Origin of the sequence: Mesorhizobium sp. M2A.F.Ca.ET.043.02.1.1 (assembly GCF_003952405.1) — a bacterium.
Taxonomy (GTDB): Bacteria; Pseudomonadota; Alphaproteobacteria; order Rhizobiales; family Rhizobiaceae; genus Mesorhizobium.
The window spans coordinates 1,635,262-1,750,604 of record NZ_CP034445.1 but is presented as its reverse complement, the minus strand read 5'-3'; the positions used below and the strand labels follow the sequence as shown (position 1 = coordinate 1,750,604).

93 protein-coding genes and 1 tRNA gene (2 of these 94 only partly in view) are annotated in these 115,343 nt (G+C 62.4%); 64 read left to right on the top strand and 30 right to left on the bottom strand.

Annotated elements, in window-relative coordinates; all coding sequences use genetic code 11:
* Nucleotides 1-66, top strand: partial view of a hypothetical protein gene (locus EJ068_RS08205; RefSeq protein WP_127249218.1) — the final stretch only. Its footprint begins 987 nt before the window's first position; the window shows 66 of its 1,053 coding nt (coding positions 988-1,053); its start codon lies beyond the left edge, outside the window; the stop codon is at nucleotides 64-66.
* Between the two features lie 7 nt (nucleotides 67-73).
* On the opposite strand, the gene EJ068_RS08200 is transcribed toward EJ068_RS08205, so the two are convergent.
* Nucleotides 74-349: a helix-turn-helix transcriptional regulator gene (locus tag EJ068_RS08200; RefSeq protein ID WP_126081319.1), complete on the bottom strand. Its 276-nt coding sequence runs from the start codon at nucleotides 347-349 to the stop codon at nucleotides 74-76.
* 1,082 nt (nucleotides 350-1,431) lie between these two features.
* Here EJ068_RS08200 and EJ068_RS08195 point away from each other — a divergent pair.
* The gene (locus tag EJ068_RS08195; protein WP_281059019.1) at nucleotides 1,432-4,254 is read left to right on the top strand and encodes a winged helix-turn-helix domain-containing protein; all 2,823 of its coding nucleotides are present in this window, start codon (nucleotides 1,432-1,434) and stop codon (nucleotides 4,252-4,254) included.
* Here EJ068_RS08195 and EJ068_RS08190 read toward each other — a convergent pair.
* A complete protein-coding gene (locus tag EJ068_RS08190; protein WP_127249220.1) occupies nucleotides 4,183-4,839 on the bottom strand; it encodes an NAD(P)-binding domain-containing protein in 657 nt (218 codons plus the stop codon). The two genes, EJ068_RS08195 and EJ068_RS08190, sit on opposite strands and share 72 nt — an antisense overlap.
* A gap of 207 nt (nucleotides 4,840-5,046) precedes the next feature.
* On the opposite strand from EJ068_RS08190, the gene EJ068_RS08185 reads away from it, so the two are divergent.
* The 4 genes from EJ068_RS08185 to EJ068_RS08165 all read left to right on the top strand — a co-directional run bounded on the left by EJ068_RS08185 (nucleotide 5,047) and on the right by EJ068_RS08165 (nucleotide 8,486).
* On the top strand, nucleotides 5,047-5,865 hold the full coding sequence (locus EJ068_RS08185; protein WP_245463373.1) for a DJ-1/PfpI family protein: 819 nt from the start codon (nucleotides 5,047-5,049) through the stop codon (nucleotides 5,863-5,865).
* 55 nt (nucleotides 5,866-5,920) lie between these two features.
* Complete coding sequence (locus tag EJ068_RS08180) at nucleotides 5,921-6,217, top strand: putative quinol monooxygenase (protein ID WP_126081322.1); 297 nt, start codon at nucleotides 5,921-5,923, stop codon at nucleotides 6,215-6,217.
* Between the two features lie 20 nt (nucleotides 6,218-6,237).
* Entirely contained in the window at nucleotides 6,238-6,996 is a 759-nt protein-coding gene (locus EJ068_RS08175) for an alpha/beta hydrolase (protein ID WP_127249221.1), read from the top strand.
* 524 nt (nucleotides 6,997-7,520) lie between these two features.
* Complete coding sequence (locus EJ068_RS08165) at nucleotides 7,521-8,486, top strand: MBL fold metallo-hydrolase (protein WP_127249223.1); 966 nt, start codon at nucleotides 7,521-7,523, stop codon at nucleotides 8,484-8,486.
* A gap of 634 nt (nucleotides 8,487-9,120) precedes the next feature.
* Here EJ068_RS08165 and EJ068_RS32530 read toward each other — a convergent pair.
* Nucleotides 9,121-9,288, bottom strand: a complete 168-nt coding sequence (locus tag EJ068_RS32530) for a hypothetical protein (RefSeq protein ID WP_189341967.1) — start codon at nucleotides 9,286-9,288, stop codon at nucleotides 9,121-9,123.
* Nucleotides 9,289-9,302: 14 nt separating this feature from the next.
* On the bottom strand, nucleotides 9,303-10,865 hold the full coding sequence (locus tag EJ068_RS08160) for a winged helix-turn-helix domain-containing protein (RefSeq protein ID WP_127249224.1): 1,563 nt from the start codon (nucleotides 10,863-10,865) through the stop codon (nucleotides 9,303-9,305).
* A 204-nt stretch (nucleotides 10,866-11,069) separates the two neighbouring features.
* On the opposite strand from EJ068_RS08160, the gene EJ068_RS08155 reads away from it, so the two are divergent.
* The 11 genes from EJ068_RS08155 to EJ068_RS08105 all read left to right on the top strand — a co-directional run bounded on the left by EJ068_RS08155 (nucleotide 11,070) and on the right by EJ068_RS08105 (nucleotide 26,045).
* Nucleotides 11,070-11,360 (top strand): DUF1127 domain-containing protein, encoded by a 291-nt coding sequence (locus EJ068_RS08155; protein WP_189341966.1) that lies wholly within the window; start codon nucleotides 11,070-11,072, stop codon nucleotides 11,358-11,360.
* Nucleotides 11,361-11,834: 474 nt separating this feature from the next.
* On the top strand, nucleotides 11,835-14,996 hold the full coding sequence (locus tag EJ068_RS08150) for an AAA family ATPase (protein ID WP_128314753.1): 3,162 nt from the start codon (nucleotides 11,835-11,837) through the stop codon (nucleotides 14,994-14,996).
* Nucleotides 14,997-15,020: 24 nt separating this feature from the next.
* Nucleotides 15,021-16,175, top strand: a complete 1,155-nt coding sequence (locus EJ068_RS08145) for a YcaO-like family protein (protein ID WP_127249227.1) — start codon at nucleotides 15,021-15,023, stop codon at nucleotides 16,173-16,175.
* Nucleotides 16,176-16,180: 5 nt separating this feature from the next.
* Complete coding sequence (locus EJ068_RS08140) at nucleotides 16,181-16,903, top strand: TfuA-like protein (RefSeq protein ID WP_127249228.1); 723 nt, start codon at nucleotides 16,181-16,183, stop codon at nucleotides 16,901-16,903.
* Between the two features lie 79 nt (nucleotides 16,904-16,982).
* Nucleotides 16,983-18,164 carry a hypothetical protein gene (locus tag EJ068_RS08135; protein WP_127249229.1) on the top strand — a complete coding sequence of 394 codons (1,182 nt, stop codon included), beginning with the start codon at nucleotides 16,983-16,985 and terminating at the stop codon, nucleotides 18,162-18,164.
* A gap of 32 nt (nucleotides 18,165-18,196) precedes the next feature.
* Nucleotides 18,197-18,889: a hypothetical protein gene (locus tag EJ068_RS08130; RefSeq protein ID WP_127249230.1), complete on the top strand. Its 693-nt coding sequence runs from the start codon at nucleotides 18,197-18,199 to the stop codon at nucleotides 18,887-18,889.
* Nucleotides 18,890-19,614: 725 nt separating this feature from the next.
* Entirely contained in the window at nucleotides 19,615-20,280 is a 666-nt protein-coding gene (locus EJ068_RS08125; RefSeq protein ID WP_042639131.1) for a hypothetical protein, read from the top strand.
* A gap of 7 nt (nucleotides 20,281-20,287) precedes the next feature.
* A complete protein-coding gene (locus EJ068_RS08120; RefSeq protein ID WP_127249231.1) occupies nucleotides 20,288-23,335 on the top strand; it encodes an OmpA family protein in 3,048 nt (1,015 codons plus the stop codon).
* Between the two features lie 13 nt (nucleotides 23,336-23,348).
* Complete coding sequence (locus tag EJ068_RS08115) at nucleotides 23,349-23,843, top strand: Rab family GTPase (protein ID WP_127249232.1); 495 nt, start codon at nucleotides 23,349-23,351, stop codon at nucleotides 23,841-23,843.
* Between the two features lie 3 nt (nucleotides 23,844-23,846).
* A complete protein-coding gene (locus tag EJ068_RS08110; protein WP_127249233.1) occupies nucleotides 23,847-24,911 on the top strand; it encodes an adenylate/guanylate cyclase domain-containing protein in 1,065 nt (354 codons plus the stop codon).
* Between the two features lie 66 nt (nucleotides 24,912-24,977).
* A complete protein-coding gene (locus tag EJ068_RS08105; RefSeq protein ID WP_126081333.1) occupies nucleotides 24,978-26,045 on the top strand; it encodes a cyclic nucleotide-gated potassium channel in 1,068 nt (355 codons plus the stop codon).
* A gap of 102 nt (nucleotides 26,046-26,147) precedes the next feature.
* Here EJ068_RS08105 and EJ068_RS08100 read toward each other — a convergent pair whose 3' ends face one another.
* Together EJ068_RS08100 and EJ068_RS08095 are read right to left on the bottom strand one after the other, a co-directional pair.
* Complete coding sequence (locus EJ068_RS08100; protein ID WP_129554510.1) at nucleotides 26,148-28,364, bottom strand: mechanosensitive ion channel family protein; 2,217 nt, start codon at nucleotides 28,362-28,364, stop codon at nucleotides 26,148-26,150.
* A gap of 87 nt (nucleotides 28,365-28,451) precedes the next feature.
* On the bottom strand, nucleotides 28,452-28,721 hold the full coding sequence (locus EJ068_RS08095; RefSeq protein WP_245463445.1) for a hypothetical protein: 270 nt from the start codon (nucleotides 28,719-28,721) through the stop codon (nucleotides 28,452-28,454).
* 1,185 nt (nucleotides 28,722-29,906) lie between these two features.
* Between EJ068_RS08095 and EJ068_RS08085 the strand changes: the two genes are divergently transcribed.
* Genes EJ068_RS08085 through EJ068_RS08075 form a run of 3 tightly spaced genes read left to right on the top strand, consistent with a single transcriptional unit; the run spans nucleotide 29,907 to nucleotide 33,521 of the window.
* Nucleotides 29,907-31,121: a glycosyltransferase family protein gene (locus tag EJ068_RS08085; RefSeq protein WP_127249236.1), complete on the top strand. Its 1,215-nt coding sequence runs from the start codon at nucleotides 29,907-29,909 to the stop codon at nucleotides 31,119-31,121.
* Between the two features lies 1 nt (nucleotide 31,122).
* The gene (locus tag EJ068_RS08080; RefSeq protein WP_127249237.1) at nucleotides 31,123-32,367 is read left to right on the top strand and encodes a glycosyltransferase family 4 protein; all 1,245 of its coding nucleotides are present in this window, start codon (nucleotides 31,123-31,125) and stop codon (nucleotides 32,365-32,367) included.
* On the top strand, nucleotides 32,364-33,521 hold the full coding sequence (locus EJ068_RS08075) for a glycosyltransferase family protein (protein WP_127249238.1): 1,158 nt from the start codon (nucleotides 32,364-32,366) through the stop codon (nucleotides 33,519-33,521). The genes EJ068_RS08080 and EJ068_RS08075 overlap by 4 nt, the downstream gene beginning before the upstream one ends.
* A gap of 114 nt (nucleotides 33,522-33,635) precedes the next feature.
* On the opposite strand, the gene EJ068_RS08070 is transcribed toward EJ068_RS08075, so the two are convergent.
* Entirely contained in the window at nucleotides 33,636-34,307 is a 672-nt protein-coding gene (locus EJ068_RS08070) for a class I SAM-dependent methyltransferase (RefSeq protein ID WP_127249239.1), read from the bottom strand.
* 162 nt (nucleotides 34,308-34,469) lie between these two features.
* Here EJ068_RS08070 and EJ068_RS08065 point away from each other — a divergent pair, with 162 nt between their 5' ends.
* From EJ068_RS08065 to EJ068_RS08055, 3 genes are all read left to right on the top strand, one after another.
* Nucleotides 34,470-37,184, top strand: coding sequence for an ABC transporter ATP-binding protein (locus EJ068_RS08065; RefSeq protein WP_127249240.1), 2,715 nt, complete (start codon nucleotides 34,470-34,472; stop codon nucleotides 37,182-37,184).
* Nucleotides 37,185-37,373: 189 nt separating this feature from the next.
* Nucleotides 37,374-37,823 carry a cyclic nucleotide-binding domain-containing protein gene (locus EJ068_RS08060; protein WP_126081340.1) on the top strand — a complete coding sequence of 150 codons (450 nt, stop codon included), beginning with the start codon at nucleotides 37,374-37,376 and terminating at the stop codon, nucleotides 37,821-37,823.
* Between the two features lie 75 nt (nucleotides 37,824-37,898).
* Complete coding sequence (locus EJ068_RS08055; protein ID WP_127249241.1) at nucleotides 37,899-38,753, top strand: MBL fold metallo-hydrolase; 855 nt, start codon at nucleotides 37,899-37,901, stop codon at nucleotides 38,751-38,753.
* Nucleotide 38,754: 1 nt separating this feature from the next.
* Here EJ068_RS08055 and EJ068_RS08050 read toward each other — a convergent pair whose 3' ends face one another.
* A complete protein-coding gene (locus EJ068_RS08050; RefSeq protein ID WP_127249242.1) occupies nucleotides 38,755-39,519 on the bottom strand; it encodes a polysaccharide deacetylase family protein in 765 nt (254 codons plus the stop codon).
* Complete coding sequence (locus EJ068_RS08045) at nucleotides 39,516-40,604, bottom strand: glycosyltransferase family 4 protein (RefSeq protein WP_127249243.1); 1,089 nt, start codon at nucleotides 40,602-40,604, stop codon at nucleotides 39,516-39,518. The genes EJ068_RS08050 and EJ068_RS08045 overlap by 4 nt, the downstream gene beginning before the upstream one ends.
* A gap of 93 nt (nucleotides 40,605-40,697) precedes the next feature.
* Between EJ068_RS08045 and EJ068_RS08040 the strand changes: the two genes are divergently transcribed.
* The 8 genes from EJ068_RS08040 to EJ068_RS08005 all read left to right on the top strand — a co-directional run bounded on the left by EJ068_RS08040 (nucleotide 40,698) and on the right by EJ068_RS08005 (nucleotide 51,710).
* Nucleotides 40,698-41,858: a DUF3095 domain-containing protein gene (locus tag EJ068_RS08040; RefSeq protein WP_245463444.1), complete on the top strand. Its 1,161-nt coding sequence runs from the start codon at nucleotides 40,698-40,700 to the stop codon at nucleotides 41,856-41,858.
* Nucleotides 41,859-41,972: 114 nt separating this feature from the next.
* The gene (locus tag EJ068_RS08035; RefSeq protein ID WP_127249245.1) at nucleotides 41,973-43,316 is read left to right on the top strand and encodes a nucleotide sugar dehydrogenase; all 1,344 of its coding nucleotides are present in this window, start codon (nucleotides 41,973-41,975) and stop codon (nucleotides 43,314-43,316) included.
* A gap of 265 nt (nucleotides 43,317-43,581) precedes the next feature.
* Nucleotides 43,582-44,922 carry an adenylate/guanylate cyclase domain-containing protein gene (locus EJ068_RS08030; RefSeq protein WP_127249246.1) on the top strand — a complete coding sequence of 447 codons (1,341 nt, stop codon included), beginning with the start codon at nucleotides 43,582-43,584 and terminating at the stop codon, nucleotides 44,920-44,922.
* Between the two features lie 147 nt (nucleotides 44,923-45,069).
* Complete coding sequence (locus EJ068_RS08025; RefSeq protein ID WP_127249247.1) at nucleotides 45,070-46,965, top strand: ABC transporter ATP-binding protein; 1,896 nt, start codon at nucleotides 45,070-45,072, stop codon at nucleotides 46,963-46,965.
* Nucleotides 46,962-48,860 (top strand): ABC transporter substrate-binding protein, encoded by a 1,899-nt coding sequence (locus EJ068_RS08020; protein WP_127249248.1) that lies wholly within the window; start codon nucleotides 46,962-46,964, stop codon nucleotides 48,858-48,860. The genes EJ068_RS08025 and EJ068_RS08020 overlap by 4 nt, the downstream gene beginning before the upstream one ends.
* A gap of 2 nt (nucleotides 48,861-48,862) precedes the next feature.
* Nucleotides 48,863-49,861: an ABC transporter permease gene (locus EJ068_RS08015; protein ID WP_042639159.1), complete on the top strand. Its 999-nt coding sequence runs from the start codon at nucleotides 48,863-48,865 to the stop codon at nucleotides 49,859-49,861.
* A complete protein-coding gene (locus EJ068_RS08010; RefSeq protein ID WP_127249249.1) occupies nucleotides 49,858-51,039 on the top strand; it encodes an ABC transporter permease in 1,182 nt (393 codons plus the stop codon). The genes EJ068_RS08015 and EJ068_RS08010 overlap by 4 nt, the downstream gene beginning before the upstream one ends.
* A 191-nt stretch (nucleotides 51,040-51,230) precedes the next feature.
* The gene (locus EJ068_RS08005; RefSeq protein WP_127249250.1) at nucleotides 51,231-51,710 is read left to right on the top strand and encodes a class I SAM-dependent methyltransferase; all 480 of its coding nucleotides are present in this window, start codon (nucleotides 51,231-51,233) and stop codon (nucleotides 51,708-51,710) included.
* Nucleotides 51,711-51,725: 15 nt separating this feature from the next.
* Here EJ068_RS08005 and EJ068_RS08000 read toward each other — a convergent pair whose 3' ends face one another.
* Nucleotides 51,726-53,141, bottom strand: coding sequence for an adenylate/guanylate cyclase domain-containing protein (locus EJ068_RS08000; RefSeq protein ID WP_127249251.1), 1,416 nt, complete (start codon nucleotides 53,139-53,141; stop codon nucleotides 51,726-51,728).
* A 175-nt stretch (nucleotides 53,142-53,316) separates the two neighbouring features.
* On the opposite strand from EJ068_RS08000, the gene EJ068_RS07995 reads away from it, so the two are divergent.
* From EJ068_RS07995 to EJ068_RS07975, 5 genes are all read left to right on the top strand, one after another.
* On the top strand, nucleotides 53,317-54,168 hold the full coding sequence (locus tag EJ068_RS07995) for a hypothetical protein (RefSeq protein ID WP_245463372.1): 852 nt from the start codon (nucleotides 53,317-53,319) through the stop codon (nucleotides 54,166-54,168).
* A 176-nt stretch (nucleotides 54,169-54,344) separates the two neighbouring features.
* On the top strand, nucleotides 54,345-54,866 hold the full coding sequence (locus tag EJ068_RS07990) for a GNAT family N-acetyltransferase (protein WP_042639164.1): 522 nt from the start codon (nucleotides 54,345-54,347) through the stop codon (nucleotides 54,864-54,866).
* Between the two features lie 50 nt (nucleotides 54,867-54,916).
* Nucleotides 54,917-56,302, top strand: coding sequence for a hypothetical protein (locus EJ068_RS07985; RefSeq protein ID WP_129554509.1), 1,386 nt, complete (start codon nucleotides 54,917-54,919; stop codon nucleotides 56,300-56,302).
* A 239-nt stretch (nucleotides 56,303-56,541) separates the two neighbouring features.
* The gene (locus tag EJ068_RS07980) at nucleotides 56,542-59,841 is read left to right on the top strand and encodes an adenylate/guanylate cyclase domain-containing protein (protein ID WP_127249253.1); all 3,300 of its coding nucleotides are present in this window, start codon (nucleotides 56,542-56,544) and stop codon (nucleotides 59,839-59,841) included.
* 19 nt (nucleotides 59,842-59,860) lie between these two features.
* A complete protein-coding gene (locus EJ068_RS07975; RefSeq protein WP_126081354.1) occupies nucleotides 59,861-60,541 on the top strand; it encodes a redoxin domain-containing protein in 681 nt (226 codons plus the stop codon).
* Nucleotides 60,542-60,596: 55 nt separating this feature from the next.
* Here EJ068_RS07975 and EJ068_RS07970 read toward each other — a convergent pair whose 3' ends face one another.
* From EJ068_RS07970 to EJ068_RS07945, 6 genes are all read right to left on the bottom strand, one after another.
* On the bottom strand, nucleotides 60,597-63,524 hold the full coding sequence (locus tag EJ068_RS07970) for a trifunctional glycosyltransferase/class I SAM-dependent methyltransferase/polysaccharide deacetylase (protein WP_245463371.1): 2,928 nt from the start codon (nucleotides 63,522-63,524) through the stop codon (nucleotides 60,597-60,599).
* Between the two features lie 1,038 nt (nucleotides 63,525-64,562).
* A complete protein-coding gene (locus tag EJ068_RS07965; RefSeq protein ID WP_127249254.1) occupies nucleotides 64,563-65,030 on the bottom strand; it encodes a metallophosphoesterase family protein in 468 nt (155 codons plus the stop codon).
* A 9-nt stretch (nucleotides 65,031-65,039) separates the two neighbouring features.
* Nucleotides 65,040-65,945, bottom strand: coding sequence for a ribonuclease Z (locus EJ068_RS07960; protein WP_127249266.1), 906 nt, complete (start codon nucleotides 65,943-65,945; stop codon nucleotides 65,040-65,042).
* 662 nt (nucleotides 65,946-66,607) lie between these two features.
* Nucleotides 66,608-68,533 (bottom strand): (Fe-S)-binding protein, encoded by a 1,926-nt coding sequence (locus EJ068_RS07955; RefSeq protein ID WP_127386242.1) that lies wholly within the window; start codon nucleotides 68,531-68,533, stop codon nucleotides 66,608-66,610.
* Between the two features lies 1 nt (nucleotide 68,534).
* Nucleotides 68,535-69,497: an electron transfer flavoprotein subunit alpha/FixB family protein gene (locus EJ068_RS07950; RefSeq protein WP_127386241.1), complete on the bottom strand. Its 963-nt coding sequence runs from the start codon at nucleotides 69,495-69,497 to the stop codon at nucleotides 68,535-68,537.
* Nucleotides 69,498-69,500: 3 nt separating this feature from the next.
* Nucleotides 69,501-70,265: an electron transfer flavoprotein subunit beta/FixA family protein gene (locus EJ068_RS07945; protein ID WP_128298455.1), complete on the bottom strand. Its 765-nt coding sequence runs from the start codon at nucleotides 70,263-70,265 to the stop codon at nucleotides 69,501-69,503.
* A 292-nt stretch (nucleotides 70,266-70,557) separates the two neighbouring features.
* Between EJ068_RS07945 and EJ068_RS07940 the strand changes: the two genes are divergently transcribed.
* From EJ068_RS07940 to EJ068_RS07895, 10 genes are all read left to right on the top strand, one after another.
* On the top strand, nucleotides 70,558-71,763 hold the full coding sequence (locus tag EJ068_RS07940) for a substrate-binding domain-containing protein (protein ID WP_129554508.1): 1,206 nt from the start codon (nucleotides 70,558-70,560) through the stop codon (nucleotides 71,761-71,763).
* A 75-nt stretch (nucleotides 71,764-71,838) separates the two neighbouring features.
* Complete coding sequence (locus EJ068_RS07935) at nucleotides 71,839-73,374, top strand: sugar ABC transporter ATP-binding protein (protein WP_127253362.1); 1,536 nt, start codon at nucleotides 71,839-71,841, stop codon at nucleotides 73,372-73,374.
* Complete coding sequence (locus EJ068_RS07930) at nucleotides 73,371-74,324, top strand: ABC transporter permease (protein ID WP_127253361.1); 954 nt, start codon at nucleotides 73,371-73,373, stop codon at nucleotides 74,322-74,324. The genes EJ068_RS07935 and EJ068_RS07930 overlap by 4 nt, the downstream gene beginning before the upstream one ends.
* Nucleotides 74,324-75,292 (top strand): ABC transporter permease, encoded by a 969-nt coding sequence (locus tag EJ068_RS07925; RefSeq protein ID WP_127253360.1) that lies wholly within the window; start codon nucleotides 74,324-74,326, stop codon nucleotides 75,290-75,292. Before EJ068_RS07930 ends, EJ068_RS07925 begins: the two co-directional genes overlap by 1 nt.
* Before the next feature lie 31 nt (nucleotides 75,293-75,323).
* The gene (locus EJ068_RS07920; RefSeq protein WP_127253359.1) at nucleotides 75,324-76,997 is read left to right on the top strand and encodes a GMC family oxidoreductase; all 1,674 of its coding nucleotides are present in this window, start codon (nucleotides 75,324-75,326) and stop codon (nucleotides 76,995-76,997) included.
* 1 nt (nucleotide 76,998) lies between these two features.
* A complete protein-coding gene (locus EJ068_RS07915; protein WP_127253358.1) occupies nucleotides 76,999-77,406 on the top strand; it encodes a hypothetical protein in 408 nt (135 codons plus the stop codon).
* A gap of 28 nt (nucleotides 77,407-77,434) precedes the next feature.
* Nucleotides 77,435-77,812 (top strand): carboxymuconolactone decarboxylase family protein, encoded by a 378-nt coding sequence (locus EJ068_RS07910; RefSeq protein WP_127253356.1) that lies wholly within the window; start codon nucleotides 77,435-77,437, stop codon nucleotides 77,810-77,812.
* Complete coding sequence (locus EJ068_RS07905; RefSeq protein ID WP_245463370.1) at nucleotides 77,809-79,308, top strand: aldehyde dehydrogenase; 1,500 nt, start codon at nucleotides 77,809-77,811, stop codon at nucleotides 79,306-79,308. Before EJ068_RS07910 ends, EJ068_RS07905 begins: the two co-directional genes overlap by 4 nt.
* 80 nt (nucleotides 79,309-79,388) lie before the next feature.
* Nucleotides 79,389-80,303 carry an SMP-30/gluconolactonase/LRE family protein gene (locus EJ068_RS07900; protein WP_126081365.1) on the top strand — a complete coding sequence of 305 codons (915 nt, stop codon included), beginning with the start codon at nucleotides 79,389-79,391 and terminating at the stop codon, nucleotides 80,301-80,303.
* 47 nt (nucleotides 80,304-80,350) lie between these two features.
* Nucleotides 80,351-81,280, top strand: coding sequence for a LysR substrate-binding domain-containing protein (locus tag EJ068_RS07895; protein WP_126081366.1), 930 nt, complete (start codon nucleotides 80,351-80,353; stop codon nucleotides 81,278-81,280).
* Between the two features lie 23 nt (nucleotides 81,281-81,303).
* On the opposite strand, the gene EJ068_RS07890 is transcribed toward EJ068_RS07895, so the two are convergent.
* The 5 genes from EJ068_RS07890 to EJ068_RS07870 all read right to left on the bottom strand — a co-directional run bounded on the left by EJ068_RS07890 (nucleotide 81,304) and on the right by EJ068_RS07870 (nucleotide 86,527).
* Entirely contained in the window at nucleotides 81,304-82,677 is a 1,374-nt protein-coding gene (locus EJ068_RS07890) for an MmgE/PrpD family protein (protein WP_127249538.1), read from the bottom strand.
* A 20-nt stretch (nucleotides 82,678-82,697) separates the two neighbouring features.
* Entirely contained in the window at nucleotides 82,698-83,642 is a 945-nt protein-coding gene (locus EJ068_RS07885; protein ID WP_292019070.1) for an NAD(P)-dependent oxidoreductase, read from the bottom strand.
* A gap of 37 nt (nucleotides 83,643-83,679) precedes the next feature.
* A complete protein-coding gene (locus EJ068_RS07880) occupies nucleotides 83,680-84,480 on the bottom strand; it encodes an N-acyl homoserine lactonase family protein (RefSeq protein ID WP_126081369.1) in 801 nt (266 codons plus the stop codon).
* 59 nt (nucleotides 84,481-84,539) lie between these two features.
* Nucleotides 84,540-85,301 carry an SDR family NAD(P)-dependent oxidoreductase gene (locus tag EJ068_RS07875; RefSeq protein WP_210212044.1) on the bottom strand — a complete coding sequence of 254 codons (762 nt, stop codon included), beginning with the start codon at nucleotides 85,299-85,301 and terminating at the stop codon, nucleotides 84,540-84,542.
* A gap of 236 nt (nucleotides 85,302-85,537) precedes the next feature.
* Complete coding sequence (locus EJ068_RS07870; protein ID WP_210212043.1) at nucleotides 85,538-86,527, bottom strand: LacI family DNA-binding transcriptional regulator; 990 nt, start codon at nucleotides 86,525-86,527, stop codon at nucleotides 85,538-85,540.
* Between the two features lie 208 nt (nucleotides 86,528-86,735).
* On the opposite strand from EJ068_RS07870, the gene EJ068_RS07865 reads away from it, so the two are divergent.
* Both EJ068_RS07865 and EJ068_RS07860 read left to right on the top strand, forming a co-directional pair.
* Nucleotides 86,736-87,218 carry a hypothetical protein gene (locus EJ068_RS07865; protein ID WP_126081372.1) on the top strand — a complete coding sequence of 161 codons (483 nt, stop codon included), beginning with the start codon at nucleotides 86,736-86,738 and terminating at the stop codon, nucleotides 87,216-87,218.
* Between the two features lie 17 nt (nucleotides 87,219-87,235).
* Complete coding sequence (locus EJ068_RS07860; RefSeq protein WP_126081373.1) at nucleotides 87,236-88,114, top strand: N-acyl homoserine lactonase family protein; 879 nt, start codon at nucleotides 87,236-87,238, stop codon at nucleotides 88,112-88,114.
* 45 nt (nucleotides 88,115-88,159) lie between these two features.
* Here the strand turns inward: EJ068_RS07860 and EJ068_RS07855 are convergent, their stop codons facing one another.
* Nucleotides 88,160-88,942 (bottom strand): SDR family NAD(P)-dependent oxidoreductase, encoded by a 783-nt coding sequence (locus EJ068_RS07855; RefSeq protein WP_189342018.1) that lies wholly within the window; start codon nucleotides 88,940-88,942, stop codon nucleotides 88,160-88,162.
* Nucleotides 88,943-89,355: 413 nt separating this feature from the next.
* On the opposite strand from EJ068_RS07855, the gene EJ068_RS07850 reads away from it, so the two are divergent.
* Genes EJ068_RS07850 through EJ068_RS07840 form a run of 3 tightly spaced genes read left to right on the top strand, consistent with a single transcriptional unit; the run spans nucleotide 89,356 to nucleotide 92,895 of the window.
* Nucleotides 89,356-90,294, top strand: a complete 939-nt coding sequence (locus EJ068_RS07850; protein ID WP_189343077.1) for a sugar ABC transporter substrate-binding protein — start codon at nucleotides 89,356-89,358, stop codon at nucleotides 90,292-90,294.
* 40 nt (nucleotides 90,295-90,334) lie between these two features.
* Nucleotides 90,335-91,885, top strand: coding sequence for a sugar ABC transporter ATP-binding protein (locus EJ068_RS07845; RefSeq protein WP_127249542.1), 1,551 nt, complete (start codon nucleotides 90,335-90,337; stop codon nucleotides 91,883-91,885).
* Nucleotides 91,882-92,895 carry an ABC transporter permease gene (locus tag EJ068_RS07840; protein WP_126081377.1) on the top strand — a complete coding sequence of 338 codons (1,014 nt, stop codon included), beginning with the start codon at nucleotides 91,882-91,884 and terminating at the stop codon, nucleotides 92,893-92,895. The genes EJ068_RS07845 and EJ068_RS07840 overlap by 4 nt, the downstream gene beginning before the upstream one ends.
* Before the next feature lie 31 nt (nucleotides 92,896-92,926).
* Here the strand turns inward: EJ068_RS07840 and EJ068_RS07835 are convergent, their stop codons facing one another.
* From EJ068_RS07835 to EJ068_RS07825, 3 genes are read right to left on the bottom strand one after another with little or no spacing between them, the layout of a single operon-like run.
* Nucleotides 92,927-93,649: an ABC transporter ATP-binding protein gene (locus EJ068_RS07835; RefSeq protein ID WP_127249543.1), complete on the bottom strand. Its 723-nt coding sequence runs from the start codon at nucleotides 93,647-93,649 to the stop codon at nucleotides 92,927-92,929.
* Nucleotides 93,646-95,490, bottom strand: a complete 1,845-nt coding sequence (locus EJ068_RS07830; protein WP_127249544.1) for an ATP-binding cassette domain-containing protein — start codon at nucleotides 95,488-95,490, stop codon at nucleotides 93,646-93,648. Before EJ068_RS07830 ends, EJ068_RS07835 begins: the two co-directional genes overlap by 4 nt.
* Nucleotides 95,491-95,497: 7 nt before the next feature.
* Nucleotides 95,498-96,397, bottom strand: coding sequence for a branched-chain amino acid ABC transporter permease (locus EJ068_RS07825; RefSeq protein WP_126081380.1), 900 nt, complete (start codon nucleotides 96,395-96,397; stop codon nucleotides 95,498-95,500).
* A gap of 576 nt (nucleotides 96,398-96,973) precedes the next feature.
* On the opposite strand from EJ068_RS07825, the gene EJ068_RS07820 reads away from it, so the two are divergent.
* Nucleotides 96,974-98,140, top strand: coding sequence for an ABC transporter substrate-binding protein (locus EJ068_RS07820; protein ID WP_127249545.1), 1,167 nt, complete (start codon nucleotides 96,974-96,976; stop codon nucleotides 98,138-98,140).
* A gap of 67 nt (nucleotides 98,141-98,207) precedes the next feature.
* Here EJ068_RS07820 and EJ068_RS07815 read toward each other — a convergent pair whose 3' ends face one another.
* Nucleotides 98,208-99,083 (bottom strand): MBL fold metallo-hydrolase, encoded by an 876-nt coding sequence (locus tag EJ068_RS07815; RefSeq protein WP_126081382.1) that lies wholly within the window; start codon nucleotides 99,081-99,083, stop codon nucleotides 98,208-98,210.
* A gap of 339 nt (nucleotides 99,084-99,422) precedes the next feature.
* On the opposite strand from EJ068_RS07815, the gene EJ068_RS07810 reads away from it, so the two are divergent.
* The 6 genes from EJ068_RS07810 to EJ068_RS07785 all read left to right on the top strand — a co-directional run bounded on the left by EJ068_RS07810 (nucleotide 99,423) and on the right by EJ068_RS07785 (nucleotide 106,152).
* Complete coding sequence (locus tag EJ068_RS07810) at nucleotides 99,423-100,400, top strand: ABC transporter permease (protein WP_127249546.1); 978 nt, start codon at nucleotides 99,423-99,425, stop codon at nucleotides 100,398-100,400.
* Between the two features lie 32 nt (nucleotides 100,401-100,432).
* The gene (locus EJ068_RS07805) at nucleotides 100,433-100,696 is read left to right on the top strand and encodes a hypothetical protein (protein ID WP_129554507.1); all 264 of its coding nucleotides are present in this window, start codon (nucleotides 100,433-100,435) and stop codon (nucleotides 100,694-100,696) included.
* Nucleotides 100,603-101,433, top strand: a complete 831-nt coding sequence (locus EJ068_RS07800) for a sugar ABC transporter substrate-binding protein (RefSeq protein ID WP_129554506.1) — start codon at nucleotides 100,603-100,605, stop codon at nucleotides 101,431-101,433. The genes EJ068_RS07805 and EJ068_RS07800 overlap by 94 nt, the downstream gene beginning before the upstream one ends.
* Nucleotides 101,434-101,522: 89 nt before the next feature.
* On the top strand, nucleotides 101,523-103,574 hold the full coding sequence (locus tag EJ068_RS07795; RefSeq protein WP_245463368.1) for an SMP-30/gluconolactonase/LRE family protein: 2,052 nt from the start codon (nucleotides 101,523-101,525) through the stop codon (nucleotides 103,572-103,574).
* Nucleotides 103,571-104,662 (top strand): hypothetical protein, encoded by a 1,092-nt coding sequence (locus tag EJ068_RS07790; RefSeq protein WP_129554505.1) that lies wholly within the window; start codon nucleotides 103,571-103,573, stop codon nucleotides 104,660-104,662. The genes EJ068_RS07795 and EJ068_RS07790 overlap by 4 nt, the downstream gene beginning before the upstream one ends.
* Complete coding sequence (locus EJ068_RS07785; RefSeq protein WP_127249548.1) at nucleotides 104,659-106,152, top strand: sugar ABC transporter ATP-binding protein; 1,494 nt, start codon at nucleotides 104,659-104,661, stop codon at nucleotides 106,150-106,152. The genes EJ068_RS07790 and EJ068_RS07785 overlap by 4 nt, the downstream gene beginning before the upstream one ends.
* 49 nt (nucleotides 106,153-106,201) lie before the next feature.
* Here the strand turns inward: EJ068_RS07785 and EJ068_RS07780 are convergent, their stop codons facing one another.
* The 3 genes from EJ068_RS07780 to EJ068_RS07770 are packed head-to-tail and all read right to left on the bottom strand — an operon-like array spanning nucleotide 106,202 to nucleotide 109,253.
* A complete protein-coding gene (locus EJ068_RS07780; protein WP_127249549.1) occupies nucleotides 106,202-106,939 on the bottom strand; it encodes an SDR family oxidoreductase in 738 nt (245 codons plus the stop codon).
* Between the two features lie 26 nt (nucleotides 106,940-106,965).
* The gene (locus tag EJ068_RS07775) at nucleotides 106,966-108,333 is read right to left on the bottom strand and encodes an MmgE/PrpD family protein (protein WP_189342176.1); all 1,368 of its coding nucleotides are present in this window, start codon (nucleotides 108,331-108,333) and stop codon (nucleotides 106,966-106,968) included.
* Between the two features lie 26 nt (nucleotides 108,334-108,359).
* A complete protein-coding gene (locus tag EJ068_RS07770) occupies nucleotides 108,360-109,253 on the bottom strand; it encodes an NAD(P)-dependent oxidoreductase (RefSeq protein ID WP_127249551.1) in 894 nt (297 codons plus the stop codon).
* A 216-nt stretch (nucleotides 109,254-109,469) separates the two neighbouring features.
* Between EJ068_RS07770 and EJ068_RS07765 the strand changes: the two genes are divergently transcribed.
* Nucleotides 109,470-110,441 (top strand): LysR substrate-binding domain-containing protein, encoded by a 972-nt coding sequence (locus EJ068_RS07765; protein WP_127249552.1) that lies wholly within the window; start codon nucleotides 109,470-109,472, stop codon nucleotides 110,439-110,441.
* 418 nt (nucleotides 110,442-110,859) lie between these two features.
* Here the strand turns inward: EJ068_RS07765 and EJ068_RS07760 are convergent.
* Nucleotides 110,860-110,949 (bottom strand) — tRNA-Ser (locus tag EJ068_RS07760).
* 482 nt (nucleotides 110,950-111,431) lie between these two features.
* Here EJ068_RS07760 and EJ068_RS07755 point away from each other — a divergent pair.
* From EJ068_RS07755 to EJ068_RS07735, 5 genes are all read left to right on the top strand, one after another.
* On the top strand, nucleotides 111,432-112,172 hold the full coding sequence (locus EJ068_RS07755) for a metallophosphoesterase family protein (RefSeq protein WP_128315787.1): 741 nt from the start codon (nucleotides 111,432-111,434) through the stop codon (nucleotides 112,170-112,172).
* 18 nt (nucleotides 112,173-112,190) lie between these two features.
* Entirely contained in the window at nucleotides 112,191-113,603 is a 1,413-nt protein-coding gene (locus EJ068_RS07750; protein ID WP_127386018.1) for a bifunctional serine/threonine-protein kinase/universal stress protein, read from the top strand.
* 98 nt (nucleotides 113,604-113,701) lie between these two features.
* On the top strand, nucleotides 113,702-114,403 hold the full coding sequence (locus EJ068_RS07745; RefSeq protein ID WP_126081393.1) for a DUF2569 family protein: 702 nt from the start codon (nucleotides 113,702-113,704) through the stop codon (nucleotides 114,401-114,403).
* A gap of 99 nt (nucleotides 114,404-114,502) precedes the next feature.
* Complete coding sequence (locus EJ068_RS07740; protein ID WP_126081394.1) at nucleotides 114,503-114,829, top strand: hypothetical protein; 327 nt, start codon at nucleotides 114,503-114,505, stop codon at nucleotides 114,827-114,829.
* A gap of 277 nt (nucleotides 114,830-115,106) precedes the next feature.
* On the top strand, nucleotides 115,107-115,343 hold the 5' end (the start) of the coding sequence (locus EJ068_RS07735; protein ID WP_095817026.1) for a BMP family ABC transporter substrate-binding protein. Its footprint extends 753 nt past the window's final position; the window shows 237 of its 990 coding nt (coding positions 1-237); the start codon lies at nucleotides 115,107-115,109; its stop codon lies beyond the right edge, outside the window.

Sequence of the window (115,343 nt, the reverse complement as noted above, 5' to 3'; positions counted from 1 at the left end):
CCAACGGCGCCGCTTCTACCAAACGACCGCAGCTTGTCACGCGAAGAACTGGCGCAGCTTCCTTGACCTGTGGTCACATTTCGCTGTTGCCGATTATCCCGGCTTCGCCCCCGGCGAGATTGGTGGCGTGCGGAGCTTTCGAAGTGTGCAAGCGCACGACAGGCTTGCCGGAGCTGTCCTGTCCAAAGAACGCGACGCCGGCGGCCTGCAATACCTGGCGCATGGCAAGCAGTTTTTCCGCCGAGGGCACCCGACCTCCGCGCTCGAATTCGCGAATGCTCGCTTCGCTCAAGTCGCATTTTGCTCCAAGCCGCACCCGCGGCCAGTTCAACAAGGTTCGGGCGGCCATTACCTGCTCTGGCGTTAGAGGAGCCACCAGACATCTCCACTGCTTCTTGATCGTGTCTCGAACTGAAAGTTCAAGAACATGTTCCCTTGCCCCCAAAAATCGCAGGCGAAATGCCCCCCGGACCGCTGCCCCTTGGAACAATGATGATCACCTTTCGTTCGGTGGCGATGAAACAGCTTCTTTCAGACTTCGCGGCAATGGCGCAGCCGGGTTATTGGATTGCCCTCGGACTTCTTGTCATCCCTTACGGAGTGGGCGTGTTTTTCCTTGTGAGGGTTTGCCACTGTATGTGAGCGCGTGCGTGGCGCGATCATGAGCCCGGGCCCGTCGACGTTGTTCGGCGGGCTTTCTTCTTGCAACTCGGAACAAGCTGCGGTTTGCCATGTTGAGAAGGTCTGCGACTGTCCCCCTCAAGCGGTCGCAGAATGGTGGAAACACCGGCCCGCGTCCTCGCCGAGGGGGCGCGGGTTTCCCCTTTTTTAGGGCACGCCGGAACCAACCGGCACGGTTGGCGGTCCCTCTCGCCCGAAACCGGGGGAACGAGTGCACGCTTAGATTTCTGATCACCCTCGGCGCGGTGAATGCCGCCTTCAGACTTGGCAGGGATGTCGGACGCGGTGAGGCTCGGATGTTGTTCAGCGGCCCGGTGGACTACGAGCGGTGGCCAGCAGCACGGAGTCGGGGGAACTCGGCCTTTAGTCAAAAGGTGAATCGGCGGGTTTTGTTAGATTGGCAACCAGCGATAGCGTTCTCCGGCCAAACAGGACGCTGACCACCTCACCGCGTGACCTAGCAAATGCAGGATCGAACATCGACCCGGACGATGCTCGCGTCGACTTGAGCAAGGGACATAGGGCCCCCTTCTCAGGACGTCGTTGCTGATCGAGTGGCTTGCGCACGACGCCTAAACGCGCTCATTTGAAAGTGTTGCTAGCAATGACAGTCGCGGTTGTACCTTGCGGCACGACTGTCGAAGCGCGAGGCGCAGTCGCTTGGGCACTGATTCAGATCGCAGGACGCTGTCATTTGGCCCCTTTAACTTGCTTCCTGCGCGGGAGCTGCTGGTACGCGGGGATCAACCTGTGAGGATTGGTAGCCGCGCCTTGGGGATCCTTGTCGCGATGGCCGAACGAGCTGGCGAAGTCGTCAGCAAGAGGGAGCTGTTCGATATCGTTTGGCCCAACACGGCTGTCGAGGAGAGTAGTCTCAGGGTCCATGTCGCTGCCCTGCGTAAAGCGCTTGGCGACGGCGAAGGCGATAACCGGTACATCGCCACCATTCCCGGCCGTGGCTATCGCTTCGTCGCGCCAGTCGCAACAACCGGAGAGCCGGTGCCTCGCCAAATAGACGCCGCCGCACGACCGCGAAGCGACGGGAAAGTGGTCGCCGGAATTCGCATCTTCGGCCGTGACGACTTCGTGGCCTCGCTGAACGCCCTTTTGTGCGAACGGCGCCTTGTCAGCGTGGTCGGTCCGGGAGGAATGGGGAAGACGTCCGTCGCACTGGCTGTCACGGAATCTGTCGCGACGCGTTACTCCGATGGGGCATATATTGTCGAACTCGCGCGCTTGGTTGACCCACGACTCGTCCCTACTGCGCTCGCCACGGCACTGGGCAAGCCGGTCCGCTCCAAAGACGCGACCCCCGAGCTTCTCGAGTTCCTCCAGAACAAACACATGCTGATCGTGCTCGATAATTGTGAGCATCTTATCGACGCGGCGGCTGAACTGGCAGAACGGATCACCCAACACACGTCACAAGTCAGCGTCCTGGCCACGAGCCGCGAGCCCCTTCGCGCTCTCGGCGAGACCGTGGCACGATTGCCGTCGCTTGAGTTCCCGACCCGGCTGGAAGGCCTCACGACGGCCGAGGCGCTCAGCTTTCCGGCCACGCAACTCTTTGTCGATCGTGCGAAGGCGACGCGAAGCGATTTCGAACTCGATGATTCGACGGTGCCATTTGCCGCCGACATATGTCGTCGCCTCGACGGAATTCCGCTTGCTATCGAGCTCGCGGCTGGCCGAGTCGATGCATTTGGCATGCGAGAACTTGCATCTTTGTTAGACGAACGATTTCGCGTGCTGAACCGCGGCAGGCGAACGGCGCTACCGCGTCAGCAGACCTTGAGCGCAACTTTTGATTGGAGCTATGAACTGCTGTCGGAAAGCGAGCAAACCGTCCTGAGGCGTCTGTCGGTCTTCGTCGGAGCCGTGACGATGACGCCGGCGGTTGCCGTTGCGGCCGGCAGCGACCATTCCTCGTCCGATACGGCGGCTGTGATTGCAGGCCTGGTATCGAAGTCGCTGGTGGCAGCCGACACCAGCGGTACGGTGACCCAATACAGGTTGCTAGAATCGACTCGAAGCTACGCTCGCGAGAAGTTGACCGAGGCAGGCGAAAGCTCCGCCTCGGCGCGTCGCCACGCATCCTACTACGCCGCGCTTCTTGATCGGGCGCATTCCGAGTTTTTCAGCAGGCCGCTAGCCGAGTGGATGGCCGAGTACAGCAGCTGCATCGACAACGTCCACGTTGCCATTGATTGGGCTCTATCGCCTGATGGCGACGGTGATGTCGGCGTGGCGCTCACTGCCAACGCCGTTCCGCTGTGGACTCGCCTGACCCTCCTCGAGGAATGCCGAACTCGCGTCGAACGCGCTCTCTCAGTCTTGAGTCCCGATGTCGCTCGCGGAGGCAAGCGCGAGATGCAGCTCTTCGCAGCATTTGCGGCGGCCTCGACCCTTACCAAGGGGCCGGGACCGGAATCGGAACTGGCCTGGTCAGCGACGCTCCAAATCGCTGAGCGGATCGGCGACATCGACTATCAGCTCCGTGCACTATGGGGCACCTGGATTGGCCATCACACCGGCGAGAGCCAGGCTAGGGCCCTCGAGGCGGCGCGCAAGTTCAGGGACGTCGCGGCGCTGTCGTCGGATGTTGCCGATCCCGTCGTGGGCGATCGGATCATTGGAACGGTCCTCTGGGCTCAGGGAGAACTGCAGGCCGCTCGCAGCACGATGGAACAGGTCCTTCGCTCATATGTGGCTCCGTCCGATCGTTCGCACCTGATCCGCTTCCAATTCGATCAACGGGTCACGGCCTATTCGGCATTGTCTCTGACGCTTTGGCTTCAGGGTTTGCCCGAGCAGGCAATGAAAATAGTCGAGACCAGTGCGCAACTGGCACAAAACCTTGCCCACGATCCTTCGATATTTCATGCGACCGCATTGTCGGGTTGCCGGGTCGCGCTCCTGGCGGGCGACAGGCCTTCCGCCGATAGGCTGCTGGCCTTGCTGCAGGGTGCGGTAGCGCGGCAAGTCAGCTACGGCGTCTGGATTCGAGCCTACCGGGGCGAGATCATGATCCGCGACGGCGATCCTGAAGCTGGTTCGCGTTTATTGGAGGTGGCCCTCACCGAGCTCCCGAAAGCGGCCTTTCACGCTCACTACGCGTCGCTTCGGGCCGCCCTGGCGCAGGGTCTCGCCGCTGCGGGCCGGGCTGATGATGCGGCGACAGTGATCGAGCATGCACTCGCACTCGCCGAACGCTCGGGGGACGTTTGGTATTTTCCGGAGTTGCTGCGCGTCAAAGGCGAGTTTTTGGCCGCACGACGGGCACCCGATGCGGCCGAGGAGACTTTTCTACTTTCCCTGGACTGGGCCCGGCGGCAAGGGGCGCTTGCCTGGGAGCTCCGCACGGGCATCAGCCTGGCGCGTCTTTTGGCGGAACAGGGCAGGATCGCTGTGGCGCACGCGTTCCTGTCTGAGTTGCGGGCAAAATTCACGGAGGGATTCGAGACGGTCGATCTCGTCGAAGCCGCACAGCTGCTCACGCGGCTAGAAGACAGTCGACGGGCCGATACTGATGAGATTGAGACCGACAAGAGCACCCGAGGGAAACTGCTGTAACCTGCCGCCTTCGGAGAGTCGGCCGAGATCGATGCCGGCCAGGCCCAGATGCGCGATCATCCTGCCGATCACCGCCTTGGCACGCGCATGGTCGCCAGAAAAGAAGATGACACGCCGTCCAGTCGCCGCCTCCGGGGACATCAGCAGCAACTGAGGCGGCAGCGTGTTGAAGGCCTTTACCACTCGTGCGCCCGGGACGAGGTGGGATACAATCTCGCTGGAGTTCCTGGCCAGGAAATCGGGGAGTGCGGCGGTAGGCATGTCGGGGTTCGTTGCATCGATCACGATCCTGCCGTCCCAATCGGGCACTTCCAGTAGCGCCACGGCAAGCTGGGACCATGGTACGGCGAGCACGACGATTTCTTCTTGCGCCGCCTCGGTCACGCTAGCGGCGACGGCTAGGTCCCCGAGTTCCCTTGCAAAATCTTGAAGGGTTGACCTTCCTCCTTTGTTGCTGACAACCGCCACCATGCCGGCCCCCACTGCGAGGCGCGCGATGGCTGAGCCGAGCCGCCCACAGCCAATGATGCCGATCCTGGCATACTCGACATCGGGAAGACTGCTCTGAGATGGTCGGAGGGGCATGGGCTGGTTGGCTCGCGGACTCGCTCCAGGATGATGCACGGCGCTCCTTTAAGCGAATGAATCGATGTGAACGTCGAAGCAACTAGCGCAGCAATTTTTCACATCGATTCACTCGCCGGCTTAGCCCGCCCAACCTATCGTCCACTTACCGACCTGAAACGGTGCCCTCCACCGAGCGCTGGAGGCCAAGTCCACCTACGACACGCAATGGAGGACAATGTGAGCAAAGGAAAAGTGCTTATTCTCGGGTCCAATGCGACCAGGATCGAGGTCAAGGGCGGCCGGTGGGGCGCTACAGGACAGTACCTCAATGAGACGGTCGTTCCAGCAATGGCCGTCATCGATGCCGGCTATGAGGTCGTGCTCGCGACGCCGAATGGCGAAAAACCGGTAATCGACAAGGCTTCTGATGCGCCGGCGCATTTCGGCGGCGACAAGGCGGCGTACGATCGCGCCAAGGCCTTCTACGCCGACCATCCATCGATGACGCCGCGAATGCTCCGGTCGGTAATCGAAGAAGGGCTGGACAACTACGCCGGTGTGTTCGCTCCGGGTGGGCAGGCCCCGGTCGTCGACCTCATGCAGGATCAGGACGTCGGCGATGTGCTCCGCCATTTTCATGAGAAGGCGAAACCCACGGCCCTGCTTTGCCACGGACCCATATCAGCGGTCGCCGCGATGCCCTACGCACGCGAGTTTCGCGCGGCTTTGATTGCCGGAGATCCGGACAAGGCGGCAGAGTGGGCCAAAGGCTGGCAGTATGCGGGCTACAAGATGACGATATTCTCTTCGACCGAAGAGAAGGTGATCGAGGACAACATCTTGCACGCGAAAATCTATTTCCACATGCCTTACGCGCTGACGCTTGCAGGCGCCAACGTGACCACAACTCCGGTCGATTTCGATCCCTATGTGGTCGAGGATCGCGAACTGATCACGGGCCAGAACCCGCGTTCGGATCATCCGATAGGTGCAGCGCTGATCGCTGCGCTCGACCGCCAGTGCGAAGGCAAGCGCGCCGCCTGAGGTCCTGCGGGTCGGCCTCGGCGCCGACCCAACCTCTCGGAGAAAGAACTGGATCATGTCGACCGGTGTCAAGATCGTGGGAATCCTTACCGCTTGGCCAGGCAAGGCCGCAGAGCTCCAGCGGCTCCTATGCGCCACACGAGTATCCAGTCGGACGGAGCCCGGCAATATGAGATGGGACATCTGGCGCGACCGTGCCAATCCGGACCGCTTCATACTTGACGAGCTCTACTCAGACGACACCGCGCTTAACGTCCATCGCGAGACGCCGCACTTCAAGAACTATGCAAAGAAGATCGGCGATCTGGCCGAACGAACACCGATCGTTCTCGATCCGGTCGACGTCACATGAAACGCTAGGAGAACAGGACAATGAAACGTGCAATTACAGGATTACTCGCAGCCATGATCACAACCGCTTCCCCGCTCGCAGCCTCCGCTGCCGAAAAGGCCGTCTCAATCGTGCTCGTTCACGGTGCCTTCGTCGATGCCTCCGGGTGGCAGGCCGTCCATGACATCCTGTCCGCGAAAGGTTACCAGGTCTTGGCGGTGCAGAACCCGACTGTCACCCTTAAAGGTGACGTTGAAGCGACCCGCCAGGTTATCGCCAGGGCCAAGAAGCCGGTGGTGCTTGTGGGTCATTCCTATGGCGGCGCGGTCATTACAGAGGCTGGCGATCTGCCCAAGGTGCAGAGCCTGGTCTACCTCGCCGCCTACGCACCCCAGGCCGGAGAATCCGTGTTCGACATCGCGACGGCGCCCACGCCCGGCGAGGACAAGGCGCCGCTGCTCCCGCCAAGTAACAACTTCCTGCTCTGCGACTCGGAGAAGTTCCCGACTTCCTTCGCTGCCGATGTCGATCCAAAGACGGCTCGCTTCATGGCGGATGCGCAGGTGCCCTGGGGTCTGGAAGCCGTGCAGACAAAGATCACCGCCCCCGCCTGGAAGGAGAAGCCGACCTATTTCATGGTGACGACCAAAGATCACATGATCCCACCCAGCCAGCAGCGCGCCAATGCGGCACGCGCGAAAGCAAAAGTGGTGGAAATCGACTCCAGCCACGCGGTGATGCTCTCGCATCCTCAAGAAGTCGCCGACTTCATTGCCGGCGTGGCCGCCCAGACGAATTAATGCCGGGTTAACCCATACAGGCGCAGCTGGAGACAGCGAGCCGCCCCGCGGCAGTCTCTCTTCATCGAACGGCGGATAAGGGCCGTCAACTATGCTGAACTGCCGACGCGGCCTTCCCGGATGGCTGGCGTCGGCCCCGTTCAATGCTTGAGCGGCTGAACATGCGACGGCGGCTGTTTCGAGTAGTGCCCACAAGCGGACGGACAGCAGCCGGCCCCAAAGAGGGCATGGCTGAATGCGATACCGTCGCGGCGGTTGCCAACATACATTGGAGGTCATTGTGAAACGAACAATCAGGGGATTTCTCGCCGCCATGATCCTTGGCTCCCCGTCGCTTCCTTCGCCGCCGACAAACCTGTCTCGATCGTTCTAGTTCATGGCGCCTTCGTGGACGGCTCCGGCTGGCAGGAAGTGTTCAACATCCTGCTCGCTGCCCTGAAGAAGCTTGCGTAAAGCCCGCGGGTGTCAGCACGGACAAATGTCAGTCGTGCTTGCGCTATTGTTTTCCAAGCGGAGTGGAAATGATGTCTCAGACCAATCAGATATCGCGAAGGAGTTTCTGCCTCTGTTGCGCAGCCGCCTCTGCTTCAGCGGCTACCGGCGGATGGCTCAGTCCCAGGGAAGCGTATGCCGAGGCTCGCGGTGTTGTCAGTCTTGTCAGGGATAGCGCTGCCGTATCGCCGATCGTCGCGCATCAACTGCGCGGCAGTATTAGCGTGCTGGAGGGTTCGGGCGGGAACATCGCCGTTCTCACGGGGCCGGACGGCAATCTTCTGGTGGACGCTGGCATCGGAGTGTCACGGACACACGTGACCGAAGCCTTGGATAAGCTCTCGGCCGATCCCGTAACACACTTGATTAACACGCATTGGCATTTCGACCATGCCGACGGCAACGCGTGGCTTGGCGCGCTCGGGGCAAAGATCACGGCCCATGAAAACACGCGCAAATACCTTTCGCAGGTCCAGCGGGTCGAAGACTACGACTACAACTTCTTGCCGCTGCCGATAGACGGGCTGCCATCCAACGTGTTCGCAAACGAGCACGCCATCAAGGTTAACCGCGCCTCGGTAGGCATGAAATATTATGGCTCTGCTCACACCGACAGCGACATATCCGTCACGTTCGCCGAAGCAGACATCGTCCACGTCGGCGACACGTACTGGAATGGCCTTTACCCCTTCATCGACTATTCCACCGGCGGCAGCATCGATGGCATGATCGCGGCGTCGGACGCCAATCTGGCCGCGACGACAGACAAGACGATCATCATTCCGGGCCACGGCAAGCCTGCTAGCAACCGGGCGGAACTCCAAGAGTTCCGCGACATGCTCGTGGCTGTCCGCGAGAACGTCGCGAAGCTGAAAATGCAAGGCTGGTCGCGCGACGAGACGGTCGCCGCCAAGCCAACCGCCACCTTCGACGCCAAGTGGGGTAACTCCGTCATCGATCCGGGCTTCTTCACTCGGCTGGTGTACCAAGGCGTATGATTACCAGTTCACCCATTTTCGCAATTCGAGCGATCGCGAGGACGAAACGACGCAAAATCCGAGCAACCTTTGAGCCACGATCAACCGCCGGGGTCTACTCCTCGGATTGTGGGTATTCGACACGTCGGCGCCTTCGCGACAGCGGCAAGATCCGCCGGGACGATCGCCGCGCCCAGTCTCGCCTTCAGTGTGTGACAGATAACAAGGACGGGAGTCGACGGCGTAAAGATATGGCTCAGCGGACGCCCTGCTGCATGGCTTCTCCCTCGTCACCTGACGCACAACCTCGTCCGACTATAAGGCTGATTGCTACCGCGGGATCGCTCTTGGGATCGGCCCTGGTGACATCCGCGCTTGTAAACCCTTCGCCGAGGTTTTGAAACGGGAGATTTGCTGGGGGCATCGAACGTTTTATCTAACTTGCGACCGGACACGGAGCTCAAACTCATTCAGACGGTTCTGGCTCATAGGTTGCGGAGCGCAGAGTGCGTGTGCAAATCCGCAAGATGCGGGGGACACTTTAGACTTCTACAGAGCGGTTCGCCAAAGTTGGTTCAAAACGCTGATCCAGCGCCGTGTCCATCCGTCGAATGATTTGGTTTGCAGAACTCAAACGTCGACCTCGCTCGTTGCTTCAGCGCAGCCCGCTTTGCTGGCCAAGGACGCGCAGCAACTTCTCGACATCTGGCCGCATTCTGTTTGCCCGAAGGAACAGCTCGTGTCCGTTTTCTGGGCTTTCACCGTTGACCAGTTGCACCAATTGCTTGGCCTCGTCGGTCCGGCCGGCCGCAGTCAGCGCCAACGCCGCAACACGCCTCACATGGGCATGAGCGTTGCGATGGAGCGTGGCACGCAGGGCCCACGCAGCAGCCTCGCCGGCTCTTCCGAGTCGCAGCAGCGAAATGGCGCGCACGGCTTGGTTGGGAGCGAGGAAGGGATCGAACGGCGACAGTTCTCTTGCATGGTCGGCCGCCTGAATAGCCAACTTGGCATCCCCGGAGTGCGCTTCGATAAAGGCTCGCGAGTAATGCCCAAAAGCATATGAAGGGCTGAGGACCGTCGCGCGCTCCAGAGCCTCGGTATGATCCAGAGGGCGCGCCCAAGAGCGCAATGCGCCGCAGGGTCGTGCGGATCGACCACCACTGCGCGGGCCGCAAGATCGTGAGCGAGCCGCCCTTCCTCGGAGAGGTGCGCCGGATCAAATAGATATGCTTTCAAGAAATGTGTGAATGAAAGGCTGGCATAAGGACCTGCAAAGCGCGTGTCGAGGTCGATCGCCGCCTTGAACAGATTCTCGGCGACCGTATTGTCCTGGCCGGTGAACAAGTGCATGTGCCCCAAGCCGCGATGATAGGCCTGCCATGCGTCCAATTGGTGAAGGGGCCGCCTGACCGCGATGTTGCGCTCCGCAAGATTTACCTCGCCGGCGATCAGCGTGGCAATCTCGCTGGCAAGGGACTGTCCGACCTGCGGGACGGACGCGAGGGGCTTCGAGAATATATCCGAAAAGAGCACATGGCCGCCGTCTGCCGCGATCAATTCGGCATCGACCCGAAGGGTCGGTCCGTCCAGCGTGATGTTGCCGGCGCAGACATAGTCGCAGCGAAGCAGCCGGGCGGCTTCCAGCCTACTCAATCCCACTGACGACAAAGCCTGCAGCGAGTTCGCCGCGATGACGAAGACAGTTCGCAGTCGGGCAACGTCGCGGATGATGTCGCGCAGCAACCCGTCCCTCAAAATGCGGAGGTGCCGGGAAGCGACATCCTCGAGCGCGAACGGCAGCACCGCGACCGCGGGCCTGTCGCGCCCAGAGACGCGAGCCGACTGCGCCTCAGCCGATTCTGCCGTCCCCACAAGAGGCACCGTCGACGTGCTTTCATCGACCAACACGTCGAACGCGCGCCGCAATGATCGTTCGCCCGGCAGATCCGCGTCGGCGTGGGCCGCTAAAAGCACATCGAGCTGAGCTTCGGATAGGGGATGTCGCTCTCCTAGGTGTGGCTCTGCCTGAGGTTCTTCACTGGCTGTATTACTGCCGTCACCCCTCGGTTCGTCCTGCGATTGAAGCGTGAGCATATAGCCGCGCTTCGCAACCGTCTTGATCTGGGCTGCCCCCTCGTCGCCAAGAACGTTTCGAAGGTCGCGGATCGTTTGTGTCAATGCGTCGTCAGTGACGGTAAGACCCTTCCACACGACCTCAAATATTTGATCTCGGCTCACCACGCGGTTTGCGTGCTCAACGAGAAAGACCAACAGCGAAAAGGTCCTCGCGCGAACGTCAACAGGCCTGCCGTTGTTCAAAATGAGACCTCGATCCCGGTCGAGGGCGCATGCGCCAAGCCGGATGAGGGCCTTGTCCGGACGGTCGGCTTCTGCCAACGGCGTTCTCCCTTGAAGGGTGCCCTACAATAGCGCAGCCCGGCATACTAGGAAATTCGCACCTACGAGCCATTGGGATCTTGGTACGGCCCGATTTCACCTCCATTTCGGAAATGTTTCGGCTGGATATCAGGCCAGGCGCCGGAAGCTCGCCTAGTCTCCACCTGCCGCTCATGAAAGGCGGCCGCAGAAGGAGAGATGGTCATGACCAGCATCGAATTCCCCCAAAGGGCAGCGGGACGCAAGGAGAGCCGTACTGTCCGATGCCTTTTGGCACTTCTGCACGCAACCGTTGCTGCTGTCCTTTGGCTGCCGCGCTTTTGGGCACGACGAAGGCAGCTCGCTTTCCTCGCGTCGATGAGCGCACGCGAACTCCAGGACATCGGCCTGAATAGCTTCGACATCGCCAACGCCCTTGCGCAGCGAAACGACCAGGACCCGACAGTGTACTTGGCTGATGTCGCTCGCGAGCGCAGGTTGCGCAGGCAGACATAGCGCATTGGTCAAAGACCTCCACCCGCGCCTGGCACAGCGATCGAGAACGCTTCCGCGCCAGCTGCGCTCTGATCTTGTCGATTGAAACGCCACTCGAGCGAAGGTGTCATCTCTTGCGACTCAGTGGTTCGCGCTCCCGGCGCGTCTCTGATAGGCTCAAACCTCATGTGGGGGGTGATCGTCCGGTAAACCGTCATCAGACGCTCGCAAATGTGGTAGCGATCATCCGGCGCGGCCCGGACGCATGGCGGAGCGTCCTGAAGTGGTTGCGGCTTGAGACGTTGTGCAGGGGCCCCGGAACGAAAGCGGTTACAGCTGGTGTCAACGCCAAGGAGAGTTTGCGCATTGAGGATTTCTCTCCATAACGATCCCGGCATCGGCTTTTTCCTGCCCTGCCCACCGATCAAGTGTTTTGTGGACAGCATCGTACTTTGCTAATGTTGCCGCCACTGCACTCGGCGAGGAAATCGCAGCATGTCGGAGAAGGGTCCGGTCGCGTTGCCGGGGGCGTCTGTGGCAACAGGTTTTCTGGGCGGCATCGGCGACAATCCGTCCGAAGCCCGGCATGAGCGTCGAATCCTGACCGCGCTCTGCTACGACCTGGTCGGATCGACCGACCTTCTTGCCATCCTGGACATCGAAGAGTTCGAGGAACTTATATCAGCCTTCCAGCGGGCGACGAAACAGGCGGTCGCGTCATGCTCGGGTGCCGTCCAGGTCGAGGTCGGTGATGGCGGCGTTGCTTTGTTTCCTGCCGAAATAGACGCCAAGGACGCGGCATCGCTGGCGATCCGAGCCGGGCTCGAAATCATCGACGCCTGCAGGCGCGTCGGCTCGGACAAAGGCCGCGCCGATTTGCATGTCCGAGTCGGAATCGCGACATCGATGACCCTGATCCACAAGGGTGACGCCGATACCGGTCACGACAATGTCACCGGCCCGGCCTTCGCGATGGCCACGCGGCTCCAGGCCATCGCGCAGCCGGATACGGTGATGGTCTCGGACGCGACACGCAACCTGGCGCGACGGTCGCATGTGTTCAGCTTTAGGGGCGCCCATGCGATCAAGGGGTTTGCCGAGCCGGAGCTGGTCTGGCGCGCGCTGAGTCACAAGCGCGAGGTCGACCGCTTCTTCGCCTTCGGGCGGCTGAGCAGTCCGCTCGTCGATCGCGAGGCCGAGCTCGCCACAATCGCCGAAGCATGGGACAGCGCCATTGCGGGAAACGGCGGCGTTGTGGTGATCGAGGGCGAGGCCGGGATCGGCAAGTCGCGCATTCTTCACGAAGTGCGCCGGCGCACGCGTCACCAGCGCGCGAAACTCCTATTCTTCCAGTGCACGCCCGGCGGCTTGCGCTCGGCGCTCCATCCGCTGCTACAGAACGTACGCGGCGATCTCGCCGGCAATGAAGGGCCGCTGAGCGCTGCCGCCGTGGCGGAAGCTTTCCGCGATCATGACGTCCACGATCCTGAAATCATCGACATCTTTTCGTTCCTGCTCGGCGCTGCGGGGGGCGATCCGATGCTCAAGGAGATCGACGCCGAGGCGATGCGCGCGAAAGCCAATTGGGCGGTTCGCCACGCGCTCGAAGCCCTGTGCGCCAGCGGGCCGATTGTTCTGGTGGTCGAGGACATCCATTGGATCGATCTGACGTCGAGACAATTGTTGGCTGAACTTGCACAGTCGGCCCGTCACTTCCGGGCGCTTGTCATCGCGACCACGCGCCCTGAATCCGGGAGCTGGCTGGCAGCATCGAATCCAAGGCATATCTCGCTTAAGCCGCTCAACCGCGAGCAAACGCGGCTGGCGATCGCGGCCATGTGGCCGCAAGGCACGCCGTCAACTTCCCCGGAATTTCTCGACGTGGTGGAACGCGTGACCGGAGGCGTCCCGCTGTTCATCGAAGAAATCTGCCAGTGGATGACCGAGAACGCGGCGTCGGCAACGGATCGGCTGGAGCAGACCGCGACGCGCAGTCATGCCTCGGTGTTCGAAAGCGTGATCGAGGCCAGGCTCGAAACGCTGGGGTCGGCACGCGAAGTCGCGCGCGCTGCGGCCGTCGCGGGCAACCGTTTCAATCAGGAATTGCTGCGCGCGCTGTTGCCGGAGCTCGACGACGAAATCATCGCAAACGCGCTGGATACGCTGAGTGAGGCCGGGTTCCTGATCCGTGTGCGGCCTTCCGGCGCTCCGGTTTATGGCGTGCGCCATGCGCTTATCCAGGAGACGATCTACAACGCAACGCTGCGCAAGAGACGCCAGGCCTTGCATCGCCGCCTGTTTGCCGCGGTGAGCCGCAATCGAAACCTGGCCGGGTGGCTGGGCACCGCCGAGGTTGCCGAGCATGCAGAGCGCGCAGGCCTTCTGGAGGACGCGATAGCTCAGTTCGTGATCGCAGGCACGGAAAGCTCGTCCCGCTCGGCGATGGCGGAAGCGAGGCAGATACTCGAGCATGCATTGGCGCTCTGCGAGCGCGTTGCGGCAGCCGACACGCGAGACGCGCTGCGGCTATCGGCAATGATCGTGCTCGGTCCCATCCTGACCGCTGTCGAAGGTCCGAACTCGGCGCCCGCCCGCAAATTGTACGAGGACGGTGTGGTGATCGCCCGGCGGCGGCCGGTGGCCGAGCGGGCCAAGTGGTTCCCGATCTACTGGGGCTGGTGGTTTACGGATACCGTCATGGACGGCGAGCGCGCGGAGGTCGTGCTCAGCGATCTCAGGGATGTCGAGGATGCCGAAGTGCAACTCCAGACCAGGCATTGCGTGTGGGCAATCGACTTCAATCTTGGCCGCCACGACCGCTGCATCGCGACAGTCGACGCCGGACTGTCGCTCTATGAGCACGGCCACGGCAAAGCCCATGCTGCGTTGTTCGGCGGACATGACGCGAGGGTCTGCGGGCTCGCCCACCGCGCCTTGTCAATGTGGTTCGTCGGAAAGCCGGCAGGCGCGCTCCATTCGATGTCGGAAGCTAGGAGCTGGGCGCAGCAAACCGGACATGCCGGCAGCATCGCGCATGCCTACCTCAACGAAGCGATGCTGCACTGCTATCGCCGCGATTTTTCGATGCTGCGAAGCGTGATAGCGGATCTGCGCCACTTGACCGAGCGTCATCATATGCCCGCCCTCGCCGCCGCAGCGCAGATCTTCGAAGGCTGGTGCGACGGCAACGCCGGCCAGGTCGAGGGCGGCAGGGATAAAATGCGGCGAGGCCTTGGCCTCCATGGGGAGTTCCAGACGCCTGAGGACGAACCGGTCTATTGCGGCATGCTGGCGGAGCTTTTGACAAGAACTGCCGAGGTTGATGAGGCGCTCGCTCTGCTGGACTCGGCTGTGGCGCAGGCCGAGGCCGGCGGCAGCCGGTTCTGGCTGGCAGAACTCTACAGGCGAAGGGCCGAGCTACTTCTTCTCCAGGGCGATGCGAAGGCGGACGTAGTCGCTGCCCTCGAAAAGAGCATCGCCATAGCCGCGGAGCAAGGCGCCGTGCCTTTCCTCGTCAGTACATACGAAATCCTTCAATCATCAGGCCTGTCACCTGAACTGTCGGCGCGCTATCGCGATCGGGTCGAACGTGCGAAATCCGCTCTCGAGCCGGGCGCCTCGCTGATCGTCAATCCCGAATCGGCTGTTCGGCACTAGCCGACCCTGCAAGAGCAATCCGCGATGCTGGAGCGATACAAACGCCTTGGTCCGCCGCCCGACGAGGCGCTGGCGAAGCTGATGAAGATGCGCGGAGGCCTTGGCATTACGCGGATCGCCGACATTACCGGACTCGACCAACTCGGCATCCCGGTCGTGCAGGTGACAAGACCTTTCTCGCTCTCCAACGCGGTCGCGCAAGGCAAGGGCGCCACGCTGGCGCAAGCCGCGATATCGGCCATGCTGGAATCGGCCGAGACCTTCTTTGCAGAGCAGGTGGCGAATTTCGACACAGTCGTCGGTTCCGCCGATCAATTGCGCATCCCGCCCGGTCGGTTCGAAAGGCATCTCCGGGGGGGCGCCACGCCCGGATGGCGCGGTAAGGACACGGCGTGGGTAGCCGCGGACAATCTTCTTACCGGCAGCCGCGACCTGGTCCCGTTCGAGCTCGCGCACACCGCGTATGTGTTGCCGTCCCTGCCCCACGACGGCATTTTCGCGGCATCGACGAGCGGTTTGGCCGCAGGCTTCGAGGAGCGGGATGCCATCGTTCATGGCATGCTTGAATGCATCGAACGGGACGCGATCGCCACGGCATACCGGACCCACGGTTTTTTCCACCGTCAACGCATCGATCCCGAGACGATCGATGATCCGTCGCTCCGCGATCTCCTGGAAACTTTGGCGGCCAAGAACGTGCTGGTCGGCCTTTGGCAGGCTTTGTCGCCGTTGGGCATCCCGGTGGTGTGGTGTCATCTGCTGGAAGACGAACCGACGGAAACGGTCCTTTTGGATCATCCGGCTGATGGCTCGGCTGCGGGTTTCAGTTTTGCCGGCGCGGCGGCGGACGCCATCTACGAAGCGGCCCAGGCCCGTCTGGCGGCGATCTCGGGGGCACGCGATGACCTGACGCGCGCGTCCTATCCGAAATACCCCGATCGGCAGATGATTGCAGCGCATCGCCGGCTCCTCCGCGATGGACCGCGCAGCGTGGATTTCCGCGCGCTCGCCGAGCAGAATTTCAACACGGCGTCGGACGGGCTGTCGGTCCTCTTGGCAATTCTCGAAGACGGAGGGTTCGATGCGGTCCACCTAGTCCGGGTAAGAACGCGACCGTTCGACGTCCTGTCGGTTGTCAGGATCGTCATCCCTGCCTTGCAGCCACTTTTGCAGGGGTAGATTTTATGCGCCCGAAACTTGTCTTCACCGGCCCTACCGTGTCCCATGCCGACGCGTTGAAGGTCGTCGATGCGGTATGCCTTCCCCCCGCCGTGCAAGGATCGATTGTTTCAGCCGTGCAGCATTTAGACCCGAGCGCGATCCTTGTCATAGACGGCGGTTTTCAGGCTGAGCCGGCGGTTCGGCACAAGGAAATCCTTTGGGCTCTCAGCCGCGGCATTCATGTCTTCGGAGCGGCCAGCATGGGCGCCCTTCGAGCAGCCGAGCTGTTCCCCTATATGCAAGGCGTCGGGCTTATCTACCGATGGTATCGCCGCTTCGCCTTTGCACCCGACGACGCTGTAGCGGTATTGCATGGACCGGCCGAGGTGAATTTCGCTCAATTGACGCATGCGCTGATTGACTTGCGCCGGACCCTTCGCGCTGCTTGCCGGCGCGGCGTGATTTCATCCGAACAGCAGGCGAGGCTCGAGGGTGCGGCACAGGCCGTCAACTTTCGCGAGCGCACCCTGGCACGGATGGTCCGGGATGCGCATCACGGCAACGACGACGTCGAGAAATTGTGCAGGGAGCTCGGCGCGGCTTTCGTCCAGCAAAAAAAGCAAGATGCCCTGCGGGCACTCGAACTTTTGCGGGACCAAGCATTTGAAAAAGCACACCCCATGCCGGAATTGCAGCTAACCTCCGCCTTCTCCAAGGATATGGATGATGCGGGGCTGGCGCTATAGGTCGTGACCTCTTGGCGGCCGACGATTTACGCAACCTAAGCACCGTGATAGCGTGGCAGCGTCAGAGGGGGCCAAGCAATTGGACGCGGTCGATCGTGTCGTTGCGCAAGATCGGTTGCTGGGAACGCGGTTCCTGGTCTACCCGCAGGTCCCTCATCTTTCGGGTTACGGAACACCCGAAACAGTATGGATTTCTACTCCACCCGATCTGATCCGCTCCGGCCCGGAAGATCACCGCATTTACGTTCGCGATCCGCTCCTCGACAAGGAGCCTTACGACTACCCTTATCTGCCACCGTTTGTCGGGGAGATCTTTCCGCCTGCAGAGGCTGGCTTTGACGGCCATTTCGATCAGATTTCCCTAACCTCGCGACAGTTCCTTGCTGCACACGCTTTCGCCTCGGTCAGCCGCGTGCTGGACATCTGGGAAAGCTACCTCGGCAAACCGATTGTCTGGTATTTTGCCGAGACGTACGAGCGGCTCGAAATCATCCCCTTCGTCAACTGGGAGAATGCGCAATCGGGCTATGGCTATCTGGAACTCGGCCGAGAGCGCGGCATCGACGGAGGCAAGTATCCCTACGCGCTCAACTTCGATGTGATCGCACATGAGGTCGGCCACGCAATCTTGTTTTCGTTGTTCGGGACACCAGCCGGCGGCCTGACTCAAGGCGATTTCGGACCGTTCCACGAAGCCAGTTCGGATCTGGTCTCGCTCTTATCCTTCCTGAATTTCGACAGCGGCATGGACCGGCTGCTGCGGCACTGCGACGGCAACCTACTTGTTCTCAATGAACTGAACCGGATTGCCGAACTGACCGGCGATCGGCAGATTCGCCTCGCCAGCAACGCACGCCGCATGTCGGAGGTGACGGCAGAAATCCATGACAGGTCACGGCCATTCACGGGGGCTGTGTTCGACACGATCGTCGACGTCTACCACGCGGCACTGGTGCACGAGGGGTTGGCCGACGAGAGGCTGGTGGGGATCGATATCAAAGATCTCGACCAATCCGACATGCAGCGCATCTCGGATTTAACGTCCCGCGCCTTCCGCGCTCGGCCCTTCATGTTCAAGAGCATGCTGATCAGAGCAAGGGACGAGGTGGCTCTCGCACTTGCTCAGGCATGGCCACGCCTCGATGCGGATGACCTGTCGTTCGAAAAGGCCGCGGCGTTGGTGGTGGACGCCAGCGATCGCGTCGCGCCGATGCTCGCGGAAAAATTCGATGAGAACTTCAGCTGGCGGGAGATCTTGTGAACTGAAGGATGCAGCAAAAAGGAGCGAGGAAAATGAGCGACGACTATCACCGACCGACACTAACGTTTCCATCAGGCGCTTACAACGCAACACAGGTCAGGCTCTATGGCTTGGGGGCGGAGATTGGACTCAGCGTGCCCGGTGCGCCAGCACCCTTTGGGGACACCGGCATGTATGTCGAAACCGCGCCTGGGGCACCCATCACCGACGAGCAACGTGCCAATGCACTTGAAGTGTTGGAGAAATATAATAGCAACAAAGGCCGTCAAGATATATTAAATGGAATTATTTCATTTCCAAAAATACCAATCAGAGTCTCTTATCATTTCAAGATAGACCTGAAGAATTTTGGCGTTGCGTTCATTTCAACGGTAGGAAGCACGTTCATGCTCGGATCATCTCCAGAACAGAAAACATCGTGCGGGATTATTGTCGGTTATGCCTATGAGGGACATACCTACGATTTGCCAAAGCCCAAGATAATGATCATCCCGGCGTTTCCGGAGCCCAAGATACCAGCGGACGATTCGGAATTTGACGCGAAGGAACCTGAAGGCTACGCGGTTTGGCTCGTTGATAAGCTCGACGAATGCGTGGAGTTGGAGATGAACCAAGGCTTTGTCGAACAGATCGTCCTCGAGGCAAACCTTCCAGGCAAGCGTTCACCGACGATGTACGCATCCAAGATGACGATGGGACACCGTGGCGGAAAGCTGAACGACTAGTCTCTCATGTTCCCTGTCAGGGTTGATTCCGTTGAAGGTCTTTGCCATCTCATCGCCGGCCGCTACTCCGAAGCGGTAAGAGCTGAACGTCGGGCCGTACTGATGAGACCAAACTTTGGAACCGCCTGGCGCACACTCACAGCGGCGGCAAGCCGGCGATCTGGAAATGCCCGACAAGGACTCGTCGAATGCAAACCTCTACCGCCGAATCTCAGCATCGACTGGGTCGAGAAATACCACCCGCTGATACGGGCTGAGGACCGCGCCAGATAGGTCGAGGGCCTGCGTCGAGCGGGCCTGGAATGGTCCGGCTAAATCGTGCCAGCCGACACCCCGCCGACCTGCGACGCAGCACATTGCGCGCCGCATCTGCCTCGACCCCGCAAAGGCATCGATACCCGGCGGCGCATGGGGGGCCTATTCACGCGCCTTATGGGCGCAAGCCGCTCTACACTGCGAATATGGGCTGATTTTGGCGGCCGGCGCCATCGCTTTCGAAGGTAATGTACTGAGAGTCTGCATAACCGGCGAGGGCAATATAGACCAGTGCCAGTCGCTTCTGATGGATCAGACCGTTGGACCGTTCGATGCGCTCTGCTGTCCAAGAGGCGAACAAGGGACGGACGAATCAGTTTCAACCCAAGAGGATTCCACCTTGCGGGCCTGGTATTTGTCTGACATAATTTACCGTCTCCTAATGTTTAAGTGGGCAATTGGGGTTAGAGATGGCCAAGGAACCTTCTAGTGCCGCTTCTTCGGCAAATAAAGCGGATGCAAATCTGATAGGTAATTCAGAGGGAAACGGGCTGAACTTCATGGCCTCCCAGGCTCGCGAGGGCGGGCCAGGCGGTGACGCTCCAGGTGTCGACAAGATACGCGATCTTTTGTTCGGCAATCAGATGCAGGACTATGATCGCCGCTTCTCCAAGCTTGAGGAACGGTTCCTGCAGCGATTCAAGGATGTCGAATCCGAAACCAAGCGCAACCTTGAAACCTACGAGTCGAATGCCAAGAAACAGGTTGACTCGCTGGCGACGCAGTTGCGCAACGAAAAGGACGCACGCGCCGAGGCCGACAAGGAAATGGACCGCAATCTTCGCGATCAAAACCAGGCGCTCGAAAAGCAGGTGCGCGCCTTATCGGATCAATTGAGTGAGCTCGAGCGCGAATTCGCGGATCGCATGAGCAGAAGCGACCATTTGCTGCGCGAGGAAATCAAGCAGAAGAACGAAAGCGCCCAAATGCTCATGGAGAAGATCTTTTCCGATCTCAGCAACGTCAAGACCGACCGGAATCTTCTGGCCGGACTGTTCGTCGAGGTCGCGAAATGTCTCAACCAGGATCCCGTCGGCAGCAAGGGCAATTCCGAGCGTGGCTGGAAAGTGAGTTGATCGGAACTTGACGTCGAGCGTCGAACCAATCAGCCTTTCTCAAAAACAAGCTTCGAACGATACCGGTATTGATCGCGAGGCTTTGGCCCGCCTTTTGGTGGAAATTGCCCGGAACGTCGATCCGGACAACCATACGCTTTACGAAGGTGTTCCAGCCGCCGACCATCGGCTGGAAAGGCTCCGCCAACTGCTCGTCGGCGGCGAAATCTCGGAGCTGTCCCGCGTTACGCACCTGCTCGACGAACCCGAGCAGCTTGCCGCCGCGGTGGGCAACGTTCTGCCCGAAGCAACTGCGCGCGCGTCCCATACGCAACTCGGCGAGGCTCTTGCCCCGGCTGTCGAACGGGCGGCGCAGCGGTCCATCCAAAAGAACCCAAACACGCTCACCGATATATTATATCCGGTGTTTCTGCCGGCCATTCGCAAGTCGATCGGCGAAAAGATCGACCAAACCTTCCAGTCGTTGAATGAGTCGCTAAGGCATATATTCACATGGCATGGGTTGAAGTGGAGGTTTGAAGCCTGGCGAACGGGGACAAGCTTCTCTGCAGTTGTTCTCAAGCATTCTCTTATCTATCGCGTGGAACATGTCTTTCTCATCAGCCGCGCTTCCGGGCTCCTGATTGCGCATGTAACTTCCCAAGACGCAACCAGCGAAGACCCTCAACTGATTTCCTCGATGCTGAGCGCGATCCAGGATTTTGTGAAGGACTCTTTCAAGGAGAAGGAAAACAGCGGCCTCGACACCATCCGGTTTGGGGAACTTCGCCTCTGGTCGGAAGTCGGACAGTTTGCGACCCTGGTTGCGGTGATCCGGGGAAATCCTCCGGAGGAACTGCATGAAGTCATCCGCGACGTACTGCTTCGCATCCATCAAGAATTCTCGCGGGCCCTGGAGCGGTTCGACGGCGACAGTTCCCAGTTGCCCGGCGTGGAGACGCAGTTGCAGACCTGCGTCGAGCTGCAGCACATGGATTCGAAAGAGGGATTTCCGTGGCTGGTGGTGACGGCGGTCCTGCTGGCATTGATCGTGGCGGGCGGTTGGTTCTTTCTGTCCTGGCAATCCGCACACCGCTGGCAGACCTACCTGTCGCGGCTGGCGGCCCAACCGGGCATAGTCGTTTCGGACCAAAAAATCCGTAGCGGCGAGTTCTATGTCGCCGGCCTGAGAGACCCGCTCGCCGCGGACCCGCAGTCGCTGCTGTCGGGAACGGAGGTCGATCCCGCCCGCGTTCATTCAAACTGGCAGTTTTATCAGAGCCTCGAGCCGGAATTCGTGCTGAAGCGGCTGTCGGCGTCGCTGGCGCCGCCGGATTCGGTACGACTCTCGGTCGTCGATGGTCGCATCGTCGCCGAGGGTGAGGCGACCACCACGTGGATCAACCGGGCGCGGGCCGCTGCCCAGCAGCTTTCCGCAGGCGGGCCGGTCTTCGACATCTCCGGGGTCCGCGATGTGAGCGCCGAGGAGCGCTGGCAGGTGTATGTGTCGCGACTGGAGGCCCAGCCTGGCATCATCGTCGCCGATCAAAATGTGCGCGACGGCCAATTCTATATTACCGGTCTGAGAGACCCGCTTGCCGCCGACCCGCAGTCGCTGCTGCCCGGGACGCAGGTCGATCCCGCTCGCGTTCATGCAAGCTGGCAATTCTACCAGAGCCTTGAGCCGCAGTTCGTGCTGAATCGGCTGACGGCGTCGCTCGCGCCGCCGGATTCGGTGCGGCTTTCAGTCGTCAATGATCGCATCGTTGCCGCAGGCGAGGCCACCACTGCGTGGATCAACCGGGCGCGTGCGGCCGCCCGGCAGCTTTCAGCCGGCGGCCCGGTCTTCGACATCTCCGGGGTACGTGATGTGAGCCCCGAGGAGCGTTGGGAGGCCTACGTGTCGCGACTGGAGACGCAGCCCGGCATCATCGTCGCCCAACAGAATGTGCGCGATGGCCAATTCTATATTACCGGCCTGAGAGACCCGCTTGCCGTCGACCCGCAGTCACTGCTGTCCGGGACGCAGGTCGATCCCGCTCGCGTTCATTCGAGCTGGCAATTCTATCAAAGCCTTGAGCCGCAGTTCGTGTTGAAGCGGCTGACGGCGTCGCTGTATCCGATGGATAAAGTGCGACTTTCGATCGTCAATGGCCGCATCGTTGCCGAGGGTGAGGCTCCCGACACCTGGATAGATCGGGCGCGCGCAGCGGCAAGACAGCTTTCAGAAGGCGGGCCGGAGTTCGACATCTCCAAGGTTCGTGATGTGAGCCCCGATGCGCGCGCGGCCGAGCATTGGCAATATTATGTGTCGCGACTTGAGGCCCAACCGGGAATAATCGTCGCCCAACAAACGGAGAGGGGCGGAGATTTCTACATTTCCGGACTGAGAGACCCGCTGGCCGCCGACCCGCAAGCTCTGCTTTCCGGAACGAAGGTTGATCCCGCCCGCGTTCATTCGCAGTGGCAATTCTATCAGAGTCTTGATCCGAAGTTCGTCGTGAAGCGGCTGACGGCGTCGCTGTCCCCGCCGAAATCGGTTCGGCTTTCGATCATCCAGAGTCGCATCGTTGTCGTGGGCGAGGCACCTGCCGGCTGGATCAGCCGGGCGCAGGCCGCCGCCGACCAACTTTCGGCGGACGGAGTGGTTCTGGATGTCTCGCAGTTGCGCGAGCTGAACCTTGCAGAGCTTAATCAGTTGAGAGAGGCCATCCAGACGACCGATATTTTCTTCTCTTCCGGCAGAGTTGTCCCGGGACCGGAGCAGACGCCGGTGCTCGACAGATTGGCTGATCAGTTGAAGGAATTCGCCGAAAATGCCCGCAAGGCAGGCGTGACAGCGCGGTTCATGTTGACCGGCCATTCGGACACAACGGGTCGTGAGACGGCCAACGCCTCGATCAGCGCTGCCCGCGCCGAGACAGTTCGCGCGCTTCTCAACAAGCGCGGCGTCGCTCCGGAACTGCTCTTGGTTCGGGGCGCCGGCACCTTTGAGCCGGCGGTACCCGAAAACGAAAATAGCCGAACTGGGAACTCCACCAACCGCCGGGTTTCGGTTACGGTGAACCTGGAGTAGTGCGGAGCCCGGGATGCTGCAAAAAAAGATCTGCATGTTGGGCGGGTTCGCCGTCGGCAAGACGAGCCTGGTGCGCAGGTTTGTCCAAAGCATCTTCTCGGAAAACTACTTGACCACGGTCGGCGTCAAGATCGACAAGAAAAGCGTCGCGTTTCCGGACAAGACCGTGGACTTGATCTTGTGGGACCTGGCCGGCGAAGACGATATCGGTTCGTTCCGCGTCAGCTATGTGCGAGGCGCGACCGGGCTCGTGCTTGTCGCCGATGGAACCCGGCCAGCCACTCTTGCCGTGGCGCTCACGCTGCGTGAACGGTGCGAGGCCGAATTCGGTGCCATGCCGTTCATATTGCTGTTCAACAAATCCGACCTGACCGATCGGTGGGCGATACCGGAGGGCGAGATCGACGAACTCAAGCAACGTGGATGGCAGGTCTATCTGACGAGCGCGCTATCGGGCGAACATGTCGACGATGCGTTTCGTCAGCTTGCTTCGATGGTCGCCAAGTAGACTATGTCCAGTTTGCCGAAAGAAGTCAGAAGCTGGATATACGACTTCTTTTCCAATGGGCGCTTCGCAGCGTATCTGAAGATCGACGCCCGGCAATGCATAGAAGAGAAGGGCGGCAACCTCGACTTTTACGGGCTCTCGTCGCTTCGCATCGGCGAGCCCGTTGCCGAGCAGCTTGAATTCATGGAAGGGCTGCTGCCTTGCCCGGAGCTTCCATTCCATATGCCGATGATGGAACTGCCCGGCGGCCACGTCGCCGACCTTCATCTCTTTGGTGACAGCAGCTCGGTGTGGCTGGTGTTTCTCGACGCCACGCCCGAACGCGACCACCAGCAGCGGCTTCAGCAGAAGGCTTATGAAATGACCCTCCTGCAGGAGAGGGAGCGCCAGCTCAATGCCAAGCTGCAATCGACGAACGAGGCGTTAAGGGAGAGCCAGGAGGGCTTGTCGCGCGAATACCGGCGCGCCGAATCCCTGCTCCTCAACATTCTTCCAGCGTCGATCGCGGAGCGGCTGAAAGCGGATGAGCAGATTGCGGACAACCATGCGGAAGTCAGTGTGCTCTTCGCCGACATCGTAGGTTTTACGGAAAAGGCGCGGAGCGTCGGAGCCGCGCCCACGCTCGCTATTCTGAATTACTTCTTCAAGTCGGCGGATATGCTCTCGGAAGAATATGGATGCGAAAAGATTAAGACCATCGGCGATTGCGTAATGGCGGTCTCTGGCCTGCCCACCGCGCGATCCGATCATGCGCAAGCCTTGGCGCATTATGCGCTCGAGCTACGGGCGGCAGCCAGGCGCGAGCGCTTCGCAGGCGAACCGCTAAGCCTCAGGATTGGAATTCACTCCGGACCGATCGTGGCGGGCGTCATAGGCAAAAGACGGTTTGTCTATGACCTGTGGGGCGACACCGTCAATCTCGCCGCACGCATCCAAAAGGCCGCTGAGCCCGATGAAATCCGTATTTCGGATGCAACCCACCAATTGCTCACACCCGATTTTGCTTGCGAGCCGCTTGGGGAAACGGAATTGCGTGGCACAGGTCGCGTGCGAATGTGGCGGCTCTAGGCACCTTTACGCTTGCCTCAAAGGCATCCTATTTTGGAGGGCAGCAGCCACTCGCGGGCATAGAAAATGTCGGTACTGCCTTTCTTAAGAATTTACGCGCCGCTCAACGCGGTGCTGGCTGCGCCTGGGCTTTTGGCGGTGGCTGGGCTCACGATACCGGACATGTCCGGACGAAGCAGGCTGGCTCTGGCTGCAGTACTCGCTGCCATTTGGGGCGCCTATCTCCTGCAAATGGCCGCGACGCTGCTTAAGCGTGAGGCGGGAGGCGTTCGGGACAGGACGCCGGCAATCGCCATCGATGTACTCGCGGTCTTGGTTCCACTCGCCGCATTTCTGCTCGTTGGCACGCCCGACCGGAGCCTCTACTGTGCTGTCTGGCTCCTGAAACCGCTGCGCGACTCGACTTTCTTCCCAGTGCTGGGCAGAGTCCTGGCCAACGAAGCGCGCAATCTGATCGGCGTCACCACGCTCTTCGGCGTCGTTCTGTTCGGCGTCGCGCTCGCGGGCTATGTCATCGAGCGCGGCATCCAGCCGGAAAAGTTCGGCAGCATCCCCCAGGCAATGTGGTGGGCGGTGGTCACGCTGTCTACCACCGGCTATGGTGACGCTATTCCGCAAAGCTTCGCCGGCCGCGTCCTGTCCGGGGCCGTCATGATGAGTGGCATCGGCATCTTCGCCCTCTGGGCCGGCATTCTTGCCACCGGCTTCTATCAGGAAGTCCGTCGCGGGGACTTTGTCCGTAATTGGCAACTGGTCGCCGCCGTGCCGTTGTTTCAGAAGCTCGGACCGGCCGTGCTGGTCGAGATCGTGCGCGCGTTAAGACCTCGCACCGTGCCGGCGGGCGCCGTGATCTGCCGCAATGGCGAGATCGGTGACCAGATGTTCTTCGTCGTGGAGGGGCGCGTCAGCGTCGCGACGCCAAATCCGGTGGAGCTTGGCCCTGGCGCCTTCTTCGGCGAGATGGCGCTGATCAGCGGCGAACCGCGCATGGCGACCGTCAGCGCCGCAACGGCGGTCTCACTGCTATCGCTGCACTCGTCGGATTTCCAGATGCTGTGCAGCAGCAGCCCGGAGATCGCGGAAATCATCCGCAAGACCGCGCTCGAGCGGCGCGGCGCGGCGCCGATGGCTTGACCGCACTAAGAAGTGCAACTGCGGGACGTGTCCACCCCCCGGCTCCACAATTGAGGTAGCCGACGATATCATCGATCGCCGGCATTAGGTATCATAGCTTTCCTACTCCGTTGTGCCGGCTTTTTTCCTACGCCGGTTGGTGTGCGACTGCGCGACGGCCAGTTTCAACTCGGGTGTGATCTGCAACGGCGCATTCTCTGCCCCATGTGGGCTCTGCAGCCCCTCGACGTGAACGGTCGGGAATGGCAGTTCGATGCCCTGCTCCTTGAAGGCCTGGCGGAGGCGTAAAAAGAATCTCCCCTTCATAGCGAAGGCACCTCCCGGTCTGGTTGTGACCTTGACCCTCAATACGATGCCATACTCACCGAACTCCTGTACGCCCTGCATCTTGATCGGTTCGATCACCCAGTTCTTGAATTCTGGATCTTCCGCCAGTTCCAGGCCTATCCGCTTGATCAGCTTGCGAGCGAACTCGATGTCGGTGTCATAGCCGACGGTGATGTTGAATTTGTCGGTAACCCAGTCACGGCTCTGGTTCTGGACGGCTCCGAGTTCACCGAACGGGATCGTGAACAGCGGGCCACGATGGTGACGCAGCTTTACGGAGCGCAACGAAAAGCTCTCCACCGTACCCCTGTAGCTGCCCGATGAAATGTATTCGCCGACACGAAATGCATCGTCGAGCAGATAGAACACGCCCGAGATCACGTCCTTGACGAGGGTTTGGGCGCCAAAACCCACAGCGACGCCAACGACGCCGGCGCCGGCGATCAGGGGGCCGATCTGGATACCGACCGAGGCGAGCATCATCAGCACCGCCATGACGACGATCACTGCCAGTAGAATGTTTTGGATGATGGGCAAGAGCGTGCGCAGCCGCGCCTGCTGCGGATCGACGACCGGCATCTCCTCGTCGCTGATTACCGCGTGCGCTTCGATGCCCAGCTTTCTCTCGATCAATGCCTTGATGATCGACCAGCCGAAATCGGCGGCAAGCGCAATGACAATGACATTGATCAAGCCGCGCAATATGAGAGTGGTCGTCTTGTTGCTGTCCTGCATCGACTGCATGTCCAGACCCCAGGCACGCGCAAGAAGGTAAGCCGCCGCCAGGATCAAGATCATCCGGACTGCGCGATCGATGACAGCGATCGTGACCGCCGGGATCGTAGGCCGGCCGGCATCTTCCGAACCCGGCCGCAGGACGAAATTGACCCCGCGCTGCGTCAGCACGATTGCGAAAGGCAGGAAGAATGCGGCGAAGGTAAACCAGAACAATATGGGAAGGCCGGCGATGCGCAGCAGGAACAGGACGACGAAGTAAGCAGTCAAAAACCATGTCGCTGCCGTGTGACCGTGCCCATCGTTCCGCTGTGTTCTCGGCCGACGCCAAACGGCAATCAGAAAGAGCAGCAGCAGCACGAAATCGGCACTTACCGACAGCACCAGCATTCCGTCCTGATCAATGCCGAGACCCGGCAAGAGGATGAACGCGGCGCCGAAGAAGGCGCAGACGCCGGAGATCTTGGGTACCCAATAGAACCAATGGTCGGCCGTTTCGTTGGTCACCGGCAAAGCACGAACCTCGACGGCGTTCTCGACCTGCATGAAGGAAGGGACGAGCAGGGCTGCGAGGTACATGCGCACAGCCGCTGTGGCGACCGCAGCCATCAGAAAGGTCAGCACGATCTCGCGGATAAGCATTGGCCAGTCAAACAACATGAACGCGCCGGCGCTGCCCAGCGCGAACGAGACGATCAGCAGGCTGGAATAAAGCGTGCGGCCGCCAATCTTCCTGGCCCGCCCAATGGGCGTATCCTTCGATTGCGCGATGATCCACAAACGGAACGGGCGGGTGAGCTTGTACGTTGCCCAAGTGAGCGCCAGGCCGGCAGCGATGAAAATCGCGATCAGCAAAAGCATGCCGGCAGGCCTCTTGCCGGACATATCCTCCATGGTCTCTGCCCGCACGCGCGCGAACTGGCCTGGCAGAGAGGGCAAGGTCCCCACGATTCTTTCGATATGATGCTTGATCCGATCGAGCGTCGAGGATGCCATCGTATTCATCCGGCCCGGCGCGGCCACGGCATCGGACGATGCGCCGGACGGCGAAGCTCCTGCCGCGGCAGGCGTTCCGGTCGGCCCGGCGTCCTGCTTTCGTTGCTCGGCCACCCAGGCCTTCACCGACGGATCGTCGAGAAGATCGAATAACTGTTTGACCTTTTCAGGCGGAACGGTCGCCGGCGCCTGTGCCTGTGACGGACCAGTCAACAAGAGGGCGATCCCAAAGACGAGGGACCTGGCGATCAGGAAAAACATCGCGGTCAGATAGCCGAGATGTCGTGTCGGGCGCGCCAGATTCTCGGCTCCTAATCGACGTATCATTGATTCGGGGCAGCTTGCCATTCAATGTATATAGACGATGACATAGCGCCCTTGGTAGGGTTGATAGTAGCTGCTGCCGCAGTGCCAAAGCACGGTGCCGTTGATCGAAGTCGTCACACACGCAGCCGGGAGCCTGTTCACGTAGATAGTCGAACGGCGGATCGTTCGGCGTGTGGTGCGCCTTGCGACGCCTGCGACGCTGCCAGGCGTGAGCGGATGGCCAACTCGCGCCTGCGCTTCGCCAGCGAAAGGGGCGAAGGGCGCAAGGGCATCGATGAGCCCCGCAAACATCAAGACGACGACGATTCCGGCAGCGCCGGTCAATCTCAAGCTAGGTCTCGTCATTTTTGATCCTCCCAAGAGCTCACCGCTTCGCGCGTTCTTATGTCCGGACTATGCAGCACCCAACGCAGGCTAGAATTTTAGAATGTACTAATTCTCAAATTCGACTTCTATCCGGATTGCGCAAATTCCATCGAACCGCTGGCGATGGTGACCGGCATTTCTCGGCGCGGGTTGCGCCCCGGTCACGATCTTCCGGCGCGCTGCAGCGTTTCGTAGGGAGATTCGCCGAAGAAGAGTCGATAATTCGCGGCGAAGCGGCCCAGATGGGTGATCCCCACCTCCATAGCGACCGCAGTTATGCTCAAGCCGTCAGCACGTGCCGCAGTAAGGAGCCGTCTGGCTTCATTGAGACGGAGCGCTCTGATGAATTCGAGCGGGGTTACGGCGAAGGTAGTGGCGAAAGGCGTAATCCAGTTGTCCGGCTAACACCAATTTCCTTGCACAGTCGAACAATGGGTATGTCTTCCCGGAGATGAGTGCGAATGAAATCCTCGGCCGCCGACGCTTGTCTTAAATGACGCGACAATCGCTCTGAACAGTGGCGGCGCCGCACTGGCGCGAGACGCTCACGCGCCATTCGATGGGCCGGCGTGCCCTTCGTCTCTTACTCGTGACGTCCGTGAGGCTCGTGACGTCCGTGAGGCCTTCGCGCGGCATCGATCGCAGCAGTCATAACAACTGATGGGCTTACGTCCGGGGAGCAGACTGGAGGCATCCGCGCTGAATTCGTCTGGGGCGACGAGCTGACCCCCGGTGGCCAGCATATGGAGAACAGTTATCGATGCTGCTGACCGACGAAGTGTGTAGTGGAGTCGCACGTGTTCAGGTCGGGGAAGACAGACCCGAGCGCTTCGTGCGAATGTAGCTCCATGAAAGGCTTCGGATTATTGTTGGCGCCCATCACATCACGAAATGCGGGGTCCAGAGTGAAGAACGCTATCTGATCTTTCGCATCGCGCCGGTCGCATGGGAGACTATGAATTCGCGGACGGTGAGGGGCGATCTGCGGCCTCTTGGGTAATACGAATTGAAAATTGCGCCCTCATGTTTCACAACAGGTCGGTTAGGCCTCAGGATGGCTTCCCCAACCGCCCCGGTTCCCAAGGCGAGAATTCTAAAAGACGTTCAGAAATGATCCAGCACGTACAAGACGCTCGAATTCTCATGTACAGCCACGATACGTTCGGGCTCGGCCACCTGCAGCGCTGTCGGACCATCGCGCATTCGCTGGTCGAGGATTTCCGCGGACTTCAGGTGCTGATCATTTCGGGTGCGCCCATCGCCGGCGCCTTCGATTATCGCGCCCGTGTCGACTTCGTGAAGATCCCCAGCGTCATCAAGTTGCGCAACGGCGAGTACACCTCGCTGGAAAAGGATATCGATCTGCATGAGACGCTCAGGATGCGCCAGTCGATCATCCGCCACACGGCCGAGACCTTCCGGCCGGATATCTTCATCGTCGACAAGGAACCGCTCGGCCTGCGCGGTGAGATCGAGGACACACTGTCCTACCTCAAGACGCGGGGTACCACGCTCGTGCTTGGCCTGCGCGAGGTGATGGATGCGCCGCATCTGCTCGAAGCAGAGTGGGCACGCAGGGATGTGCTGCGCAAAATAGGCCTGTTCTACGATAAGGTCTGGGCCTATGGCCCGCCGGATTTCTACGATCCGTTGACCGGCTTGGATGTGCCGCCGGCCGTCAGGGCAAAGATGAGGTTCGTCGGTTTCCTGCAACGGCGCCTGCAGCGGAACGAGTTGCCCGGCCACCGGCCCGAGGGTGAGTATATCCTTGTTACCACAGGGGGCGGCGGTGACGGCGCGGAACTGATCCACGACGTCATCGATGCCTATCAGCAGAACCCGCAGTTGCAGCACAGGGCGCTGATCGTGCTTGGGCCCTACATGCCGGCGCGCAAGCGCAACAAGCTGCTCAAGAAGGGGGCCAAGATCCCCTGCATCAAGATCATCGAGTTCGACAACCGCATGGAAGACCTGATTGCGGGGGCCAAGGCGGTAGTGGCGATGGGCGGTTACAACACCTATTGCGAGATACTGTCTTTCGACAAGCCGGCGCTAATCGTGCCGCGCGTCGAGCCCCGTGAGGAACAACTGATCCGCGCTCGGCGCGCAGCCGAACTCGGCCTTATCGAGATGCTTTTGCCGGACGAAGCCAAGGATTCCCAGCGGTTTGCCGATGCACTGGTGGCGCTGCCGGACCGGCCCCGCCCATCTCAGAGCAATCCCCATCTGAGGCTGGAAGGACTGCCTCATATTTCCGAAATCGTCGCAGAACTGCTCGATCGGCGGGCCAGCCCTCACCTTTCGGTCATTGAGGGAATGAGCTGAGTTGCAACGTCGCAAGATCGTCGTGGTTCTAAAGGGCTATCCGCGGTTGTCGGAAACCTTCATCGCGCAGGAACTGCTCGGTCTGGAGCGCGCGGGATTTGACCTGATACTCGTCGCGCTCAGGCGGCCGACCGACGCAAAACGCCACCCTGTGCATGACGAGATCAAGGCGCCCGTCCGTTATCTGCCGGAATATCTGCATGAAGAGCCGCTGCGCGTGCTTCGCTCGCTGTTTGCCTATCTGCTGCGGCCGGGGTTCTGGCGCGCGCTCGGATCGCTGGCTGCCGATATCCGCCGCGACTTTACGCGCAATCGCGTGCGCCGCTTCGGGCAAGCGCTCGTGCTGGCGGCCGAATGGCCGGAAGACGCGGGATGGTTGCATGCCCATTTCGCGCACACGCCGGCATCGGTGACGCGCTATGCCAGCTTGCTTCGTAGTCTGCCCTGGAGCTGCTCAGCCCATGCCAAGGACATCTGGACTTCTGCGGACTGGGATCTGGCCGGCAAGCTTTCCTCGGCGCGCTGGACGGTCACTTGCACGAAAACCGGCTTCGATCGTCTTAAAGAACTCGCAAACGGCAACTCGTCCGTGCATCTGAGCTACCATGGGCTCGACCTTGATCGCTTCGGCAGTTTCGGCGAGGCGCGAAAACAGCATGACGGCTCGGCGGCGGACGACCCGGTTATCATTCTCAGTGTCGGGCGCGCAGTTGCAAAGAAAGGTTACGATACCTTGCTGGAGGCGCTTGCCCTCTTGCCTGGCGATTTGGCGTGGCATTTCGAGCATATCGGCGGCGGCGAGGAACTGGAACGGCTCAAGGCGCTGGCGCAAAAGTTCGGACTGGATGGTCGCGTGTCCTGGAAGGGCGCGCTTGCGCAAGAGGAGGTGCTTGAGCACTACCGGTGCGCCGACATCTTCGCCCTGGCCTGCAGGATCACCGCAAATGGCGACCGGGACGGTCTGCCGAATGTCCTAGTGGAGGCGGCCAGCCAGCGGCTTGCCTGCGTGTCGACCGATGTTTCCGGCGTGCCGGAGCTTTTGTCGCCGGATGAAACCGGGCTGCTGGTTCCGACGGAAAACCCAATTGCCCTAGCAAAGGCGCTGGAGCGCCTGATCCGTGATCCCGTGCTGCGCGCCCGTCTCGGCGACGCCGCCGAGCGGCGCGTGCGCGGCAATTTCGATCATACGGCAAGCATCGGACAGCTCAAGGAACTGTTCGAGCGCGAGTGGCGGGCCGCCGATTGAAGCGCGTCTTCCTCTATGTCCAGCACCTGCTCGGTATCGGCCATCTCGCTCGCTCCAGCCGCATCGCAGCGGCACTGGTCGATGACGGGTTTGACGTAACCGTCGTGACCGGCGGCGCGCCGATCGCGGGGTTTCCGGGACCAGGGGTGAAAACTGTAACCCTGCCGCCTGTCACCTCCGGTGATGAAGGATTTTCCGGACTTGTCGATCTGCAGGGCAGACCCATCGACGATGATTTCAAGAAACGACGTTCAGAGACACTGCTGCAGGCCTACTGGGATTGCAGACCTGACATCGTCATTGTGGAGGCCTTTCCATTTGGACGCCGGCAGATGCGTTTCGAACTCATGCCGCTGATCGAGGCCATCGAGGCGACATCGCCCAGACCGCTGCTGGCGACGTCCGTCCGCGATATTCTTCAGGAGCGCGTCAAGTCGGGCCGAAACGAGGAAACGGTCGATCTCATCAACAGACACTTCGACCTTGTCATGGTCCACGGCGATCCGGCTTTCGCAACCATCGACAAGACATTTCCGCTGGCCAGGGCAATCAGGGCCGAGGTCACCTACACAGGGCTCGTTGCCGCGCCGCCATCGCCCGCGGCCACCGAGCGCTTCGACATTCTGGTTTCGGTTGGCGGCGGGGCTGCCGGAAGGGGTCTTGTCAGTTCCACCATCGCAGCGGCGCGGAATGCCAACAATGGCTGGAAATGGTGTTTGATCACCGGCCCAAACTTGCCGAAAGACGAGTTTGACGCCATCGCACGCGATGTCACGCCGGGCCTGTCCATCTTCCGCTTCCGCGAGGATTTTGCCAGCCTGCTGACCGGCGCTCGCCTGTCGGTCTCGCAGGCGGGTTACAACACGGTCTGCGATGTCCTGCGCGCGGGTTGTCGCTCCCTGCTCGTGCCGTTTGCAGCCGGCGGGGAAACCGAACAAACGGTTCGCGCCCTGATGCTCGAAGAACTCGGTCTTGCAACGGTGCTGATGGAAAAGGACCTGACGCCTGAAGGTTTGGCGCAGGCGATCGAACAGGCGCTGGTGGCGCCGAGGCCGTCCGCGCATCGTCTCGATCTGGAAGGGGCGCGTCACTCGGCGCAAATCCTGCGCGAGCGGCATCGAACACGGTCGCTAAAAATGGGGCCCGGGACATGACCAAGCAAACGGCGGGGCCTAAAGCGCGTCGCGCTGAACGGATTCAGTCGACGCGCTTTAAGTCTTGATGCATGTCGTTGTCCTAAACCGCTACGCGGTTTTGGGCGAAAGGCACTAAACCGTCCCAATCAGCATGAAGCGCGTATATTTTTTTGTCGGTAGTTCGCCGGAGAATCGTATCTCCCGCAGCGCCGCCATTGCCTCGAAGGCTGCAAGTGAAGCCACGCAGTTGATGTGCGTCGGCTCGCTGAAATAGTCATTCGATTGCAGCAGTACATTCGTGCCCCGCGGGAGCAGGGCAAGCCAGGCGCGCAGATCGGCGATGTGCTCGCAGCTCGTATTGACTATCAGGTCGGACGGCCCGGCCGCATAGTCGAGTGCGTACATATCTGCCGTCAGCGCCCGGAACCGGTCGCCGGCTTCCCGGTTGAGGGTCTGGGCAACCGGCGCGACTTCGGGATCGATGTCGATGCTGTCAATCGTCGCGATGTCGAAGCGAGGGTCGTTGAAAAGCATCGCCGGCAAGATGCCGTACCATCCGCCCAGAACCCATATGCGCGCGAAGCGCCCGCCGCAGCTTTCGAACAGTCTGTCGAGCGCCCACATCTTGCAGGCCACCTGCTTGTGGTTGAAGGCGTTGGCGATGTCGGCCTGCGGATGTTTGGCGATGACGCGCGCCAGCCCTGCCACGAGAGGGTGGTTGACATAGGCAGCAATTCCCCGCGTGAGGTCCAAGGCCTGCTCGTGCCCGTCCATGCCGGCATTGCGCGGTTGCGTGACATCCATCATATTCGCCTTGTACGTTGGGATTTCGGGCGACACAACGCAATCTTGCCTCGCCAAGCCGCCTCGCAGGCTTCGAACGCGTCGCCGGCGATGATTGCCGATGCGCCGTCCACCAGCCGATGCTTTTACTTTGTTCTTTGAACTGAAGGTTCACAGTCGCATATGGAACCCAGCCTAGCTCGCTATATCTGGACGCACACCAAGAAGCAGCAGCTCTGGATATTGGTTATCGTCTTGCTTTCGATGATCCCGTATTTCATGTCCTTTGACCTGCCGAAGCTGATCGTCAACGGCCCGATCCAAGGCAAGGGGTTCGAGCAACCGGGCGCGACCCAGCCATTCATGAGGCTGCACTACAACCTGCCGTTCATCGGAGAGGTCCAGTTCTTTCCTGGCTTTCAGCTCGACCGCACGACGACGCTGTTTGCCCTCAGCCTTGTGTTCCTCCTGCTGGTCATCATCAACGGCCTGTTCAAATTCTACATCAACACCTACAAGGGCCGCCTCGGCGAACGCATGCTGCGCCGTATCCGCTTCGAATTGGTCGATCGTGTGCTGCGGTTTCCGCCGCGTTATTTCAAGCGCGTGAAATCCGCCGAGGTGGCAACCATGGTGAAGGACGAGGTGGAGCCGCTGGGCGGTTTCATCGGCGATGCTTTCCTGCAGCCGGTGCTGCTCGGCGGCCAGGCCGTGACGGCCATGCTGTTCATCGTAGTCCAGAACTTCTGGCTCGGAATGATTGCCGCCGTGATCGTTTTGATCCAGATCGTGCTCATCCCGCGAATGCGGCGGCGGCTGATCGTGCTCGGGCGTAAACGGCAGTTGACGGCGCGCGCGCTATCGGGCCGCGTCGGCGAAATCGTCGACGGCATCGGCGCGGTTCACGTCCACGATACATCAAATTACGAGCGCGCCGACATAGCTGCCCGGCTCGGCCTCATCTTCAAGATCCGCTTCGATCTTTACCAATGGAAATTCATGGTGAAGTTCCTCAACAATTTTCTCGCGCAGATCACGCCCTTTCTGTTCTACATGGTCGGCGGTTACCTGGTCATCCATGGCCGGCTGGACGTTGGCCAGCTCGTGGCCGTGATCGGCGCCTACAAGGACCTGCCCGGACCGATGAAGGAACTGATCGACTGGGATCAGGATCGGCAGGACGTCCAGGTCAAATACCAGCAGGTCGTCGAACAATTCACCGTCGAGGGTCTCATTGCGCCGCAAATCGGCGCACTGACGATCGATGATCCCGGTCCGATGACCAAACCCCTGTCGGCGATCGGTCTGTCCATGGCAGACGATGGCGGTGCAATGCTCCTCGACCGGGTCTCTCTGCAGGTGAATCCCGGTGAGACGGTGGCGCTGGTCAGCACCTCAACAGGTGGAGCGGAGGCGCTTGCAGAGGCCTTCGCGCGGCTGAGCTGGCCGGAAAGCGGAAAGGTCGCTTCGGGTGCCGACGACCTGCTTGAACTCCCTGAAGCAGTGACCGGCCGGCGCATGTCCTATGCCTCGTCCGATGTTTTCCTGTTCCAGGCAAGCCTCCGCGACAATCTGCTCTACGGATTGAAGCATGCGCCGCTGACATCGGTGACTTATGACGGTGCCGCGGCGGACCAGCAGCGCTGGAACATTCACGAGGCGCGCCGGTCGGGCAACCCGGACCTTGATATCCACAGTGACTGGATCGACTATGCTTCCGTCGGCGCTACCGGCCCGCACGACCTCTTTGAAGCCGTGCGCCAGGTGCTCGACGCAGTTCTTCTGTCGCGCGACATTCTGGATCTTGGCTTGCGTTCTTCGGCCGACCTCACGCGACACACCAAGCTTGCCGGGCGGATCGTCGAACTGCGTGCGGCGCTGCGAACCCGGTTGGAAAATGAAGGATTGAACGAACTGGTGGTTCCTTTCGAGCCGGGCGCCTACAACAAGGAAGCAACGATCGGCCAGAACCTGCTCTTCGGCGCTGCCGCCGGCCCGGAGCTTGCCGACAAGGCTCTGGCGGCAAATTCCTATTTTGCTTCCGTGCTGAGGCAAGCCGGCCTCGATCGCACGCTCTACGAAATGGGCCTGAATATCGCCGAACAATCGATCGAGCTGTTTGCCGATCTGCCGCCCGATCACCAGTTCTTCCAGCAGCTCGCCTTCATGAGCGCCGAGGAGATACCCGCCTACGAAACCTTGCTGCAACGGCTCAAGAACCGTCCCTACGAGACGGTCTCCGAGAACGACCGCGCCATGATCGTCACCCTGAGCTTTGCTTATATCGAGCCCCGGCATCGCTTCGGCCTGCTGGGCGACGAACTGATGAACAAGATCGTTGCCGCACGCAATCGATTCTATGAAAACCTGCCGCCCGAGCTGCAAAATGCGGTCGAACGCTATGATCCCGCCATATACATTGCCGCGGCTACGGTCATGGACAATGTCCTATTCGGGCGTCTGGGTAGCAACCATCCCGACGCGCCGGATCGCATACGCTCCATCGTCTATGACATTCTTGATGAATTGGGGCTTTATGCCGAACTGCTGGATGTCGGTTTGGACTTCAATGTCGGCGCCGGCGGCAGGCGGTTGACCGCTGGGCAGCGACAGAAGCTCGATGTTGCCCGAGCCCTGCTCAAGCGGCCCGATTTTCTCATTCTCAACCGGCCGCTGTCGGCGCTCGACCAGCGCGTACAGGACAAGGTGTCGCAAAACGTGCTCGAGGAAGCCAGGCGCGACGGCCGTTCGCCGGCAATTGTGTGCGTCGTGACGAATCCGGCAATGGCGATGATGTTCGATCGCGTTGTCGTCTTCGACTCGAGTCGTTTGGTGGAAGACGGAACACACGAGACACTTTTGGCCGGGGGCGGTATTTTCAAGGAACTGCTCTCATAGAGCATTGGACATTCAGATGGAATCATTCCGCCGTTGGGAAACTTGCTGCAAGGTCAATGGATTGAGCGTTCCGGCTGATTGGGCTCGCTACCTCAAGCGGTTCGTCTTGCCACCTGGAAACGGAATTGATTTCATCTGGGCGTCGGTTGTTCTAGTCTGGCAGACGTGAATTTTGGGAGGTTTGCGACAATGCTGCTCAAGGATGAGGTTGGAATGCTGCAACGCGTTCCCTTGTTCTCCGGCATTGAGTCGGCAAAGCTCAAGCTGCTTGCGTTCACATCCGATCGCGTCAGCTACAGCGCCGGCCAGATTCTTTTCCGGCAAGGCGACGAGGGAGATGCCGCCTATGTCATCCTTTCAGGCAAGGCGGATATTCTGGTCGATTCCGACAACGGACCGATAAAAGTTGCCGAACTGCTGCCAAATTCGATCGTTGGCGAGATCGCCATATTGTGCAACAGCTCTCGCACGGCCACCGTCAGAGCTGCAAGTCCGGTGGAAGCTTTGAGAATTCGCAAGGATCATTTCCTGAGGCTCATGAGGGAGTTCCCGGAAATGACCATCGAAATGGTGCGGGTCCTCGCCGATCGCCTAAGCCATACGACCGCGGATCTGATCGACGCACGGAGCGCCAAGTAACCAGTGACGCGCACTTAATCCTCGCCGTCGTGATGGCTCCGGCTAGCATGGGCGACTGGACCGCGAAGGAGCAGCATGGAGGACGAGGTTTTCCTGGTCAAGTTTTGGGGGGTGCGCGGCAGCATTTCGGTATCGGGGCCAGAATTCTCCCGCTATGGCGGCAACACGATCTGCATCGAGATGCGATGCGGTAAGCATACGATTCTCTTCGACGCGGGCTCCGGCCTGCCGCCTGCCGGCCGAGCGCTTCGGGCGTCGGGCGTAACCGATTTCGACCTGTTTTTCACCCACTGCCATTACGACCACATCATCGGACTGCCGGCTTTTAAGCCGATCTACGACCGCAGCGTCAAAGTCAGGCTTTGGTCCGGGCATCTTGCAGGACGCATGACGACCCAGCAGATTGTCGATGAGTTCATGCGGCCGCCTTGGTTTCCGGTGAGACTGGACGTCTGCAAGGCAAGCCTCGACTACCGCGATTTCGTATCAGGAGACATTCTTCGGCCGCGCGAAGGGGTGGTGATCCGAACCGGCAGCCTAACCCATCCCGGTGGCTGTATAGGCTATCGGGTCGAATGGGGCGGCCGCGTCGTGGCGGTGATCACCGACACCGAACACGAGCCGGGCAAGCTTGATCAGGCGGTCCTCGACCTCATCGAAGATGCCGACCTCGTCATTTACGATTGCACCTACACCGAGGAGGAAATGGAGCGCTACCGCGGCAACGGGCACTCGACATGGCAACAGGGGGTCAAGCTCTGCGAGGCGGCCGGCGCGCGGGAGCTTGCGCTGGTTCACCACGATCCGGCACGCACCGACGAGGAACTGGGCGAGATCGAGAAACTGGCCAAGGACAGGTTTGCCGGCGCTTTTGCCGCGCGGGATGGCCAGACGCTCGAATTTCCAGTCTTATCGCACCAAGCGCGCTGAGCTATTTTCCTTTGCCGGCGCCGCGCCCGATCAATGTCCTGATCGGAAGCCATGCGCAGGCTTCAGTCTGTGCGGTGACCGTGAACAGCCGTTCCAGGAAAAGCCAGGCCGATTCATCGTGTACGAGATGGTGGGCGAGCACGCCGACCGGTTCGCCGCCGTCGAATGCCTGTCGCAATTGCGCGATGATGGCCTGAACCAATATGCCGTGATCGCGGCAACCGCGCGTGCCATGCCAATCCATGATGTCGACATTGCTGTTGACGACCGCCAGCGAAGCCGGCTTCGGCGACCCATAGACCGACAATGCCGCAAATCCCATCGATCCAAGCTCGGATACCAAGCCGGCGTCGATCCTGTTCCAGGGCGGCACCAGCATCGGAACGGCACGTGCGCCGTGCAGGCCGGTTATGCGCGACAGCCCGCGAGCCAGATCATCGAGCACCGCCTCGCGTGGCCGCTGCGGGCCGAGCTCCTGCTTTTTCTGGCCCTCCGACGCATGATTTCGGTGCGCCCAGCCATGGATGGCGACTGTGGCATGCGGCGCCTCGTCAAGCCGGGCGACCAGCTTCCCATCAGTCAGGGCCGGAATGACGGCCAGAGTGACCGGAATTGCGAATTGACCGGTGAGGTCGAGCAGCCGATCAAGCGCAGGCGTCGGATCCACGGCGTCATCGTCGCGCAGCCAGAACTCTGCCTTGCGGTCCGCCCGCTGCCAGCGCGCCAGTTCTTTCACCAAGGGTTGCCAGATCTGATCGGACGTCATGAAACCGGGATCTTCGCAATAAGTTCGGCGAGACGCGCTGCCGCAGCACCGAGGGAGCGTTCTTCGAGGATGAAACGTCTGGCTTCTGCGGCCATGACGGTTCTTTCGTCGTTGCGGGCCAGAAGCCTTTCAATGGCTGAAGCGAACGCCGTCAAATCGCCCGGCGGGGTCAGGAACCCGGTCCGGCCATCCCGCACGACCTCCGGCACGCCGGCGATGTCCTGAGCCACCACCGGCAGGCCGGCGGCCTGCGCTTCAAGATAGGCAACGCCATAGGCCTCGCCGAAACCCGGCCAGACGTAAATTCCGCCACTGTAGAGGACATCCGGCACGGCGGCCGGCTCAATCGCGCCAAGCCATTCGATACGGTTGGCGGGCAAGCCGGCAAATTGCGCTTTGACCTCGTCACGGGCAGGCCCGTCCCCGACGACCGACATGGTCCAGGGCAGGTGACCGATCGAGCCGAGCGCTTGCGCCAGCATGCGATAGCTTTCGAGTTTGTCGCCCGGGCGCATCATGGCGACGGTAACGAGGCGTGTCGGACAACCCCGTGCCGGCGTTTCACGGAATGCCGATGTGTCGATGAAGGGCGAAAGCATGCCGAAAGTGGCGCCGGGTACCGCATCCGCCAGTCCCTGGCGGTCCCTTTGCGTGAAGCAGATGTTCAGCGCCGCCTGTTCGACGGCTCGCGCCACCAAAGCTTGTGCATCAGCCCACAAACCGGCGTTGCGCCGCCTCGAATAGGAGGCTTCCGCTGTCGCATAGGGGACAGCAAAGGCCGCCGTCAGCTCGGGCCCGATCAGGTCGGGCGCCTTGTAATAGGGATGATAAGTGAACCAGAGATCGGGCTTGCCGTCACGAGCCCAAAGCCTTGTCAGCCGCGCGGCTTCTTCCCGGGCCTCGATCTTGCGCGCATCGAAACTTTTCGGCTCTGGTTCGCGTAGATAGAAGCGCAATTCGGATGCCAGTTCGACGTTATGCCCCACGTGCTCCAGCGCCTTGATCAGCGTCCGTGCCATCTGACGATCGCCGGAGGCAACGGGATCATTGGGTGACTTCAGTGGTGCGTAGAAGGCAATTCGCATCGCCGGACCCTATCATCAGAAAGCTGGCGCAAGTCAATTTCGAAGCATGATCGACTTCACCCTTCAAGCAGTGGAATATGCTATCTGATGCCCATGGAAACAGCTGCCGCGTCGGACCCGTTTGTCGCTTCTCTGCCGGTCTTCGCAAAGTTCGAAAGCGTTGCCGATATCGACAACTATCGGCCTCTCCCCGATGACTGGGCGCTGGCCACCGCCGACATCGTCGGCTCGACCAAGGCGATCGAGGCTGGGGGCTATAAAACGGTCAATATGGCCGGCGCCAGCGTCATTTCGGCGCTGCTCAATGCGCTGGGTCGGCAAGATTTTCCCTTTGTCTTTGGCGGCGACGGCGCGCTCGTGGCGTTTCCCGGCTCGGCGCTGGAGATCGCCCGCAACGCGCTTGCCGCTGTCCAGAGATGGGTGGCGGAAGAACTGGACCTAGCCCTGCGTGCCGCAATCGTGCCGATAAGGGATATAAGAGCGCAAGGGCTCGACGTTCGCGTGGCGAGGTTCCAGGCCTCCGAAGCGGTCTTCTATGCCATGTTCGCCGGCGGTGGCGGCAGTTGGGCGGAAGCCGAGATGAAAGCGGGGCGCTACGGCATCGATCCCGCGCCGGCCGGCGCGCGGCCGGACCTGACCGGCCTCTCCTGCCGCTGGAACCCGATCGAGGCCCGACATGGCGAAATCGTCTCGATCATAGCCATACCAGGGGCGTCGCGCGACTTGCGCGGCTTTCAGTTGCTGGTTTCCGATATCATCGCCCTTGCCGGCAGGCAGGAGCGCGATGGCCACCCCGTACCGGCGGACGGGCCGGCCTACAGTTTACTGCCCGCCGGTCTCGATCTCGAGGCGCGGGCCACCGGGCCGGCTGGACGGCGGTGGCTGACGAAGCTGTGGGTTGTGTTCCTCATGACGCTTACGGCTGTCACCGATCGATGTGGCTGGACGATCGGCGGTTTCGATCCGAAGGTCTATAAACGTGAAGTGGCCAGCAATTCGGACTTCCGGAAGTTCGACGACGGCTTGAAGATGACCATCGATGTTGACGCCGACGTCTTGCAACGGATCGAAAACCGGCTGAAACAGGCGGAACAGGCGGGCATCTGCACCTATGGCTTTCACCGCCAGAAATCGGCCTTGATGACATGTCTCGTCGCTTCGCCGCTGCAGCGCGATCACCTTCATTTCATCGATGGCGCTGCCGGCGGCTATGCGATGGCTGCCGCAAGCCTGAAGGCGAAGGTGCCGGTTTGATGACGGCTTGCGGAAACCGATCTTCCGCAATATGCCTCCGCTATGGTCCTGGGACCAAGTGAGCCTCGCCACGGGAACGGACAAGCCTGTCCGAATTGACGGGAAAGCAGATTTTTGGACGCCTCACGATCGATATATGACCATCTTCTAAACCGGATTTCGACGCGCGCCGCGCAAGTCGGCGTGATCGGACTGGGCTATGTCGGATTGCCGCTGGCGGTTGCGGTCGCACGCGCGGGCTTCCCGGTTTCGGGCTTCGACATCGAAGCCCACAAGGTCCAGAGCCTGAACAACGGCCAATCCTACATCGAGGCGGTGACGTCGACAGCCCTTGCCGGCCAGGTGGCGAGCGGACGGTTCCGCGCCACTGCGGATTTTGCGGAACTGGCCGTCTGCGAGGTCATCATCATCTGCGTTCCGACACCGCTGACGAAAAACCGTGAGCCGGATCTCTCCTTTGTCAGGAACACAGCAGGCACCATCGCCAAGCATCTGCGTCCAGGCCAGCTCGTCGTGCTGGAATCGACCACCTATCCCGGCACCACCGACGACGTGATCAAGCCCATATTGGAAGAAACCGGCTTGCGGTCGAAGATAGACTTCTTCCTCGGCTTCTCGCCCGAACGCGAGGATCCCGGCAACCGCAGCTTTGAAGTCGCGACGATTCCTAAGGTCGTGGCAGGCGACGGCATTGAAGCGGCGACGCTCGTGCAGGCTTTCTACCATGGCGTGGTCAAGACCGTCGTTCCGGTTTCGACCACCGCGACCGCCGAAGCGGTCAAGCTGACGGAAAACATCTTCCGCTCGGTCAACATAGCTCTCGTCAACGAGTTGAAGGTCGTGCTCGGTGCGATGGGCATCGACATCTGGGAGGTGATCGAGGCGGCAAAGAGCAAGCCCTTCGGCTACATGCCGTTCTATCCTGGCCCCGGACTTGGCGGGCACTGCGTTCCGATCGATCCCTTCTACCTTACGTGGAAGGCGCGCGAATACGAATTGCCGACCCGCTTCATCGAGCTCGCGGCAGAGATCAACACGGCCATGCCGCGTCATGTGGTCGATGAGCTGGCGAAGGCGCTGGACCAGCGCTGCGGCAAGGCGCTCAGCCGCTCGCGCATTCTCATCGTCGGGCTCGCCTATAAGAAGAATGTGCCCGATATCCGCGAAAGCCCTTCATTGCGGCTCATTGAACTCATCGAGGATTGGGGCGGCAAGGCGGAATTCCACGATCCGCATGTTATCGAGATACCGACCACACGAGAGCATATGGCGATCAAGGGGCGCCGCTCGGTCGAATTGACCGAGGCGGCCCTGAAAGATTTCGATGCTGTCGTCGTTGCAACCGACCACGACGCGATCGACTATCAGACGATCGCTGATCACGCTCCTCTGATCGTCGACACGCGCAATGTTTTTGGCCGCCTCGGGCTGGACCGAGAGACGGTGGTGAAGGCCTGACGGCATCTGAGCCGGCGAATTTCTTGCGCGGTGTCAGGATCGTGGTTGCACTGCGTCGGCTGACTCGCCACATAACGCCACGGAATACAGATGCATTTACGCCTTCCCCTTGGCCGCAAGGGTAGTCATCCGGGATATTCTTCGCCGCGTTTGCCGCCGAGGCCGGCTTGTTGACTTCGGGTGTCTTATCGTTGGGTCGTTGACGGACTGTGTTATGACAGATCAGAAGATAATGGTTCCGTCTTCCGACGGGTTTCGAGATAGCATGAGCACATCGTACGCAGAAATCTCCACCATCCTCATGGATAAGGTTGCCGATTGGCTGAACGAATCGGCGCTGGCGGGCAACGACCTGGAAACATTGGTAAATGGCTTTTGCGAACGGCTGGCTGCTGCCGGCCTGCCGCTGAAGCGGGTGCATTTGAGCTTCTCGATGCTTCATCCGCTCTATGACGCGCTTGGCTTCACCTGGGTTCGCGGCCAGGGCATGGAAGTGGAAGGCTTCCGCAAGGAGGCCGGTGTGCCGTCTGAAAGATTCCTGACCAGTCCATACTACCATCTGCTCAGCAATAAGCTCGACCATCTGCGACGCCGGCTCGACCCGTCGGTGCTATCGGAGTTTCCTGTTTTCGATGACCTCCGGCTTATGGGCATCACCGATTACATGGCTTTCGTCCATCCCTTCAGCGGCAACACCAGTCAGGGCATGATGGGGTCTTGGTCCACCGACAGCGCCGCGGGCTTCAGCGACAGCATGATTTCGGCGCTGCTGCGCATCCAGAGCCATCTCGCTATTGCCACCAAGATGGCGGTGCTGACCAAGCTCGCCGACAACATGATGACGACCTATCTCGGCGGCGACGCTGGCAGGCGCGTGCTTGACGGCCAGATCAAGCGCGGCGAGGGCGATACAATCCGGGCCGCACTGGTAATGGGAGATATGCGCGGGTCGTCGAGGCTTGCCGAAACTTCAGGCCGCGAAGTCTATATCGATACGCTGAACCAGTTTTTCGACGCCGTTGCCGCACCTTTCAATCGCAACGGCGGGCAGATCATGAGTTTCATCGGTGATGGCTTCATTGCCGTCTACCCTTGCGAAAGGCATCGTTCGCAGTCCGAGATCGCCTGCCAGGCTGCGCTTGCGGCCGCCCACAAGGCCAGCGCACGCATGATGGATCTCAACCTGCGCCGAAAAGAGCAGGGGTTGTCCGACATCAAATTTGGTATCGGCCTGCATGTCGGCAATGTGATGTTTGGCAATGTCGGGCTCACCGACCGGCTCACATTCTCTGTCTTCGGCTCGGCTGTGAACGAGGTCCAGCGCCTCCAGACCCTGACCAAGAAATATCCGCACAGCGTTCTGGCCAGCAAAGACTTCGCCGGCTATTGCGGTGCCAACAAATGGCTGACGCTCGGCAACGAGGAACTGGCTGGCATCAAGCAGAAGCTGACGGTGCTTTCACCAGATCTGTCGGGAGCTCTCGCACTCGATGAAGACGGTGCGCCGGAGCCGATTCACGGCCGAAGATCGGACGCCGAGCAGGTCATGCTGCTTCACCGCGACGCCGCGCGGATGGCGGCGGGCGACCCGAGTAAGCTCCAGTAAACCGCCGCGATCTGGCCCGATCGCCTTTGGTAGCCAGTTCGGTCGTCGGTTCCGCCACTGACCACCGCTTCGAATCCAAGTTGCTCTGCGCTGGCAATGCGCTAGTCTCGCTTTCTGGAGAGCTACCAGAGTGGGGCTGGTGTGAGAATGAATTCGAGTGTCGATCTGCTGCGGATCGAAGACGTTGGCATCTCTTTTGCCATCATGGGGGGGCCGTTGCATGCCGTCAGGCGCGCAAATCTTCGCGTCCTGCCCGGTAAGGTTACCGCGCTTGTGGGCGAGTCCGGTTCCGGAAAATCGGTTCTCAGCCAGGCCGTGATGGGCATTTTGCCGAACACAGCCCATGTTCGCGGCCGGATCCTGTTTTCCGATCCTGAAAAGCCCGGCACGACGCAGGATATCCTCAAGATGTCGCGTGATGGGCCCGAAATCCGGGCGTTGAGAGGCAGCCGCATCGGCAAAATCTTTCAGGAGCCGATGACATCGCTGTCGCCGCTGCACACGATCGGCAACCAGGTCAGCGAATCCCTGCAGATTCATACGCCCATGGCTCGGGCGCAGCGCAAGGCGCGGACCGAGGAAATGCTCAGCCTTGTCGGCTTTCCCAATCCCAAGCGCGCCTATGACATGTATCCCTTCGAACTTTCCGGAGGATTGCGTCAGCGCGCCATGATCGCCATGGCGCTTATCTGCCGGCCCGCCCTGTTGATCGCCGATGAGCCGACGACGGCGTTGGACGTCACCATCCAAGCGCAAATCCTGCAATTGCTGCGCGGGCTTCAGACCAAGCTGAACATGGCGATGCTGCTGATCACGCACGACCTCGGCGTGGTCGCCAATGTCGCCGACGAGGTGGTGGTCATGTACCATGGCGAGATCATGGAGGCGGGACCCGTCGAGGCGATATTCCGCCGGCCAGGCCATCCTTACCTTAAGGGCCTGATGGCAGCCGTTCCGCATTTCGACCTGAAGCCTGGTGAAAGGCTAAAGGCGCTGCGCGAGGTGCCGGTGAATGTCGGGAACCTGCTCGGCAAGCAGACCGCGCCGGCATCGAAGGGGCCGGACGACATCCTGCTGTCGGTCAGGGATCTGACAAAGACCTTCACCATCCGCAAGTCCGGATGGTTCGGTGGGGATCATCAAACCTCTGTTCGCGCCGTCGACGGCGTGAGTTTCGACATCAAGCGGGGTGAATGCCTGGGTCTGGTCGGCGAAAGCGGTTCCGGCAAAACCACCGTCAGCAAGATCCTCATGCGGGCTGTCACCCCTAGCGGTGGTTCTGTGATCTTCAACGGCCGCGATCGACCGATCGACGTCCTAGCAGGCGAGGGAGACGCCCTGCACATGCTGCGCGCGAAAATCCAGATGGTCTTCCAAGACCCGGTTTCGTCGCTTTCACCTCGCATGACGGTGGAGAACATCTTGAGCGAGCCGCTGGAAATCCATCAGCGGGGCAATGCCGCGTCCCGGTTAGCCATGGTCAAGAACCTGATGCAGGCAATCGGGCTCGATCCGCGCTTCATCAAGCGTTATCCGCACAGTTTCTCAGGCGGGCAGCGTCAGCGGATCGGCATCGCGCGCGCGTTGGCGCTGGGGCCTGAACTGCTGATCTGCGACGAGCCGGTTTCAGCGCTCGACGTCTCCGTCCAGGCGCAGATCCTGAACCTTCTGAAGGACCTGCAGAAGGAACTGGGACTGACCTATCTGTTCATATCCCATAACCTGGCGGTGGTGGACTACATGGCAGACCGCATCGCGGTGATGTGCGGCGGGCGTATCGTCGAGCTAGCGCCGCGCGAAATTCTGCTCAGGAAACCGATCCACCCCTACACGCGCTCACTGGTCGCCGCAGTACCTTTCCCCGATCTCGACAGGCCGATGGATTTCAAGACGCTGAAGCTCAGCGGCGCTTCCGACACCAGCGCATGGGGACCGCAATTCCGCGACGAGGGCGAAGAGGACGTGCTGTCGCCGCTCGATCTTGGCGGCGGCCACCTTGTTCTGGCCCGACGCTCGGCCGATGCCAGCGAGCTACGCCATTGATCAGCCGGCGCACCGTCCTTGGACTCATGGCTTCGGCATTTGTGCCGAGCACGTTGCGCGCCGGCGATCTGGAGCCGGAATTTCTTCAGCCGCTGCTGAAGGCCCTGGCGCTGCCGGCACTCGCCAAACGCTTGCCCAAGAGCCCGCGCGTGGTGAACCTCGCTGCGATGGGCCGGCAGCCCGGCCAGTACGGCGGCACGCTGCGCACGATCATCGGCAGCCAAAAAGATATCCGGATGATGACCATCTACGGATATGCTCGCCTGGTCGGCTATGACGAAAAGCTCAACCTGCAACCCGACATTCTCGAAAGTTTCGACGTGGCGGACGATCGCGTCTTCACTTTCAAGATACGGGAAGGACATAAATGGTCTAACGGCAGCCTGCTGACGCCGGAGGATTTTCGCTATTGCTGGGAAGATGTCTGGCTGAACGATGAGCTTACGCAAGGCGGGCTCCCCCCGACCCTGCTGGTGGAAGGCAAGCCGCCACGCTTCGAGATCGTCGATCCGTTGACGGTCCGCTATAGCTGGGATGCGCCTAATCCAGACTTCCTGCCCAAGCTCGCTGCCGCTTCGCCGCTATCGCTTGTTCTGCCGGCCACCTATCTCAAGCAGTTCCACAAGAAATACCAGGATCCATTCCGGCTTGCCGGCCTGATGGAGGAGAACAGGGCCAAGAAATGGACGCTCCTGCATATCCGCATGTCGCGCCAGTATCGCCCGGAGAACCCGGAACTGCCGACGCTCGATCCCTGGCAGAACCGGACCAAGCCGCCGGCCGAGCAGTTCGTCTTCGAGCGGAACCCGTTCTTTCATCGAATAGACGAGAATGGCCGGCAGCTGCCCTATGTTGACCGGGTGGTCATGAATGTCAGCTCATCGGCAATTATTTCCGCCAAGACCGGTGCCGGCGAGAGCGACCTGCAATGCATGGGAATCGACTTTGCCGATTACGCCTTCCTGAAGGACGCGGAGAAGCGCTACCCGGTGAAGATGCATCTGTGGAAACGCACACAGGGTTCGCGGCTGGCGCTCCTGCCCAACCTCAATTGTGCCGACCCGGTGTGGCGTGGCCTTCTCCGCGACGTGCGCGTGCGCCGCGCGCTTTCGCTCGCAGTGGATAGGCGCGAGATCAATTTGGCGGTGTTCTACGGATTGGCGCAGGAAAGTGCCGATACGGTCCTGCCGGAGAGCCCGCTCTACCGGCCGGAATTCGCGAAAGCCTGGGTTGCCCATGATCCCGACAAGGCCAATGCGCTGCTCGACGAGGTCGGGCTTAAGGCGCGCGACGATGACGGTCTGCGGATCCTCCCCGATGGACGCCCGGCGCAGGTCATCGTGGAAACGGCCGGCGAAAGCACGCTGGAAACGGACGCGCTCGAACTCATCACCGATCACTGGCGGCAGGTCGGCATCGCCCTGTTCGTCCGGACTTCGCAGCGAGACATCTTCCGCAGCCGCGCGCTAGGTGGCGAGATCATGATGTCGATTTGGTCGGGCATCGACAATGGTGTGCCGACCGCCGACATGAACCCGTCCCAGTTGGCCCCCACCATGGACGACCAGCTGCAATGGCCGCTCTGGGGTGCTCACTACCTGTCTCACGGCACGGTCGGCGAGGCGCCCGATCTTCCGCCTGTCGTCGAGTTGATGGCTTTGCTCAAGCGCTGGAACGTTTCGACCGAAGCCGCGGAGCGCGCCGAAATCTGGAATTCAATGCTGTCGATCTACACCGATCAGGTGTTTTCGATCGGCACGGTGAACGGAACGCATCAGCCGGTTCTGGCGTCCTCGAGGCTGCGCAATCTGCCTGACAAGGCGCTCTACGGCTACGATCCGACCGCCTATTTCGGTGTCTATATGATGGACACATTCTGGCTTGGAGAGTCCTGAGCGTGCTTCGATATATTGTCTGGCGCATTGCTGTGATGGTTCCAACGCTGCTGATCATATCGGCGCTGGTGTTCACGATCATCGAACTTCCCCCGGGCGACTATTTCGACAGCTATGTTGCAGAGCTTCGGGCTCAGGGCGAAGCAGTGGATTCCGATCGCATCCAGATGATGCGCAAGGAGTATGGTTTCGACAAGCCGCCGGTCATTCGCTACTTCTACTGGGTCGGCGGAATGCTGCACGGCGATTTCGGCTATTCCTTCGAATATGAGCTGCCGGTTCGCGATGTCATCGGTGACCGAATGTGGCTGACCATTTTGGTTTCCTTCGTCACGATCATCTTCACCTGGCTCATCGCCTTTCCGATCGGCATGTACTCAGCCACCCATCAATACAGCTGGGGCGACTACGGCCTGACTTTCTTCGGTCTTCTCGGCCTTGCCATTCCGAATTTCATGCTGGCGCTGATCCTGATGTATTTCGCCAACATCTGGTTCGGCACGTCCATCGGCCATCTCATGGACCCGCAATATCTCGGCGAGCCGATGAGCTGGGCCAAGGCGAAATCGATCCTCGCCCATCTCTGGATCCCGGTCTTGATCATCGGCACCGGTGGCACGGCAAGCATGATCCGGCGGCTACGCGCCAATCTGCTCGATGAGCTACACAAGCAATATGTCGTGACCGCGCGCGCCAAAGGCCTTCATCCCTTCAAGGCGCTGGTCAAATATCCGCTGCGCATGGCGCTCAATTTCTTCATTTCAGACATCGGCTCTATCCTGCCTGCCATCATTTCCGGCGCCGAAATCACGGCGATCGTGCTGTCTTTGGAAACGACCGGGCCGATGCTGATCAAGGCGCTGCAAAGCCAGGACATGTATCTGGCGGGGTCATTCCTGATGTTCCTCGCCTTCCTGACGGTCATCGGCGTCCTGATTTCCGACCTCGCGCTGGCGCTGCTTGATCCGCGAATTCGTTTGCAGGGCGGGAGCACCAAATGAATACGCAATCGCCGCTGCCCGCTCCGGGTGCTCCACTACAACACTACGTTTCCATTGCGCCCTTTGACCTGCAGTCGGTCGAGGCGATGACGCCTGAGCAGTCGAAGGTCTTCCAGGCGTCGCAGTTGCGGCTGATGTGGTGGAAATTCCGACGGCACCGGCTTGCCCTCATATCCGGCATATTCCTGGCAGCGCTTTATCTTGGGATACTGATCTGCGAGTTCCTGGCGCCCTACAATCTGCACACGCGCAACATGGACTACATCTATTCGCCGCCGCAGTGGGTGCATCTGTTCCACGACGGCCAGTTTGTCGGACCGTTCGTGTATGGCCGCCAGATGACGCTGGATATGGACACGCTCAAGCGGAACTATATGGACAAGCAGGATGATGTTCAGCGGATCCGTTTCTTCTGCAAGGGCGACAGTTACCTATTCTGGGGCCTGATCGAAGGTGACAGGCATCTTGTCTGCCCTGCCGAAAACGGCCAGCTCTTTCTGGCCGGCACCGACAGGCTGGGGCGCGACGTGCTCTCGCGCATCATCTACGGCGCACGCATTTCACTGACGATCGGCCTCGTAGGCATCGCTTTCAGCTTCGTCCTTGGCATCGTCATCGGGGGGCTGGCCGGCTATCATGGCGGTATGTTCGACCTGATCGTTCAACGAATTATCGAAGTTCTGCAATCGATTCCCAGCATTCCGTTATGGTTGGCTCTGGCGGCGATCATGCCGATAACCTGGAGTCCGATCCTGATCTATTTCGGCATTACCGTCATCCTCGGGCTGCTCCACTGGACCGGGCTGGCGCGGGCGGTGCGTTCAAAGCTTCTAGCCTTGCGTGAAGAGGATTACGTTCTGGCCGCGCAATTGATGGGCGCCAGCAGCAGCCGCATTATCCGCCGGCACCTCATTCCCGGCTTCATGTCACATCTGATCGCCACGGCGACGATCTCCATCCCCGGCATGATCCTGGGCGAGACGGCGCTGAGCTTCCTGGGGCTCGGTCTGCGGGCGCCGATAACCAGCTGGGGCATCCTGCTCACCGAGGCGCGCAGCGTGAGCGTGATCGCGTTCTATCCATGGCTGCTTTTGCCGATCCTCCCCGTCATTCTCGTCATCCTGGCGTTCAACTTCCTCGGTGACGGCCTGCGGGACGCTGCAGACCCCTACAAGTGACATCGTTACCCTGCTGTACGCCGGGCCGCCTTGTCCGCAGCCTGTTCGGTTGTTGCAGTGTTCATCGTTCGCCTCTATATGCCGCGAGGCTCGATCGGGGTTTAATACATCGCCCTCGGGTTTCACCCGCGAACCGTTCCGGTCCCGGGCATTGCCGATCTCTTGAGCTGGTTCAGGACACACAAACGCAAATGAGTCGCCTCGAGAGTTTCATCCGCAGGCTGACCGCGCAGCGCGACATTCTCGATCAAGTCTGCGCGCAGGTGGCGACCATCGAGGGCCCTGTCCTCGAGCTCGGCCTCGGCAATGGCCGGACGTTTCATCATCTGCGCGAGCGCCTGCCCGGACGCCGGATCGTGGCGTTCGACCGCGCACTGGCCGCCCACGCCAGCTCAATTCCCGAAGCTGAAAACCTCGTGCTCGGCGAAATACGCGAGACGGCGATCAGGTTCATTGGCATCGACGCCGCTCTTCTTCATGCCGACATCGGCACCGGCTATGAAGATCGCGACGCAGTGACCGCTACCTGGCTTCCCGACCTGACCGCGCGCCTGCTTCGCGTCGGCGGCATCGCCGTCAGCGGCACGCCGCTCGATCACCCGCACTTGGAACGCCTCCCGCCGCCGCCTTCGGTGCCCGCCGATCGTTATTTTATCTATAGGCGGGTGTGAGAGGTCGAGACGTCTTCAGGGGATCGTATAGACTGCTATCTCCCGCTCAATGCCGCGCAGCGAGACCTCGTGGGGCTCCGGCTTCAGCGCTTTGCTGCGCAACAGATCGGCGGTGAGATTGTCGTCGACCACCGCTCGGGTGGCGAAGATTGCCTGTGCGTTGGCAAGGTTCTGGACCCGCGAAGCAATGTTGACTGTCTGGCCGAAATAGTCCTGCCGCTCGTTCAAGGACACGGCGATGCAGGGGCCGGCATGGACACCGATCTTGAGCAGCAGATCCTCGCGCCCACTCTTGTCGTTGAGCGTGCGCATGGCATCGCGCATCCTGAGGGCCGCAGCAATCGCACGATCTGGCGTGGCGAAGGTCGCCATCACGGCATCGCCGATGGTCTTCACCACCGCGCCCGCCTCCGCCGCGACGATATCTTGCAGAACCTGAAAATGCTCCCGCACGAGATCGAAGGCCGAAAGGTCGCCCACACGCTCGTAGAGCGCGGTCGATCCACGCAGGTCGGTGAACAGGAAAGTCAGGCTGGTGATCTTCAGGCGCTGGTCGACGGCCAAAGTATCCGTGCGATAGAGATCGCGGAACGTCTGGTTGGTCAGCAGTCGCTTGGCGGTGAGAAAGGGTCGGCGTTTCCCCAGAAATTCATGCAGTTCATGGCCGGCGATGAAAACTGCCGGCAACACACGCGTGTCTGTCCTATTTTCCAGCGAAATGCGCAACGGGCCGGGTTGCATCTCCAGCGTCTGGCTCTGGACATGGTCGCGGTCGAAGACCAGAGAGAGGCTTCGGCGCTCCTTTGTCGGTTCGCCCTTCACGTCGATGAACTGCGCTGAATGGGTGACCGGCTCGAAGACAATGATGAATTCGGACGGAAGCTGTATCGGAAGAACCGCCTTCTCACCGGGCGCAAGCTCGATGTCCTCCAGCGAGAACTCTTCCATCTTTTGCGCGAAACCCTCCTCCGGCACGTCGACGCCGGACGCCCAGTAGATCTGGCGGAAATATTCCACCGCAGGAAGTTCGTGTGGATTGTGGGCGGCAATCCTGCGTGTGCGGGGACTGACGGTGAATGTCACCTCGACCATCTCGTCCAGCGTCGGCGAATAGCCCTGGGAACACAGCGCGCAGGTGTATTCGTCCTTCTGCAGGGTTTTCAGCGTGGCGTTGGTGTCGAGCACCCCACCACAGCCGGGGCACAGAACATTCCAGGAAATGTCGAAGATGCCTACCCGCGCGGCGTGGAGAAAGGCGCCTATGGCGCGCTCCTCGTCGAGGCCATGCTTGCTGGCGAAGGCGAGCACATTGATGCGGCAAAGTTCGCGGTCCTCGCCCTCGGCAATGGCTCGCTTGATCGCGTCAACTGCCGGCGGATCGACATCGGCCGTTTGCCGCAGAAGCGAGAACAGATCCTGAGCTTCGTTCATCGTGCAGGCTCCGTAAAATCCGCCCCGAGGCGTATTAACTGGACCGCGCTTTGGTCCGAATGCTCCATTTTACGTCTAAATTGACCCTACGGCCATTCGAATAGAACAAAGCCTGATGACGGTTCAATTCCACTCGGCAGATTTTCACCGGCTGCAAGCGGCACTATGATGGTCCATGGGCATTCATCTTGGGCTCTCTCTCATGCCGAAATCCGACAATCCGCCGCTTCCAGGGGCCCTTCGCCTTTTCTCCGCGGCTGTCATCGTCGTCCTGATCGTGGGCGCCGGCCTGTTTTTCGCGCCCACGCTGGTCAAGCCGCGCTGGCCGTGGCCCGTCACGCCGTTCAGCGCCCGCTTCCTCGGCGGCTTCTACACCGCCGAAATGGCGGTGATGGCGGCGCTCTTGTTCTGGAATCGCTGGTCGCCCGGCAGGCTGGTGCTCGTCATGGCCTTCATTTTCACCGTCATCGTGTCGGCGGCTTCGTTCATCAATCTCGGCTATTTCAACTTCGAACGAAAAGCGGCCTGGCTCTGGTTCCTTGTCTATCTTGCCTCGGCCGCGGTATCCGGGCTGTTCCTGTGGCGGGCCAGGGCCCGTCCTTCGGCAAAAGGCGTGGCCTTAACCCCCGCATGGCGCGGCTACATGTCAGCGGAAACGGCGATCCTTGGGCTATACGGCGTCGGCATGTTGCTGTTCCCCCGGGTTGTCAGCAGCAGCTGGCCGTGGCCGGTCGATCCCTTCCACGCCCAGGTCTACAGCGCCATCTTCCTCGCCGGCGCCGGCGGCGTGTATCTCCTATGGAAAAACGCTCCGCGCGAGGAATTGCTGGTGCTCGGTCTGGCGCAGCTTCTGGTTGGCCTGCTAGCCATCCTTGGCCTGGTCATCACCGACGCTGCGGTGCACCGGATCGACTGGACGGCAACAAAGACATTATGCTGGCTCGCCCTTTTCGGCTGGATCGGTCTCAGCGGCGTCTTCAAATTCTACGCTGCCTTCCGGTATTTTAGCTCGCAATCGGCATCATAGACTATGGAGACGACTGGATTTTCGAGTGAAGTCCGGTGCATCGTGCCGGGCCGATCGCCCTAGAGCATTTCACCGTTTCAAAGGAAACGGCGAACTGCTCTATCTCGTTGTTCTGACGCAATTCCGGGCGGAAAACCGCTTACACCTTTCCTAGAATTGCTCTAGCCGGGAACGCCATGACCAGCACGACCTCGCCATCCTCCGAGAAAATCGAACCGCAGCTTCGAGCCGTCCGGCCAAGCGATGCGGAGGCGCTTTGCGCTATCTTCAACATGCCGGGCTTTCGCCAGGGCACTCTCAGGATGCCTTTCGAGCGGGTGGAGCAGGTGGAGCGGCGCATTGCCAAGTCCGGCCAGGAAACCACCTGGATCGTGGCGGAGCTGGAAGGCAAGGTCGTCGGCCATGGCAACCTTGTCGTGCAGGGTTCGCGCCGCTCGCATGTCGGCGAGATCAACATCGGCCTTGACGATGCCTTTGTCGGCAAGGGCATCGGCTCTGCCATACTCGGCGCGCTGCTCGACGTGGCCGATAACTGGCGGGCCCTGAAGCGGGTCGAATTGACCGTCTATGCCGACAACGAACCGGCCATCCGTCTCTACACAAGCCACGGCTTCGAGGTCGAAGGTCGGCATGTGAAGGCCGGCTTTACTGACGGGCAGTACCACGACCTCCTGAGCATGGCCCGACTGCGGTTCTAAGATTCGCTGTTTCCCTTGGCGTTTGCACCACATGCGGCTAGACGGGATCAATGACCGCCGTCTTCGATCCAACCCCTACGCCTCCGGTGGAAATTCTGGCTGTACTGTCGCTGCTCTGCCCTGAAGTCGTGCGCGACATCGAGCAGAACTGGAATGCACCGGTTTCCGATTACGCCCGCCATCTGTGGCGGCCGGTGGCAAGGCCTGTATCGGGCCCGGCGATCGCCGCCCGCTCGATCCTGCGCGACGTCCTGCGTCAGCGCCTCGACGTAATTATGCAGCCTGAGGAAGTCGCTAAGGTCCTCGAAGAGTTCGAGCACAGACCGGTGATTCAATCCGGCCTGCACTGCCTCCTCCTGATGGATCGGATTACCTTCGATGCCCTGCTGCTTGCCTGGCTCGGCGCGGTAGAAAACGGGCTGTCGGCCTTCGTCGGCTTCATGGGCACGACGATGACCATGGAGACCATTGGCCGGGAGGGGCCGGGATGGCTCGATGTCGGCGACGACAAGGTCAACCTGTTTGGCTTGGGGCGCCACAAACTGTGCCGCAAGAGCGTCTGCGTGGCCGGTCCTGTCTCCCTCAACAAGCGCGCGCTCGAAGCGGTTGGCGATGAAACGGATGGCAGCCGCTGGCGGGGCACACTGCTTTCCAGCCAGGACAAGGTGTTTGGAACCGCCGCCGATGCGCTGACGGCCCTCAATGAGGATCTGGTCGCCAATTGGGATCGTTCCGGCATGGCCGCTCCCGTCTTCATCGATGATCGGCTCCCCGCTTCTGCCATGGCACGGCATCTGGAATATGACGGCAGCCTTCTTTCCAGGCTGCTCACCCAGCCCGCAAGGCGCCAGCGTCTCGACCATGCGTTGCAAGAGGCCGCATCGGGCCCGTTTGGCAGATTCCTGCCCAATGCGACGGACTATTTCTGGGGCATCCGCGAGCAGCGCGTGCGCAAGCTCGCCCTCGACAACGGACACCTGATCGAGCCTGACAGGCCGCACGGTCTTTCCATCCCGTTCGAGCGGCCGCATCTCAGGCAGGCGCTGCTGGATGGCGTGCTGCTGCCGAACCTGTTCCTGATGTTCCTCGTCCTTGCCATATTGCCGCGCGTGCGGGCCGTGGGCGGCCTGAGACAGATTGGCTACGTAGCGCTTTTCCACTCGATCCTGCTGGCCGCGCTGGATGAAAACGTGCCGGAAGAGCGCGATCTGGCTGCGGAGCTGCAGGTGCGCGAAAATGCTTGGGGCATGCGAGTCATCGATGAAAAGATATCGGTCCGCGAGCAGCTTGCCGGCCTGCCGGAAGGGGCGCTCTTCCCGGAACTGCTCCGGCAATATAGTTTGCGGACACTTGCCGACACGACCGACGACCTGAAACTGGTCCGCGAAGACTCCCGATGGCGCAAGATCGGCCGGGCGGAGATCAAGGGGACCTGAGCCTTGCTTCAGGCCCTATTCAGGTTGATTTTCTAGTGCGCAACGCCAACCGACGGCGACGTATCGGTGAACTTGGCCTCTGATCCGGCTGCCTCCTTGAACCCATACTGGTCGCTCCATGCCCATTTGCGCTGGCGCTTGCCGGTCGACGGCGATCGGTTCATCCTTGTGTGAATACCCTGGCCGTGAAGTACGTGGCGAGATCATGCCCGTCACGGCCGCAAGTGAGGTCTTGTTGCATGGACTGCTTGGGCTGCGGTTTCGAGGTTGAGCGCGGTTTCGCCTTCTGTCCGAAGTGTGGCAAGCGCCAGCCCGTGCCATGCGCCAGTTGCGGCTACCTTTGCGCACCTGATTTCGAGTTCTGTCCGAAATGCGGGGCTGGTGTCGGTGCGTCCGCAAAGGTCGTCGAGCGTCCCGCTCCGACACCAAGCCGGACCATTGTGCCGCCTTCTCGAACTCCGTCGCTGCTTGGGAACATCGAAAGCGAAGATGGGCTGCATCCCGCCTCCGACGCCGATCGCCGAACGGTGACGGTCCTGTTCGCGGACCTTTGCGGCTTCACGACGCTCAGCGAGCAGCTCGACCCAGAGGTCATGCAAGCGCTGCAGAACGACTTGTTTAAGGAATTGACGGCGGCCGTGCGAAACTTTGGTGGTTTCGTCGACAAATTCATCGGCGACGCGCTGCTCGCCTTGTTCGGTGCGCCGGTCGCACATGAAGACGATCCGGAGCGTGCGCTTCGTGCCGCTCTCGACATGATCGCCCGGACGGCGCGGCTCGGCGAAAGCACCTCCCACTCCGGCTCGCCTCTGTTACTCCACATCGGCATAAACACTGGTCCGGTCGTTACTGGAGGATTGGGCATCGGCACCGCCAAATCCTATTCGGTGACCGGCGACACGGTGAATACGGCGCAACGCCTACAATCGCTAGCCGCACCGGGTGAGGTGCTGGTCGGCGAGCTCACCCACAGGCTGACCCGCCATGCGTTCTCATATGAGTCGCTGGGCGATGTCGCGCTTCGCGGCAAGGCTGGCAGCGTGCTCGTCCATCGACTGGATGCACCGCTTGCGACGCCGCGTGCAGCGCGTGGGCTCGAGGCGCTCGGCCTGAGCGCGCCGATAATAGGCCGCGGTGCGGAGCTCAATAGAATGCTGGCCAGCCTTGACCAGGCGTGCGGCGGCTCGGCCCAGCTTGTCCGCCTTGTCGGAGAAGCCGGTATCGGGAAATCGCGGCTGGTGAAGGAGTTCGTCGCCCGCGTCGGCGACGAGGATCGTTTTCGCAACGTCGCCGTGCGGCAGGCGACGTGCTCACCGCTGGGGGAACAATCATTTGGCGCCTTGGGCGCAGTGGTGCGCAGCGCTGCCGGGATGATGCAAAACGACAATGGGGAGGAGATGCGAGGCAAGCTCGCAGGCTTGCTAACCGATCTCGGCCTGGAGGGCGAGGAGGCGGATCGGCTGATGCCTTTGATCTACCATGTGCTTGGCCTTGGCGACCCCGATGCCACCTTGCAGCATGTCGAGCCCGAGCAGTTGCGTCGGCAAATTCTCTACGCAGTCCGCACAATCATCGAACGGCGGCTTGCTTTATCGCCGCTGTTGATTGTCGTCGAAGACCTGCACTGGGCCGACGCCGCGTCGCTCGAGGCACTGCGTTTCGTGATGGACAGATTGGAACGCACGCGGTTGATGTTGCTGGTCACGCATCGTCCGGCGCCGGACAACGACCAGCTCGACTCAAGTCGGGTCAGTCACACAGCGCTCAGGCTTTCGCCGCTCAACAATGATGACGGACGCGCACTGCTGGCGGCGCTTTTCGGCGAGAGTTGGGTAAACTCAGCAGGAGGGCTTCCCGACCAGATCCTCGAGCGCGGGGGCGGCAATCCGCTTTTCGTAGAGGAAATCGTTCGCGGCCTTATCGACCGCGGTGTACTGATGCGCGAGGGCCAGCGATGGCGGACAGTGGCAGGCGAAGTCGCAACCGGCATTCCCGCCACCATCCAGGCAATGTTGCTTGCCCGCGTCGACCGGCTGCCGCACGAGGTGCGCCGGTTGGCTCAGGAAGCCGCTGTGATCGGCCCGCGTTTCAACGCGACCCTTTTGAAAGCCGTGACAGCCGACCCCGGCCGTCTGGAAGCCGGTTGCGAACTGCTTTGCGATGCGGAAATCATAGAGGAGGTAGCCGGATCAGGTTCGGTTTCGTCGCAAAGCTACCGCTTTACACAAACATTGCTGCAGGACGTGATCTATCAGAATCTGCTCCTGCAACGCCGGTCCGACATCCATGGGCGGGTCGGTGCCGCCTTGGAGCAACTGTGCGGCGACAAGCCGGAACGGCTCGAGGATTTGACCGCGCTCGGTCATCATTTCGCACAGAGTGTCGAGCGGGAGAGGGGCGCGCGTTACCTGCAGGCGGCGGGCGATCGCGCCCGCATGATATATGCCAACGACGACGCCCTTCGTTTCTACGAGCGAGCACTGACTGCGTTGGGCGCGACCGGGCAAACACCGCTCAAACTGGCAATCGCAGAGCGCATTGCCGATTTGAGCGGCCCGGCAGGCCGCCGCGACGTCGCGCACCAGCACTACGAGACGGTGCTGCAGGCATATCGCGCGTCGGCCGATCGCGTCGCTTCGGCGCGGGTTTTGCGCAAGATCGGTCGGCTGCTCTGGGACGTCGGCAAGCGGGACAACGCGGAATCGCGCTACGCCGAAGCGGCAGCGCTGCTCGATGGCGCCGATGCCCCGGTCGAGCAGGCGCATCTCTGGCAAGAACGTGGCCGACAGGCGTTCCGCAGCGGAGACAACGCTCTCGCGGCAAAATGGGCGGACGCGGCGCTGGATTGCGTACGCACGCTGACAACCGAACATGTCTCCGAGATTGGGCGTGATGCCACTCTTGTGACTGCCGAGGCGCTCAATACGAAGGCTGTCGCGTTGGCACGCCTTGGACGAGACCGCGAAGCCGTTGGCCAGGTCGAGCGCAGCATCGAATTGGCCGAAGCCGCCGGTCTAATGGGCACGGCTTGCCGCGGCTACACCAATCTCGGCGTGCTTTACACGACCATCGACCCGGCAAAGGCGATGGAGGTCTGTCGGCGCGGTCTTGAGGTGGCGCGCCGTATTGGTGATTTGGGATACCAGGCGCGCCTCCTCGCCAATCTGGCGGTCGCTTGCTGTACTTTCACGGATCGCTGTCCGACGGAGGGCGTGCCGGCCGCCGAGAAGGCCATCGAGATCGACCGGGCGCTCGACCAGCGCGAGCACCTGTCCGTACCGTTGATAGTGCTTGGGCAGATCCACCAGTGCAACGGCCGTCCGGAACTCGCGATTGGCTTATTCCACGAAGCGCTGGACGTAGCTCGCGAAACGGGCGAGCCGCAACTGCTGTTTCCGTGCTATGATGGTCTCGCAACGCTCAATCTCGACCTCGACAATCTGGCCGAGGCCGAACGCTACTTTTCCCTGGCGCAGGGTATATGCGCCCAGCACGGGCTCGACCCGGAAGGGCTTGTGGTGCTGCCTTTTCTCGACTAGCCGGGTTGGGAGGTTGGCAATGTCAGCGCGCATTGACTTGATACCGCTTCAACCAGGCGATCGTGCGCCGAACGTGGTACTCGACGCCATAACCCAGGAAGGCAAGATCGCGCTCGACGATTTTCGCGGACAAAAACCGGTCTTGGTCGGCCTTTTCCGAGGTCTGCATTGCGCGTTCTGCCGGCGCCATATCGCCGCCCAGGCGCGGCTTGATCCGGAGCTGCGCGAAAAGGGCGTGGGAAGCCTGACGGTGGTCAACACGCCGATCGAGCGGGCACGTCTCTATTTCCGTTACCACCCGATGCCGAATCTGCTTGCGGCTTCCGACCCCGAACGCGCTTCGCATCGTGCCTTTGGACTGCCCAATCTCGAATTCACCCAAGACGAGACCAACTGGCCGTACAAGGTCTCGATGGCAGCGGCAAAGGATATGCGGGTCAACATACCAGGCGAGTTGCCCGGTCCCATGGATCCTTTTGCGGCCAGCGAGTTTCTCGACAATAAAGACCACTACGAAGTGACCGAAGCCGACGAGCAGATGATGGCGACGGGACACGGACAACTGATCGGCCAGTTCCTACTGGACCGGCAGGGGATCGTCCGCTGGAGCTTCACGGAAGTTCCGGAGGGTGGGCGATACATGTTCGCGGCACCAAGCCCGCGGGAGCTGATGTCAGCCGTGTCCCAAGTCGCCCAATAGACTTGCGAACGAGGCAGTCGGGCGGGACACCAAACAAAAAGCGGAAGCAATTTGTTCATTCGAGCGCGGCCTCGAGAACGGCAACAAAGTCATCGAGCGAGCGATCCCCGCGAATCTCGATGCGCGGAAGATCGATGGGATCGCAGTCGAGGTGCGCCGGCCCGTGTTTGCCGCCGAAGCCGATCCGATAGCCGCACTCTCTGGCCAACCGGCCAAGCCGTCGGTCGGTGACGGAGTAGGGTGCCGCGAACGCCGTGGTTTTGCGACCGGTCCACCGTTCGACGAACATACGAGAACGCAGGAGTTCGGCGGCAAGGTCAGAGCTCGACAGACCGTCGATCGCGCGATGCGTCGCCAGATGGCTTCCGAACAACGCACCTTCGCTGGCGAGGCTTCGCACCGTCGCGGCGTCCATAAGCGGCGTCGGCGGGCCGCTGTCGGCGTCCCATCTTGCACTTTCACCCACCAAGTCCGTCACCAGGAACACCTCTGCCGTCAAGTCGTTCGCGCGCAAGATCGGCCAGGCATGGTCGGCAAAGTTCTGGAAGCCGTCATCGAAGGTGATGAGCACCGGGCGGCCAACAAAGGGCTGGCGGTTGGCGATGGACTGTTCCAACTGCTCGGACCCAATCGCGTGAAAGCCATTGGCGCGCAGCCATGCCATCTGACTGGCGAACGCGGCGGGCGTGAGCCGAAAACGGGCAAGCCCGGCCGGACCATCATCGGCGACGCTGTGATACATGAGGACTGGGATATGCGGCCGCCGCTCGCTGCGGGCGACGTCGCGGCGCAAGGCCCGCGCCCCCCCCCAGACGACTTTTCGCGCGACCCCGATTTCGACTCGGGCGCGGACCGGCAAATGGTCAATCCTCGGTTCGGTCGCCACCTCGCCCGGCGACAGGCGGCGGAAACGGTCTATGCGATAGAGTTCGGTCTGGATTGACTGCTCGAGGACGAGGCCCTCGGTTGCCGACAGCGTCTCCGAGATCGCTTGCGCACCGAATGTGTTCCAGTCGAAGCCCGTCCTTTTCGGATCGTCGCGCAGCACGAATGCGTGCGCGGTGACAAAACTGCCGCCAGGCGCCAACGCCTCGACAATTTTGTTAGCGATGCGCCGCAACTCATCCAGATCATCCAGGTAGTAGAGCACTTCCGAACAAAAGATCAGATCCATCCCGCCCGGCAGCGTGTCCGCATCGAAATCCAGCACGCCGAATTCAACATTAGACTGATCGCTGCACCGTTCGCGCGCTCGCTCGATGGCTATGGCGGAGATGTCGGTTGCGGTCAGATGACCCACGCGCGGCGAGAGCTGTCGCGTGAAATGGCCCTCAGCGCAGGCCAGTTCAAGCGCTCGGTCGATGTGGCCGGCAGGGAGAATTTCGAGCTGCCGCTCATATTTTTCCTGCTCATAGGACGAACCGTAGTTCCAGGGATCCTCGATCGCGAAATAGCCATTCCAGAACGACGTGCGATCGTTGTCGCGCCCATCCGCGGCCCGTGCATGGCGCGGCGCTGGAGGCGGCTCGGTGGGTTGGGCGTTCCACCGTACCAGCTCCACCGCTTTCGCGGCCAATCGCTCGAGTTTGCCGAAGTGGCTGTCCGGATCTGACCCGCGTGTCAGTTGGTCCGGCGCCACGACATTTGCGGTCAATTCAATCCAGTGATGCCTTGCCACGGTCCCGAGCACGCCAAACTGCACGCGAGCCTCGATCTGGGCATCCCGCATCAGCCAGGCATAGATTTGATCGATTCCTTCCGGAAGTTCGGTCGCGGCTGGATTTCGAGCATCGACCCGAAGTCCAAGTGTCAGCGCCAGCCGTCGCGGCGCGGCGAGATCGTCGAAGTCGAGAAGCATCTGTTCGAGGTGATACTGGACGCGGCGAGCCGCGACGGAATTTTCCCAAACCTTTCCGAGCCTGGTGATCAACCCGGTGAGGGCGCCGCCGAACCTGTCCCATCTGGCAGCCAATTGCGCCGGCGCCGACAGGCTTCCTGCCATAACGCCATCCAAGGCTACCTCGGCGATCTGTCGCGCCCACTTGCGTTGCGCGGGGAGCGCGCGCAGGGATTGCGGGTCGATCGAACGCGAGCCGCTGCCGCAATCCGACGCGGCGTTCCACAACGCGAACCACGCGAGGGCTTCAGATGCGGAGCGGCCGATCGTCTCGACCGCTCCATTGGCGTGAGCCGATGCCGGATGTTTGACCCTGGGATCAGGAGAAAAACCGCGGGCGATCACGATTTCCGCATCTGCCAGCACCTGCCTCGAATTACCCGAGAGCGAGTTGGGGCTGGCCTGATAGAAAGCCAGCGGCTCGTCGACCATCACCCAATTTCTGCCTAGACGTGCGACGCGCTGCCACAGATCCCAGTTCTCGCAGGTACGCAGCGACACATCGAAACCGCCCAATTCGACAATTGTCTGCCGATCGACCAGGAGTGCGTTGGTTGGTATGGCACACCGTCGGGCGAATGTTTCGAAGGGCTGGATCGCAACCTCCGTTGGGATGTTAGACGCGGTGAGTTCGCCATCGGGCATCACGCGCTGGGAACCGCAATAGCCGGCCACTGCATCGGGGGCGGTTTCCAGTGCGGCCAGCATCTTCGACAGGAAGCTGGCATCCACCCAATCGTCCGCATCAAGAAACATGAGCCAGTTTCCGCGCGCTGTCGCAATCCCGCTATTGCGCGCGCCGGCGGCGCTATTCGCACAAGACCTCAATGCCCGAAAACGGCTATCGTGCTCCGCATAACGGGCGGCGATCGCGGGGGTGCGGTCCGTGGAGGCGTCGTCAACGATGATCGCCTCCCAATTCTCTATTTTCTGACTCAGAAGGCAATCGAGTGCACGCGCTAGCGTCACTTCGGCGTTGTGCGCGGCAACCACGATTGAAACCAAAGGATTATGCACCACGCCGTCTACCCGCGCCTGGTTCGAAGGTAGGTCCCCATCAGCGCAACCCGTGGTCACCGGCATCATAACGGGCGCAATGGATATGGTAAACTGGCGTCTTTTGCAATCGCTGGGTGGCTGATCTTGCCGTGTGTATTCCCATTCAATTTTGGCAATGAAGCGCCTCTATTGGGCTCTGCGCTCGCAGCCGTCGCGGCTCTCGACCGCTGCAGCCATGTCGCGCTCGAGACGCTGCAAAAGCTGCGCGTCGGGAGGCAGATTCGCGAGATCGATCAACATGGCCCAGGACCTATGGGTTCCAGGCTTTTCCGGAGCATTCGGCGGACCGATTTCAGCCGGCGAGCGCAGGCCTCCGGACACGCCTCGGGAGCGCTTTAGTCGATCCCTTTAAGAAGAATCGCAAGCTCCGCCGGCCGACTACTACTAAGGCGGGGATGTCTATCGTGATGCGCACGGAACCTCTCTCAAGAGCCAAGGCGAGGCCATGAAAAGCGCGTTCGATATAGTCCGCAAACTGATGGCCGAGGTAGAGCCGACGGACCTTGTTTGCACCGTCCGCGATGCCGGGGCCATCACATGCAGATCACAGCCGCGGGCGCCGATTCGGCAGTGCCTGTAAAAAGATGATCCATTAGCAAATGCGTTCGTTGGTTCCCGAAAGCTGACATCGCGCTGGTGGGGCTGAGTCACTGAGGTGAATACCCTGTGCGTTGTCCCTAAGGCGGCAAGACCGTTGGCTGCTTCCAAACGAGACTCCCGGACGCCTTCTTAACCGGCAGCGGGACCTACCAACTCAAATCTCGCCCGGTTGGCGCATATTCCCTAGCGCGTCGATGCAGGTTGCAATTGGGAGGTTACAACGTGAAGACACTTTTGGGATGACCTGCCGGCTTGGCAGCAGCCTCTCAGGAAGGCTGATTTGCTAACCAGCGTAACCCCGTCAGGCTGGGCAGGAAAGGTTCCGCCGGGTGATTTCGAACCCGAGCACGTCGATCGGCTGTGACGCATTGGCCGCATCTGGCCCGCGCCGCATGATTGATCGCGCGCGGGCGTTCATTCGGCCGATGCGTCCCGCTTGGCACCCGACCGCCTTGAGCCCGCGCCTTAGCCGCTACTTAGATCGTGAATAGCCGGCTGTAGACCGTCAGGCGTGATATCAACCGTCGCAAGCGTGATCGGCAACTTAAAACGACGGTGACCGGCGCTGCCCGGATTAAGGTAGAGCACACCGTCAACGGTTTTGAGTTTTGGCACATGGGAGTGACCCGACACGACCATGTCGATGCCGAGTGCCGCTGGTGAGACCTGAAGCGCCTTGAGATCATGAAGGACGTAGAAGGTTCGGCCTGCCAGCCGCACTAACGCCGTATCGGCGTAGGTCGAAGCCCACCGGGCCGTATCCACGTTGCCTCTGATCGCGGTAACCGGTGCGATCTGCTGAAGCCCGGAAATAACGTCAGGACTGCCAATGTCTCCGCCATGGATGATGTGGTTTACCCCGGCCAAGCGTCGTTCCGCCTCAGGCCTCAATAGGCCGTGCGTGTCAGAAATGATGCCTAACCTGAATTTCATCGTCGGCCATTATATGGTGAGCACATCGAGATCAGCCGCAATACGGCTGTTCGGAAATGTCCGCACGGCTTCCGCGAGTATTTCTTCGTCGGCATATCGACCAGAGATATGCGTAAGAACGAGCTGCTTCACGTCGCTCATCGCTGCCAGGGATGACGCCTGCGCGGCCGTGAGATGACCATAGTCGCGGGCCATGGTCGCATCCCGTTCCAGGAAGGTGGCCTCGATCACCAGAAGGTCGGCGCCGCGGACATGGTCCGCGAGATCATCGGTCGACTCCGTATCGCCGATGATGACCAGCTTCTTGCCTGCTTCCAGCGGGCCTAATACATCTTCGGGAGCAACTGTTCGGCCATCGACGAGGGTTATAGACCGGCCTTCTACCAGTTCTTTCCTGATTGGACGGTCTGGCACGCCCAGAGACGTGAGGTGCTCGGCGCGAAGGTGGCGGCGCGGTGGAGTCTCGAGCACGAAGCCGTAGCTATCGGTGTCGCGGTGACGAACCTGAAAGCAGTCGATCATGAATTCGTCCGCGTCGAAAAACCGGCCGGGCGTCAGCGGCTCGAGCTTTAGTGGGATCGGCGCTCGTCCTTCACCCCACAGACCAGCGAGCATGCGCACAACGAGGTCCAGGGTGTCCGAGCCTCCGTGGACGGTCAGGAGATCGTCACTTTGCCGCAACCGGAGTGTCGAGAACAGGCCGGGGATTCCAAGGATATGGTCGAAATGGGCATGCGTGAGCAACAGGCGATGAAGCCGCCTGAAGCCGGCGCCGCTGCGCAGCAGCTGGCGCTGCGTGCCTTCCCCGCAATCAACCAGAATTCGGTGGCCTCCGGCCTCGATGAGCAGGGCAGGGTGATTTCGCTCGGCAGAGGGTACGCTGGCCGAGGTGCCAAGAAACGTTAGTTTGAAAATCATTGAGCCAGTCTAGCCCGCGAGCGGTAAGGCCTCAAAGCGGGCAAACAACGCTTTCTACCCGGGCAAGCCTGCCGTGGCTGTCTTTGACTATTTTGAGGCCACGCCCTGCTCAGACTTTATCCCGGAGGTTTGACCATCACCGTGGACGAGGTCGCGGTCCCGGTCATTGGTCTTGTCGGGCGTTTGGCCTCCGCCTCCCGGGTATCCCGCTCTTTGTCCTTCCGGGGTTTCGGGCCCGGCATGTCCCGCGATGATTTGATCTCATATGCTTTGTCCTCTTCGGTCGCTCAATAAGCCGCCACATCCTGTTCAAAATGTGGGGTAAAATGCGGGCCTTGAAGACTAGGGTTGCGAAATCTGCAGGCGATTCAACATCGTAGCAACAGCGATGGCGGAGAGAGCCTCTTTCGAGTTCTTGTTTAAACCATTGAAATTATTGGAATTTTCTTATGGCTGGTTACCCAGTTTGTTACACAGCCACGGATGACCGCTTTGCGCCTCCTGCTGATGTTAGGCGCAGTCCCCGCAGCCTGAAAGCGGACGTTGTGAGCCACACAGGTAGCAGACTTGCCCAAAGTTCATCCCGACTACGCAGCACTTCCCGTCTCCGGCATCGAGCGGTGCCGGAATGCCGGCTCCGCCAGCAATCCAGAAAACCGTCAGGCACGAGATGCCTCGCGCAGGTTGATCAACTCGGCCACGTCGAGGATCCTCAAACTGCTTGCCACGCCAAGCGCGTCGGTGGCGGCGGTGTACATGACCTTGTCCTTGGGGCAGGCGACGACGAAGATTCCGACGCCCAGGCCAAGCGCCTCGCGGATGCGGTTTTCGCTGGGGCGTTCCTTGACGCCGTCGTCGCCCTGCCAGATGCGACCGCCGCCGGCGCCGCAGCAGAAGGAATTCTCGCGGCAGCGCGGCATGTCGTGCAGCGTATAGCCCGCCGCTCTGATCAGGTCACGCGGCGCGTCGAATCCGCCATTGTAGCGACCGAGATAGCAGGGATCGTGATAGGTCACCGTGGCGCCGTCGGCCGGGGCAATATCAAGCCTGCCCGCCGCCACCAGTTCGGCAAGCAGCGCCGTGTAGTGAAGCACCTCGAACGCGCCGCCAAAATGGCGGTAGTCGTTCTTCAGCGCGTTGAGGCTGTGCGGATCCGTGGTGACGATGCGGTTGAAGCTGCAGGCGCGGATCGCGTCGATGTTGGATTGGGCAAGTGTTTCGAACAGGCCTTCCTCGCCGGCGCGCCTCACGTCGTTGCCGCTGTTGCGCTCGGCATCGAAGAGAATGCCGAAATCGACGCCGGCGGCCGTGAAAAGCTCGGCGACCTTGCGGGTCACGTCCTGGACGCGCGGGTCGTAGGATGCGTAGTCGCCGACGAACCACAACACGTCGACCGGTTCGCTGCGCGCGTCCTTGACCGGGAAGCCGAGTTCCTTGGTCCAGCGCGCCCGCATCTTCGACGGTTTGCCCATCGAGTTCCCGAGGCGCGTGAGGTTCGACAGCGCGTCCTGGAGCATGGGGCTGACATGACCTTCATCGACCAGATGGCGCCGCATGTCGTTGATCTTGGGCAGATGCTCGATCTCGACCGGACAGGCCTCCATGCAGGCGCGGCAGGTCGTGCAGGCCCAGAGCGTCTCTTCGGCGATCACTCCGCCGACCAGAGGAACCGACGCGTCGTTCGCCAGCGCGTCGCGCATATCGGTGATCAGCATCTTCGGGCTGAGAGGCAAGCCCGAGGCATAGGCCGGGCAGACCGCCTGGCAGCGTCCGCACTCGGTGCAGGACAAGAGGTCGAGCTGCTGCTTCCAGTCGAACTGGGCGAGCGAAGCCACGCCCGGACTCTCGCGATCGGGAGGCACGGCGGGCGCGGTCCCGGCCGCTTCGAGGTTGCGAAAATAGATGTTCGGCGCGGCCAGGAACATGTGCCGATGCTTCGAGCCTGGAATATAGATCAGGAAGGCGAGGATGGCGCCGATATGGACCCAATAGGCGATCCGCTCCGCCGGATCGGCGGGAAAGCTCAACGCACGGAGCAGATCGGCTATAAGCGACGCGACCGGCCGCCATGAGCCGTCGGCACCGCCGAGGATCCGTGCGCCGGCCTCGATCAGCAGGGATGAGACGATGAGCAGGATGAGCACATAAATGATCGCCGCATCGGTTCCGCTCGAACCCCTGAACCGCGCCGGCTTCAGGATATAGCGCTGGTAGACGGCCAGGCCGAGACCCAGCAGCATCAGCACCGCGAACAAATCCTGGAGCAAGGCGATCCAGCTGTCGCCGCCAACTGGCGCGAGTGAAAAGCCGGGAAACAGGCGTGAGCCGAACGCCTCGACCGTGACGGTGAACAGGACAAAGAACGAAACGAAGATCAGCGCGTGCAGTATCCCGGAGAGCGGCTTGCGCAGCATCTTGCGATGCAGGCCAAGCGCGATGGCCACACCTTCCAGGCGGCGCCAGGGCTGGTCGAAGCGGCTTGCGCCCGGCGCCTGCACCAGCGCGGCGATGTAGCGGCGGGAGCGCCAGAACGTCAGCGCGACGGCCGCCAGCGTGACGATCCACAGTATAGGCGTTTCGCTCATATCAGCGGCCGGGCTGCAGCCGCTCGCTCAGATTGGCGACGAGATCGAACAGGTCGCAGGTCGCGCCGAAATGCGCGACATTGAAGATCGGCGCCTTGGGGTCTGTGTTCACGGCGATGATGAGGTCCGACTTCGACATGCCTTCGAGATGTTCCGGGGCGCCGGAGACGCCGAGCGCCAGGTAGAGCTTCGGCTTCACCTTCTGGCCGGATTTGCCGACCTGCCGCACCTTGGGCAGCCAGCCGCTGTCCACCACCGGGCGGCTGCCGGCGATCTCCGCGCCAAGGATATCCGCGAGCCCACGCGCGATGTCGATGCTGGCCTCGTCGCCGATGCCGCGGCCGACGCAGACGATCCGCTCGGCCGTCGTGAGGTCGACGCTGTCATAGTTGGGAACGTCGACGCCGACGAGACGCACCTTGCCTTCGGCCACGATGGACGTGGCGTCGGAATGCTGCAGCTTGGACGGATCGACTGCGCGCCGTTCCGCCTCGGCGAAGGCGCCGGGATTGACCATCAGGATGGCCGGCAGCGGCACGCTGCATTCGGCGAGGATCTTGCCGCCGTAAACCTGCGCGACGACGGTCAACCGGTCGCCGTCGCGGTGAATTTCGTTGACATAGGAGACCAGCGGCCAACCCGTGCGTGCAGCGAGGTCGCCGGCGACGTCGAGCCCGTTGGCGGAGTAGGGCACCAGCACCAGGCCGGGCTCCTCGGCTGCAACGGTATCCTTAAGCAGCCGGGCATAGGATTCGGCGGCGATGAGCTGGGAGCCGCCGGCGCTTGCCGCGACGAGCCTGTCGGCGGCGCCGAGGTTCGCGGCGGCGGGCTCTAGCTCCTGGCCGGCGAAGAAAGCGACGACCTCGTCACCCGCCGCGCCGGCCGCGCGCGCCGCGGTGATCATTTCCAGCGAAAACGGCTCGATCTTGCCGAATGAGCCTTCCGTGCAGGCGACAATCCGCATCGCTTAAACTCCTGCAAAGCCTTTGGCCGCCAGGATGCTGGCCAGCCTGTCGGCGACATTTTCGGGATTGTCTCCGAGATTTTCGCCGCTGCCGCGCTGTCCAGGCAATCTCAGCGCGACGATCTCGGCTGATCTTTCGAACCCGGCAGGTACGGACGGCGCCTTGCCTATGGCCGTCTTCGACGCCTCTCTCAGCTTGCTGCCCGAAACATAGCGTGGCGCCTTGGATGCGGTCTGCACGCCGATCACCGCCGGCAGCGCAATTTCGTAGGTCGCGGCGATGCCTCCGCCGCGCTCCTGTGTCACGCGAAGGGCCGAGGCCTCGATGTCGACCCGGCTGGACCCCGAGACATGCGGCCAGCCGAGCAGGGCGCCGGCATAGGGCACGAGCTGGCCGAACAGATCCTCGGTCGACTGGACGCCGCAAAGGACAAGATCGGCGGCCTTGGAGCGTGCGAGCGCAACGATCGAGCTGGCAATCGCCCGCGAGTCGATCATGCCATCCGCTTCGGCTTCGAGCGCGACCGCTTCGTCCGCGCCGCGGGCAACCGCCATTTGCAGCACACGGGTGCTTCCCTCGCCGATGGCGACGGCCACGACCGTCGCGCCGGACGCTTCCTTCAAAAGGATCGCCTCTTCCAGCGCATGGTCGTCAAAATCGTTGAGCTGGAAATCCAGCCACTCGCGGTCGATGCCGCGTCCGTCGCTCGTCAGTTCGAGCTCGCCCGCGGAATCCGGGATCATTCGCAGCACAACGAGAATTTTCAAGGGTCGATCCTCCCCCGGGCGTACCTCAGGCTCCCGGTACCTGCGGCCTATTAGATCGCAACCGCCGCCGTGCCCAATCGAGAAAATCGTAATAGCAGCTATTACAACTCAGGTGATTGACCTTCGCGGCGATGCAGCCGCTAATCCGAAGCGTTGGGAGGCTTGGGCAATCGGTTGTCGCTGGGCGCTTTGTATTTTTCGATATAAATTGCGAAATAGACTATAAATTTTCCAATTTTTATTTGGGGTAGGAACAATCGGCATCCGAAAAGGTACCAAGGAGGAGGAAAATATGACTATAAAGAGCATCTTCGATCAAAAAATATCTCGTGCGAGCTTGATCCGCAAGGCGCCCGCCGCTCTGGCGGCTGCCGGCGCCGTCTCGACCCTGGGGCTCGGCGCGACCGCGCCCGCCGCGGCGGAGGAAACCAAGCCCGGCTATTACGGCGTGCCGCGGACCTGGATCTGGAATCCGAACGCCAACTCCATGGTCGACACCTCGAAGTGGAAAAAGGAAGGTCCCTATACGATCGGCTTCTCCAACGCCTCGATATCGAATGCCTGGCGCGTGGCGTTCCAGCACGGCGTGTTCTGGGCGGCCGGCCAGCATCGCGACGAGATCACGCATCTTCTGGCGACCGACGCCAATGACGATCCCTCGAAGCAGATCGCCGATATCCAGGACCTGATCAGCCAGGGCGTCGATGTCTTGCTGATCGCCGCCGCCACGGAAGACGCGTTGGACTCCGTCGTCGGCCGCGCCATGGAGCAGGGAATTCCCGTCATCATGGTCGACCGCAAGGTCAAGACGGCAAGCAACTACATCACCTACATCACCGCTTCGGACTGGGCGCTCGGTCGCCTCGAAGCCCTGTGGCTGTGCGAAACGCTTGGCGGTAAGGGCAACATCGTCATGCTGCCCGGTATTGCCGGCTCGAGCGTCGCCGAAATCCGCATCAAGGCGAATGAAGAGGTGTTCGGCAAGTTCCCCGGCATCAAGGTGCTGGAGAAGCAGTATTGCGACTGGAATCCCGCGACCGGCAAATCGGTGATGGCCGCACTCATCCAGAAGCACGGCAAGGAGATCAACGGCGTGCTGGCCGACAGCGCGTTGCAGGGCTCGGGCGCCATCCAGGCCTTCCTCGCGGCCGGCTACAAGGACGGTGAAATTCCGCCGATGACCGGCGGCGACATCGCCTTGATGTATCAGCTGGCCTCCCAGCACAACATCAAGATGGTCGGTATCGACTATCCGACTTCGATGGGTATCACCGGTGTCGAGACCGTGCTCGATGTCATGAAGGGCATACCGGTTCCGGAAAAGGTCGAGGTCAGTTTCAATGTGGTGACCTCGCCCGGAGCCGACACGGTTTCGGTCAAGGGTGACCGCCACCTTCTCGACCATGTCAGCATGAGCGACCCGGGCGACCTGTCGCCGAGCAATGGCTTGCCGGCGGGGTACAATCCGAGCACGTTCAAGCCCGATTATCCGAAGTAAGCCTCCCAGCCTGACAGGGTGTGCGTTCCTTTGGACGCACACCCTTGCGTAACCGGAATTTCGAGCATCGGATAAATGGTCACTCCCGTCATCGAGCTCAGTCGCATCGAGAAGGAGTATCCGGGCGTAAAACCCCTGGACAAGGTGAACTTTGCCGTTCGTCCTGGCGAGATCCATGCTCTTCTCGGCGAAAACGGCGCGGGAAAATCAACGCTCATCCGCGTCATGGGCGGCGCCATCAAGCCGAATGGCGGCAGCATGACCTATCTCGGCAAGCCGGTTTCCTGGCAGTCGCCCAAGCAGGCGCGCGCGGCGGGTATCCACGTCATCCATCAGGAACTCGCTCTGTTTCCCGAGCTTTCGGTCGCCGAGAACATCCTGGTCGACGCGCAGCCGCGCAGCGGCCTGGGCCTGATCTCCAGCCGCGCCCGCCATGCGCGGGCAGCCGAGATCCTGTCGCAGCTCGGCGTGAAGATCTCTACCCATGCCAAGATCGACGAATTGCCGCTTGCCGACCAGCAGATGGTCGAGATCGCCAAGGCGCTGGTCGGGGAGGTGAGGCTCCTCGTGCTCGACGAGCCGACGGCCGTGATCTCCGGCCACGAGGTCGATCTCCTGTTCGACAACATGCGGCGGCTGAAAGGCAAAGGCGTCGGCATCGTCTATGTCTCGCACCGCCTGGAAGAGATCTTCGAGATCGCCGACCGCGTAACGATCCTGAAGGATGGACAAGTGGCGGGGACTGGTCCCGTCGGCGACCTGACACGCGACGAGATGATCACCAAGATGGTCGGACGCCGCCTCGAGCAGATCTATCCGGCACGCCGCAAGGCGCCAGCCAGCGGGCCGGACATCCTCAAGGTCAGCAACCTTCGAGCCGGCCACCGCGTGCGCGATGTCAGCCTCTCCGTCAGGCCAGGCGAGGTCGTCGGCATCGCCGGCATGGTCGGCTCGGGCCGCACCGAAGTGGCGGAGGTCATCTTCGGCACGCGCGACCTCGATGGCGGCACGATCGAATTCGAGGGCAAGCCGCTAGACCGGCGCATGCCGCGCGAGGCGATCCGCAACGGCGTCGGCTTTCTGACCGAGAACCGCAAGGATGAGGGGCTCTTCCTCGGCCTGCCGATCTCGGCGAATGTCATGGCGCCCGATCTGGCCGGCGTCACCAGACGAGGCCTGATCGACCGGCGTGGCGAACGCGACATCGCTCTCGAGCAGATGCGCAACTTCGCCGTCGCCGCGCCTTCGCCGGAGGTCAAGGTCGGCAATCTTTCCGGCGGCAACCAGCAGAAGGTGCTTTTCGGCCGCTGGTCGCGCATCGCCCGCAAGCTGCTCATCCTCGACGAGCCGACGCGCGGCGTCGACATCGGCGCCAAGGTCGAAATCTACCGCATCGTGCGCAATTTGGCAGAGCAGGGCGTGGGCATTCTCATGATCAGCTCCGAGCTGCCGGAGATCATCGGCCTGTCGGACCGCATCTTCGTGATGTCGCAGGGCCATGGCGCGGGCGAGATCGACGGCGCGTCCGCCACCGAAGAGACGATCATGGATCTCGCCGTGCGCTCGGTCGTCCGGCGCGAGGGCAAGGCGCGGCTGGAGCAGGTCGCATGAGCGCCGTCGTTGCCGAATTTCGCCGCAACCGGCTTTCATTGTCCTATGTGATCGTTGTGGCGTTGCTCATCCTGCTCGTTGTGGCTGGCGGCTTCCTGTCAGATCGGTTCCTCACCTGGCGCAACTTCGGCAACCTGTTCCAGCAGCTCGTCGTGCTGGGCATGGTCAGCCTTGGCCAGACATTCGTGGTGCTACTCGGCGGCATCGACCTTGCGGTCGGCTCGCTCGTCAGCGCCTCGACCGTCTTCATCGCGCATTTCCTCGAATGGCGGCCGGACCTGTTCTGGCTGGCCCTGCCGCTCGCCCTGATCGCCGCGACGGCGATCGGCGCACTCAACGGGCTTCTCACCATCGTGCTGCGCGTCCACCCGCTGATCGTCACGCTCGGGATGTCGTCGATCATCTTCGGCGGCACGCTGATGTACAACAAGGAGCCGGGCGGGTCAGTCCCGCGCGGCCTGGCCGACTTCTCCTACGCGAAGCTGTGGGGCATCCCGGTGACGGCGATCGTCCTGGTCGTGATCTTCGCGCTTGCCGGCCTCTGGCTTCAGCGCTCACGCTCGGGCCGCAGCATCTACTTCGTCGGCGGCGACCGCGAGGCAGCGCGGCTAAACGGCCTGCCGGTGAACCGCATCGTGGTGATGGCCTATGCGCTGTCCGGCCTGTGCGCCGGGCTGGCGGCGATCTTCCTGACCGCCCGCACCGGTGTCGGCGATCCGCGCATCGGCACCGCCTTGACGCTGCAATCGATCACGCCGGTGGTGGTCGGCGGCACCATTCTCGCCGGCGGGCGCGGCGGCGTCCTCGGCACGCTGCTCGGCGTGCTCCTGGTGACGATGCTCAACAATTTGCTGAACTTCCTCAACGTGTCTTCCTATTACCAGTGGGTAATCCAGGGCCTGATCATCATCATCGCCGTCAGCATCTACACCACGAGGCGGAGGCAGTGATGGCGCCGCTGGAGACACCGCTGCCCCGGTCGCGAGGCATGTCCGTCGCCTCGGTTTTCGAGCGCTATGGATTGATCGTCTTCCTCCTCGCGCTGCTGCTGGTCGCGGCAGCGCTCTCGCCCACTTTCCTGCAGCCGGCCAACCTGGTTAACGTGCTCACCATCGCGGCCCCGCTCGGCATGGTGGTGGTCGGTCAGACCTTCGTCATCCTGGTGCGCGGGCTTGACCTGTCGGTGGCCTCGCTGATGGCGACGGTGGCCGTGCTTGCAACCGCCTTCAAGGCGACGACCAATGACGCGATCCCTCTGATCTTCATGGCGGCGATCGCCTTCTCCGCCGTCGTCGGCCTCGTCAACGGCTGGCTGGTCGCCAAGCGCAACGTCAGCCCGTTCCTTGCCACGCTGGCCATGATGATCATCCTGCAGGGCGTCCGTTTTGCCTATACGGGCGGCGCGCCGATCAGCACGCTGCCGCCGGGCATGGGCTTTCTGGCCTCGGGCCGCATCCTTGGCATCCCGGTCAACCTCATCACCCTGGCGCTGCTGGCTATCGTCTTCGGCATCGTGCTGCACCGCTCACGTCTCGGGCGCGAAATATTCATGGTGGGCAGCAATCCCAAGGCCGCGTTCCTCAACGGTGTCGCGCCCGATCGCGTCATCATCTTCTGCTACGTCATCTGCTCGGTCTGCGCCGGCATCGGAGGCCTGTTCCTGCTCGGCTATGTCGGGACGGTCTCCAACTGGGTCGGCCAGGGCTACGAACTCGACTCGGTCGTCGCGGCGGTCATGGGCGGCGTGGCGCTCACCGGCGGACGCGGCAACATCTTTGCCGCTTTGCTTGGCGTCGCGGTCCTGGTCGTCATCAACAATCTGGTGCTCTTGCTGGGCTTCCCGATCGAGATGCAGCTCATCATCAAGGGCATTATCATCATAGGCGCGGCTGCTTTCTACCGCACAAGGCTCGCATGAGCCGGTCGCCAGCCACCGAGGGAGGTAGCAAATGAATGTCGAGAGCCTGAGCGAACGCGGCGCCCGCGTACGGCGCGACGAGGAAGTGGATGTCGCCATCGTCGGCGCCGGACCTTCCGGCTCGGTCGCGGCGCTTCATCTCGCGCGAGCTGGCCACTCGGTCGTCGTGCTGGAGCAGGGCGAATGGCCCGAATACAACGACTACACCGGCGCGCGGCCCGAGCACGAGCTCGTCAGCACCAAGCTCTGGCACCCCAACCCCAATGTGCGCGACAACCCGAACGACTATCCGGTCGACACCTCGACCACCGACATAAACCCGCTGATGTTCGCCGGCGTCGGCGGCAGCGCTACGCTCTACGGCGCGCAGTGGATGCATTTCCTGCCCTCCGATTTCCGCGTCCGCTCGCTCGACGGCGTGGCCGAGGACTGGCCTTTCTCTTATGAGGATCTGCTGCCCTACCAGCTCGAGATCGAGCGCGAGGTCGGCGTGTCTGGCCTTGCCGGCGACCCGGCATTTCCGCCACGGGGACCATATCCTTTCCCGGCGCTGCCGATCGGCTCCGTCGGTCTGCGCGGCGCGCTCGGCATGGAGCGCATGGGCTGGCACTGGTGGCCGGGCAGCAATGCGATACCGTCCGAAAAATTCGGCGAGTTGAACGCCTGCGTGCGGCGCGGCACCTGTCTCACTGGCTGCCCCGAAGGCGCGAAGTCGACCACCGACCGTTCGCACTGGCCGCTTGCGCTGAAGGCCGGCGCCCGGCTTGTCACGCGTGCCCGCGTCAAGGAGGTCGAGACCAACGAGCAGGGGCTCGCCACCGGCGTCGTCTATGTCGACGCCAATGGCCGCGACCGGCGCCAGCGCGCCAAGGTCGTCATCCTCTGCGCCAATGGCGTCGGCACGCCGCGGCTGCTGCTGATGTCGGGCGGGGCGAAGCACCCGGACGGGCTGGGCAACTCTTCGGGCATGGTCGGCAAACGGTTGATGATGCATCCCTTCGCCAGCATCCTTGCCTCCTACGCGGATCCGCTGGACTCCTGGCGCGGCCCGTTCGGGCAGCAGGTCTATTCGCTCGAATTCTACGAGACCGACGAGCGGCGCGGCTTCGTGCGCGGATCGAAATGGAACTGCATGCCGTCCGGCGGCCCGGTCGGCGTGTCGGGCGCCATCGGCTCCAAGGTCTATGTCGCCGAGGAAGGCCGCTTCCAGGATTTCTGGGGCGCCAACCTGCACGAGAATGTCGCCCGCCGCTTCGGTCATTCGCTGATCTGGGGCATTGTCGGCGAGGACCTGCCGGAAGAGGAGAACCAGGTGGTACTGTCGAAGGATCTCGTCGACTCCGACGGCCTGCCGGCGCCGCAGATCATCTACAAGGTCAACGAGAACTCGAACCGCCTACTCCAGTTCAACATCGACCGCTGCCTGGAATCGGTGCGCGCCGCCGGCGCCATCGAGACGCTCGTTTCCACGCCGGTGCGCGAGTCCGGCTGGCACCTGATCGGCACGACCGTCATGGGCGACGACCCCAAGCGCTCGGTGGTTGACCAGTGGGGTGCCTGCCATGACGTGCCCAATCTCTACATCATGGACGCCTCGACCTTCCCGACCTCGGGGGCGACAAACCCGACTGCGACGATCATGGCGGTGGCGTTGCGCAACACGCGTCGCATGATTGCGGAACGTCGCAACCAGAAGGTCGCCTGAGATGAGCAAAGACAAGACTTTCCTCGCTCTTGCGGACTTCCTCATCCCGGCCCACGGCACAATGCCGGCGTTCGGTTCCGTCTGCAGCTTCGCCGATGCCGAACAGGCGCTCGATTTTCGCGTCGATCTCAAGGAAGGATTTTATCGTGCGCTCGACGCCGATCCCGCATTGAGCGCGGAAGCGCATCTCGAAAGGCTCAACAAGGACGACGGCGCCGCCTTCTCTGCCGTCACGACGATCGCGATTTGCACCTACTACATGAACCCGCGCGTGCGCGAGCTGCTCGGCTATCCCGGCCAGGAAAGCGTGCAGTACGATTCCAAGGCCACCCAGATCTACCTCACCGACGGCTCGCTTGGCCACGTGCTGGCGCGCGGTCGCAAATACCGGCCGACACCCGGCCTCTGATTCCTCCTAAGCAGAAAGGAATAACCCGATGGGTAAGGACATGTTCGACAAGGGCTTCGAAATCCGCAAGGCGGTGCTCGGAGCCGAGTTTGTGGAGAAATCTTTCGCCAGCGCCGACGATTTCAACCGGCCGATGCAGGAGCTGGTGACCGAATATTGCTGGGGCGCCGTATGGGGCCGCGAGACGCTCGACCGCAAGACGCGCAGCATGCTGAACCTTGCGATGCTCGCTTCGCTCAACCGGCCGCATGAATTGAAGATGCACGTCAAGGGCGCGATCCGCAACGGCGTCACCAAGGACGAAATTCGCGAGGTGCTGCTGCAGGTAGCCATCTATGCCGGCGTGCCAGCCGGCGTCGACGCCTTCCGCAATGCCCGCGAGGCCCTGCAGGAAATGGGCGCATGATCCAGCGTCCGCCGCTCGCCGAGGACAAGCTTGCCATGCTGATCGGCGGCCGTTGGGCCGCCGCGGCGTCGGGCGAGTATTTCGAGTCCTTCGATCCCTTCACCGGCAAGGCCTGGGCGCTTGTTCCGCGCGCCGGCGTTGCCGATGTCGATGCGGCCGTGGAGGCCGCGTCACAAGCCTTCCGGGGGGAATGGCGGTCGATGACGGCGAGCGCGCGCGGCCAGATCATGGCGCGCTTTGCCGACCTCGTCGCCGAGGAGGCGGAAAATCTCGCCGTTCTGGAGACGCGGGACAACGGCAAGCTCATCAACGAAATGCGGATGCAATGCAAATACATCCCGCAATGGTTCCGCTTCTTCGGCGGGCTGGCCGACAAGATCGAGGGACGCGTCATCCCGATCGATAAGCCCGGCGTTTTCAACTACACCAAGCTCGAGCCTCTGGGCGTCGTGGCGGCGATCACGCCGTGGAACTCGCCGCTGATGCTGGCGACCTGGAAGCTGGCGCCGGCGCTGGCCGCGGGCAATACCGTCGTATGGAAGCCTTCGGAATTCTCGTCGGTCTCGGCGCTCTTCTTCGGCAGGCTGTTCGAGAAGGCCGGCTTCCCGAAGGGAGTCGTCAGCATCATCACCGGCTTCGGCCACGAGATCGGCGACCGCATGGTCACGCATCCCGGCGTGGCGAAGGTCGCCTTCACCGGCGGCGACGCCACCGGCCGGCGCGTCTACCAGGCCGCGGCCGGCGGGCTGAAGAAGGTGACGCTGGAGCTCGGCGGCAAGTCGGCGAACATCGTCTTCGCCGACGCCAAGCTGGAGGCCGCGATCCCCGGGCTGGTCTCGGGCATCTTCGCCGCGACCGGCCAGACCTGCATTGCCGGCTCGCGGGCGCTGGTGCAGCGCTCCGTCTACGATCAGGTGGCCGAAAAGCTGGTCGCGTTCGCGAAAACCGCCAGGATCGGCGACCCGCTCGATCCCGATACCCAGGTCGGGCCAATCACGACGCTGCCGCAACACAAGAAGGTCCTCGACTATATCGGCATCGCCCGGGACGAGGGCGCCCAGCAGCTTCTCGGCGGCAAGGTGCCGGAGGACAAGGCGATCGCCGATGGCTGGTTCGTCGAGCCGACCATCTTCGGCTATGTCAGCCAGTCGATGCGCATCGCCCAGGAAGAGGTGTTCGGCCCGGTTCTTTCGATCATTCCGTTCGAGGATGAGGACGAAGCCGTTGCCATCGCCAACGACAGCATCTATGGCCTCGCCGCCGGATTGTGGACGCAGGACATAGGACGCGGCATCCGGCTGCCGGACCGGCTGGAAGCCGGCATCGTGTGGGTCAACATGTACCGCGCGACGAGCTATCTCTCGCCCTTTGGCGGCTACAAGCAGTCGGGCTTTGGCCGCGAGAACGGCCGCACCGCCATCTACGAATATCTCCAGGAAAAGAGCGTCTGGATCGATGCCGGGAACTCCATTCCGGCCCCGTTCGTCCAGCGCTGAATATTGGCGGGTCGCACGGTCCACCGTCCGGTCCGCCAATCCACACCATCGCCATTCGCCTGCCATAAGCGAGACAGCCGATGTCCTGCTACGAGATCATCGATCCGCGCTTCGGCGACCTTATCGATCCGGTCGCCTTCCTAGAGACGCTGCACACCGGCAACCGCTGGGCGGAAGGGCCGGTCTATTTCGCCGACCTGCGCACGTTGGTCTGGAGCGACATTCCCAACGACCGCATGCTGCGCTGGGACGAGGAGACCGGCGCGGTTTCGCTGTTCCGCGGCAATGTCGCTAATCCGAACGGCAGCACCCGCGACCGCGAAGGCAGGCTTGTCACCTGCATGCAGGGCGAGCGCCGTGTCGTGCGTACCGAATGGGACGGCTCGATCACCGTGCTCGCGGACTCCTTCGAGGGAAGGCGGCTCAACTCGCCGAACGATGTGGTGGTCAAGTCGGACGGCAGCATCTGGTTCACCGATCCCAACTACGGCATCATCTCCGATTATGTCGGGCGCCGGGCCGACCAGGAGCAGCCCGGTTGCCGCGTCTACCGCATCGATCCGCAATCCGGCCGCATCGCTGTCGTCGCCGATGATTTTTCGATGCCCAACGGCCTTGCCTTCTCGCCCGACGAGAAGACGCTCTACATCGCCGATTCCGGTTATCTGACCGACCGCAGCGCGCCGCACCACGTCAGGTCGTTTGACGTTGCCGGCGACAGGCTGGTAAATTCGCGTGTGTTCGCCGAAATATCGCCGGGCATTCCGGACGGGTTTCGGATTGATATCGCCGGCAACCTCTGGATCAGCGCTTGGGACGGCGTCCAGTGCCACACGCCGGCCGGTGAATTGATCGGCAAGATCCTGGTGCCGGAGATGGTGGCGAATGTGGCATTTGGCGGCGCGCGGCACAATCGGCTCTTCATCACGGCGACGACTTCGGTCTATGCCGTGTTCCTGAACGTGCGCGGCGTGAAATATCCTTTCCGCACGTAGAAAGGCTTCGGGCAGGCACCGCCCGGCGGCGGGTTGGGTGGTTTGAGTTGGACACGAAGCAGCTTCAGGTATTCATCGCCGTCGGCTCGGCGGGCAGCTTCTCGAAGGCCGCCCTCGACCTTAATGTCACCCAGCCGATGATCACGCGCCATATCCGCGGGCTCGAGGAAGAGCTCGGCGTCGAGTTGTTCCACCGCAACGGTCGCGGCGTGGTGCTGACCGAAGCCGGAGCGCTCCTGAAATCGCATGCCGACGAGATCGTCGAGCGCATGCGGCTCGCGCAGAACGCCGTATCCAATCTCAGGGCTTCGCCACGCGGCAGGTTGGTGCTCGGCGTTCCGCCCTCCGTCGGGACGGTGCTGACGGTGCCGCTGGTCAAGAAGATCAAGAACGAGTTCCCGAACGTCGCCCTGCAGGTCATCGAAGGCTTCAGCGGCCACATCCTGGAGTGGCTGATCGCCGGCCGCATCGACGCTGCGGTGCTTTACAACTCGCCCAATCACCCTTCGGTGCTGACCGAGCCGCTTGCCGATGACGAGCTTTTCCTGATCGGCCCGGCGCTGCCCGAGCCTCTGCTGCCGCGCGGTCCGGTTGGCCTCGGCGTGCTAGCGGAACTGCCGATGATCCTGCCAAGCCGGCCGCATGGCCTGCGCCGGCTGATCGACAACATCGTCGCCGAGCACGGCATCTACCCGCGCATCGAGATGGAATTGGAGGCGATGCCGTCGACGCTGCTGCTTGTCGAGGAGGGCGGCGGCTACACGGTCCTGCCCTATGCGTCCGTGCACCTGCTTGCCGAAGCCGGCCGTATCGAGGTCTGGCCGTTCGACCCGCAGATCACCCGCAAGCTGATCCTCGCGACCTCGTCGCAGAAACCGATGTCCTCGACATTCCGGCCGCTGTTCCGTGCCGTGCGCACGGAACTGAGGGACATCATCTCCACCCATGTCTGGAAGCCGCCGCAGCACAATCGCTGAGGTCGGGCACGACGGCGTGCGGCCTATGCCTTTGGCCGGGCCAGCGCCATGATCGAACCGACGTCGCTGACGTCGCGAAGCGCCCACAGGCTATCGGCAAGCGCGCCGGCATCGATCGCCGGGCTGCCGTACTCGGCGAGGGCGGCGAACTTATCGCGCAGCGCGGCGTCCGTCATCGGCCGTGCCGGACTGCCCGTGGCGGCCAGCTCGCGCACCTCGAAATGCGCCCCATCGCTGCAGCGGACGGAGACATAGGCCGCCTCGACCGGAATGGCTTCGTCCGTCTCGATCGGACGCACCTTGGCGCGCAATGCCTTCACGTCAGGATCGTTCACAGCCGCGTCGCTGAAATCGGCGGCGCCGGCCGTGCCGCGCAACAGGGCGACGGCGACAGCATGCTGCGCGCTGACCTGCGCTTCCCTGCCCGTGGTGACATCGGGCCTGTCGGCGCGGGCCTTGAGCAGAGGGCAGCCGCGCACGGTGATGTCGCTGACGAGATCGGCGGAGAAATCAGGTTTCCGATGCAGGTCAAGGCATGCGTCGATAACGGGGTTGAGCACCACGCCGCAGGGATATGGCTTGAACATGTTGCGCAGGTTTTCCCAGTCGCTGCCGAGTTCGCGCTCGATCAGCTCAGGCTTTGGCGCGTGGCACAACACCTTGAGGAAACCGCGCGGGCCTTCGAGGGGCATCGGCGGTCCTTCGACCCCGCCCTTCGCCATCAGCGCCGCGAGCAGGCCTCCGCGCGCGGCGGTGCCGACGCCCACGCTCTTCGCCATGAAGCCCAGTGTCTCGACGAGACCCGAAGCCTGGGCGGACGCATTGCCGAAGGCCCAGAGGATTTCCTCCTCGGTCAGATCGAGCAGCTTCGCCGCGGCTACCGCGGCGCCGAAGATTCCGCAGGTCGACGTGATGTGCCAGCCGCGATTGTAGTGGCCCGGCGAGATCGCGTTGCCGATCCGGCAGGTCACCTCCACGCCGAGAACGAAGGCATGCAGAAGCTCGGTCCCGCTGACCGGCCGTAGTTCGGCGAGGGCAAGGACGACGGGGGCCACGGGCGCGGTCGGATGGATGATCGTGCCTTGATGGGTGTCGTCGAAATCGAACACGTTCATTGACGCGGCGTTGAGAAAGGCAGCGGTCGGCGCATCCCGCTTCGCGCCATGACCGACAACGGTCGCCGCCGACCCCGCCGAGAAGGGCGCGAGGCTCGCCGCAAGGCGCAGGATCGCCTGGTCGGACGAACCTCCAAGCGCGGTCCCGAAGCCGTTGAAGAGGGCGCGCAGCGCATGCTCGCACACCGGCTCCGGCACGTCGTTCCATTGCGAATTGCGCACGAACGCGGCAAGCCTGCGCGACAGGCCCGGAGCAATCGCCTGAGGGGAAGTGCCGCTCATCGGACTCGTTCCGGCCGGCGTCAGGCCTGGGCCTTCTTGCTGGCGACCGTCACGCCGGCCCAACCCTCGATCGGCTTGATGATTTCGGTCAGGTCCGCATCGGCGCCGAGGTCGCTCTTCGCCACGGTCAGCAACTGCCGCACCGCGCCGCCGACGATCATCGGCACGCCCAGCGCGTCGCTCTCCTCGAGACAAAGGCGAATGTCCTTGGCCGACAGCCCGATGGCGAAGCCGAAATCGAAGCCGCGGGTAAGGACGAATTTCGGGATCTTGGTCAATGTCGCGTTGGAACTGCCGCTGCCCGAATTGATGACCTCAAGCATGACGTCCGGATCGAGCCCGGCCTTGGTGCCGAGCACGAGCGCCTCGGAAGCGATCGACAAAGCCGTCACCGACATCAAATTGTTGATCACTTTGATCATCTGGCCCATGCCGGGCTCCAGGCCGACATGGACCGGCTTGCCTAGCGTTTCGAGCACCGGGCGGATCGTTTCCATCGTCGCGTCGTCGCAGGCGGCCATCATCGCCAGCGTGCCCTTCTCGGCGCCGCCCACGCCGCCGCTCACCGGACAGTCGGCCAGCGAGATGCCGGCCGCCTTGAGGCCTTGCGCGACAAGGCGCTCCGTCCGCGGACCGGTGGTCGAGAGGTCGATGACGATGCTCGCGCCCTTGGCGGAGGTGAGCCCGTCTTGGCCAAGGCAGACGGCCTGCACGATCTCCGGCGTCGGCAGCGAAAGCAGGACCACGTCGCAGCGCTTCGCCAGCTCCGCGGGTGTCGCGGCCTTGCCGGCGCCCTGCGCGGCCAATGCCTCGACGGCGGCCGCATTGGTGTCATAGACGCTCACGCTATAGCCTGCCGCCATCAGGCGCTTCGCCATCGGCGTTCCCATCCTGCCGGCGCCAGCCAGCCCGAGCTTGAGATCAGTCATTGTCGTCTCCATACGATTTTGCGACGAACGCCCCAAGGCTTTCGACCATCAGGGGCGCCGATCAAAAAGGCGCTCACGGCGCTCCGGCGATCGGGTCGAGGTCGAGGCGCACGATGTCGTCCACGCCCGCCAGCGCCGCGGGATAGCGGGCGAGCACCAGCGGATCGTGGCCCGGGATGATGTGGTTCGGCGTGCTGGCGAGCTTCTTCATGGTGGCGTAGCCGTCCAGCATGTCGGTTGCGCTTTCCAGCACCGGGAAGGGCCGGTTCTGCTCGAAATTGGCGTAGAAATGCGATGCGTCGGAGCCCAGCACCACCCACCCGCGCTGCGTCTTCACCCGGATCACCTGCAGGCCCTTTGAGTGGCCGCCGACACGATGCACGGTGAGGTTCGGAGCGACCTCGGAGACGCCGTCATGGAAGGTCACGCGCCCGGCATAGAGCTTGCCGATCATGCTGGCCACGTCCTCATAGTCGAACGGATGCCTGAGATAGCTGTGGCACATGCAGCGTCCCGTGCAGTAGGCCATCTCCACGTCCTGGACGTGATAGCGAGCCTTCGGGAACAGCTCGTGATTGCCGGCATGGTCGAAATGCATATGCGAGATAATGACGTCCTCGACCTTGTCCGGATCGATGCCGATCATCTTCAATCCATCGCCGACCGGGCGCAGCAGATTTCGCTGGCGCCGGTCCGCGACTTTCGCGTCGAAGCCCGTATCGAACACGAAAGTGCGCGACTTGCCGACGATCGCCCAGACGAAATAGTCGAGCGGCATCGGCCCGTCATGCGGGTCGCCGCCGATGAAATTCGCTGCCGCGTTGCGGTCGTGGTGGCCGTAACGGATGGCGTAGACTTCGTACAATTCGTCCATGGATCGCTCCTCTAGACATTACTCCCGCGCAGGCGATGCCGGTCTGCTTCGACCCTAGCTCAACTTGCCAGCCAGCCTGCTTCGACCGGCAGTACCGATCCGGTCATGTCCCGGGCGATCGGCCCGCACAGGAAGACGAGCAGGTCCGAGATGCTCCCGGCCGAGACGAAGTTGCCGCCCGGCTGCTTGCCCTCGAGGAAGAGCCGCTCGGCCGCCGTCCGGTCGATGCGGCGCTCGGCCATTAGCCTCTCCACCCGTTCTTCCGTGCCGGGCGTCAGCACCGAACCCGGGCAGAGGCTGTGACAGGTCACGTCGCGATCCAGGTTCTCCAACGCCACGGCGCGGGTCAAGCCGAGGATAGCAGACTTCGTTGTCACATAGCCGACGCGATCGGTCGTTCCGCGCATGCCGTAGACGGAGGTAATGTTGAAGATCCGGCCGAAATTCCGGCTGCGCATGTTCGGGAGCAGAAGCCGGATGGCGTGGAACGCGGCGGAGAGGTTGACCGCCAGCGCCAGGTCCCATTGCTCGGTCGGGAACTCTATGACCGGAGCGAAGTGCCGGACGACAGCATTGTTGACGAGGATGTCGATCGGACCGAGCACCGACATCGCAGCATTGATCAGTCCTTCGACGCCCGATAGCGTCGAGAGATCGGCCTTGTGGTAGGCAACACGGGCGCCCGTCTTACGGGCGAGATCGTCGCGTTGCGCCTCGATCTGCTCGGCGTCTTCCAGACCGTGCAGTATTACGCCGCAACCGGCCTCTGCAAGCCTTGCAGCCATCGCCTGCCCGAGACCCGCGGTGGAGCCGGTGATCAAGGCGGTGCATTCGTTGAGCGGCTTCGCCCGGGTGGAGGGCGCTGCTCTCTCAGCTTCCTTCGACAAGCTCAAATCCTGTTCCGCCATTCTGCGAGCATTGCCAAGCCCCTCATTCCTACGATAGTCCGCCAGGCAGGCGACTGCTGCGCAGGTCTCGACTTTATATTGGTACCGGTAACAGAATGCAATCGCAGAAAAGCGGGGAGCCGTGTTGCGATACCGGTGCTCGGGGTGGGTCAGGTGCTCTCGCGCTGGATCACTTCGAACTTGAGGTCGACGACGCTGCCGCGCAGGTGATCGGCGCCGTCGATGATGCGGCTGAGCAGGATCCGCGCCGTCCGCTCGCCTATGTCGTAGCGCGGCAGCCGCAAGGTGGTGATGGAGGGGCTGACATGCCGCAACAGGTCGACGTCGTCGAAACTGGCGAGCGCGATGCGGCCGGGTACTGACCAGCCGCGTCGCTGGCACTCGAACAGCGCGCCGACGGCCAGGACTTCGCCGGCGCAGAAAAGCGCGTCGACCTCCGGCACGCTCTGCATTACCCGCGCGACTACTTCGGCGCCAGCGGCAAGGCCGCGTCCCGTTTCCAGGACCATGCGCGGATCAGGTTCGTGACCCAATTGCTTGAGCGCCGCCAGGTATCCCTTGAGGCGGTCCTGCGAGCGGTCATTATGCACGGTATAGAGGCTGGCGAAGGCGATCTTGCGATAGCCGAGCCTGCCCAGATGCATGGTCATCGCGTAAGAAGCATCGCGATTTGAATAGCTTACGACCATGTCGAGCGGCTCTTTGGGGATGTTGCCGTTCTCGACGACCGGAATGCCCGACTTGCGGATCTTCTCGATCGCCTGTGGCGTATGCTCGGTGCTGTGCAGGACGAGCCCGCCGACCCGGTGGCTGAGGAAGACGGTGATGAGCTCCTCTTCCTCATTGGGATCATAGCCCGATTCCGCGATCATCAGCTGGAAACCAGAGCGCTTCAGGACCTCTGACAGGCCCTTGATCGTCTGCGTGTAGATCGAGTTGTCGATGCTTGGAACGATCAGCCCGATGGTCGTTGAGCGATTCGAGGACAAGCTGCCCGCCAGATGGTTCGGCAGATAGCCGATCTCGCGGACCGCCGTCAGCACACGCTCGCGCATCTCCTCTGACACTTTGCCGGGCTCGTTCAGGACCCGCGAGACGGTCATGGTGGAGACACCGGCGCGAACCGCTACGTCGCGCATTCTGGCGCTGCCATTGCGTCTTTCTTGGTTCTGAGAGGATCGCCTGGGCATCTTGGTTACGCTCGGTCCGGCCGGGGCGCATCAAATCATTCCCTTATCGAACAAACAAGCCGTTGGCGCCGATTGCAGCAATTCTGTTGTTACCGATATCAAAATCGGGTAATGCCCAAGCGAGGAGGACGCCGCGATGCCGGCGTGGAGGATTGCAATGGGCGTGTATTCCTGCGTCGGCGTGACGGAGCAGTCGCTGCTGCGCTATGCCGATTCCGCGCGTGACGCGCAGCAATTGATCAGCCAGACCATGACCCAACTGTCCGGCTACGCGCTGTTCCTGCTGACGTCGCGCCGCCAGGCGGCGCTGGCCGAGGGCGCTTTGGCTGGAACAAGACAGGCCGTCATGCAAGCGGCAGAAGCGGTTCGCGGCCTGCAGGCGCCAGAGCCGGCCGCGCACCACTACCATCACATGCGCGGTGCGGCCGAGACGCTCATGGAAGCCTGCGCCGCGGCGACGGCGTGCCGCGGGGCGCAGGACAGGTCGGACAAACGGTTCGACACGCTGACACGCGCACTTCGCGCGACGAGCGACCATCTGCGGGCGACGTCGCGCCTGTTGCCCGGCTTCGAGCTCATCGATTTCGGACAGGCCTGTTGCGCCGTCCACGCGCCGGGCCTGTCCGGGCAAGGCATCTAATCAATCAGGAGGATTGAATGGCACACTACTCGATCTGGGTGCTCGAATACGCGGCGGTGGAGAAGTTCCCCTTCAGCGTCATGATGTACGGGCCGCAGCACCAGGGCACGCGCAAGCTTCCCTATGCCTACGCGCTGCTGAAGGGCGGTGGCGAAACCATCCTGATCGATACCGGCTACGACCATGTCGCTTACGGCGAGCAACTGGCCACCGCCTATGGCGTCTCGAACTATCACGGTCCGCGCGCGGTCCTCGCCGAATGCGGCGTGAAGCCGGAGGACGTGACCAGCGTCTTCATTACCCATGCCCATTTCGACCATATGGGCGCCATGCATCTGTTCCCCAACGCCAAATTCTACGTCCAGAAGAGCGAGTTGGACAAATGGGTGTGGGCGCTCACGCTCGGGCCGGAATACCGGTTCCTCGTCGGCGGCGGCGATCCGGCCGATATCGTGCGAGCGGTCGAGGCGGCGAAGGAAGGTCGCATGATCTGCATCGATGGCGACCAGGAGAACGTGCTGCCGGGGATCGACGTCCATCTCGCCGCCGACACCCACACTTATGGCAGCATGTATGTGACTGTCCGCAACGACGGCACCAGCGCCGGCGAGGATCGCTGGATCTTCGCCGGCGATCTCATCTACACCTACGACAACCTGACCGGGCTCGATCCGGCAGCGCCGCAGATCGTGCCCATCGGGCTTGCCGTCGGCAGCCAGCACAATCTGATCTTCTCCAGCGCCGAGATGCTGAAATCGGTCGGTGGCGAGGTGCGCAGGGTGATACCGGTGCATGAAGACCGGCTACGCACGACATTCCCGTCGCGACTGACGGACAAAGGTCTCCAAGTGGTGGAGATCGCCCTCGCCAAGGGCGAGAAGAGCTGCGTCGCCTGAATGAAGAGGAACAAGGCTGGGGGCTGTGCCCCAGCCTTGAAAGCGTCAGAGCTTGTCGGCGCCCGCGACGAAGCCGCCGCCGTCGATCACCACGGCCTGCCCGGTGATGAAGGATGCGGCGTCCGATGACAGGAAAAGCACCAGCTGCGCGATTTCGGACGGGTCGCTGATGCGGCCCATCGGGATCATCGGCAGCACCGTGTCCTTGGCGCTCTGCTCGCTGCCGAACATGCCGCGCAGCAGCGGCGTCATCACCGAGCCAGGCGCGATGGCGTTGACGCGGATGTTCTTGCGCGCGACTTCCAACGCCACCGAGTTGGTGAGGCCGATCACGCCCCACTTGCTGGCGCAATAGACCGCGGTCGTGGCGAAGCCCATGACGCCGAACAGCGACGAGGTGTTGACGATCGCGCCGCCGCCCTTGGCGGTCATGTGCGGGACCTGATGCCTGAGGCCGTTGAAGATGCCGCGCAGATTGACGTCCATCAGCAGGTCGTAATCTTCGTCATCGAGCTCGTGCACTGGCACGGTCTTGCCCGGGACGCCGGCATTGTTGAAGGCGATGTCGATGCGCCCGAACCGCTCGAAGGCATGCTTGTGCAGGGCCGCCATCGCCTTGCTGTCGCGAACGTCGACTTCCTCGAATTCGATCTCGACGCCAAGCGGCTTGACCTCTGTCTTGAGGCTTTCTCCGGAGTCCGCGCCGATGCCGGAGACGTAGAGATTGGCTCCGGCCTTGGCGAAGGCCAGCGCCGTTGCCCGCCCGATGCCGGTCGTCCCGCCGATCAGGATGACGTTCTTGCCGGAAAAGTCATAGGTCACTTTCATGTCTGCTCCCATCTCGCTCGAGCTGTTACGCGCTCGCGGCGCTCTCCACTTAGACCGCCTCAGCCATAGCCCTAGCCTGATACCGATAACAAGAAAAATCAGCTTGGCAACGTGAACTCGTCGATTTCAAATCGCATGTGATGTCGCAACGGCGAATTTCTCGGGCGGGTTGACGGCGGCTATTGCCGGTCTGCTAAAACTGCCATATGGTACCGGTACCAAGATCAAGCGGCAGGCGCCTCTGTCTCATGTTGGCTCGTGAGAGCCGCAGCGGAGGGGTGCATGCAAGCGGCCGGCAGGGGTGCCCGACGGACACGGCGAAGCCGGTGTCCCGGCGCCCCTGGTCGAGTCCGAGGAGAGGGAACGGTCGGTCCGCCATGGGCCGGCACCAACGGGAGAGGAGGATTTCCCAGATGAAAAGGCTTTTGCTTGCCTTACTGACCGCTGGAACGATGATCGTTTCAACTGCTGTGCAGGCGCAGGACCACAAGACGCTCGGCATCGTCGCGCTGCTCGCCAATGACGCGCTCAACATCGCGGTCATCGGCGGGGCGACGGACGCAGCCAAGGCAGCCGGCTGGGACGTCAAGGTGACCGACACCCAGGCGAGCGCCGATCAGGCCAACGCAGCGATGAACAGCTTCGCGGCCCAGCATGTCGACGCCATCTTCGTGCTGGCCTTCGCCAGCAGCTCGATCGGCTCCGGCCTGGCGGCGGCGCGCGACGCGCATATCCCTGTCGGCACTTGGGGTGGCGAGATCGTCCCCGGCATCGTGGCGACGACCAGCGGCCGGCAGGTTGGCGACGATTCGGTCAAGTATCTCCTGGAGAAGGCCGGCGATAAGGCCAATGTCCTGGCCATGACCTTCCATCCGGGCAAGCTTTGCATCGACCGCGGCATGGCCTTCGACGAAGGAGTCAAGGGCAAGTCGGGCGTCAAGGTGGATTACAGCGAAGTGGTCGCGCCCGGGCAGGTCCAGTTCGGCAACGCCACGGCCGCGGCCTGGCTGACCGCGCATCCGGCCGGCGGCGACACGCCGCTCGCCATCTGGTCGTGCTGGGACGAGCCGATGCAGGGCGCCGTGGCGGCGCTGCGCCAGGCCGGGCGCACCGATGTGACGACAGTGTCGATCAACGGCAGCGCCCAGGCCCTGCAACTGGTCAAGGAAGGCGACATGACGGCCACCGTCTGGCAGCCCGCCTATCAGGAGGGCAAGGAAGTGTTCCAGGCCATTCTCGACTCCATGAAAGCCGGCGATTCATGGCAGCCGAAGACCATCGAGATCCCCGGCGTGGTGGTGACCAAGGACAATGTCGACAAGTTCATGGCCGAACACCCCAATGGCATGTAAGACATACAGGCTGAGCCGCTCCGCGAAACGGAGCGGCTAGGTGTCGGCGCCCGTCTCGGCCGCCGGCGCATGGATGCGCATCCGCGGCCTGACCAAATCCTTTGCGGGCGAACTCGCGCTCGACCGCGCCGATCTCGATATCGAGCGCGGCCGGGTGCACGGCCTTGTCGGCGCTAACGGCGCCGGCAAGTCGACGCTGATCCGCTGTCTCGCCGGCGTCACCAGTCCGGACCAGGGCAGCGTGACCATCGCGGGCAATGAGCTTCAGCTGGGCTCGCCGAAGGCGTCCGAGCGCGCGGGCCTCGCCTTCATCCATCAGGAACTCAATCTGATCCCGCATTTCAGCGCCCTGCAGAACATGCTGCTCGGTGCGCCGAAGGTGACGCGGTTCGGCATGATCGACTGGAAGCGCTCGGGCGTCGCCGCGCGCGCCGCGGCCGAGCGCGTCGGCATCCGGTTTCCGCTCGACACGAAAGTCTCGGAGCTGTCGGTCGCCCAGCGCTGGCTGGTCATGATCGGCAAGGCGCTTACCCGCGACGCCAGCATGATCGCGATGGACGAGCCGACAGCCTCGCTCTCCGAGCCGGAAAGCGAGCAGCTCTTCGCCATCATCCGCGATCTCGCCGCCCAGGGCGTCGCCATCCTCTACGTGTCGCATCGGCTGGAAGAAGTGCTGCAGCTTTGCGACAGGATCACCGTGCTCCGCGACGGCCGCATCGTCAGCCAGGCCGAGCGCGGCGCGCTGGATAAGAAGGGATTGGTTCGCGCCATCATCGGCCATGCCATCCGCACGCCGGATGAGCGCGACCGCCTTGCCCCCGACCGCAGCCGGCAGCCGGTCTTTTCCGCACGCTCCATTGCCTGGAAGCAGGCGGTGAAGGATGTGAGCCTCGATCTCTACAAGGGGGAGGTTCTGGCGCTCGGCGGGCTCGTCGGGGCCGGCCGCACCGAATTCGCTCATCTCGTTGCCGGGCTCGCTCGCCCCGAGGCCGGCCATTTCGAACTGGACGGCAAGCGGCTCAATGTCGCCAACCCGTCCGAGGCGGTCGAGACAGGAATCGCCCTGGTGCCTGAGGAGCGCCGCTCGCAAGGGGTGATGCTGCAGCAATCTGTAGCTTTCAACATCAACATCTCAACACTGAAGCTGCTGCGCAGCGTGCCCGGTCTTCCGTTCCTTTCCGACGCCAAGGGCCGGCGGCAGGCGGAAAGCCTTGTCGCCCATCTCGGCATCAAGACGCCGAGCGTGACGGCCAGGATCGCCGGCCTTTCCGGCGGCAATCAGCAGAAGGCGTTGATCGCGCGCTGGCTGAATGCCGGCACCAGACTTTTAATCCTCGATGAGCCGTCGCGGGGCGTCGATGTCGGCGCGCGCGAGGAGATACATGACGCGATCCGCGCGCTTGCCCGCTCCGGCGTCGGCATCCTGGTGATCTCCTCCGACGTCGAGGAACTCACTTTGCTGGCCGACCGCGTCCTGGTGATGCGCGAGGGCCGCATCACCGGCGAACTCACCGGCGCCGACATCACCGAAGCGCACATCATCGAGCTCAGTTATCACGACGCGCATGACGATCAAGGAGAAGCGGCATGACGGCCGAGACTGTCCCCGTGGCAAAGGAAGCGCCGCAGGCCCGCAGGTCCTCGTGGAAGCGGACCGCACTGATCGGCCTGTCGCGCTACGGAACGATCATCGGGCTGCTCTTGATGGTGTTGTTCTTCTCCATCAACGCGCCTGGCGTTTTCCTGTCGCGCGCCAATTTCCTCAACATCCTGAGCCAGGCTTCGCTCACCGCGATCATTGCCAGCGGCTTGACTTATACGCTTGTAGTCGGCGAGTTCGATCTCAGCATCGGCTATGTGGCAAGCTTCGTCGGCCTCATCGTCACCGGCCTGATGGCCTATGAAGGCTTTCCAATCTGGCTGAGCATCATCTGCGCGCTCGCCCTCGGCGCCGGCATCGGCATCCTCAACGGCCTGCTGGTGACCAAGGTCCGGATCAACGCGGTGATCTCGACCCTTGGCATCGGCACGATGCTGACCGGCATCGGCTTCACCTACAGCGCCTTTCCGATCGCCACCGGCATCCCGCGCGCCTTCACCGACATCTCGCTCGGCCGCATCGTCTTCGGTCTGCCCAACCCGGTGATCATCATGGTCGTGGTGCTGCTGGCGCTCTGGACCGTGCTCAACAAGACCGACATCGGCCAGAAGATGCAGGCCGTGGGCAGCAACATGGAGGCGGCGAGGCTGTCCGGCATTCGCGTCGACCGCATCAAGATCTTCGCCTTCGCCACCGCCGGCTTCTGCGCCGCACTCACCGGCACGCTGCTCTCGTCGCTGCTCGGCAGCGGCACGCTGGCCGCCGCCGACGGCTACCTGCTCGACGCCTTTGCCGCGGTGTTCCTCGGGTCCGCCACCTTGCGCGAGGGCGAGTTCCACATCACCGGAACGCTGGTCGGCGTGCTGATCCTGGCGGTCGGCTTCAACGGGCTCAGCATCTTCGGCGCGCCCACCCATTTCCAGCCGATCTTCAAGGGCGGGATCCTGGTTCTCGCCGTCGGCATGTCGGCGCTCGCGCGGCGCTACGCCGCCTCGGCGTGAGAGGCGTCACCGCTCGAGACGGTTTCAGGCGTCAGCCGAGATATTTGTTGAGGATCGACATGCCGCCGGAGCGGATCGTCTCCGGCTTCATCTCGTCGACGATCTCGCCATGCGTCATGACGTAGAGCCGGTCGCAGACCCGGGTTGCGACGTCGGTGCGCTGCTCGACAAGAAGCAGCGAGGCGCCGCGTTGGCGCAACTCCAGCATCGCCTTGACCACGATGTCGACGGCAACGGGAGAAAGCGCCACCGACGGTTCGTCGAGCAGCATGATCTCGGGGTCGCTCATCAGCATGCGGCCGATCGCGACCATCTGCTGCTCGCCGCCGCTGAGGAATGACGACAGCCGCTGGCGATAGGCCTTGAGGACAGGAAAGAGGTCGTAGACAGACGCGAGCAATGTCTGGGTGCGCGCCCGGTCATGGCGCAGATGCAGGGCACCGAGTAGCAGATTGTCCTCGACTGACTGGTCGAGGAACAGGCGGCGCCCCTCCGGCGCGATCGCGGCCAACCCGCGGGCGATGCGGTGGGTGGGGAGCGCCGAGACATCGGTGCCGCCGATGCGGATCAGGCCGCGCCGCTGCTTGACGAGGCCCATGATGGCGCGCAGCACTGTTGTCTTGCCGGCGCCGTTCGGTCCTAGCAAGGCGACGGCCTCGCCCTTGCTGACGCTCAGCGTCACGTCGCGCACGACGTCGAAGCGGCCATAGCCGGCGCTTAACGAGTTGATTTCGAGGGTGGGCTGTTCGCTCATTCGCCGAGATACACCTGTCTGACCACCGGGTCGGCACGCACTTCATCGGCGGAGCCGGTGAGGATCACTTCGCCGGCGTTGAGCACGGTCACGCGGTCGCAGAGCGGGAACAGGAAGCGCGTCTGGTGCTCGATGATGATCATCGTCACGCCCTGAGTCTTCAGACTGGCTAGGATCGCGGCCAGATGCCTGACCTCCTCGGCGGACAGTCCGGTCGCCGGCTCGTCGAGCACGATGATGTCCGGCCCGGCCACGCAGACCGAGGCGAGCTGCGTCAGCTGCTCGATGCCGTGCGGGACGTCTGCTACCTGCCTCGCCGTCCAGTCGCCGGCGCCGACGAGGCTGAGAGCCTCGCTGGCACGGCGTTGCATGGCCGCCAGATCGCGCCGGCCGGAGGCAAGCATCGGCCAGAGCGGCGCGCGGCGGACGATGCGCGGCACGCGATCGAAGAGCCCGACCATGACGTTCTGCGTCGGCGTCAGTTCCTTGACCAACTGCGCGGCCTGGAAGGTGCGCCGCAGTCCCAGCCGCGAGCGGCTGCTCGCCGGCATGCCGTCGACGCGTGTACCCTTGAGTAGGACTTCTCCGGCATGCGGCGTCAGGCGGCCAGATATCACATTGGCCAGCGTGCTCTTTCCCGAGCCGTTCGGGCCGATCAGGCCATGGATATGGCCGCGGCGGACGACCAGGTCGATATTGCGCAGGACCTTCGGGCCGAGCCCGTAGCCGAATTCGATGCCCCGGCACTCCACGATGACCTCGGAGTCTTTTGGCGAAGCGGACGAGGGCGCAATAGCGGGCGGGGCAGTCAAGGCTTCGGCCGCGGCGGCATCTGCCACCTGGGCTGTCCCGCCGGCGCGCCGTGCAAGCGCGCGCCGCGCAATGCCGACGACACCGTCGGGCAACAGCGTGATCGCCAGGATCGAGAGCGCTCCGTAGACGATCTCCTGCAGCCAGGGATTGATGTTGACGACATTCGGGAACATCGAGACGAACATGGCGCCGACGACCGGACCGATGCTTGTGTTGATGCCGCCGATCAGCACCATCACAAGCACGTTCAGCGACACCGACCAGTCGAACTGGCTGGGAGAGACGACGCCGAGGAACGAGAAGAGCCAGCCTGCCCCTCCGGCCATCGCGGCCGAGACACCGAAGACGCCGACCTTGATCGCCGCCGTGCGCGCGCCGGCGGCCTCAGCGAACGGCTCGGCGTCGCGGATCGAAAGCAGGATCGGGTAGAGCGGCGAATGGCGAATATTCCAGACCAGGCCGAGGCAGGCGAGCAGCGCCAGCATGATGCACCACACCAAAGGTGTGCCGAGCCATTCCAGGCTTGCCGGGAAATCCGGAAAGGCCGGGCCGAGCAGTCCCTGTAGGCCGCCGGTGACGGTGACCATGTCGGTCGCCAGGACCGTCAGCACCAGCGTGAAGATGAAGGTGGTGATGGCGAAGTAGAGGCCGCTGACCCTAAGCGACATTGCGCCCACGGCCATGCCGATCAAGCCCGTTGCCGCCAGGACCAGCATGAGCAGGCCGAAGACGTTCCAGCCATAGTCGTTGGCAAGGATCGTCGTCGCGTAGGCGCCGATTCCGAAAAAGCCGCCTTGGCCCAGCGAATAGAGGCCGAGCATCCCGGCCACGAGGTCGAGGCTGATCGCAAGGATGCCGAAGACAGCGGCCACCAGCAGTAGGCTCTGCAGGCCGAGGTCGGTTTGGGCGACATAGGCGGTGGCCGCTAGATAGGCGATCAGGGCAGCGGCCAGCCCGGCGGCGCGCCAGCGGCCGATGCGAAGCCTTGGAGCGGCGGCGCCCGACTGAGTATCGAATGCAGGGGCCATGCTCACCTCAGCCGCGCGTCATGGCCGCTCGGCGCGGGCGAAACAGTGGATTGCTGGTGCTGAACAGGCCTTTGGGCGAGACGATCAGGATCAGCACGAGCACGATGAAGGGGAACCAGTCCGAGGCCTGTGAATTGATCAGCGCGTTGGCGCCTTCGGCGCAGACGCCGAGCAGCACGCCGCCGAACATCGCCGCTATCGGCCGCTCGGTGCCGCCTCCGATCATCATGGCTATGAAGCCGTAGGTCCCGAACGTATCGCCGAGATAGGGATTGGCGAAGGTCGAAGGTCCGATGAGCAGGCCCGCGATCCCCGCGTAAACGGCGGAGACCGTGAAGGCGACGATCGCGACGATTGCTGTGTTGGCGCCGATGGCCGATGCCATCTCGGGATCGGCTGCCGTCGCCATGCCGAGCTTGCCGAACAGCGTATAGCGCCGCACGATCTCGAAGCCGGCGGCAAGCACCGCGGCGGTGACGATGGCGAGAAGCTGCTGGGCAGTCAGCACCGCGCCGCCGATCGGCAGGCTGATGCCGTTGAGGATCGGCGGAAAAGCCTGCGACGTCGGGCCCCAGATATAGGCGGCCGCATTTTCGACGATCACTGCGAAGCCTAGCGTCGACACCAGCCAGCCGAAGCTGAAGCGGTTCGACAAAAGGATCGGCCGCACCGCGATGACATAGGACAGGATGCCGACGATGCACGAGCACGCCAGGCCGGCAAGCGCGGCCAGCCAGACCGGATAGCCGGAGGAGGCGAGCTCGGCGGTGACCATGACGGTCACCATCATCAGCTGGCCCTGCGCGAAATTGATGATGCGGGTGACGTAGAACGAGATCGCGAGCGCCATGCCGATCAGACCGTAGATCGATCCTATCGCTACCCCGCTCAACACGAATTGCAGCACTGGTGGCTTGCCCCTCTCCCCTGGCCGGCGTCGCCTCCTCAGCCGGCTTGACCGCCTCGCGGGAGACGCTTCCGTCGGATAGCCGCCCGAATTCAAGATGAACCGTCGGGCGGGGGTTCCATGCCGCAATTTGTCCAGCTCTGGCCTGCTGCGCCGGTGTCAAAAACCTAGTCGAAAATGACCGTCCGGAAATAGCTGATGCGAGTGACATAACAGCTATGAGCGCAGCGATTGGACGGCGTTTCGGAACGGTGAAACGCGGGGCGCGGCGAGGCGGTCCAAGGCGTCTTTCGGCGCGCGGTTTTAGGAAGTTGGTTTGGTATAAAAGCAAGTGGGAGCAATAAGTTATCCTAGATGCCGAGCTCCCTTTTTGCGATACCGATGATCGTGCCCGGTCGGCTTCTCCAGTGGCATTGACAGGGTCGCTGAACCGGCTTCGGGGCGCTGGCGCTCGCGTTGACAAGGCCTGGCGACGGGATAGCAAAATCCATCACCGAGAGGGCGCGGGAAGCGCAGGGCAATTGAGCGATCGGGTTGTCGGTTCCTGCCCACCGATCGCAGGGAGGAAAATCAGACATGAGAAAACTCGCGACGACTTCCGCGATGTTGCTGGCCACGACGGCGTTCTGGGGGCTCTGCGTTCAAGCCAGCGCGGCGGACGAATATCTCATCGGCCTCATCGCGGGAACGACCGGCGCCTATGGTTCGACCGGTGTCGCCACGGTGAACGGCTCGCAGATGGCGGTCGACGAGGTCAACGCCGCCGGCGGTGTCGATGGCCACACCTTCAAGCTCGACCCGCATAACGACAATGCGTCGGCCACGCTGTCCGGGCAGCTTTATGAGAAGCTGATGTCGCAGGGCGCGATCGCTATTGCCGGCTCGCCCGACACCGGCCCGGTCACGGCGCAACTGGCTGAGCGCCATAAGTTCCCGACCATCGGCGTCGTCGACGATGGCGGCCTCACCGTCAATCCGGACGGGCCGACCAGCCCGCCGAACCCGTGGGTCTTCGACTTCGGTCTCAACACCTTTGCCTGGGGCGAGAAGATCGGCCAGCATGCATTGAAGCACTGCCCCGATGGCCTCGCGGTGCTGCATGATCCATCCACATACGGGCAGGGCGGTCTGTTCGGCATCCAGCTTGCCTATGACAAGGCCGGCAAGAAGATCGCCATGGATCACACCATCACCGAGAACTGGTCGACGGGCGCGACCGCTGGCCTGATGCCGGAGGTCAACGCCATCAAGGCCGCAGGCATCAAATGCGTCGACGTGTGGCTCACCCCGCAGGACCAGGCTGCCTTCGTGCAGGACCTGCATTCGATTGGTTACGACGCCATCGTCTACGGCAATGACGAGACCAACGCCGACGATACCTACTCGAAGCTCGCCGGCGACCTTGCCGATGGAACGATCACCGCGATGCTGACGACCGAGCTGCATCCGGGTCCGGAACTTCTGGCGTTCAAGGACGCCTACAAGAAGAAGTTCAACGTCGATGCCACGCCCTTCTCGGCGGGCGCCTATGACAGCATCAAGATGCTGGCGCAGGTCATCAAGGACGTGAAGTCGACGAATCCGAAAGACCTGCAGAAAGGCTTCAACGCGGTCCAGGGCTTCAAGGGCATGACCGGCAATATCGGCTTCTCCGAAAAGAGCCACATCACCATCACCGCCGAGCAGGTGACGCTGGTCAAATACGACGCCAAGAGCAAGACCTGGGTCGAAGTCACGGATTGACGTCTGGCTTAAAAACACACGGGCCGGTCCATCGGGCCGGCCCGGAGCCGTTTTTGATGTCCGTTTTCTAGAGCTGAACCATCCAGCTTTCAGGAACGAGGCGGAAGCCATCCCCCGCCTTCACCAGATGCGCGAACCCGGGCAGATGCAGGTGCCCGCCGGTGACGAGCAGCCGCTCGTTGGCGACATGCTCGAAGATCTTGCGGCGGTTTTCATGCGCCAACGCTTCATCAACGTCGAACTCGCTGGTGACCTGCGGCCGCGGAATCTGGATCTCCGGCACGTGCACCGTGTCGCCCCACATCACCAGCGTTTCGCCGGCCGAGTCGAGCTGATAGCCGCTATGGCCGGGCGTGTGTCCAGGCAGCGGAAGCTGCCGGATGCCCGGCACTACCTCGCCGCCTTCGGCGGGATGGAAATGACCCCGATAGCTGGACAGCAACGCATCGGCCGAACCGGTATAAGGCCGCGCCGCGGCGGACTTTTCAGCCTTCTCGGGATTGGACCAGAAGTCGAGATCATCCCGGTGAACGATGACTTCAGCCCGTGGAAAGAGCGGCTTGCCCGAAGTGTCCATCAGGCCGCTCGAATGGTCGGGATGGATATGGGTGAGCAGGACGGTGTCGAAGTCCGTGGGCTTGAAGCCGGCGGCTTCGAGATTCTGCGGCAGCAGCCCCATGGAATAGACCGTGGTCGACCCGCCTCCGGCGTCGACCAGGACGGTGTTCTTGCCCGTCTCGATCACGAAGGCATTGACGGTGAGACGCGGTTCCGTGTGCCGGAACTGCTCGCGCATCAGGCCCTCCATGTCGCCGCGATCCGTCCCGCGCAGGATGGCCACGCTGATATCGAGGAAACCGTCATTGATGACGGTCACCATGGCATCGCCCACTCGGCGTCTGTAGACCCCCGGCGTCTGTTTGCGCGGCTCGTCCGTCATCATTTCCTCCCGGTGCGACAGGCGCCTTTGGCGCCTCCTCTTGTCGCTCAGCAGTTTTGCGCGATTGGCAAGGCGGAGTGAAGCGATGAGGCAGTGCGGAATCAGGATAACAGCTATGGCGCTTGTCGCATGACAGGCCTTGCCGACGATGCCGAAAGTGTCCGGCTTTCAACCCACCGCACAGCTCAGGCGTCCGATGCCCCGCCCGGCATGAAACATAACTGATATTCCCTGGGCGGATATGTCTTGAGCCAGCCAAAAAGGGGATGGTCGCGGCGAGGAAAAGCAGGTCGCGAAGGGCTTCGCGACGGGCCGGCAAGGCCTGGTTCGGGAGGTGGCGCAATGGCCAAGGCGCGGTTGTCGCAGGAGGGCGTGGTGTTCGCGCTCGCCGTCGCGCTGTTCGTGGTTTTCGCCGCCACGCTGAACAATTTCCTGACCGCGGGAAATCTGATCGCTCTGGTGCGCAGCGTCTCCATCCTGGGCATATTGGGCCTCGGCATGGGGCTGGTCGTCATCGGCCGCGGTATCGACCTTGCCATGGTGGCGACCATGGTGGTGTCGCTGTCCTGGGTGCTGTCGATGGCGCAGGCCGGTATGCCCTTCGACACGGCTCTGGTCTACGGCGCCCTGCTGGCACTGGTCATCGGTTTGGCGAGCGGCATCCTGATCGCCTATGCAGACATTCCCGCCATCTTCACTACGCTTGCGATGGGCCTCGTGATGTATGGCTCGGGACGCGCCTTCCTGTTCCAGATCGACGTTCAGAACTCGCCTGCCGGCGTCGACTGGTTCGACTTCCTTGGACGAGGGGCTTTCCTCGGCCTGCCGATGCCCATCGTCGCCTTTGCCGTGCTGGCCGCACTGGTCGCGCTGGTGTTGATGCGCACGCGCTTCGGCCGCTTCGTCTACGCGGCCGGAGACAATGCGCTCGCCGCGCGCATCACCGGCCTGCCGCTGCGCCCGCTGATCGTGGCGCAATATGTGATCAGCGCTCTGATCGCTTTCCTCGCCGGCGTGGTGATGGCCGCCGCCGTCTCGGGAATGAGCACGCGGGTCTACAACTCGACGATGATCTACGACGTGCTGCTGGTCGTCGTGCTCGGCGGCATCAGCCTCAGCGGCGGCCGCGGCAGCGTGCGCAACGTGCTGGTGGGGACGCTGCTGGTCGGCGTGCTCCTCAACGGCATGACCATCCTCGACATCACCTACACGACGCAGAACCTCATCAAGAGCCTGATCCTGCTGCTCGCCATCACGGTCGATAGCTTCATCAACCCCAGGGACGAGCAGACTTCGCAACAGAGCCAGGGCGACATCTGAAGACAAGCTTTGCAATCCAATGGGAGGAAATCATGAAATTCAGAACTATCCTGGCGGCCGGGCTCATGGCACTCGGCCTGGCGGGGGCCGCACATGCCGATGACGGCCTCGACAATCCGTCGCGCAATCCGTTCTACGACGGCCTCAAGGGCAAGCGCGTCGTCTTCATTCCGCTGGCCATGGGCTTCGACCTGACGGAGGGCTGGGCGGCGATCATGCGCAAGCAGGCGGCCGACCTCGGCTACACGCTCGAGATCCGCGACCCGAACTGGAGCACGGCGGCACGCGGGCGCTGACGGCGCTCATCGCCGAAAAGCCAGACCTGATCATCGCGCACAATCCTGACGTCCAGTCCTATGCGCGCCTTTTGAAGCGTGCGATGGACGCCGGCATCAAGGTGGTCCAGCTCAACCTGGAATCGGTAGTGCCGACCGACGCCTATGTCGGCGCCGACTGGTCGCGCGTCGGCTATATCGAGGCGGACGCGCTGGTGAAGCAGTGCGGCACGGGATCGGGCAAGTCCGGCAAGATCGCGATCATCCGCGGCCAGCCAACAGCGGCGTCGGACCTCTACGAGCTCTATGCCTACAAGCAGACCTTCGCCAAGGACCCGGCGATCAAGATCGTGTCCGAGCAGGCCGCCCAGTATGATCCGGCCAAGGCGCGCGCCATCATGGAGACGGTGCTGCAGCAGCATCCCGATCTCTGCGGCGTGGTCGGCAACTGGGACAACCAGGATGTCGGCGCGGGCGCTGCCATCCAGGCGGCGGGCAAGGCAAACGACGTCTATGTCGTGACCTCGGGCGGCGGCAACCAGATCGGCTGCGACAACATCCAGAAGGGGCTTCTCGACCTGATCATCAGCTATGACGTGCCGCTGCAGGGCAACGCGATCAACCAGCAGATCGTCCAGACGCTGCTGTCGCCCGCCAAGGCAGGCGAATCGAAGACCTCCTACTACACGCCGCTGACGCTGCTGACGAAAGACAATATCGGTCCGCGCACCTGCTGGTCGCTCGACCAGTTGAAGTGAGCCGGGGCAAGTCAATCAGCATCATGTCAAGCGACACTCTAGCGTCTCTGCGCTCGCGCTATCTCCCCGATCATCTGATCGGGGAGATCATGTCCAAGCGATGGATCGACAACGCCATCCCGTTCACCGCGCTGGTGCTTACCGTGCTGGTGATGGGATCGATCATTCCCGACTTCCTGTCGCTGTCCAGCTTGTCGGATCTCGCCCGGCAGTTCGCCGAATTCGGGCTTGTCGTCCTGGCGCTCACCGTCGTCATGATCTCGGGCGGCATAGATCTCTCAGTGGCCTCGGTCTTTTCGCTGGCCGTTCTGTTCTCGCTCATCGGCGTGAATGTCTACGAGCTGCCCGTGCCGGCTGTTCTCGCCGGCATTCTCGGCATGGGAATGATCTGCGGCGCCATCAACGGCGTGCTGATCGGCTATCTGCGGCTGCGCGCCTTCCTGACTACGCTGGTCAGCCTGATCATCTTCCGCTCGCTCTACGAGATCGTCTTCGTGCGCATGTCCACCTCGATCATGTCGGGGTTCTCGATGTCGGATCTGTGGGTGTTCATCGGCGAAGGCACGGTGCTCGGCATTCCGGTGTCGCTGGTGATCACGCTGATCATCGCGCTCGCCTGGCATCTGGTGCTGTCACGCATGCGGCCCGGTTGGCGGCTGACGGCCGTCGGCGGGGCGCGGCGCTCGGCCTTCAACGCCGGCATCAATGTGCGCTTCATGGTGTTCCTAACCTATGTCGCGTCGAGCACCATGTGCGCGCTCGCCGGCTTCCTGTTCGCGGCCCGCCTCGGGAGCACGGGGTCCGACACTGGCGTCGGCCTGGAAGTCCAGGCGCTGACCGCCGCTGTGCTCGGCGGCACCGCCATCGGCGGCGGCCGCGGCTCCGTCGCCAAGGCCATCATCGGCAGCCTGCTCGTGCTCATGCTGACCAACGGCCTGATCAATCTCGGCATCAGCGGTCCGATAACCTCGACGATCCTCGGCGCGATCCTGCTGCTCGCCGTCTTCGTCGACATGCGCTGGCAGAAGCACCGCCACCGCATCCTGGCCAAGGTCTATGTCTCGCCCGCCTATCTGTCGCTGCCGCCTTCGCCGCAGGTCGATGCGCCTGGCTCGCCTTATGTGCTCAACGATCGCCTGCGTTCCGTCGAGATCATCGGCCTCGGCGAGATCGAAGGGCCTGAGGACGTCATCCTCGATCGCGACGACAATCTCTATTGCGGCACCCGCCATGGCGACATCGTGCGCTTCTTCGGTCCCGACCATAAACGCTCGGAAGTGTTCGCGCATATCGGCGGCCATCCGCTCGGCATGGCCTTCGACAAGGCCGGCAATCTGCTCGTGTGCATCGGCGGCATGGGGCTTTTCCAGGTGGCGCCCGACAAGACAGTCACCAAGCTGACCGACGAGACCAACCGCAGCTGGTTCTCGGTGGTGGACGATTCGCGCCTTCGGCTGGCCGACGACGTCGATGTGGCGCCGGACGGCCGCATCTATTTCAGCGAGGCGACCATCCGCTACGAGCAGGAGGACTGGGCGACCGATGCGCTCGAGAGCCGCGCCAGCGGGCGCATCATTTGCTACGATCCGCGCACCGGCAAGACGCATACGGAAATCCCGAAACTGGTGTTCGCAAACGGCGTCGCCATGTGCCCCGACGGGCAATCCTTCATGTTCGCCGAGAGCTGGACCTGCTCGATCAGCCGCTATTATTTCTATGGGCCGAATAAGGGCAGGACCGAGAAAGTGATCTCAAACCTGCCGGGCTACCCGGACAACATCAACCGCTCTTCCGACGGCAATTACTGGCTGGCGCTGCTCGGCATGCGCGGGCCCGCGCTCGATCTGGCCCTGCGCATGCCCGGTTTCCGCAAGCGCATGGCCCGTCGCGTCGCGCCGGACCAGTGGCTCTATCCCAACATCAACACCGGCTGCGTGGTGAAGTTCAACGAGAAGGGCGAGATCCTCGACAATCTCTGGGACCTTGGCGGCCTCAACCATCCTATGATCACCTCAATGCGCGAGCATCGCGGCTGGCTCTATCTCGGCGGCGTCTCCAACAACCGCATCGGGCGCTACCGCCTGCCCGATGCCGACCCGAACTGGTGCGCGCAGGACGCCTATTGGGGCGCCCGCTCATGATCGCCATCTGGAAAGCCTGGGCCAATTTTCGCGGCTTCGATCTCACCGGCAGCACCGTGCCGCCGATGGACGGGCCCTTGCGGCCGAACGCGAAGCTGGACGCGATGCCGATGCTGATGCAGCTCGACGATGTCGACAACCTCACGGCCGCGCATGACGGCATCCTCTGCTCTGCCGGCAACGATCTGCTGACGCTGTCGGCCACCGGCGATGCCTCGCAATTCGAGCTGAGCGCGCGCTGTCCGATGGATGGACCGGTGAGCAGCATCGCCGCCTTGAGCGAAAGCCTGGCGATCGCCGTCGAAGGGCGCGGAATTTTCCTGGAGGGTCCCGGCGCCGCCTCAGGGCCGCTGAAGGTCGAAGGCATCAATCCTTCTTGCGTGACGGCCATGGTCTTCGCCGATCCGACGACATTGTTCGTCGCCGTCGGATCGGATCGCCACGCGGCGAGCGAATGGAAGCGCGACCTAATGACGAAGTCGGCGAGCGGCTCGGTGTGGCGCATCAATACCCGCAGCGGCCGCGCCGAACGGCTTCTGGGCGGGCTGGAGTTCGCGGCAGGCCTGGCGCTTTCGGGAGAGGACATCTTTGTCGCTGAAGCGTGGCGGCATCGCGTCCTTGCGCTGGCGGTCGGCTCACAGCCCCGCGTCGCGCTTGCGGCCTTGCCCGCCTATCCGGGTCGCATGACGCCGTCCGCCTCGGGCGGCTTCTGGCTGGCGATGTTCGCGCCCCGCAATCCGCTGGTCGAATTCGTGCTCAAGGAGGACGAATACCGGCGCCGCATGGTCGACACGATCGATCCGGCCTACTGGATCGCGCCGGCGCTTGCGACCGGAAAGAGCTTTCTCGAGCCGATCCAGGGCGGCGCGCGCAAGAAACTCAATATGCTCAAGCCGTGGTCGCCGACATGGTCGACCGGCCTGGTGGTGCGATGCGACGACCGCATGGCCATGCTGCGCAGCTACCAGAGCCGTGCCGACGGCGATGTCCATGGCGTGACGTCGCTCTGCGACACAGGTGGCAGGCTGATCGCCGGCGCCAAGGGTTCGGGCAAGATCGTGGCAATCGACGACGAGACGGCGGCATGAATTCACTGGTTCAACTGCGCGGGGTGTCCAAGGACTTTCGCGGCGTGCTCGCGATCTCGGACGTCAACCTCGACGTCCGTCGGGGCGAGATCCATGCCATCCTCGGCGAGAACGGCGCCGGCAAATCGACGCTGATGAAAGTGCTGGCCGGCGTCTATCAGCCGTCCTCGGGCGAGATGGTGCTGGATGGCAAGCCGACGGTTTTCAACTCGCCTTCCGATGCGCTCGCGCAGGGCGTCGCCATGGTCTTCCAGGAGACCAATCTGGTTCCGTCCATGTCGGTCGCGCAGAACATCTATCTTGGCGACGAAAAACTCTTCAACCGCCTGCGCGGCCTCAACATCCAGGCGCAGCGCTATCTTTTGTCGCTCAATTTCTACGTCGACCCCACGTCGCAGGTTTCCACGCTGGGCGCCGGCAAGAAGCAGATGGTCGAGATCGCGCGCGCCGTGCATCACCATGCCCGGCTCATCATCTTCGACGAGCCGACTGCGACGCTGACGCCGGAAGAGAAATTCCACTTCTTCAACCTGGCGCGCCGGCTGAAGGAGCAAGGCATCGCGATCATCTTCATCAGCCATGCGCTGGAGGAAGCGCTTTACCTGTCGGACCGCATCACGGTGATGCGCGACGCCAAGGTCGTCGTCACCGACGACACGCGCAATTTCGACCGCGATCGCATCGTGCAGGCGATGGTCGGACGAATCCTGTCCGGCGAGCTCTATGCCGGCGAGAAGCGCAAGGCGCGGCCGATGGGTAAGAAGATCCTGAGCGTCGAGAACCTGTCGATGGGCAATACGGTCCGAAACACCTCCTTCTCGGTGTTCGCGGGGCAGGTCACCGGCATGTTCGGCCTGGTCGGGGCGGGGCGGACGGAGACGATGAAGATCGTCGCCGGCGTCTTGAAGCGCGACTATTTCCACGGCGGCACCGTACGCTTCGAGGACCGGCCGGTCCGTTACCGCACGCCCCGGCCCGCTGTGCGCGACGGCATCGTCTATGTCACCGAGGACCGCAAGATCGAAGGCTTCTTCGAGACCATGACGATTGCCAGCAACGTCCAGCTCGGCGCGCTGGCGATCGGCACCAATCCGCTGACCGCGGTCACACCGCGCAATGCGCGCGAGCTTGCCACGGCCTGGACCAAGCGACTGGGCGTCAAGGCGATCGATGCCGATGCGCGCGTCATCGAGCTGTCGGGCGGCAACCAGCAGAAGGTCGTGCTGTCCAAGGCGCTCATCCAGAAGCCGAAGCTGGTCGTCCTCGACGAGCCGACGCGCGGCGTGGATGTCGGCACCATCGTCGAGATCCACAGCTTCATCAACGAGCTTGCCGACAGCGGCATGGCGGTGGTGGTGATCTCGTCCTATTTGCCTGAGATCCTGGCTCTCTCGGATCGTATTCTCGTTGCCCGGCAGGGGCGCGTCGTCGAGGAGATGGACATCGCCGAGGCCACCGAAAGCCGCATCATGTACGCGGCCGTGCACTGAACAGGCCGGCCCCGGCCGCCCGGCTCAGTGCAGGCCTGGGCGACGGGACCTACCACCTGTTCGTCGGCAGGACGAACATCTGCGCGATCTGGACATGCGGCGGTTGGCTCAGCGCGAAAATCACGCAGCGCGCCACGTCCTCGGGGTCAAGCGCCATGCCGAAGCGCTCGAAATATTGCCGCGCCGCTTCCTCGTCGCCGCGGTGGCGGGTCGTGACGATGCTGGTGCGCGTCAGGCCGGGCATGATCTCGATGACCCGCAGCGGCGTCTCCGCGAGCTCACCGCGGATGATGTCGCTCAGCATGTGCACGCCGGCCTTGCTGGCTGAGTAAGGCGCCTGCTCGGGCACGATCCGGAGCGCGCTGATCGAGCTCATGTTGACGATGTCGCCGCGGCCGCGCGCGACCATGCCGGGCAGGATCGCGCGCGTGACGCGCATCAGGCCGATCAGATTGGTCTCGATGATGGCAGACCAATCATCCGCCGATCCCTGGTCGAAACGGATGCGGCCGCCGATATCGTGGCCGGCATTATTGACCAGTATGTCGATGTCGCGGAATTCCGCCGGCACCTGTTCCAGGCAAGCGTCGACGGCCGACGCGTCGGTGATGTCCAGCGGGAGCGCAAAGACCTCGCCGCCCAGTTGGCTTGCCAACGCCTGAAGCGCCTCGGCCTGCCGGTCGGCAAGCACGATGCGCGTGCCGTCGGCCTGGAGGCTTGTCGCGATGGCTCGGCCGATGCCGCTCGCGGCGCCGGTGACGAAAGCTGTCTTTCGCCGAACTGTCATTCAGCCTCCTCCATGCGCCTTCCCGCTCAAGCCGCTCTTCGCGGCCTGGCCTTTTCCTTGGTGGCGCAGAGCGGCATCAGCCGGCCGGCATCCTTCTTGGACTCCAGCCGGTCGATGAAGTCCTCGATCGACCTTGCGGCCTCGCCGCCCACGATCGGCGCGGCGGCCGACCTGAAGCGCTCGCGGATTTCGGCTTCGGTCGCCGGGATCACATCCGGAAGCCCCATCGACAGCTGCCGCCCGTCCCCGAGCACGACATCGATGCTGGCGCCCTGCTTGGCCGGAAACTGTGCCGTCAGTTCGTCGCTCGCCGAGAGGTCGCTGGCATCGATCAGCCGCAGCGTCTCCTTATCCCGCAGGTCCCTGTAGTTGTCTTCCGAGAGACGGCCGCTGGCGAACACCGCTGCAACGCCATAAGGAATGCTCATCTTGGCCTGGAGTGAACGCTCGAAGGGGCCGGTGTTGTCACAACCCGGATAGGCCGCCGCGGCGGCGGGGACACGGATGTGGATCCGCTCGACGGGGGCTGCGCCGGGACCGATCATCTCGACGAGCTTGAGCGCGGTCTGGCAGGCCGTCTGGGCGAAATTACAGGCAGGCGCGGCCTTGTGGTAGACCGCCAGGATATCGGCCTCGCCGTCGGGGAAGAGCTGCACCGGCCCCCGCATCGGCCGGCGCGCGAAGGCGGCGAAGTAACCGGATTTTCCCTCAAGCACGTCCGGGCTGCCATAGGCACCGGCGGCCGCAAGCTGGACCGCCATCCAGGCGTTGCGCGCGGCAAAGCCCGGATGAAAGAACATGTCCGATCCGCCGCTCTTCGGCCACTGGTTGAGGCCGGACGACGTGTTGGCGGCAAAGGCGATCGTGGCCGCGGTCTGTTCCTTGTCGAGGCCGATGAGCCGCGCGGCGCCACATCCCGCGCCGATCGGAGCCACCAGCCCCGTCGGCCTGAACAGTCCCGAAAGCTCGCGGTCGATCAGCATTCGGCCCAGCCGCCCGCCGACCTCATAGGCGACGATTGCCGCCCGCAGCAGGTCGATCCCCGAAACCGCCTTCGTTTCGGCGAGCGCCAGCAGCAGCGGCCAGACGACAACGCCGTGATGGCATACGGATCCGGCGTGCATGTCCTCGCGGACCAGCCCATGCCCCTTGACCGCATTGACGAAGGCCGCGTCCGCCGGCGTGGCCTGCCGGCTTTCGCCAATGATGTGGCCGCCGCGCGCCGGCGTCACCGCGGCCAGCGCTTGCTGGCTCGGATCGAGCGCGGACGCCTCGAAGGCGCAGCCGAGGAAATCGAGCAGACAAAGCTTTGCCTTGGCGGTGACGGCAGGACTGAACACTTCCAAGGGCAGGCCGGCCAGCGTGTCGGCCAATTGCTTCGTGAAGCTTGCCATTCCCCAGTCCTCCGCGATTCCCACCTTCAGGCGCGGATTTCTATTCCCGCCCATTCTTCGACGATGCGTACCATCGAAGTGAAGTCCGAGTCCGGTCCGAAACGGGCATTCGTGGCGGCGAGCATCTGTCTTACCAGCGAGCCCGCGACCATCGGCACGCCGAGATTCTCCGCCTCGTCGACGCACATGCGAACGTCTTTGTAGGAGAGGGCGGTGGCGAAGCCGAAATCGAACGTTCCCGGCAGCACAGCGCGGGGAAACTTGTCCTGGGTGGCGCTGTTGCGGCCGCTCGAGGCATTGATAATGTCGCACATGATACGCGGGTCCAGCCCGGATTTCACACCCATCGCCAGCGCCTCGGCCGAGAGCAGGATGACGGCCGCCGCGATCATGTTGTTGCCGAGCTTGGCGACCTGCGCGGTGCCCGCATTCTCGCCACAATAGAACCGCTTGCCGAAATTGGCCAGCACAGGGTCGATCTCATCGAACACCGACTTCTTGCAAGAGACCATTACCGCGAGCGAGCCGCTGCTGGCTCCGGCGATGCCGCCAGAAACCGGCGCGTCGACCCAGGCGATGCCGCGGCCGGCCAGCTCCGCCGCGATGGTCTTGGCCATGCTGGGCCCGGTCGTTGACAGGTCGATTACCACTTTGGCTTTCGCGCCCGATATCAAGCCATCGGCGCCGAGCACGACCTCCTTGACGATCGGCGGCGTCGGCAGGCTGCAGAACACCACCTCGGCCTCGTCGGCGACGGCGGCGGCCGTGGCGGCCACGCTTATAGAATTGCCCGGCAGGTCCGCGGCGGCATCCGGCCTGGCGTCATGGACGATGACATGGTGGCCCGCTTCAGCAAGCCGTCTTACCATGGGCGCGCCCATGCGGCCGAGCCCAACGAACCCAAGCGTTCGAGTCTGCAAAGTTTTTACTCCGGGAAGGCCGCCTCGTGCAGACGGCCATGGGCTAGCAAATAAGCCAATTCCGGAGCGCAGCATAAGCTTCGCTCGCCGCATAACAGCTTTGCAAGGCGCCGGCTGGGCCTCCCTTGTCAACCGTCGCTCTGTGTCCCAAACTCAGGCGTTTGCCGCGTGCTCCAACAATGCGGTTACCGCATTCGAGCCAGAGGCCGCACTTTAATGTTCGATCTGAAGCAACTGCAGCTGTTCACCGCCGTGGCCGAGTTCGGCAGTTTCTCGCGCGCGGCGGTGGCGCTTTCGATCAGCCAGCCGGTGCTCAGCCGGCAGATCAAGGCGCTCGAGGACAAGGTCGGCGTCGCGCTGCTTTATCGCAATGGCCGCGGCATCGTGCTTACGGAAGCCGGCAAGATTCTGCAAAGCTACGCAGTGGCCCTGCTTGAGCAGGCCGCGCGCGCCGAGACGGAACTGGCGGCGCTGCGATCGAACCCGCGTGGCACGATCGTGCTCGGAATGCCGCCCTCGGTCGGCGTCGTGCTGACGGCGCCCCTGGTACAGAATTTCCGCGCCCAGTTCCCGCAGGTAAGCCTGAGGGTGATCGAAGGCTTCAGCGGCCATCTGCTCGAATGGCTGGTGATGGGCAAGATCGACGTCGCTGTCCTGTACAACGCGCCGAGGATGAACAATCTCCTGGCCGAACCCATACTGCGCGATGAGCTATTCCTGCTCGGCGCGAAGAACGATCCGCACAATCTCGGCCCCGGTCCCGTCGACGCCGACGTGATGTCCCGGCTGCCGATGATCCTGCCGGCGAGGCCGCATGGGCTGCGCGTGGTGCTGGATCACATCCTCGGATCCGCCGGCATCGAGCCCAACATCGAGGTCGAGGTCGACGCCATGCCCTCGACCTTGCGGCTGGTCGAGGCGGGGATAGGCTACACTATCCTGTCCTATTCGAGCTGCCACAACCTCGTCGCCGAAGGCAGGATCAACTACTGGCGCATCCGCAACCCGCCGATCGAGCGGGAACTGCTTCTGGCGACATCCAGCCAGCGGCCGACCACGACGGTCATACGCGCGCTGACGACGCTCATCCGCGATGAGGTGCGTGTCCTGCGCAAGCTCGGGGTCTGGGAGCCCCGTCCGCCGTCTCCTGGCCCTGAACCTGCCGCCGACCTCGGACGAGCGGGATAAGGAGCGAGCCATGTCGGCGCGCTGGAAGGTACGGCGCTCCTCGGCATTGCCGGACGCAGATTCTCCGCTTGGGCTTCAGCGGTTCTCGCTATGAGGGGGCGTTCTTTCGTGCGAAAGGCGGTCTGCCGCGTCGCATTGGTTAGGATCTAACCCTGCCCGCGCTCGCACGTTGCCCGCACGCCGTGAGGCCGTGCGATATACAAGATCTTCTTCGGCTTCCGCCCTCGAAAGCCTGCGGCCGCAAGCTGACGTCTGCTTGCGGCCCCGAATAGGATGCTGACCACCTCGACGTTGAGCGACGCTGTGGCGGACTGAGCGGATTCTTGGCGGTTTGTTACGCAGATTAAGGTCGCTTCGATCTTGAAGCACTTCAATAATGATATAAGTGTATGAAATCATTGATTTATTAGGAAAATTCTGGCGGAGAGAGCGGGATTCGAACCCGCGTTACGGTTTCCCGTAAACACACTTTCCAGGCGTGCGCCTTCAACCACTCGGCCACCTCTCCGTCCTTGACATCTCGCGCCGGCCGGTTTTGCCGCGCGGGTTGGGGAGATGCTCCCATGGGAAGTCCTTGACGGATATGTGGTGTGCCTTCAACCGGCGGGCAACCCTTCCCCGCACCCGCTAGCCGTCTAGGCAAACAGGCGCGGGGCTCATCTAGTCGATCCGAAAGCGAATGCCAAGCCATAATGGCGATGCAAAGGCTTTTGGCCGTGGATGGCCTCGAAGGCCGCCGCAACGAGGGCGTGCCGCGCGTTCGCGTGATGTATGCGGGCCGACCCGTAAGACCGTTCGCGCCTAAGCTGCAGCCTGGTTTCAGCGTGCGTGAGAGGGTGGACAGCGATCTGCAGGCAATGTCGTGGAAGTCGACAAGGTGACCGCATTGGGGGGAATCTCCGCCGTAAGCTCGCGCAGGGGCATTGAGCCGGATCAAATTCCTTGCAGCCGTCGCCTTGCTATGTTGCCCGCTTCCCGGGACAAGGTTGAATGCGCATCGCGATCCTGTCTGACATCCATGCCAACCGTGAGGCGTTCGACGCAGTCCTCGAGGTCGTTCGGAAGCAGGCGCCGGACCAGCTGGTTCTGCTTGGCGATCTGGTCGGCTACGGGCCCGATCCTGTCTATGTGGTCGAGAAAGCCGCCGATCTGGTGGAGGGCGGCGCGTTCTGCATCAAGGGCAACCACGATGAAGCGGCGGCCTTGGGCCGGACCGACATGACGGAGAACGCGCGGGCCGCCATCGAGTGGACCCGCGAACGGCTCGCCCAGGAGCATCTCGACTTTCTCGCGCAGCTGCCGCTTTCGCTCCGGTCCGAAGACCGGCTGTATGTGCACGCCAGCGCGGAACGGCCGGAAAAATGGCTGTATATACGGGACGTCGACGCGGCAGAACGCTGCCTGTCGTCAAGCGATGCCCGCTTCATCTTCTGTGGCCATACCCACATTCCAGCCATCTACTACGCTTTGCCCGGCAGCCGGCCGGTTCATTTTCGGCCGCTGGACAATGTAGGGGCGCCCTTGTCCGAGCTTAGGCGGCATCTTGTCATCGTCGGGGCGGTCGGCCAGCCGCGTGACGGCAACCCGGCCGCCTGCTTCGCGCTTCTCGACACGGAACGGCGCGAGGTGACGATGGTGCGCGTTCCTTACGATCATGAAGAAACCGCCCGCAAGATTCAGGCGTCAGGCTTGCCCGGGTGGCTCGGCATGCGCTTGAAGATCGGCCGCTAGTCAACCTGGAGGCGATGGATGCAGAAGTTCGAGGCAGGGGCAAGCATCGATGGTTTCGAGCTCGTCGAGCGGCTTCAATCCGGCGCCATGGCAACGCTATGGCGCGCGAGAAATCCGAATTTCGATTTCCCGCTTCTGCTGAAGATGCCGTTTCTCGACCCGGGCGGAGACGTTTCCGTCATTCTCGGCTTCGAAGCCGAGGAACTGATCCTCAAACGCCTGTCGGGTCCGCATGTGCCACGCTTCGCGGCATCCGGAAGCCTGGCGAAGGTTCCCTATATTGCCATGGAGTTCGTCGCCGGCATCGGTCTGGCGGAGCTGACGAACCGCGCGCCACAGCCGCCGGACGAGGTGACAAGGATCGGCGCGGAAATCGCGAAGGCGCTCGCCGCCTTGCACCGCCAGAAGGTCGTCCATCTCGATCTCAAGCCTGAAAACATCATTCTGGCCGAGCGCGGCGCCGTGCTCTTGGACTTCGGCCTCGCCCGCCATGCGGAGCTTCCGGACCTTCTCGGCGAAGAGAGTTCCGTGCCGATGGGCACGGCAGCCTATATGTCGCCGGAACAGGTGCTGGGCGAGAGGTCCGATCCGGCAAGCGATATATTCGCGCTGGGCTGCATCCTCTATCAGCTCGCCACCGGCGAGGAGCCATTCGGGCGTCCGGCCACTTTCGCGGGAATGAAGCGCAGGCTCTACCATGCGCCCAAGCCGCCGCGAGACATCGATAAGGCCATACCTAGGTGGCTGGAGGCCGTCATTGTGCGCTGCATGGAAGTCGACCGATCCAGGCGCTATGGCGAAGCGGCGCATGTTCTTTCGGATCTCAGGAATCCCGATCAGGTTGTGGTCGCCAGGAAGAGCGCGCTGTCGAACGAACGGGTCTGGGGCGCGATCAGGAACCTTTTCCGCAGAACGGACGAGAAGTCGCTGGTTGGCAAGGCGGCGAGCTCGGCAGTGCGCGCCGGACCGCCGATCGTCTTGGCCGCGGTCGACCTTGCCAATGGAAGCGATGCGCTGGCCGGCGAGGTTCGCAACGAAACCGCGCGTGTCCTTGCGGCACGTCCGGATTCCTGGCTGGCCTGCGTGACGGTGTTGAAGACCGAGATTGTCGGCAAGACACCGGATGTCGATGAATCAGGGCGCCTTGTCTATCTGCAGCGGCTGGTCGCGCTGAAGGACTGGGCGCGTCCGCTGCATCTGCCGGAGGACCGCATAAGCTATCACGTGCTGGAGGCGGTCAGTCCGGCCGACGCGATCCTCAACTATGCCGAGCACAATGATGTCGGGCACATCGTTGTCGGCGCCCGATCCTCTTCGGCAATTCGCCGCCACCTCGGCAGCGTGTCGACCAAGGTCGTGGCGCGGGCCCTTTGCTCGGTGTCGGTCGTGCGCTTGAAAGCGGTCGAGGAGGAAAGGCGGCTGTCGCCGTGAAGTGGTCGGTGCTCTGCAAGCGAGCTTGACTTCGGCCTTGCCTGCCTGTCGACTGCTTGCAGAATTGCATTGGGCTTTGCGAGGGGCATTGTCCTGACATGGCATCGATCGACCAGCAACCCGCGGGGCGGCCGGACAGCGGGCTTTCCTTCATCCCAGTGGCCTGGCTCGTCATCGTCATGGGCCTGTCGGCCTATGGCCTGATCTCGAACTGGCGGCTGATCGGCGACTTCAGCCTGCCGGATAACGTCCTCTTCCTGATCTATGGCGGCCTCGCCGGCGGCGTCATCACCATTCTGTGGGGGCTGTACCTGCTTGGTCTCGCCTTCAACCGATCGGCCCGTTTCCCGCGCCACTACACGATCTGGCAGGTCGCCATCATCATATGGATCCTGGTCCGCCAGGCCTATGTGCTGCTGGTGTCCGACTTCGTGTTCTCGGCCGAGGGGCTGGGCTTCACCGTCGCCGAGATCGCCGTCGGCCTGCTCTGTATCTATCTCCTGCGCAACGGGGCCGGCGCAGAGACGGTCTACGCCAACCTGGAGACCGAGCGGCCGCCGGTCTTCGTCTCGATCTTCGCCGCGCTGCTCGGCATCATCCTTGGCGGCGTGATCGGCGCATTTGGTGGGTTCTTCGCCGGTTCGCTGATCGCGGACCTGACGCATATGAGCTGCTTCGAGGGCGCCTGCGGATTTTTCGCCGCTTTCATCGGGCTGGGCGGCCTGATCGTCGGCGCGATCGCCGGCGGCATTTTCGCAATCTGGCGGGTCAACCGGCGCGGGCCGCCGCGGGCTCGGTAATTTCAAGGTGTCAATTTCATGGGGGCCGCGATTGCGCGGGAACCACGCACGCTCTATGTCGATGGCGGGGTAGACGGGAGCCTTCCCGGGAGAGCGTCGATGTTGCGTTTCATCTTTCGGCTGGCAGCCATGATAGCGCTGTCGATTTCGGTCATCATGGCGGTGATCGACACTACACGCTCGGTCGCCGCCTCCTCGCTGGTGATGACGCCGCTCAACGCAAGCTGGCTGGCGGTCTCGCCGGATACCCGGGCCGCCTTCGAGAGCTTCGTGCGCGCCAAGGCAAGTCCGCTGGTGTGGGACGGCGCCTTCGCCTGGGTGCTCGCGCAGCCTGGTTTCGCCGTGTTCGCGGTGCTTGCTTTCCTGCTCTACGCCATTGGCTACCGGCGCAGGCGCCGGGGCGCGGAATTCGCTCCAAGTTCCTGAAGGCTCTTGTTGCGACGCTATTCCGGGCGGAATGCTACGGCGAAACCGCCGAGCCTGCCGCTTCACTTTTCCTGGAATTGCTCAAAGAGCCGTGCCGGACCGCCGGTAACCGCTTTTTCCAACAGGTCAAAAATCCACGTGAATTTTGTTTCGCGCCGTGCCAGATTGGCCGCGAGCGGGAAGGGCAAACACTTCCTGCCTGGCATCGCCAGCCTGCCGGAGAACCGGGCAGGCAGGCGGCGCAAAACGGAAAAATAACCGACAGGGTGTGGATCACATGAAACGTATCGTTCTCGGCCTTCTGGCCGCAACCGCAATGGTTCTTCCGGCTTTCGCCGCGGACGTGCAGCCGGCCATCCTCTATGATCTGGGCGGCAAGTTCGACAAATCCTTCAACGAGGCCGCCTATCACGGCGCCGAGAAGTTCAAGACCGAAACCGGCGTCGCCTATGTCGAATTCGAAGTCTCGAATGCCTCGCAGCGCGAGCAGGCGCTGCGCCGCTTCGCCGAGGAC

Coding starts and splice junctions, on each gene's coding strand:
- EJ068_RS08200 (WP_126081319.1), bottom strand. CDS start 349: ATGGCCGCCCGAACCTTGTTGAACTGGCCGCGGGTGCGGCTTGGAGCA.
- EJ068_RS08190 (WP_127249220.1), bottom strand. CDS start 4,839: ATGCCCCTCCGACCATCTCAGAGCAGTCTTCCCGATGTCGAGTATGCC.
- EJ068_RS08185 (WP_245463373.1), top strand. CDS start 5,047: ATGGAGGACAATGTGAGCAAAGGAAAAGTGCTTATTCTCGGGTCCAAT.
- EJ068_RS08180 (WP_126081322.1), top strand. CDS start 5,921: ATGTCGACCGGTGTCAAGATCGTGGGAATCCTTACCGCTTGGCCAGGC.
- EJ068_RS08175 (WP_127249221.1), top strand. CDS start 6,238: ATGAAACGTGCAATTACAGGATTACTCGCAGCCATGATCACAACCGCT.
- EJ068_RS08165 (WP_127249223.1), top strand. CDS start 7,521: ATGTCTCAGACCAATCAGATATCGCGAAGGAGTTTCTGCCTCTGTTGC.
- EJ068_RS08155 (WP_189341966.1), top strand. CDS start 11,070: ATGACCAGCATCGAATTCCCCCAAAGGGCAGCGGGACGCAAGGAGAGC.
- EJ068_RS08150 (WP_128314753.1), top strand. CDS start 11,835: ATGTCGGAGAAGGGTCCGGTCGCGTTGCCGGGGGCGTCTGTGGCAACA.
- EJ068_RS08145 (WP_127249227.1), top strand. CDS start 15,021: ATGCTGGAGCGATACAAACGCCTTGGTCCGCCGCCCGACGAGGCGCTG.
- EJ068_RS08140 (WP_127249228.1), top strand. CDS start 16,181: ATGCGCCCGAAACTTGTCTTCACCGGCCCTACCGTGTCCCATGCCGAC.
- EJ068_RS08130 (WP_127249230.1), top strand. CDS start 18,197: ATGAGCGACGACTATCACCGACCGACACTAACGTTTCCATCAGGCGCT.
- EJ068_RS08125 (WP_042639131.1), top strand. CDS start 19,615: ATGGCCAAGGAACCTTCTAGTGCCGCTTCTTCGGCAAATAAAGCGGAT.
- EJ068_RS08115 (WP_127249232.1), top strand. CDS start 23,349: ATGCTGCAAAAAAAGATCTGCATGTTGGGCGGGTTCGCCGTCGGCAAG.
- EJ068_RS08110 (WP_127249233.1), top strand. CDS start 23,847: ATGTCCAGTTTGCCGAAAGAAGTCAGAAGCTGGATATACGACTTCTTT.
- EJ068_RS08105 (WP_126081333.1), top strand. CDS start 24,978: ATGTCGGTACTGCCTTTCTTAAGAATTTACGCGCCGCTCAACGCGGTG.
- EJ068_RS08100 (WP_129554510.1), bottom strand. CDS start 28,364: ATGTTTTTCCTGATCGCCAGGTCCCTCGTCTTTGGGATCGCCCTCTTG.
- EJ068_RS08095 (WP_245463445.1), bottom strand. CDS start 28,721: ATGTTTGCGGGGCTCATCGATGCCCTTGCGCCCTTCGCCCCTTTCGCT.
- EJ068_RS08085 (WP_127249236.1), top strand. CDS start 29,907: ATGATCCAGCACGTACAAGACGCTCGAATTCTCATGTACAGCCACGAT.
- EJ068_RS08070 (WP_127249239.1), bottom strand. CDS start 34,307: ATGGATGTCACGCAACCGCGCAATGCCGGCATGGACGGGCACGAGCAG.
- EJ068_RS08065 (WP_127249240.1), top strand. CDS start 34,470: ATGGAACCCAGCCTAGCTCGCTATATCTGGACGCACACCAAGAAGCAG.
- EJ068_RS08060 (WP_126081340.1), top strand. CDS start 37,374: ATGCTGCTCAAGGATGAGGTTGGAATGCTGCAACGCGTTCCCTTGTTC.
- EJ068_RS08055 (WP_127249241.1), top strand. CDS start 37,899: ATGGAGGACGAGGTTTTCCTGGTCAAGTTTTGGGGGGTGCGCGGCAGC.
- EJ068_RS08050 (WP_127249242.1), bottom strand. CDS start 39,519: ATGACGTCCGATCAGATCTGGCAACCCTTGGTGAAAGAACTGGCGCGC.
- EJ068_RS08045 (WP_127249243.1), bottom strand. CDS start 40,604: ATGCGAATTGCCTTCTACGCACCACTGAAGTCACCCAATGATCCCGTT.
- EJ068_RS08040 (WP_245463444.1), top strand. CDS start 40,698: ATGGAAACAGCTGCCGCGTCGGACCCGTTTGTCGCTTCTCTGCCGGTC.
- EJ068_RS08030 (WP_127249246.1), top strand. CDS start 43,582: ATGAGCACATCGTACGCAGAAATCTCCACCATCCTCATGGATAAGGTT.
- EJ068_RS08025 (WP_127249247.1), top strand. CDS start 45,070: ATGAATTCGAGTGTCGATCTGCTGCGGATCGAAGACGTTGGCATCTCT.
- EJ068_RS08010 (WP_127249249.1), top strand. CDS start 49,858: ATGAATACGCAATCGCCGCTGCCCGCTCCGGGTGCTCCACTACAACAC.
- EJ068_RS08005 (WP_127249250.1), top strand. CDS start 51,231: ATGAGTCGCCTCGAGAGTTTCATCCGCAGGCTGACCGCGCAGCGCGAC.
- EJ068_RS08000 (WP_127249251.1), bottom strand. CDS start 53,141: ATGAACGAAGCTCAGGATCTGTTCTCGCTTCTGCGGCAAACGGCCGAT.
- EJ068_RS07995 (WP_245463372.1), top strand. CDS start 53,317: ATGGGCATTCATCTTGGGCTCTCTCTCATGCCGAAATCCGACAATCCG.
- EJ068_RS07990 (WP_042639164.1), top strand. CDS start 54,345: ATGACCAGCACGACCTCGCCATCCTCCGAGAAAATCGAACCGCAGCTT.
- EJ068_RS07985 (WP_129554509.1), top strand. CDS start 54,917: ATGACCGCCGTCTTCGATCCAACCCCTACGCCTCCGGTGGAAATTCTG.
- EJ068_RS07980 (WP_127249253.1), top strand. CDS start 56,542: ATGGACTGCTTGGGCTGCGGTTTCGAGGTTGAGCGCGGTTTCGCCTTC.
- EJ068_RS07975 (WP_126081354.1), top strand. CDS start 59,861: ATGTCAGCGCGCATTGACTTGATACCGCTTCAACCAGGCGATCGTGCG.
- EJ068_RS07970 (WP_245463371.1), bottom strand. CDS start 63,524: ATGATGCCGGTGACCACGGGTTGCGCTGATGGGGACCTACCTTCGAAC.
- EJ068_RS07965 (WP_127249254.1), bottom strand. CDS start 65,030: ATGAAATTCAGGTTAGGCATCATTTCTGACACGCACGGCCTATTGAGG.
- EJ068_RS07955 (WP_127386242.1), bottom strand. CDS start 68,533: ATGAGCGAAACGCCTATACTGTGGATCGTCACGCTGGCGGCCGTCGCG.
- EJ068_RS07950 (WP_127386241.1), bottom strand. CDS start 69,497: ATGCGGATTGTCGCCTGCACGGAAGGCTCATTCGGCAAGATCGAGCCG.
- EJ068_RS07940 (WP_129554508.1), top strand. CDS start 70,558: ATGACTATAAAGAGCATCTTCGATCAAAAAATATCTCGTGCGAGCTTG.
- EJ068_RS07935 (WP_127253362.1), top strand. CDS start 71,839: ATGGTCACTCCCGTCATCGAGCTCAGTCGCATCGAGAAGGAGTATCCG.
- EJ068_RS07930 (WP_127253361.1), top strand. CDS start 73,371: ATGAGCGCCGTCGTTGCCGAATTTCGCCGCAACCGGCTTTCATTGTCC.
- EJ068_RS07925 (WP_127253360.1), top strand. CDS start 74,324: ATGGCGCCGCTGGAGACACCGCTGCCCCGGTCGCGAGGCATGTCCGTC.
- EJ068_RS07920 (WP_127253359.1), top strand. CDS start 75,324: ATGAATGTCGAGAGCCTGAGCGAACGCGGCGCCCGCGTACGGCGCGAC.
- EJ068_RS07915 (WP_127253358.1), top strand. CDS start 76,999: ATGAGCAAAGACAAGACTTTCCTCGCTCTTGCGGACTTCCTCATCCCG.
- EJ068_RS07910 (WP_127253356.1), top strand. CDS start 77,435: ATGGGTAAGGACATGTTCGACAAGGGCTTCGAAATCCGCAAGGCGGTG.
- EJ068_RS07905 (WP_245463370.1), top strand. CDS start 77,809: ATGATCCAGCGTCCGCCGCTCGCCGAGGACAAGCTTGCCATGCTGATC.
- EJ068_RS07900 (WP_126081365.1), top strand. CDS start 79,389: ATGTCCTGCTACGAGATCATCGATCCGCGCTTCGGCGACCTTATCGAT.
- EJ068_RS07890 (WP_127249538.1), bottom strand. CDS start 82,677: ATGAGCGGCACTTCCCCTCAGGCGATTGCTCCGGGCCTGTCGCGCAGG.
- EJ068_RS07880 (WP_126081369.1), bottom strand. CDS start 84,480: ATGGACGAATTGTACGAAGTCTACGCCATCCGTTACGGCCACCACGAC.
- EJ068_RS07870 (WP_210212043.1), bottom strand. CDS start 86,527: ATGCGCGACGTAGCGGTTCGCGCCGGTGTCTCCACCATGACCGTCTCG.
- EJ068_RS07865 (WP_126081372.1), top strand. CDS start 86,736: ATGGGCGTGTATTCCTGCGTCGGCGTGACGGAGCAGTCGCTGCTGCGC.
- EJ068_RS07860 (WP_126081373.1), top strand. CDS start 87,236: ATGGCACACTACTCGATCTGGGTGCTCGAATACGCGGCGGTGGAGAAG.
- EJ068_RS07855 (WP_189342018.1), bottom strand. CDS start 88,942: ATGAAAGTGACCTATGACTTTTCCGGCAAGAACGTCATCCTGATCGGC.
- EJ068_RS07850 (WP_189343077.1), top strand. CDS start 89,356: ATGAAAAGGCTTTTGCTTGCCTTACTGACCGCTGGAACGATGATCGTT.
- EJ068_RS07840 (WP_126081377.1), top strand. CDS start 91,882: ATGACGGCCGAGACTGTCCCCGTGGCAAAGGAAGCGCCGCAGGCCCGC.
- EJ068_RS07835 (WP_127249543.1), bottom strand. CDS start 93,649: ATGAGCGAACAGCCCACCCTCGAAATCAACTCGTTAAGCGCCGGCTAT.
- EJ068_RS07830 (WP_127249544.1), bottom strand. CDS start 95,490: ATGGCCCCTGCATTCGATACTCAGTCGGGCGCCGCCGCTCCAAGGCTT.
- EJ068_RS07820 (WP_127249545.1), top strand. CDS start 96,974: ATGAGAAAACTCGCGACGACTTCCGCGATGTTGCTGGCCACGACGGCG.
- EJ068_RS07815 (WP_126081382.1), bottom strand. CDS start 99,083: ATGATGACGGACGAGCCGCGCAAACAGACGCCGGGGGTCTACAGACGC.
- EJ068_RS07810 (WP_127249546.1), top strand. CDS start 99,423: ATGGCCAAGGCGCGGTTGTCGCAGGAGGGCGTGGTGTTCGCGCTCGCC.
- EJ068_RS07805 (WP_129554507.1), top strand. CDS start 100,433: ATGAAATTCAGAACTATCCTGGCGGCCGGGCTCATGGCACTCGGCCTG.
- EJ068_RS07795 (WP_245463368.1), top strand. CDS start 101,523: ATGTCCAAGCGATGGATCGACAACGCCATCCCGTTCACCGCGCTGGTG.
- EJ068_RS07790 (WP_129554505.1), top strand. CDS start 103,571: ATGATCGCCATCTGGAAAGCCTGGGCCAATTTTCGCGGCTTCGATCTC.
- EJ068_RS07785 (WP_127249548.1), top strand. CDS start 104,659: ATGAATTCACTGGTTCAACTGCGCGGGGTGTCCAAGGACTTTCGCGGC.
- EJ068_RS07780 (WP_127249549.1), bottom strand. CDS start 106,939: ATGACAGTTCGGCGAAAGACAGCTTTCGTCACCGGCGCCGCGAGCGGC.
- EJ068_RS07775 (WP_189342176.1), bottom strand. CDS start 108,333: ATGGCAAGCTTCACGAAGCAATTGGCCGACACGCTGGCCGGCCTGCCC.
- EJ068_RS07765 (WP_127249552.1), top strand. CDS start 109,470: ATGTTCGATCTGAAGCAACTGCAGCTGTTCACCGCCGTGGCCGAGTTC.
- EJ068_RS07755 (WP_128315787.1), top strand. CDS start 111,432: ATGCGCATCGCGATCCTGTCTGACATCCATGCCAACCGTGAGGCGTTC.
- EJ068_RS07750 (WP_127386018.1), top strand. CDS start 112,191: ATGCAGAAGTTCGAGGCAGGGGCAAGCATCGATGGTTTCGAGCTCGTC.
- EJ068_RS07745 (WP_126081393.1), top strand. CDS start 113,702: ATGGCATCGATCGACCAGCAACCCGCGGGGCGGCCGGACAGCGGGCTT.
- EJ068_RS07740 (WP_126081394.1), top strand. CDS start 114,503: ATGTTGCGTTTCATCTTTCGGCTGGCAGCCATGATAGCGCTGTCGATT.